Here is a 95940-nt window from a genome sequence, read left to right on the forward strand (position 1 = left end):
CGTTTAGCGCAACCAGAAAAAGTACTCCCCCGTGAACCCCTGACTGCGCATGAGCGGGATACCTTTGCCACGAACTCCCCGATAAACTGCAATTTGTAACAGTCCGTTTTACAGGTTGACACTCTTAGAATATTGTTCTATAATTATACATGTTTAGTGAATAAATATAAGCAGGGTGAGAGATATGGATTTTAATTTTGACTTGGTTGTGCAGTCGTTCCCTTTGCTGTTGTTAGGCGCGGGGATTACCATCAAGATTACGGCATTGTCCGTGGCTGTTGGTATCATCATTGGTCTGTTCATGGGTATTGCCCGGATTGGCCGCATCCGGATTTTCCGCTGGATTGCGGCGGTGTATGTGGACTTCTTCCGCGGGACGCCGCTGCTCATCCAGATCTTCCTCGTCTATTTTGCCCTGCCGCTCATGACCGGTCAGCGCAGCGATCCCTATGTGGCTGCCATCAGCGCCTGCGGCCTGAACTCCGGTGCCTATGTGGCGGAAATCTTCCGCTCGGGCATCCAGTCCATCGACAAGGGGCAGATGGAAGCTGGGCGGTCGCTGGGCATGACCTGGGTGCAGACCATGCGCTATATCGTCGTGCCGCAGGCTTTCAAGCGGGTTATCCCGCAGCTGGGCAATGAGTTCATTGCCCTGCTCAAAGATTCCTCGCTGGTATCGGTTATCGGTTTTGAGGAACTCACCCGCCGTGGTCAGCTGATTATCGCCAAGACCTATGCCTCGGTGGAAATCTGGACCTGCGTGGCCATTATCTATCTCGTCATGACATTGACCATTTCCCGCTTTGTGGCATTCTTGGAGTGGAGGTTTGCAAAAGATGATCGTCATTGAAAATTTACATAAGGCCTTTGGTAAGGTGGAAGTCCTCAAAGGTGTCAATCTCCATATCAAACCGAAAGAAGTCGTGGCGCTTATTGGTCCTTCCGGTTCCGGCAAGAGTACGCTGCTGCGCTGCATGAATTATCTCGAAGAACCCACCGACGGCAAGGTCACGGTGGCTGGCACTCCGCTGGATGGCGAAGCCAATATCAACAAGGTACGCGAAGAAGTGGGCATGGTGTTCCAGCGCTTCAACCTGTTTCCGCATATGACAGCGCTTGAAAACATCATGCTGGCCCCGCTGAAGGTCAAGAAGGTCAGCAAGGAAGAGGCCAGGAAGAAGGCCGAAGAACTTCTGGCACGGGTTGGCCTGGCCGATAAGGCCGGCAACTATCCCAGCCAGCTGTCCGGTGGCCAGCAGCAGCGCGTGGCCATCGCCCGGGCATTGGCCATGGAACCGAAGGTTATGCTTTTTGACGAGCCGACTTCGGCTTTGGACCCGGAAATGGTCGGCGAAGTTCTCGACGTTATGCGCAGCCTCGCAAAAGAGGGGATGACCATGGCCATCGTCACCCATGAGATGGGCTTTGCCCGGGAAGTTGCCGACCGGGTGCTCTTCATTGACGGCGGCGGCATCTTAGAGCAGGGCACGCCCGCAGAACTCTTCGAACATCCGCAGCAGGAAAGAACCAAAAGTTTCCTCTCCAAGGTATTGTAACAGCGAAAAGATTGTGTACATTTGTATACATGTATAAGAAAACATTGACAATTCAATAAGTAACAATTATAATTGTTATTGAGCCGTCGGAAAGTTAGGCGGCAGGTTTTAAGCAACAGGAGGAATCTCAATGGTCGGTAAAGTTAAATGGTTCAGCGCTGAAAAAGGTTATGGCTTCATTGCCCGCGAGGATGGGGACGATGTGTTCGTACATTTTTCCGCAATCAATGACGAAGGCTTCAAGACTCTGAACGAAGGTCAGGAAGTTGAGTTTGAAATCGTGGAAGGTGCCCGTGGTCCGCAGGCTTCCAACGTAGTCAAAACGGCATAATTCATTTTATAACGCCATAATAACCGCTGGAGAAATCCGGCGGTTTTGTTATTTTTAAATAAAAAAGAAGGGTTTTATTCGTTGGCGGCGAATACTAAGAATATAAACCAATATAGTTGCTATTTTTACCACAGCAAAATAAGTCTGTGGCAGCATAAGAAAGGGGATGTGTCATATGGCAACATTCACTGTAAGAGGCAAGAACATCGAGATCACTCCTTCCCTGCGTGAATATGTGGAGAAGCGTGTGGGCAAGGTCACCAAGTATTTTGAAAAGGTTGGTGAGATCACAGTCCTCCTTACCGTGTCCAAGGGACGTCACATCGTAGAGGTTACGGTTCCCGTGCAGAATGGCATTCTGTTGCGCGGTGAAGAAGCCACGATGGATATGTACACGTCGATTGACTTAGTGGTAGAGAAACTGGAACGTCAGATCCATAAACAGAAAACGAAACTGGCCCGCCGTTTCCGTGGTGGCGGCTTCAAGGCAGAAGCGCTGAAGACACCGCCAATGGAAGGTCCGGCCGATGATGATGAATATCAGGTAGTCAAGACCAAGAAATTCGTGGTCAAGCCTATGGATGTACAGGAAGCCATCATGCAGATGAACCTGCTGAACCATAACTTCTTCGTCTTCCGCAACGCAGAGACGGAGGATGTGCAGGTGGTCTACAAACGCACCGATGGCAATTACGGACTGATTGAATCCGGTAACTGAATATAAAAGAAGCCTGTGGCAGATGTGATTTTGCCGCAGGCTTTTTTTATATTCAGGCAGGAATAATATCAGTTGAGCACGAAATGATAGGTAGAAATTTTATCTGCCTCAACAACGTTGTAAAGGAGGGCATCATATGAGAAAACCTGACGGCAGTATAAAAACATTGTTCATTGCCTGTATCATCATCATCACAGGCGTATTGCTCACCATTCAGACCTTCATCAATGTTGCTCAGTTTCAGGACGGCATGGAAAATCAGGTCAAGAACAGCTTAGGACAGCAGGCGACAGCCATCACGAATAAGCTGGACCAGCGTCTGATGCAGGTGGAGCAGAAAACCGCCGGCCTGGAGCTGACGGCCACCCAGCTGAAAGTCTATGATCTGGATATCCTGTACGGTATGGCCAAGGGCTATATCGAATCGGACAATCTGGTAGTGGGCAGCGGTTATTGGTTTGCACCCAATGCCTATCAGGAGGGACAGGCTTATTTTGGTCCTTATCTGATTCGTGACGGCGGCACGGTCAAGCTCACGATGGATTACAGCGATACCAGCAAGGGCTATGATTATCAGAAGGAAAAATATTACACAGAGGCCATGGCTTCGCCGGGCAAGAATATCGTCATCGGCCCCTATCATGAAGAAATTTCCGGACGCAATATGATGACCAGTGCCAGGGCTTTCTCGCAGAATGGGCATATCGATGGCGTCATCACCATCACCATGAATATCGATGAGCTCGAAGATTATGTCAAGAATATCCAGGTGGGAGATACGGGCTATGCGTTCCTCGTCACCCATGATGGTTATTACCTGGCCAGTCGCGATGACAATAAGAACATGAAGGCCAAGATAACGGAAGACAGCAATGCCGAAGTGGCCGCTATTGGGCAGAAGGCCATCAACGCGCAGGAGCTTATCTTCATGGAGACCTCTGCCTTAGGTGAGGACAGCTATATCATGATTGCGCCATTATACATTGACAATCTGAAGATTGTTCTCGTGGCGCCTGTGGCCGATTATGCCGGCCCCATCAATAAGGCCAGATACACCAGCATTGTCATGGCTATTGTCGTTATGTTGGTGCTCTGTGTGGTCCTGATTGGTGTATTCAACCGCCGGGTGGGCAATCCGATCGAACATCTGATGACGGAAGCCGGCAAGATTGCCGATGGCGACCTGCGGGGCCGTTCGAACATTGCGGCTCGTGATGAAATGGGGGCGCTCGGGGATTCGCTTAATAATATGATTGAAAACCTGCGCAAGGTTATTGGGGATGTCAACAGTATGTCGGATCAGGTGGCCGCTGCCAGTGAAGAACTGACCGCCAGCGCCGAACAGTCGGCCCAGGCTGCCCATATGGTAGCCGATAGCGTGGTCAGCATAGCCGAGGGGGCCAGTGAGCAGGCCGTCGAGGCGGGCAATATCCAGGCTACCGCCGAAGATGTTACGCAGCATGCCCAGAATATCGTGAAGGATACCAATACCGTGCTGCAGAATGCCGTGGCGGCCAAGGAAAAAATCAATGGCGGACGCCGCTCCATACAGGAGGCAGTAGCCCAGATGAATAATATCACGGCCAGCACGGACAGCATCCAGGTATCCATTGAGAAATTGAACGACAGCTCCAAGCAGATTTCGGACATTGTCCAGATGATTACGAGCATTGCCGAGCAGACGAACCTGCTGGCATTGAATGCGGCGATTGAAGCTGCCAGAGCTGGTGAGGCTGGCCGTGGGTTTGCGGTAGTGGCCGATGAAGTGCGCAAGCTGGCTGAAAGTTCCAACCAGTCTTCTCAGCAGATTGCTGATCTGGTCAAGGGAAACCTGCAGGATATGAAACTGGCGGTAGAGGCCAGTGCCAGTGGCGCCCAGAGCGTGCAGGCGGGGATTGATACCGTTCAGTCTGCGGATATCGTCTTCCAGGAAATCGTCAACGTCATTGATGACCTGACCAGACAGATCCAGCGGATTGCCAAGGGCATCGATACCATGGCCCAGGAAAATGAACAGATGCTGCAGGCTAGCGTCAATATCGCGAAGACCAGCGGCAAGAATTCGGACGAAGCCCAGTCGGTATCAGCTGCCGGACAGGAGCAGAGTGCTTCCATGCATGAGATTTCTGATGCGGCCAGAAGCCTGGCCCAGCTGGCCAGCGACCTGCAGGCTGAGATGCAGAGATTCAAACTTTAAAAGAAAATAAGGCAATATAAGGAGATGCTGAAAAGATGCGCGCTCAGATGCAGGCTTTTCAGCATCTTTTTCGCTGTTTTCCGTACCCGATGTACCCGCTAGTTTTTAGAAAATTTTTAGTCTTTAAAAGGATTTGCCTCTTTGATGTAGAAGTAAAAATACACGGATATTTATGGATTTAGGGAGATAATTATAAAAGAAGAGAGGATGGTTATTATGGGAATACGGCAAAAGTTCTATGTTTTGGCCGGTATCATCGGTGTACTCATGGCTGTCATCTCCATTATCGGCTTCTATACAGCGGATAAGAATCTGGAATCCGCTGTCGAGCAGGAACTCAAGTCGACGATGGGCGATGCTGCTTCGCAGATGGATGGCTGGCTGCAGGCCAAGGGGAGTTCGGCCCAGTACGCCGCAGATCTGATGACGGAATTCAACGGCGATGAAACCCGCCTCAAGAGCATAGCTTCGCTGGCTATCGGTGCCTCGGACAAGGAGATCTTGGATCTCAATGTGGGCATGGAGGATGGCTATTTTGCCTCCTACCGCACGCAGAACAAGAGCACAGGCACGTTAGATCCCCGTACCCGTCCCTGGTATAATGATGCCAAGAATGCCGGCAAGATGGTCTTCACTGACCCTTATGTGGATAAGAACACGGGCAAGCTCGTGGTATCGGCCGTGGCTCCGTTCAAGAAAGATGGCCAATTCTATGGTTCGATCTGCACGGATATCGATCTGGCCGTAGTGGATGCCCAGGTGGATAAGGTCAAATACCATGGTGAGGCCGGTATGGCCGCCGTAGCAGATAAGACGGGCATGATCTTAGGTGTGGGCACCGATGAAGCCATCGGTTCCAAATTTCAGGACCTGCCGGGCATTGGTAGCCGTTTTGAGGAAATGATGCAAAAGGGTGATGGTGTCTTTGTCTTTGACAGCCCCCGCGATGGCGCGATGATCTGTGGTTACACCAAGGTGCCCAGCACGGGCTGGCTTTTTGCCATGAGCGTGCCTTATGATTATGTGTTTGCCTCTGTCAGCACGCTGAAACTTGTCTATGGTGTTTTGACCGTAGTGGGGCTTATTCTGGTGCTGGCTGTCTGCTTCCAGTTCGCCCGCAGGATCACCAATCCCATCGAGGCATTGGAACGCCATGCTCGGGAGATGGCCAAGGGCAATCTGTCTCAGGATAAGCTGGCGGTTAGCTCCAGTGATGAAATCGGCTCGCTGACGCAGGCCTTCAATACCATGAGCGAGAATTTGAGCGGCCTCATCCGGCAGATGGCCACGACCTCGGAGCAGGTGGCCGCTTCATCGGAAGAGCTTACCGCCAATGCCCAGCAGTCGGCGGATGCTTCCGTGCATGTAGCAGAGACTGTGGGCGATGTGGTGGGGAATGTGGCCCAGCAGCTCAGTGATATCAGCAGTGCCAAGGACAGTGTCGATGGCGTCTACCATGATATTGCGGATATGTCTGCGCAGGCCAAGCATATCACCACGGCTTCCCAGCAGACGGCCGAAGCGGCTAAGAAGGGGGCCGACCTGATGGAAGAAGCCATCAAGAAGATGGGCGCCATCGAGCAGAGTGTGCTCTCGTCCTCGGAAGTCGTCAAGACTCTGGGCGAAAGCTCCCAGCAGATCGGGCAGATTGTCGAGGCCATTTCCTCCATCGCCCAGCAGACGAACCTCCTGTCGCTCAATGCGGCGATTGAAGCCGCCCGTGCCGGTGAGCAGGGGCGTGGCTTTGCCGTCGTCGCCGAGGAAGTACGCAAGCTGGCCGCTGAATCCCAGGAATCGGCTGAACAGATCAAAGAGCGCATTGCCTCCATTCAGAACGAGACCAACCGGGCCGTCGAGTCCATGCAGAGCGGTACGGAAGAAGTTACGCTGGGCACGAGGGCCATCCGGGATGTGGGTGAGCAGTTTGAAGATATCATGAGCAAGGTGGATTCCATCAACAGCCAGATGGAGGCTATCAATACTGCGGTATCTCAGGTATCCATTGGTGCCGAACATATCGTCACGGCTGTCGATGCCATCGACAGCATCAGCAACAAGACTTCGGACAGCATGCAGACGATTTCCTCGGCCACTGAAGAGCAATCGGCTTCCAATGAGGAGATTGCTGCCGCTTCGCAGGCGCTGGCAACGCTGGCCGGCAAGATGCAGGAAGCCGTAGGCAAGTTCCGGGTATAACCGCAGGGGAGCAGGAATAAGGTAGGAAGGAGAAGTTATTATGGGATTCGTGAGGAATTTGAAGGTGGCGCATAAGCTGGCGATTATCGGCGTGCTGGCATTCATTGCTACCGTGATTGTGGGCTGGGTAGGCTACAGTTCCATCAGGGCCGCCCAGGCGGACATGGAAGAGCTATACAATGAAGACACCATGAGTATTTACTACTGTGCCAAGGTACGGTATAACACCCGTTATTCACAGATTCAGGCCAGCCTGCAGCCGTACACCATCCAGCCAGAACGGCGGCAGGACCGGATCAAGAAATTCAATACCGCCATTGATGAAGCAGAAGAATACATGAAGAAGTATGAGGCCTTGCATGCCAATCATCCCAAGCGGGCTGAGATGGCGGCCAAGGTGCGCAAGGACTTTGATGTCTATGTGGTAAATGCCAAGAAATTGTTGGAAATGAGTGCCTATGGCGAAGGTGTGGATGAACGCGCACCGATGAACTATTATCAGGAAAATGTCATGCCGCTGGCCGTGAGCATGTCCTCAGATCTCGAAGCTGTCCAGAGCAGTAATCTGGAAAATGCGCAGCAGGGAATACAAAAAGGCAAAGAGGATATGAACTCTGCGATTTTTCGCATGACCGTGACCTGTGTGGCCATTATCGTCATCCTGACACTGGCGATCTTCTTCGTGACCAAGCAGATTACCGATCCGCTGCAGCTGGTTATCATGGTCTGCGAGAAGCTTTCCCGCGGTGACTTCCGCACGGGCGGCAAGATTGGTACCATCGAGCGCGGCGATGAATTTGGCCGTATGGAAGCGGCAGTGCGTGATATGCGCATTACCGTCAACAACCTCATCAAGAAGGTCATCACCTCCACCGAGCAGCTGGCAGCTTCCTCGCAGGAGCTGACGGCCACGGCCCATCAGTCGGCTCTGGCTTCCGAGCAGGTGGCTCAGCGTGTTACGAGCTCTGCCGGTGCAGTCATTGAGCAGCAGAAGGATGTTGAGGAAGCGATGGACTCCATCGACAATACCATGCACTCCATCGATAATCTCAACCAGACGGCCAGTGAGGTCACGGCCAATGTTACGGAATCCCATAAGCAGGCGCAGGATGGCAGCAGTGCCATCGGTCATGCTGTCGATAAGATTGTCAGCGTCGAAGAAATTGTCAACAGTTCCACGATTACCGTGGATAAGCTCGGTCAGCGTTCCCAGGAAATCGGTCAGATCGTCGAGACAATCTCGGGGATCGCCGAGCAGACCAATCTTTTGGCGCTCAACGCTGCTATCGAAGCAGCCCGTGCCGGTGAGCATGGCCGGGGCTTTGCGGTGGTAGCAGATGAAGTCCGTAAGCTTGCCGAGGAGTCGCAGAATGCCGCCAAACGCATTACCGACCTTATCGGTGCCATCCAGCATGATACCACGGATGCAGTCAATTCCATGCAGAAGGGCAATACCGCTGTCAAGGAAGGCACGGAATCCGTCAGCCAGCTCAAGGCGGCCTTTGATAAGATCCTCGAAGCTTCTGATGCTGTGGCCGATAAGGCTCATGGTATGAGCGGCGACCTCAAGATTGTATCCGACGATACGGAAAATGTCCGTAACCGTTCCAGCAAGATTTCTGAGAACAGCCGCCGGGTGGCAGCCGATATGGAAAGCGTTTCGGCAGCTGCCGAAGAGCAGTCCGCCGCCGCCGAAGAAATCGCTTCGGCCAGTGAAGCGCTGGCGCAGCTCGCACACGGCTTGCAGACGGCTGTGGGTGAATTCAAGGTATGATCACCTCCATGTGACACAATATGAAAGGCGGTGGCCACAATTGCGGCCACCGCTTTTCAGCTGCTTTTCTTCAGATTGTATTGGCTGCTCCCAGCTCGACATGGATAGGAACCGTGGATTGTTTGGCCAGCGGCAGGGTCAGGGCAATGATGATTTCGGTGCCCTGACCGTCTTCGGTGTTGATGCTTAGAGTACCATGGAAGAGGTCTATCAGATGCTTGGTAATGGCCAGACTTTTTTCCGGGCCTTCCAGACGGAAGAGCTGATTCCAATCGCTTTCCTTGAGGATTAGTTCCTTGACTTCAGGGGGCATTATTGCATCAGAATTGCGGATGCGCAGTTCATAATCAGCGTAAAGCTGGAAGTGGTGATGACTAAAAGCCGCTGATTCCTCGTGATAGGCAAAGCCCTTCTGTGCCAGCGTGACGGCGATGCTGCCGCCGACAGGTGTGAACATATAGGCCAGACTGATGAGATTCAGCAGGATGCGCTGCAGGCGGTTCTTATCGCAGTAGACGTAGGGATTTTCAAGCTTTGCGGTATAGACCATGAAATCGATGTTCTTGTCCTGCATCTGTTCCGTGAAGATATCCTTGACCTGTTTGAGGTTGTAGCGGATATCGGTGGGCACCGGATACAGTTTCAAGGTACTGTCCTGAATGCGGTCTACATGTTCCATTTCCCTGACCAGATGGAGGAAATAATGGCTGATGGAATCGGTATGGACAATGCATTCGTAGAGTCCGTTCAGAGCCTCATGGGGACAGCTGGCGGCATTGTTTTTATAGTGTTCGCCGTTTTCCCGCGCCAGATCCACATAACTCATGATGGCGTTCATGGTCAGGCTGATGTCATGGGTCATGTTCGACAGGTAAGCTCCACGAGTGCGGCTGGCCATCTGCTGGGCGATGACCGCCTTGTTCATCGCATGTTCCCGCTTGCGCATGGTGGTGAAGATATCGGCCATGAACAAAAGGATCAATAGCATAAGTATGATCTGGATCATACTGCTTTGCGTGAGCATCTCGCGGACAGGTGCATAGCCGCCCATCTGTGCGAGCGGAATCCTTGTGACCATGACCTGTCGCAGCCAGAGGGCTGTGGAAAAGAAGTTCAGGAACAGGAGCACGGTACACAGGGAGAAGGACCTGCCAAAGCGTCCCTTTTGGTCATGCTTGAAGACATACCAGTAATAGATAAGGCCCAGCACGCTCCAGACGGCCAGCAGCAGGTAAGATTCTGTATCCAGCGTGCTGCCGAGCAGCAGATCTGGGACGATGGGGCAGAAGAAAAAGAACAGGGAGAGCACAAGACCGGTAATCCCCATGAATCTGCCGCCGGTATCCTGCGCAGCCTTTGCTTCCCGGTAGCGGCACAACGAGATATAGGCATAGGCGATGGAGCCGCTGATGGTGATGGCATCCACGAGCCAGACAATGGCCGTGCGGCCGAGAAACGGAATGGGCAAAGAGACCAAAAGGATCAGGAACACGGTCTTGCGGGGCGTGCCATCTTCGGCCTGACTGGCAAAGACAGCAGGCAGCAGCTCATCTTTGGCCATGGCCTGCAGCAGGAAGGAACAGCCCCGGTAGAGGCCGTTTATGCCTGTGAAGATACCCGCCAGCACGGTTGCGGCCAGCAGGGCCATACCGCCCTGGCCCAGCAAGGCATCAACCCCGTGGAAGACGGGCAGGGCATCAAAGCCGTGCAGGTGACTAAGCGAGCTGATATACTCGTGCCAGGTGGCAAATTCAGCGGGACTGCCCATGACCGCAATGGCAATGGGCAGGCTGTAGGCCAGGAAGGTGGCGATGACAGCGCCCACGATGATGGGAAAGATGCGCTGGATGGGAAAGCGGAATTCCTCACCGCCATGGGTGATGGATTCAAAGCCGAAGAACATCCAGGGAGTCACCATCAGCATACTGAAAATCTGCAGAAATGGCGTGCCGCCGATATCCGGGTTGAAGGCCGGATAGAAACTGGCATGGCGGGGACTCATGGCCAGAACGCCACTAAAGAGCAGGAGGATGCCAATGAAAAGCAGTAGGGCCATCAGGGTGTTGACGGGGCGTTTGGCCTTGCCCGCAAAGGCGGAAAAGCAGCCAAAGGCCATCAGCACCAGCCAGGTGGTGATGATTTCGCCCAGGTAAACATCGAAGCCGGCCAGCTGATAATGGAAGCCCCATTGCAGCACGCTACCAAAGTAGAAGCGCACGAGCACCACCACGGCAGTTGCATTGGCCCAGATGATGGACAGGTAGGTGACAATGAGCGCCCAGGCCACGAGAAAGGCGTGGTCATGGCCCATCGCCTCCCGCACATAGGCGAAGAAGCCGCCGTTATCACGGTATTTCTGCGCCAGCTTGCAGAAGTTGGCCCCGATGATCAGCATGGCGGCACTGCCCAGGGCGATGGCGATGATACTGCCCACGGGGCCGGCATGAGATAAAAAGAGGTTGCCCGGCATCATGAAGGCCCCCCAGCCCACGGCACAACCGAAGGACAGACCCCAGACGTTCAGGGGATAGAGTAGCCGCACATTGGTGTTTTCACTATCTTTGCTCGTGTTCATAAGCATCTCTCCTTTATCCTTCTGCCAGCGGTCCTGTGCCTGCCCAGGCAGGTTCCGTGGCTGCAAGTGGCAGAGACAGTGTAACGACGATATCCTTGCCCACACTCTGTCCGGGGGCAGTGGTTACTTTGATGGTGCCGCCCAGCAGGGTGATAAGTCCCTTGGCGATGCAGAGTCCGCCGAGACCTGTGTCTTCGATTTCGAAGGGTTCGGCCAGATGGGCGATGATGTCCGGGGGCATATTGGCCGCCGAATCATTGATATGGATTTCGTAGCTGGCCCCGGGGACAGCCTGTCCCTGATAATTTACGGTGGCCGGGCCGGTCTCGAGCAATGTCACCATGACACCGCCCCCATTGGGGGTGAATTCGCAGGCGTTGCTGACCAGATTGATGAGGGCGCGCTCCAGGCGTTGACCGTCACAGAGCACATCCGGGTGTGGCAGGTCGATGGGGTAGACTTCGAAGAAGATGTTCTTGGCCTGCATCTGCAGGGCAAAGATATCCTTGATATGCTGCAAGGTGTGCCGCCAATCCATACGGGCAAAATCCAAGGGTATTTTGCCCGTATCTATATCGCCCATATTCATATTGCGTTTATCGAGCATGCTGTTGATGAGCTGCATGAGGTACTGGCTGTGGTTATCCAACTGTCCGAGACAGTTGGATAACCGGTCGGGAATGCGGTTAGGGCAGTTATCCACAGGGCAGGCGGAACAGATAGTACAGTTTTCAAGGGAATGATGCACGGAGGTCTGGGCCGCTTCCATGGGAATGCGGATATCATGGGCCAGATTGCGCAAATAGGTGTTCTGGGCATGATTGATTTCATGCTGATGGCGCAGTGAATGGATCATCCTGCGTTCGCGCCGCTTCAGCGTGATGAAGATATTGGTCATGAGCAGCAGGATGATCATGATCATGACCATCTGTACCATATTGTCAGTGGCCAGCACGCTATAATCGGTGGTGGAATCACCGGAAACGGATTCGCGCAGCCGCCGTTCCATGACCTGCTGCAGCCAGAGGCTGGTGGAGAAGAAGTTCAGAAAGAGGATCATGATGCACATGGAAGTGCTGTGGCCGAAGCGGTCATGACTGTCGTATTTGAATACATACCAATAATAGATGAAGCCCAGGATGCTCCAGACGGAGAGCATGAGATAGGATTCCGTTTCCAGAGAGCCGCCTAAGAGCAGTCCCGGCAGCAGTGGACAGAAGAAGAACAGGCAGGAAATAAATACACCGAACAGGCCCAGATACTGGCCACGCTGGCTGCCTTCTCTTTTGGCCAACAGATAGGCACAGTAGGAAGCATAGCCATAAGCGACAGAACCAACTACGGTAATGACATCGCAGAGCCAGACAATGGATACGCGTCCCAGGAAGGGAATCAACAGGGAAATGAGCATCACAAAGATAATGGCATTGCGGGGCGTTTCATCGGCGGCCCGCTTATTGAACCAGGCAGGCAGTATTTCGCATCTGGCCATGAAATGCAGCAGACGCCCGCAGGTGCGGTAAAACCCCATCAGGCTGGTGATGATGGCGCAATCGATGGACAGAAAGAGAAAAATCAGTCCATCTGCCCCGAATACCGCATACACACTATGGAAAACCGGCAGCCCGGCCAGACCTTCGAGATTTGGGCGCTGGGCGATATAGCTTGTCCAGGAGGAAAATTCCGGCGGAATGGACATAATGGCCATGGCAGCCAGCAGAATGTAGATAAGGCCGCCGCTGAGTACGGCCGTTATGATGATGGGAAAGAGTTTTTTGCTGGGAAAATTAAAATCGTCACAGGCATGGGTAACGGCTTCAAAGCCGAAGAACATCCAGGGAGCCAGCATTACCATGCTGAAGACCTGCATGGCGGGATTGGTATAGGTTTGGAAGGCCGGCTTGAATACGCTCGTACCTACCTGACTGAACATGGCTGCGAACAGGATAATGACAGACATGAAAAAGAGGATGGCGCAAAAGGTGTTCAAATAGCGGGCCAGCTTGCCGCTATAGCAGGTGAACAGACCGAAGACGATAATGAACATCCAGACCGCCAGTACCTCACCAAAGTAGATGTCAAAGCCGGCAATGCTGTAGAGATAGCCCCAGGAGAGGATATCCCCGATAAGGAAGCGGAATAGCAGAACATTGGCGGTGGCGTTGGCCCAGAGGATGGAAAGATAGGCAATCAGGAGAATCCAGGCCGCCAGGAAGGCGTGGTCATGGCCGATGATGTTGCGGACATAGGCCACGATGCCGCCGTCGTCATGGTATTTTTCGGCCAGCCGGCAGAAATTGGCGCCGATAACCAGAAGCAGCGCCGTACTGATGCCCATGGCCAGTATGGTCCCCAGCGGCCCTGCCGTGGGGATGAAGAGATTGGCCGGCACCATAAAAGCACCCCAGCCCACAGCACAGCCCAGGGAAAGAGCCCAGACATGGATGGGGGAGAGCAAATGAGACGAATCGCGATTAACCATTTATAACAACGCTCCTTCCAATGATTTGAGCATACAGACAAAAATATATTTTTGCATAATTTCGCTTTTAAAGTCGAAAATTCCTTCCATAAACGAAAAAAAGCCTTCCCCATTGGGGAAGGCTATATTATTATCGTGCAATCTTGCAGATTGCGTCGGGAATGCTAAGCAGAGGCAGCTGCTGTTGTACGGCGCCCATTTCAAAGGCAGCCTTGGGCATGCCGTAGACAGTGGAGCTGGCGGCATCCTGGCCGATGGTGGGGGAGCCGAGCTGGCGCATCTTGAGGAGACCTGCAGCGCCATCCTTGCCAATACCCGTGAGGATGATTCCCATGGCATGATTGCCGGCCACGTCGGCCACGCTGTCAAAGAGTACGTCAACGGACGGACATACACTGTGTACCGGCGGCCCGGGCTTGCATTCGAGCATATAGCGCGTGCCCATGCGGGAGATGGTCATATGCTTGGCACCCGGAGCGATGTAGACGTGATTGGGCAGCACCACATCACCGCTGACGGCTTCCTTGACGGTCAGCCGGCTTTCCGTATTGAGGCGCTCGGAAAACAGCTTGGAGAACATCGGCGGGATATGCTGGACGATGACGATGCCCGGCAGGGGCGGTTCGAGTTTCGTGATTATGGCAGACAGGGCCTCGGTGCCGCCGGTGGAGGCGCCGATGGCAATCAGGTCGATATGGGCCGCGTTGGGAGGTACGTTGATCATGGGCTCGATGGGAGACGGCGCCGGTTTGGGCGGTGGAGGCGGCTGCACCGGCCGGGAGGCGCGCCAGATTTCCCGGGTGACCACGGCCCCGCCGCCGATATCCCCCGGGGGGGTGACGGCGGCCGTACCATTCTTGCTCTGGGAAACCAGCAATGTGCGCATCAGGTTATTCAGGAACGGCTCCATAGGCTGGCCTACGGAGGGTTTTTTCAGATAATGGGCGGCACCGAGGATCTTGGCGGCTTTTTCGCCGCTTTCCAGGATGCCATAAGTGATGATGGGTACCTGAGAATACTTTTTCGCCAGCAGTGGCAGAAACTTCTCCTGATTGACCATCAGGGAGCCCAGGGCAAAGTTCAGGACGATGATATCGGGCTTGAACACAGCCATCTTGTCCAGGGCTTCGGCCGGCTGGCCAGCGTGTTCCACGAGGCTGCCGCTGGGGAGACGCTTCGTAAGCTCTTGCACCAGAGTGTTTTGAAACATTATGGAGTTGTCAATGGCAAACACCCGTAAGTTTCGCATAAGCTCCTCCAGAAAAAGATATAACTACTCTCATCTGTACCTTATTCCACCATTGTATCATAAAATCCTGCTCGCAGGTAGCCGATTTTGCGTATCAATTGACTTATGCAGGCTTCTTTGTTAATATTGATAAGTGAGTTTATAATTAATGTTAGGAGTGATTTTGTTTGCTGGGATTTCTCAAAAGATTCTTAGGCGACAATAACGATAAAGAGATTGCCCGTTATCGCGAGGTTGTCGAAAAAATCAATGCCTTGGAGCCGCAGATGGCAAACCTCACGGACGACAAACTGGTGGGGTATACGGGTAAGTTCAAAGAGCGTCTGGCAAATGGCGAAACCTTGGACGATCTGCTGCCGGAAGCCTTCGCGGTCGTGCGTGAAGCTTCCCGTCGTACCCTGGGGATGCGTCACTTCGATGTGCAGATGATTGGCGGTATGTGCCTGCACGAAGGCCGCATTGCTGAGATGCGTACTGGTGAAGGCAAGACACTCGTGGCTACGTTGCCGGTTTACCTCAATGCCCTGACCGGCAAAGGCGTGCATGTGATTACGGTCAATGACTATCTGGCTCGCCGCGACAGCGAGGAAATGGGGCGTCTGTACCGCTTCTTAGGTCTGACCGTCGGCCTCGTCATCCATGATATGGATTTCCCGGAACGTAAGTATGCCTATAGCTGCGATGTGACTTTCGGTACGAATAACGAATTCGGTTTTGACTATCTGCGCGACAACATGGTCATCTATCCGGATCAGATGGTACAGCGGGAACTGAACTTTGCCATCGTCGATGAGGTGGACTCCATCCTGATTGATGAAGCCCGTACGCCGCTGATCATTTCTGGCCCGGGCGCCAAGTCCACAGATATGTACGCGACGATGGCCCGCGCCGTGGCCACCCTCAAAGAAGGCGTGGACTATACGGTGGATGAGAAGCAGAAGACCGTGGCTCCGGCCGATGAGGTCGTGCCCAAGATTGAAAAGATGCTCGGCATCACCAATCTTTATGCACCGGAAAACATCGAGCTGTCCCATTGTTTTACGGCAGCTCTGCGCGCTAAGGCACTCATGAAGCGCGACCGCGACTATGTCGTGCGCGATGATGAGGTCATCATCGTCGATGAGTTCACGGGCCGCCTGATGGAAGGCCGCCGTTATTCCGATGGCCTGCACCAGGCTATCGAAGCCAAAGAAGGCGTGAAGATCCAGCGCGAATCCCAGACACTGGCGACGATCACCTTCCAGAACTACTTCCGTATGTACAACAAGCTGGCCGGTATGACCGGTACGGCCAAGACCGAGGAAGACGAGTTCCTGAAGATCTACAATCTGCCCGTTATCGTGGTGCCGACCAACAAGCCGGTACAGCGTGTGGACTATCCAGACCTGATTTACAAGAACAAGGCAGCCAAGTACCGCGCCGTAGGCAAGTTCGTCAAGGAACTGCATGAGAAGGGGCAGCCGGTGCTGATTGGTACGACTTCCATCACGCAGTCGGAAGAACTCAGCAATGTGCTCAAGAAGAACGGCATTCCCCATAGCGTGCTCAATGCCAAGTTCCATGAGAAGGAAGCAGAGATCATCGCAGATGCAGGCCAGAAGGGCGCCGTGACCATCGCCACCAATATGGCAGGTCGTGGTACGGATATCAAGCTCGGCGAGGGCGTGCCGGAACTCGGCGGCCTCTACATCGTCGGTACGGAGCGTCATGAATCCCGCCGCATCGATAACCAGCTGCGCGGCCGTTCCGGCCGTCAGGGTGACCCGGGTGCGTCCCGCTTCTTCCTGTCCCTCGAAGATGACCTCTTGCGTCTCTTCGCTTCGGACCGCATTGCGGGCATGATGGACAAGCTGGGTATGGAAGAGGATGAGCCGATTGAACATCGCATCATCACCAACTCCATCGAACATGCCCAGAAGAAGGTTGAAGCCCGTAACTTCGACATCCGCAAGCACGTGCTCGAATACGATGATGTTATGAACCAGCAGCGCGAAGTCATGTACGGTGAGCGCCGTAAAATCCTGCTCGGCGAGAACCTGCGCGAAAACATCATGGGCATGGTGAATCACATCATCAAGGATGAGATGAACCAGTATGCCAATGAACAGCTCTATCCGGAAGAATGGCAGCTCGATGGCCTGATTGAAGATGCCGAGAAGATCTACGCACCGGCAGGCCTGCTGAAGAAGGAAGAGCTCGTGGAGCTCAGCCGCGACGAACTCAAGGAAAAACTCGAAAAGACCGCCGAAGATGGCTATCATCAGCGCGAACTGCTCTTCGGCGAAGAGAACATGCGCGAACTCGAGAAGGTTGTCATGCTGCGCGTCGTAGACAGCAAGTGGATGGAACATCTCGACCATATGGATATGCTGCGTGACGGTATCAATCTGCGCGCCTATGGCCAGCGCAATCCGCTCGTGGAATACAAGATTGAGGCTCTCGATATGTTCGAGGAAATGGAAAGCGCCATCATGGACCAGATTGCCAGCCTCATGTATCATGTGAGCATCGTGACGCCGGAACAGCAGGCCGCTGAGGAGGCCGGTGAGCCGGTAGAAGCCAGCGTGACGCAGAAGCAGAAGATGGAAGAGACAATCAAGCAGCAGCGCTCCCAGCTCTCTGATCATCTGAATACGGCCCAGGCCAGCCATGGCGACGAAGTCAGCACGGCCACGGCCAAGAAGGCTCAGGCGGCAGACAAAGTGGGGCGCAACGATCCCTGCCCCTGCGGCAGCGGCAAGAAATACAAGAACTGCTGCGGACGTAATAAGTAAGAAAGGTGTAAAGAATGCTTGAAGATTTGAAACCCCGCTTAGGCGAACTCAAGGAAAAGCTCGACCATATGGGCGAAGCCTTGGAAATTCCCCGCAAGGAAGAAAAAATCGCCGAGCTGGAATATAAGATGGGCGAGCCCACGTTCTGGGATGATGCGGAAGCTGCCCAGAAACTCAATCAGGAACTGGCGGATCTAAAATCCGGCGTGGATAAGTATAAAGCTCTCGTGGCTAAGCACGAGGATGCCGAAACCCTGCTGGAAATGGGGCTTGAAGAGGACGATCCCAGCATGGAAGATGACGTCAAGGCAGAACTCGACGAAGTGGCTGAAGGCCTTGAAGCCCTGCAGCTCGAAGTCCTGCTCTCCGGTCCCTATGATGCCAACAACGCCATCCTGACGCTGCATGCTGGTGCGGGCGGAACGGAGGCCCAGGACTGGACGCAGATGCTGTTGCGCATGTATGGCCGCTGGGCTGAACGCCATGGCTTCACCGTGGAGACGGCAGATCTGCTGCCCGGTGATGAAGCAGGCGTCAAATCCGCGACGCTGTTCATCAAAGGCCATAATGCCTATGGCTTCCTGAAGTCGGAAAAGGGCGTACACCGCCTCGTGCGCATCTCGCCGTTTGATGCCAATGCCCGCCGTCATACGTCGTTCTCGGCCTGCGATATCATGCCGGAAATCGATGATACGGTGGAAGTGGAAATCAATATGGCCGATGTGCGTGTGGATACCTACCGCGCCTCCGGTGCCGGCGGTCAGCACATCAACAAGACTTCTTCGGCCGTGCGTATGACACATGAGCCGACCGGCATCGTGGTACAGTGCCAGAACGAACGTTCCCAGCTGCAGAATCGCGAACAGTGCATGAAGATGCTGCGCGCCAAGCTCTTTGAGCTGGAAATGGAGAAGAAGGAAGCCGAGCTGGCCAAGCTCGAGGGTGACCAGCAGAATATCGAATGGGGCAGCCAGATCCGCTCCTATGTATTCCAGCCCTATACGATGGTCAAGGACCACCGCACGAGCCAGGAAACCGGCAACGTGCAGGCTGTGATGGATGGCGATATCGATCCTTTCATCCGGGCATTCCTGGCGGCCAAGGCCAATCATGAAATTTAATTAGTTCTTTACGGAGTCAGGATGCAACAAGCTCCTGACTCCTTCTTATGGGGGAGGCACTGATTTTGCGAAAGGGCTTGACTATTGCAGGTGCTTTATTCATAATTATAATCGTGTTCAGCGAGACGGTGCTGCCCTGGCTGGCCCAGGAGACACTGCAGACGCGCATGAGCGAGCGGCTGGCCACCCATGATACCCAGGTGTCCGTAGACAGCCGTCCGGGAATATTGCTGGCCATGGGGGTGGCTCAACATGTTCATGGTGTAGCCCATCAGGCCAAGGTCGGACAGGTATACTTCCGGGAACTCAGCCTGACTGGTGAGAACGTGCGCCTCAATGTCGGCGATCTGCTGACTGCGGGCAAGGTGGCGATGAAATCTGCCGATGAACTTACCCTGACTGGTTCCATCGATGAGGAGAACCTGCGGGAGGTTTTGGCCCGCAAGCTGGACAAGGTGGAAAATGTGCAGGTGACTATCGAGCCTGCGGGCATCATGGTCACGGCGAATGCGAAAATCTTTGGCCGGACCGTGGATATTGACCTGGAAGGCAATGTGGTGGAAGATGCCGGTTCTCTGTATTTTCAGATGACGCATCTGGCCCTGAAGAACAGCCGTTTGGGTACGGCCAAACTGAATGATATGTTTGGCAATATCCAGCTGGCAGCGCCGGGCAGGCTCCCCATGGGAATGCAGTTCCAAAGTGTCCGGCAGACACGGGGAGCCATCGTCATTACGGCTGGCTTAGATAATGTGGAATAAGGTGGAAGAAGGATAATGAAGGATTTTAGCTACAACCGGGGGCTGGTGCTGGTCATCATCGTGGGATTGATAGCAGCGCTGACCATCGGTTTTGCCCGTCATGGGGTGGAACAGAACAACCGTCAGGTGGATATGGCCATCGACTATGAAGGTTTGCTGGAGCTGGCCGAGCGCGAAGGCCTGCCGGCAGATGAGGTGCTCGCCAAGGCTAAGGAGGCCGGCATTACCTCGCTGGCGGTATATGACACGACCTTCAAGAAACTCAATGCCAACGGCAAGGCTACTGCCATTGCCGGCAGTGAAATCCTGGCTAACTATCATAGCGGTTCCCTGGCTGATCCTCTGTGGCGGCAGCTGGTGGCTGAAGGCAAGATCTTAGGCAATGAGGTCTATATCGTCGGCCATGATGCCCGTACCTGGAAAGAGCTCAAGGAGGATGTGCCCCGACGCCTGGGTAAGGACCGGGTGCAGATCCTGCAGGTAGGCGCGGAAGAAGTGATGGCCGTGAAGGCACATTACGAATCCTTCCTCAAGATGAATATCGGCATGCCTACGGATGAGATGGAAGCGGTCAACAAGGCCGGCTTCTATGTGCTGGCACGTCCGAGCAATTATGAAGACTGTCAGAAAGATGATGTGGAGGCCGTATTTGCTCGCCTCCATGACTATAAGATCTCCGAAGTAGTATTTTCGGGCTCACAGAGCTTAGGTGCGAACAAGGCACTGCAGGCTACCATCGACGAGATGAAGAAGCGGGATATGACGCTGGGCCTTATCGAAGGCGTGACGCAGTTGCAGTTCTACAAGCAGGATGGCATGGAAGAGATTGCCAAGGGCATTGGCTATGACAAGATTGCCCGTGTCTATTCCATCCCGAAGGATGAACAGCCCAAGCTGAAGATCGCTACGGCGGTGGAGCGCTGGTCCAATACGGATGAGGAACGCAATATCCGCGTGGACCTGCTGCGTATCTACGATAAACCATCGCCTAATATGAGCCTGATGGAAACCAATATGAAGTATTTCCAGGATACTCATGATATCCTGACAGCGCATGGCTATACCATCGGCCCGGCTGCTACCTTTGCGGATTTCTATCCCAGCAAGGTCCTGCGGGCACTAGTTATGGCTGGTGTGGCGGCCGCAGCTGTGCTCTATCTGAGCCTCGTGATTCCGGCGCTGAATGTTTCTGTGAAGAAACAATGGCTGCTCTTTGCCGTCTTTGCACTGTGTGCGGCGGTACCGGTGCTGCTGGGCAATGGCAGCAAGATCCGTGTGTTGGCAGCACTGGCCAGCGCCAACCTGTTCCCGGCGATTGCTGTGATCTTCCAGCTCGATCGCATCCGTTACCTGCGTGATAAGATGACGCTGGGCTTTGGCAAGATGCTCGTCACGGGCGTATTGGCCCTGTTTGTCACGGGGGCGTTGTCCTATGTGGGTGCAGCTTATCTGTCCGCTTCTTTGGCTGATACGGAATATTTGCTGGAATTCCAGATTTTCCGGGGCATCAAGCTGACCTTCGTACTGCCGCTGATCCTGGTAGGCATTGCCTTCCTGCAGCGTTTCGATGTATTCGATGGCCGCATGGATGATACCGAAGGCGTCATGAACCAGATGAAGAAGATCCTGGATATGCCGGTGAAGATCAAGACGCTCTTCTTGATGTTCCTTGTCCTGATTGCCGGTGTGGTCTTTGTGGCTCGCAGCGGCCATACCTCCGGGATGCCGGTATCGGCAACGGAACTGAAGTTCCGCGCCTTCCTGGAGCAGGCATTCTATGCCCGTCCCCGCACCAAGGAGCTCATGATTGGTCATCCGGCCTTCATGCTGGCAGTCATGGCCTTCTGGCGCAAGTGGCCGACGATGATCTTCTTCGGTCTGGTGCTGATTGCCACCATTGGCCAGGGTTCTATGGTAGAGACTTTCGCCCATATGCGTACGCCGGTCTATATGTCCTTTATGCGGGGCATTGGCGGTATCGTTCTGGGTGCAGGTATTGGTGCCGTGGCCATGATGCTGGTACAGCTGTGGCAGACGGTTATTTCACGAGCAAAGGAGCGTAAGGCAGCGTAATGAGCAGAATCGTCGTATCGGGATACTACGGCTCGAAAAATGCCGGGGATGAGGCCATGCTGGCCGCCATGTTGGAAGTCCTCGGTGATCTCGATCCCAAACTACATATTACGGTGATTTCTGCCGATCCGGAGGATACGCGCAAGCGCCATGGGGTAGATGCCATTTCCTGGCTGGGGTTCCCGGCCATCATCAGGGAACTGCGGCAGGCTGACCTGCTTATCAGCGGCGGTGGCAGCCTCCTGCAGAATGTCACCAGCCGCCGCAGCCTCTATTACTACATGGTCATTATCATGCTGGCGCATCTGCTGGGGACAAGAGTGATGCTCTATGCGCAGGGAATTGGCCCCATCATCGGCCGCCTGGCTCAATATGCTATGCGCTACCTGGGCAATCATGTGGACCTGATTACCGTACGGGATGAAGGTTCATTAAAGGAACTGGCTCGTTTAGGCATCAACAAGACCATCATCGAATGTACGGCCGATCCGGTGTTGGCTATCCATCCCGTGGGGAAGGAAGCTGGCCGGGCAATCTTCAAGGCCTACCATGCGGATGGTGCCAAACCCGTGTTGGGCATCTCGGTACGGGAATGGCAGGGCTGGCGCCACTATAAGGAAGTGCTGGCAGAGGTTTCCGATATGGTGGTGCGGGAGCTGGGGGCCAGAGTGGTATTCATCCCTATGCAGTTCCCCGATGATGTCAAGGCGGCGCAGGCAATCGCGGCGATGACCAAGGAAGAGTGTACGGTCCTCAAAGACGAGTATACGACCAGCGAGTTCCTGTCCCTCGTGGGCAATATGGATCTGGTGTTGGGCATCCGCCTGCATGCACTGATTTTTGCCGGGGTGATGGGAGTACCCATGCTGGGCATCTCCTACGATCCCAAGATCGATCGTTTCCTGGCCTCCATCGGAGAGGAGCCTGTGGGCAACCTTCGGGATGTCACGGCAGAGGAACTGATGAAGGAAATCCGTCGCAAGTGGAACGACAAGCAGACCTTCCGCCAGCGGAATGGTGAATTGCTGACCACCCTGCGGGATATGGCCGCTCATAATGCAGAACTGGCCGTAAATCTGGCACATAAGTAATTTCTTCATCGTGTTATTAAAAGAAAACTACACGTAAGTTTGTGTGGTTCGTTATATTCAGGTTAATAACCGCCTTCCTAAGAAAAGGAAGGCGGTTTTCGTTTATAATGTAAAAAAATACAAAGAAATGCCGTTTTTTAGTGAAAATTTATAGTGCAAAAGTCCTAAGTACATGATATTGTAAGGTAGTGTTTTGGGAGACACGAAAAGATGTAAATGAGAACCGAGCGGCCGTCGGGATACGGCCAACGTAGAAAGGCAAGTGAGGAAATGAGATTGAAGGACATTCGTATTGGAGCTAAGATTTTGGTGCTGGTGATTATCGGTATTATCGGCATGGGGGTACTGAGTTTTTCCGGGTATAGCGCCATGAGCAAGGCCGGGGATGACCTTGACAATATGTACCACCGGAAATTGAAGGCAACGCGTTTGCTGGGAAGTGAAATCAACTACACCCGCAAGGTACAGTTGGGGGTTACGAAACATATCATCGATCCCCAGGATGAGCAGGTTACAGCCTATGTAAAAGAGGCTTTGGACAGCTATGAAAAGACCTGGCCGCAGTATAAGGAACTGGCTGTTCAGGCTGATAATGTTGCCCCTCATATTCCTGAAGTGGAGAAACAGTGGACTGAATTCCGCCAGGGACTTATGGAAGTAAAGCGGCTTACGGACGCAGGCAAGAAGCAGGAAGCATGGGAACTTTACAAGAAGATGGAAGCGGGCATCACCAAGGATTTAGTGGCCAGCCTGCATAAACTGGAGAAACTGGCCAATGACAATGCTGATGCCCTCAATGAGGAAGTATCGGCCAACAATACCCATGAAATGTACATGATGATCGTGACCACGATCCTGTGCTTTGCCGCTCTGTTGGGCGTGGCCTTCTTCATTATCCGTGACATCATGATCACTTTGGACAATATGGTGGCAGAGTGCAATCAGATGAAGGATGGTGACTTCCGTCTCAATGAAAACTATGAACCGCGTGGCGACGAGTTGGGGCAGATGGAAGCTGCCATGCAGGAAATGCGCCGGGAGCTCAACGTGCTGATGCGTACGGTCAGTGAATCTGCAGAGCGGATGGCGGCTTCGTCAGAGGAACTTTCTGCCAGCGCCGGACAGGCAGCGCAGGCCGCAGGTCAGGTGGCCCAGTCGGCGACGGAAGTCGTGGATTCCGTGGAACATCAGCAGCAAGCTGTGATGGAAAGCAACGAGTCGGTGCAGAACGCAGAAGCTTCTGTAGAGGAAATCCGTCAGAAATCCGCCAAGGTGGAGGAAAATTCTGCTGCGGTTGCCCAGCGTGCCGAAGACGGCAATGCGTCCATTGATGCTTCTGTCCGTCAGATCAAGGACGTGGAAGAGACAGTGACCGCTTCTGCGGTGATGGTAGATCGTTTGGGCGAGCGTTCCAAGCAGATTGGAGAAATCGTGGATACCATGACGGGCATTGCTGAGCAGACCAACCTGCTCGCCCTGAATGCGTCCATTGAGGCTGCCCGTGCTGGTGACCATGGCCGCGGCTTCAAGGTCGTGGCTGAAGAAGTGGGTAAGCTGGCGCAGGAATCCAAGGAATCCGCGGAGAAGATTGCCAGTCTGGTCAAGGAAATCCAGGATGATACGGAAAATGCCGTGAATTCCATGCGTTCCGGCAAGACTGCAGTGATCGAGGGTGCACAGAGCGTGGAATCCCTGCGGACTATGTTCGAGGAAATCAATCAGCTGGTAGTGGGGGTATCCGGAGAGATCAGCCATGTTACGGACGCAATCCATTCTGTCGCGGATGCGACCAGCGAGATTGCCGGCGAAATGAATGATATCAACGGTTACAGCGGCAAGGTGGCCAGTGAGATGCAGGCCGTGTCTGCTGCAACCGAGGAGCAGTCTGCATCGGCCGAAGAAATCGCTGCGGCCAGCGAGGCACTGGCAACTCTGGCACAGAGCCAGCAGGAGGCTTTGTCCCACTTCCGTTTTTAAGTGGCAGCAAAAAAGTATACAATAAACATCGACTGCTAATATTAGGACTAAATACCTTGATGAGGTAATATAGGATAGAGATATCCGCGGGAATGACCGTCAATCAAAAAATGATTGGCGGTTTTTCTTTAATTTATACGAAAATAATAATCAATTAGCCGATTGTGAATAAACTTTCCTAGTGCAAAAGTCCTAAATTCATGCTATGTTTAAATTGTATTTTTGATAAAGTACAGAGAAGACGTAAGTGGAATCGAGTGGCCACAGGGAATGGCTGCGCAGAAAGGCAAGTGAGGAAATGAGACTGAAAGACATTCGTATTGGGTACAAAATCCTGGTGCTGGTAGTTATCGGCATCGTTGGTATGGCAATCCTGAGTTTTTCCGGTTATAGTGCTATGAGTCAGGCCGGGGATGACCTGGACAATATGTACAGCCGCAAGTTGAAGGCAACCCGCATGCTGGGAGATGAAATCAATTATATGCGCATGATACAGGTGCGTATTGTCAAGCATATCCTCGATCCGAAGGATGCCAAAATCAATGCCTCGATCGATGAAGCTATGAACAGCTATGAGAAGACCTGGCCGGATTATAAAGCATTGGGGATGCGGGCGGAAAAAGCAGCTGCAGAGATCCCAAACACGGAGAAGAAATGGGCCGAATACAAGAGCGGGATTGAACAGGCCCGGAAATTGGCCGATGCAGGCAAGACGCAGGAAGCCTGGAGCTATTACAAAGGCGTGGAAGCCGGTGTAACCCAGGATCTTCTGCACAGCCTTGTGGCACTGCAGAAGGTAGCGGACGACAATGCCGATGCCCTCAATGAAGAGATTGCACAGCGCAATCAGAGTGAGATGTTCCTGATGATCATCACGACGGTCGTATGCTTCGTGGTGCTGATGGCGATTGCGGGCTTCATCATCCGGGATATCATGACGTCTCTGGACAAGATGGTCGCAGAATGCCGCCGCATGAAAGATGGGGACTTCAGACTTAATAATGACTATGAGCCGCGTGGCGATGAGCTGGGACATATGAGCGAGGCCATGCAGGCGATGCGCAAATCTCTCAACAAGCTCATGCGTCAGGTCAGCGAATCCTCCGAGCAGCTGGCAGCTTCCTCTGAGGAACTCACGGCCAGTGCTGGTCAGGCTGCACAGGCCGCAACTCAGGTGGCCCAGTCCGCTACGGAAGTGGTGGAATCCGTGGAACATCAGCAGCAGGCTGTGATGGGAAGCAATGAGTCGGTTCAGAGTGCTGAAGCCTCGATTGAGGAAATCCGTCAGAAATCTGCCCAGGTAGAGGAGAATTCCTCCATGGTGGCCAAGCGGGCCGATGAGGGCAATATGTCCATCGATGCTTCCGTCCGTCAGATCAAGGATGTGGAAGTGACGGTAACATCTTCGGCGATGATGGTGGATCGTCTGGGTGAGCGCTCCAAACAGATCGGGGAAATCGTGGATGCCATGACGGGAATCGCCGAGCAGACCAACCTGCTGGCGCTGAATGCCTCCATTGAGGCCGCCCGTGCTGGCGAACATGGCCGCGGGTTCAAGGTCGTGGCCGAGGAAGTTGGCAAGCTGGCGCAGGAATCCAAGGAATCCGCTGAAAAGATTGCCGGCCTTGTCAAAGAAATCCAGAACGATACGGAAAATGCCGTGATTGCCATGCGTTCCGGCAAGGCTGCCGTTATCGAAGGTGCCCATAGTGTAGAAGCACTGCGCACCATGTTCGAGGAAATCAACCAGCTGGTGGCGGGCGTATCCGGCGAGATCAGCCATGTGACGGAAGCCATCAATGCTACGGCAGATGCGACCAATGAGATTGCCGCTGAGATGAGCAATATCAACAGCTACAGTGGCAAGGTGGCCAGCGAGATGCAGGCCGTATCCGCTGCGACGGAAGAACAGTCTGCCTCCGCCGAGGAGATCGCTTCGGCCAGTGATGCCCTGGCCACACTGGCTCAGAGTCAGCAGGCGGCCCTGTCCCACTTCAGATTCTAAATGCAGTTAAAAAGCTGTTGCATGAGTGATTTCTCACTCATGCAACAGCTTTTTTTATTGTTTGCTCTCCCATTTACATGTCAGAACGTCCAGGTCGCGCCAAGCTGCACGTTGCCGCCACGCTGTTTTCCGGCCCAGCCCGTCACGCCGAGGTCGAGCTTCAGCGGGCCTTCGCCCGGCTTTACCTGCCACCCCAGTTCGAGGAGTCCGCTGCTGCCTTTGAGGCTCGGACTAGGAACTCCGTTGCCGCTGAAGGTCGCACGGGCATCGCCGTTGAACTCGTACTGATAGGCAAGGCCCCCGTAAAAGCTATTCCGCTCGTTGACCTTGTGGGTGAGCCTTGCTCCGATGCGGATGCGATGGCTGTCCACCGCGTCGAAGTGCCCGCGCTCGTCGGCCATGCCCGCGATGTGGATGGTAGTGTCGTCTCCAGTCTGATGGCTGTAGAAATATTTGAAGTAGCCGTCGAGGGTGTTGCCTTTGCCAAGGTCGAAGGCTTTGCCTACACCGAGATGCGCCGCGAAATAGTTGGACGAACTGTCGTAGTTCACCCTGCCGATACTGTCGAGGTCTCCCTTGTAGTCCGAGGTTACGCGGCCGCCGCGAAGGCTGCCTTCATAATAGAAGCCGTCATGATTGACCTGCCGTGCCATGACGCCGACGCCGAAGTAGTGTGCCTTGCCGTCTCCCCGGGTGCCGTCGTTGAGGTGGCTGTCATAGTTGCCGCCTCCGTATTCAACGACAGGGCCGAAGAGCAGCTTGCCCTGCGAGTTGGGAAGTTCGCGGGCGAAGCCAACATTCAGCCCGAAACCTTTTGTATCGACATAGGAGCCACTTTCTGCCCGCATAGATGACCCGCCAAACGCGGCAAAGGGGGTGAAGCCGCCAGCGTTCTGCGCACCTGGCGCGCCGTTTTTCGCGTTCTCCGCCGCTTTGAGGGCGACGGCGTTCGCCGCTTGCGTGAAGCCCTGCGAAGCGAGCATATCGGCACCCGCGTTCACAAAGGTCGTAGTCGCCGCGCGCGTCTCGACGAGGGACTTTGCGCGATCGCCGTTCTGTTCTTCTTCCTTGTCTGTAATTGTGGCAATGATCGTGTTCGCGTCCTTCTGGGAAACTTCCAGTTTATAGGACTGGTCCGTCGTCAGTGTCTTTGCCGTCGGTTTCGTCTGAATGGTTACCGTCTCGTCCGTGATCTGCTTCAGGGTTGTTGTCCCGTCTGTGGTCAGGCCGCTGGGGTTCGTAATCAGGTTCACGGTGTCGCCTTTGTTGAAATTCGCGCCCGCCTGCACCGCCGCGCCAATGGTTACGCCCGTCAGGTCGGTGGCCACGCCGTTCTCATACTCATCTTTCTCGTTGACCGTCAGCATCGTCTTGCCCGCCGCGCCGTCCGGCAGGAAGAAGTTCATGTTCTGGAACCCCGTAACGCCGCAGTCTCCGACCGTCACGCCTATCGCACTGATGTTCAGCGCATTGCCCGTTCCCGCCGTCGCATTCGAGCCGCCCACGATTTGCTTAACGGTAATGGCTTTCAGGATATTGACTGTATTGTTGTTAGTAGTGCCCGGTGTTTGATAGCCCCAACCACTCGCCGCATAGCCGCCCAAAATGCACGTATCACTGCCAAGCGTCGCGTCCTTTTCGATGGTGACGGTGTTGCCGCTGGCTTCGGTGTCGACAACCGACGTAATTCTGCCGGCGGAGCCGCCGTAGATGCGCTTGACGTTGACAGTGCCGCCGTCGATGGTGACGGTGTTACCGCTGGCTTCGTTGCCGTTAGCCCCCAATATACTGCTAGCGCAGCCGCCGAAGATGACGCTGGCGGTCGACGGCCCGTTGACAGTGCCGCCGTGGATGGTTACAACATTTCCGTTTGCTTTTTTTCCACTGCCTGCCGTAGAGCCGCCACGTATATCGCTAGCATTTATCTCGCCACCACTGATAGTTACGGTATTATTTTCAGCATCTCCGTAAAGGGCACCATTCCCGCCATATATAATACCACCATATCCGCCAGGATTTATCGTTCCGCCGGTGATGTTCACATGATTACCTAAGGCACTGCCTGAGGCACTGTCTAATGTGAGTTTGTCTACCAATCCACCTTCAATACTAGATATTGTGATTGTTCCAGATGCAACATTGACTGTGTTCCCTTCAACATTGCCCGATTCATTCACTCCTCCACAAATGCCATTAACGAAAATAGTTGTCCCATTGATATTGACCGTTTTCCCGCTAACACATGTGCCCGGATTGCGATTGTAGCCACCATAAAAACGTATATTATTTGCACTGATAGCGCCTGTAATATTCAAGACGTCGGCAGTGGGAGCGTAAAACCAATTCGTAGGATTACCAGGAGGTGTTATAGATAATATCTGTTGCATGGCCCCGTCCGGTATGGAAGTGACAGTATACGCCCCCGAAGAACCTCCTACACCCGTAACCGTAACCTCCTCCGCCGACGCTACAGACGGCGGGCTAAACAGTCCTCCTCCCGCGCATATCAGTGCCGTAGTGACGAGCTTTGCCAACTGTTTTTGATGCTTCTTGCCCAACTTTGTCATACTTTCTGCCTCCCTTGGCTCTAGCCGTTTATAGTAGATTTTTGATGATACCTGATACTATGTCACCTTGACCTTGAACCGGAACGATTCCCGATATTCCTTCGGGATCAGCTCCGACAGGATCTTTTCGCAAAGGCCGCAGCGCTCGCACTCCCTGCACTCGCAGGTCAAGAGCTTGTCCGGTACTTTGTTGATGGTTATTTTTCGCAGGATTTCCCCAGGCAGCATGTACGAAGCGAACATTAACGTACCGGAGATCATCAGCTCCGCCAGCGGCAGGCTGTCATCCTCCGCAAGATACGCGTCGATGGTCTTGAACGGGTAATCGCCCGCAGCGTTTCGTCCCGCGATTTTGTAAATGTCCACAACGTCGTCGTAGTGCTTCTGCCAGCGAGGCAAGATCCAATTGGCGCGGAACAGGTCCGCGATGCCGTTTTGACAGCAGCTCAGGAGCACCGGACGCCGCCCCATGGCAATCGACAAATTATGATTGAAGGAATTCGGGCATCCCATCAGGCAAGCCTCGTTTACCAGGCATTTCAGCTTGAAGCCCGCGTCGTGCATCTCTTTCAGCCTCGTCGGCGTGCGCAGGATTTCCCGCGGCGGGTTGAACACAGCGACGCCGCATTTCTTCTGCCAGATTTCCATTTGCCGCAGGTTCCACTGGTAGGCGTTGCACGAGGTGTGTATCTCCGCCTCCGGCAAGAGCGCGTGCAAGAGCGCCGCCACCCGATAGTCGGAAAGGATAAATCCTTCGATCTGAAGCTCGTTTGCCGCCCGCGCCAGTGTGACGACGAAATTCTTAACTTCGTCGTCGGTGGCGAAGGGATAACACATGGCGTTGACGGGACAGATACGGCGCACCTTGCCCTTGGAAAGCCGCAGGAACTCGAAGCAGTTTTTCAGGTAAAGAGCGCGCATCGCGTCCACATTGGCAGGATTTTCTCCCGACGATTTTCTATCATCAAAGGCGAATCTCACGTGAGAGATCATCTCTTTGAACGGCAGCTCGCAATAGACGTGGTCGATGTGTTTTTTGCGTTTCTCCACCTCCTGCAGGAACCATTCGGGATCAACGCCGTTATATGGAACGGAGTAGATTCGACAGTCCGGGTTCATGACAACGTCCCCCTTTTCCATTTTATATACTCCGCTATTCAATGACGACAGGAAAATTTCCTTTTGCCCTTTCGTACAGTTTTGCCGTGTAAGCAGGGGAGAAGGGGAAAATCGACCTGTACCCGCGTACAGTATTGCAATTATATCTGCTGATCATTGCTTTCTTATTGCCGATACAGAATTTTTTGCTTATAATATTTATGTGCGATTGTTATCCTTAACAAGAAATTATTTTCATTTTATTTTTTCATTCGAATTGCCAATTTGTTGATTGATAATTTGAATATAAAAGGATTTGATGAACATGACTCCTACATCTTTATCGCCGATATTGCGTTCCATTATCTTACAAAAAGCTGTCGGCGCAGATAGATGCACCGTTTCCTTGTTCGTGGCCAATGCGTTGTACTTTTTCTGGGCCACCACGGTGTACATGGCACTTCATTTTGCCGGCATCGACTGGCCACAAAATTTTTTCTCGTCCATTATCCCCGGTACGGAAATGTTACCGGATCTTTGCATGATGTTGGCGGTTTTCTCCGGCACCTTGTGCTACGGGCTCAGGCCTCCATACTGGCAGCGGTATCTGCTTCCGGTGTTGGCGACGATCATGCTTTCCGTAATGGCGTTCCCATTCGTGGCAGCTGGCTCTCGCCTGTTGCTGCTTGCCTTCTTTATGGCACTTTCAGGGGGCGTGTTTGCGCTGATTTTCCATCTGATTTCCCTGCACGTGGCGCCGGACGTGACCGGTCGCTTCTTCGGTTTTTCGACCGCCTTTTCTCTGCTGTTGCAGTCTGGTTTCCATGCTGCTTTTGACGCTTCGTTGATCGGCTTTCTGACTGCCTCGGTGTTGTGCATGGGCGGTCTGGCAATGCTATTGCCCCAATGCCTGAAACAACCTGCCTCAAGGGAAACGCCGGCGGCTGAACAACCTGCGGAACAAACGCCTCCCCGTGTCGATATATCCGATTTCCGCTGGTCCGTACCCATGACGCTTTTGATTGTCGTCCTGCTGTCCCTGCTCCATGGCATTGGGGACCTGTATATGGACGCTTATCACAATTTTAATGATTTGTTTGGACTCTCTCGTCTGTCCTATGGCGCAGGTTCCATCGCCGCCGGTTATTTTGCCGACCGCAACCGGCTGTATTTGCCCTTGGCCGCACTGTTTGCCAAAGCACAGGACATTTTGGATATCTGGATCGGACAAGAACAGGTTTTATATTACCCACTCCATTATTTTGGCGATTTCATGAATGGCTTCTTTACCCTGTTCATCATTCTAGCCTTTGTAGACCTTGCCGCCCACAAGCCATCGCTGAAACCCTGGGCCGTAATCGGTCGTTCCACGCAGATGTTTACCGTCAGCGTAGCCACTGTTTTCGGCGCTTTTATACTGGATGCGGACAAACTATTCTTTACTTTGTTGTATATATTAGCCATTGCCGGGTGTCTGGTCATTGTTCTCTACAGCGGTGCCCTGCGTTTTAACCTTGGTTCCGCCGCAGCGGAGGTGACACTCCCGTTACCTGCCCCGGATTACTGCACCCGCTACGGACTGACCCAGCGAGAGACCGAGGTGCTGGATTGCATTCTTTCTGGCCAAAACATTGCCGAAATCAGCGAAGCGCTTTTCATCAGCCAGCGAACGGTCAAGTTTCACATTACCGGCCTGCTGCGCAAAACTGGCACCACTTCGCAAAAGGAATTGCTCCTGCTGCTGTACGAAAAGCAGGGAAAGTAAATTACAAAGGGAATAACAGACTAAAGGGGCTATCGCATGAATGTTTTTGTCTTCATGCGATAGCCCCTTTTGCTTTGCGTAGCAGGATTATGGCTTTGGGAGGCGAAGTAATATAATTTAGAAGAAAAATACAGGGGGCTTTATCATGGGAACGATCATGTTAGTGGGGGCAGGAATCTTTATCGGCTGGCTGCTGTTTCGCCCGCAGGGTAATCCAAAGTATTCGCAGCCGGAGCAGGCAAGAACTGCTAAAGGGCTGACAGCAGATACACAGATGAGGGCGGAAAAGAATCCTGCGCAGGGAATACAAGCGGGAGGCCGTTATCCTTCTGAGCGCCCGCAGGCCAGACCGGAAAGCCATACCCTGCGCAATGTGGCTGGCGGCATGGTGGCCGGGGCAGTGCTCGGTCATCTGCTCACGAATGAGCATCGGGCAGAAGCTCATCAGACCACAAATAACTACAATACCTACAATGATTATTATGACTATGATGAACTGAATCGCGAGGACTATGACGAGGATGAAGACTATGCCCGCGATTATGATTATGACAGTGATGACGATGACAGCGATGATTACGATAGCTATGACAGTTATGATGATGACTGCGACGGCGGCTATGACAGTGATTATGACAGCTCGGACTGGGGTGGAGATTCCTACGACGATGGCGGTGATTGGTAGATATAGGGCGTGGTTTCTAAATAGATCTCGAAGGTCCTGGGCCAGGGGTAACTGAGTTCCATGGTCAGATCATCGACAAAGATGGTGAAAGCCCCCTGTTCTGTATGCAGCTGTACCGGCTTTTTCAAGGACTGGCTCTGCTTATAGGCGGCCAGATGTTTCTGCATGCTGGCTTGCAGCATGGCATTGGCCCAGCGCCAGTTATGCTCGAGGTCCAGGTCTGCGGTATTGCGGTAGCCGGCTTTTTTGAGCGTGTGATTGACCGTATCGATGTCTTCCTTGAGATAGAAGTAATCCTCTAGGATCCGGTTCTGCAAGAAACGGATATTGCTGGCGACGATGCCCAAAGCCTCTTTTTGGCTCGGGGCATTTTTTTGTGCGCTCAGATAGAGACTGGCTGAGGCGGCTGCCGTGCCGATGGCGTTGCTGGCCGTATTCCAGCCGGCATAGGCCGTCAGGGAGTTTATGGGGAAATCGTTTTCGAGCAGCAGCGGCAGGATGGTTTCCTGCGCCGTGAAGTGTTTGGAAAGGTCCACGAGGGCCAGTTTCCTGGACTGGTCGAGATAATCTCGGAGCTCCTGCACGTTCTGGCTGCGAAGGCTTACGGTGTCTTTTTCATAGTCGTTGGTGGAGAGATAGAGGATAAGATCTGCTTCGTCAGCAGAGACTGCTTCCTGACCACCGAGCAGGGCAATCTTCTCGCGAGCCGTAGCGGCCATGTCGATTGCCATATAGGGCATGATGGTTTCGCGTGTCGTTGGATGATTATAGGCGATATAGACCTGCGGCCGATAGCCGGTTCTTTCGTTCTGATAGGCAGCCAGCATGGTCAGGGCAATCTCATCGGCGCCGTGAGTGATGACCGCCTTTTCTTCGGGCAGTCCTTCCTGCTGCATAAAAGCCCAAAGGTGTGATTTTTCGATATTGGGGATGCTGTATTCCTCACCGTCGTCCTGCCCCAAGACCAATCTCGTCAGGACGCCTTCTTTGACTAGCGCGATAAGCTTGCGGTTCAGGGCTTCGTTTTCGGCGAAGTGCTGCAGATATTTCTGCATGTTCTCCGGGCTGATGGCCGCTTCGAGCCGCGCAAGCTCCGTTTCGTCAACCGCAAGGCCGGCGGCCTGCCGCCCCTTGAGACGGGAATAGGCCAGCAGGTCTTTTTTCTCCTGATAGCCGTCGATGGTATCCTGCGGCGTTTGCCGGGGCAGGATGCTGAAGGCCAGCAGCGGCTTATCCGGATTTTGGGCATGGAGCTGCCGCAGGAAGGCGATGAGTTCATCCTGCTGGGCAGGTGTGGCTTCTTTTTCGCGGGCGGCCAGCAGGCCTCCGTAGAGCAGCTGGTCGATGGAGATAATGGCCGCTTCCTGCTCAGGTAAATTTTCCTGCAGCCACTGGCGCATACCGGCGGTATCTCCGGGGGCCGAGTAATAGTCCTGTAGTTCTGATGGCGGTGTATGGATGGCATACCCCGCGATGGTGCCGGCGTCAATCACGAACTGGCGGCAGGGAGGGCGGCCATCCAGCGGCACGAGCAGGAGGTTTTGGGACGGCGCGTTGGGCTGGATATTGATGCCGGCAGGCGCAGCCGGATGCAGAAAGGTATGCCAGCACGCAAAGGCGAGGCAGAGCATGAGTCCCAGCAATATATATATTCGCTTCACGATGCAAACCTCAATGCAGGCAGAAAAACAACAGCGGGAAGATTACCAGCAGGAATGCCGCGGTGGTGATGACGAAGGAGGAAACGCAAAGGTCCACATTGAGCTTGTAGAGCTTGCAGGCCAGCACGGCATTGATGGCCGTGGGGCAGAAGGTCAGGACCATCAGCGTGCCGCGCAGCAGGGAATCGCTGACGAAAAAATAGGTGACGGCATTGAAGATCAGCGGCGTGATGACAAAACGCAGGATGGTCAAGGTCTGGATATTCCCGGCATAGCGGCGCACCTGCCGGAAGTCGATCAGGAAGCCCACGGGCAGCATGGCAATCCAGGCGCCGATATGCACAAGGCTCTGGAAGATCTCGCCGAGTTCAGGCGGGCGCTGGACGCCGCCCGCGTTGAGGATCAGGCCGGCAGCCATGCCCAGCAGGCTCAGCTGGTTGATGGAGAAGAACATTTCCCGGAAATTATGGCCGGGACTGGATTTGCGCAGGGAGGCCGTATGCTTGAGGTAAAAATACTGAGCCATGGGGAAGACCACGATGCAGAGCAGGATGTTCTGTGTCGTGCCAATCAGCTGGGCATAGGCATAGCCCTGCTCATTGTAGAGGATGAAGGCACAGACGCCGCCCAGGGTTCCGAGATTGGCCAGCATGGCGCTCGCGATGAAGGCCCCGCGGTCCAGGAGGTTTTCCATGTGGCTGGCAAAGAACAGCCAGCCGATAGCTCCGGGCAGGAGCACCAGGGCAGCGCCAAATAATGGCACAAGCAGCAAGTTCCAGGATAGGGGAAGCACCCAGAAGCTCAAAAGCGACAGGGTGGTGTAGACGCAGATGACATTGAAGCGGATGACCTTGTTGATGATGTTATCGGACACCCAGTGCCGGTGGTGCATGAAATAGCCCACCACCAAAGGGCAGATCAGGTCAGTCAGCACATAGAGGATACGCAGGGAAGCACCGTCCAAAATTTTCACTCCTTCATGTAAATAGGAAATATTATACTTATCCTAACATTTTTCCCGGATGGTGTAAACAAAACATTGCCTGAGGCTTAGTGGTAGTGTTATAATAGCCCAAGATACGAGAAAGGAGATTGTAATGGAACATTTTTCAACGATTTTTTTGGATTTCATCGCTTCCTGGGGATATGTAGCAGTGGCCATCCTGATGGCAGCGGAGAACGCCTGCATTCCCATTCCCAGTGAGCTGATTCTGGGCTTTGCCGGTTATCTGATCTTCGCCGACCAGATGACGTTCACGGGGGCGCTTATCGCCGGTATGGTGGGCGGCATGGCCGGCTCCATCTTTGCTTATGCGGTAGGCCATTATGGCGGCCGCACCTTCGTGGATAAATATGGGCATTATTTCTTCGTCAAGAAATCCCATGTGGATATCGCCCAGAACTGGTTTGATAAATATGGCCTCAAGGCCGTGTTCTTCAGCCGCATGCTGCCGGTGGTGCGCACCTTTATTTCCCTGCCCGCAGGCTTTGCCCATGTGGATATGAAGAAATTCCTGTCGCTGACCTTCCTGGGTTCGCTGCCTTGGACGGCACTGATCCTCTTTGCCGGCATGGTGCTGGGCAAGAGCTGGGAAGTCATGCTGGCCATCGGTCATCAGGCCAGCCTCATCTTCGTGGCTATCTGTGCCGTGGTGATTGCCGTAATGTACCTGCGCTATCGCAAGCGCAAGCAGCAGAAACAAGTGCTGGAATAAAAAATCGCTGGCTTTTGCAGCCAGCGATTTTTTATTCTTGTTTTATGAGAAAACGCAAAAAAGGAGCCGCGATGCGACTCCTTGAAGTTTCATATGGCAGGGGTAGCTGGACTCGAACCAACGCATGCGGGATTCAGAGACCCGTGCCTTACCAACTTGGCGATACCCCTGTGTGACGTCTGTCAACAGAAATATATTATACGGATGTCTGGCCTGTTTGTCAACACTTTTTTGCAAAAAAATTTACAGCTTTATATTTGAGCCTGTCTGCGGCGCAAAAGCTGGGCCAGCAGGTTCCATTCCCGCTGGTTGAAGGCGGTATGGATGGACAAGGTCAGATGCCCCGCGGTCACGATCTTTACCGGCAGGTTGGTGATCAGGATATCATAATGGCTGCAGGTTCCCTGCGGTGTTACGAATTGCAGATGGAAATCGTCTCCGAAGCGGGAGAGGATTTCCTTTTTTATTTTCTCCTCGTAGATGGGACCGTAGTCGGTGAGCAGGGCCAGCCGGATCAGGGGCTCGCCGGCAGCCAGGTCGAAATACTGGCTGCAGAGCAGGATGTAGTGGGGGAGCAGGTAACGCTCATCGGCAAAACAGCGTCCGCAGGAGTGCGGAGCAAGCGAGGCAAAGAGCTTGTCCATGCGCTGGGCAAAGGCCGGGAAGTTCTGGCGATAGCTCTTGAGGAAGGGATAGCGTTCCAATAGGTCCGAACTGCCGCTGAGCAGGGCCCCGTGAAAATGCAGGCGATGGAGTTTCAGGCGGAAGCTCGGCGAGCCCATGCCCATCCACTGGGGAAAATAACGGGCAAAGACCGCCAGAAAGTGGTCGGTAGCCGTCAGCGGCAGGCAGTCAAAGCCGCGCACGTCGCGGGCGGCGGCAAAGAGTCGCTGCTGCACGTTCATGCCGAAGGGAAAGGCGTGCAGCAGATAAAAGATGAACTGGCATTCAGCAGGACTGGCCGGCAGATGCAGGCGCTGGAAGAAGCGCTGGATGGCAGGCAGGGCCGTATGGTAGGCCTCGTTGTCCAGTCCGAGTTCCGCGGGCAGCGGCGTGGTCAGACAGTGGCGCAGGCTCAGCCGATGGGCGATGACTGCCAGCCAGTAGGAGAAATGCTTGCGGTCGCTGATGGACATGGGGGCATCCAAAGCGCCTGAGATATCATCAATCGCATTCATCACGAGCTGGCGGGAGATGGAAGGAAAGGGCCAGGCATAGCCGCGGTAGATCTGCAGGTAGAAGTTGTTGTAGAAATAGCGGATCTGCATTTCCCCACCGTCAAGGCGCATATCGGCGGCGTCCAGTGTCAGGGAAAAAGCCGCGAGCGTTTCCCGCATGGGCGAAAGCGCCCGGTAAAGGGAGGCGGAACTGATGAAATGGGCCAGGCAGAATGCCGTCGTGGTATCTGTGGTTTCGAGAAACAGGCTATGGAAGAAATCATAGGTCAGGGACTGGCGGGCCAGACTGGTATAGACGCTGTGGATGCTGAGCCAGGGAGCACGCTGCAGGCGGATGCCCAATGCGGTGCTACGCTCGATGGCCAGTTCTTCAGCGGGATAGTGCTTGAGCTGCCCGGTGAGGTTCTGTAGGTATTTGTAGATGGTACGCTCGGATAACCCCAGTTTGTCAGCCAGTTCCTGACAGGAGAAATAGCGCTCGTCAGAATCCAGCAGGCTCAGCAGGGCATATTCTTTTTGGAAGTTCTTGTCCAGGATTGGGAGCATGGGAGTCCTTCTTTCTTATCGGGGAGTGATTTCCATTTGCAATATTTGCCGTATATTGTGGCAAGTATTGATGAAAATATGATGGCTTGCTGTGTTAAGCTTATATGCGTGCAAGCGGGAACAGAAAAAGTTACTCCCTATTGTAATGGAAATATATGAATTTGAAAAGAGAGGTTTTGGAAAATGAAATTTTCTCTGCCCTATGACAAAGGTGTGATGACGGCTGAAGTAGAGGACAAGAATGTCCTGGCTGTGCTGGAATCCAAGGCTGCCAGCTACAAGGCAGACAAGGGACAGCAGGAACTCGTGGAAGCGTCCCTGGACAATCCCATCGGTTCCCCGCACCTTGAGGAACTGGTGAAAGGCAAGAAGAACATCACGATCATCAGTTCAGACCATACGCGGCCGGTGCCGTCCCATATCACGATGCCGATACTGTTGCGCCGCATCCGTTCCGTGGAACCGGATGCCAACATCAGCATCCTGATCGCCACGGGATTCCATCGTCCCTCCACCCATGAGGAACTGGTGAACAAGTACGGTGAGGAAATCGTCAAGAATGAGAACATCGTGATGCATGTATCCACGGATGATTCCTCCATGGTCAAGATTGGTACCCTGCCCAGTGGCGGTGCCTGCATCGTGAACCGCACGGCAGTGGAAGCGGATCTTTTGATTGCCGAAGGCTTTATCGAGTCCCATTTCTTTGCAGGTTTCTCGGGCGGCCGCAAGGCTGTGCTGCCAGGCGTGGCTTCCTATAAGACCATCATGGCCAACCACTGCGGTGAGTTCATCAATGACCACCATGCCCGCACAGGCAACCTGCTGGACAACCCAATCCATCGGGATATGGTCTATGCGGCCCGCACGGCTGGCCTCAAGTTCATCCTCAACGTCGTGCTCAATGAGGACAAGGAAATCATCGGCTCCTTTGCCGGCGAGCTGGAACGCGCGCATGAAAAGGGCTGTGAGTTCGTGGCAGATCTTGCGCATGTGCAGAAGGTGCAGGCCGATATCACGGTTTCCACCAATGGCGGCTATCCCCTCGACCAGAACATCTATCAGGCCGTCAAGGGCATGACGGCTGCGGAAGCAGCCAACAAGGAAGGCGGCACTATCATCATGGTAGCAGGTTGTGCAGACGGTCATGGCGGCGAAGGTTTCTACCATAATCTGGCCGATGCCAAAACGCCGCAGGAATTCTTGGACAAGGCCATCGCTACGCCGAGACTGGAGACCATTCCCGACCAGTGGACTTCTCAGATTCTCGCGCGTATCCTGGCTCATCACCGGGTGATCATGGTGTCAGATCTGGTGCAGCCAAACCTCATCACGGACATGCATATGGAACTGGCCAAGAGCTTTGATGAAGCGCTGGCCAAGGCTTACGCGTATGAAGGCAAAGATGCCAAGGTGGCCGTTATCCCCGACGGTCTGGCCGTAATCGTAGGTTAAGAACAGATATAAGGAAAGATGGGAGTTTAGTATTTCATGGAACATCAAATGTTAGCAGAATTCATGGGCACGGCCCTGATGATTATCTTCGGTATCGGCGTGCACTGTGATGATACGCTGGTCAATACCAAATACAATGGCACGGGCCATATTTTTGCCATCACGACATGGTCTTTCGGTATCACCGTTTCCCTGTATCTCTTCGGTGATGTCTGCATCAACCCTGCTATGGTTGTAGCACAGGCCGTGCTGGGCAATATCCCCTGGAGTATGGTGGTGCCAATCTCCCTCGTGGAACTGGCTGGCGGCTTCTTCGGTGCCGTGATCATGTGGTTCTGTTACGCCGATCACTTCAAGGCTTCTGTGGGCAAGATCGATCCGGTACGTATTCGCAATATCTTCTCCACGACGCCGGGCATCCGCAACCTGCCCCGTAATTTCTTCTGCGAGTTCTTCGCAACTTTCGTGTTCATCGCCGGTATCCTGGGTATCCTGAATGCCTGCAAGGGCCCGGAAGCGGTGCTGGCTCCGATTGCCATCGGCCTGCTGGTCTGGGCTGTCGGCATGGGCATGGGCGGTACGACTGGGTTTGCCATGAACCTGGCCCGCGATATGGGCCCTCGCATTGCTCATGCGGTGCTGCCCATTGAGAACAAGGCCGACAACGACTGGCAGTACGGTATCCTCGTACCGGGCATCGCCCCGTTCGTGGGCGGTGCGGCAGCGGCCATCTTCATGCGGGCGTTCTTCAATATCTGATTTCGCTTGTTTGCCATTTACTTCGCCAAAGGATATTTTCTTCCTTTGGCGAAGTTTGTTATAATGTAAGGAAATGAGAAAATGAGGTGGACGGATGAAACGTGAAGATATAGTCAGCATCCTGCAGGCTTATAAAGCGGGAAGTTTGCCTGAGGGCGAGGCACTGGACAAGCTGGCAGAAATGCCCTTTGAGGAGATGCGCTTTGCTGAGATTGACCACCATCGGGAATTGCGGCAGGGCATGCCCGAAGTCATCTATGCCGCAGGCAAGACGCCGGAACAGGTGCGGGATATATTTGCCTCGCTCTATGCACATAGCGAGGGTAATCTGCTGGCCACCAGAGCCACGCGGGAGCATTATGAAAAGGTGCTCGAAAAGGTGCCGGAGGCACAGTTCGATGAAATGGCGAGAGCCGTTTATCTGGACCGGGACAAGCGTATCATGCGGGATGAAACGCATAATATCCTGATCATGACCGCCGGCACCAGTGATGTGCCTGTGGCCGAGGAGGCAAGGCTTACCGCCTATCTCTTTGGCAACAGCGTACATACCTGCTATGACTGCGGTGTGGCGGGCATCCATCGGCTCTTTGCCCATCTGCCGGAAATCAAGGCGGCCAATGTGATCATCGTGATTGCCGGCATGGAAGGTGCGCTGGCCAGCGTGGTGGGCGGCTTGACCAATAAACCGGTCATTGCCGTGCCGACCAGCGTGGGCTATGGGGCATCCTTTCAGGGCGTGGCGGCACTCTTGTCCATGCTCAACAGCTGCGCCATGGGTGTATCCGTGGTCAATATCGACAATGGCTTTGGTGCAGGTGCGCTGGCCAGCAAGATCAACAAACTGAGGTGACGTATGAAAGCGATATATTTGGATTGTTTTGCCGGCATCAGCGGCAATATGTTTTTGGGCGCGATGCTGCAGGCCGGTGTACCATTGGGGTATCTCGAAAAGGAACTGCAGAAGCTGCCCATGGCGGATGAATTCCGGCTGGAGGTCAGTGAAGCCAATCAGAAGGGCATTCATGCCCTGTACGTGGATGTGAAGCTGACGGCCGCAGAGCATCACGGCCATCATCACCATGTACATCGCACGCTGAAGGATATCCGGGAGCTTTTGGAGCATGCAGCTCTTTCCATGGCGGTGAAGCAGCAGGCTTTGGCCATCTTTATGGAAATTGCCCAAGCGGAAGCCAAGGTCCATGGCAAGCCTGTGGATGAGGTGGCCTTCCATGAGGTCGGTGCTGTGGACTCCATCGTGGATATCGTGGGCGCGGCCATCTGCCTCGACTATCTGGAAATCGAAAAGGTCTTTGTCTCCAAGCTCGTTACGGGCAGCGGCTTTGTGCAGTGTGCGCATGGACTGATGCCGGTACCGGCTCCTGCGGTGGCAGAACTTTTGCTGGGCTGGCAGACGGAGCCGGGCATGGAGAAGAAGGAGCTGGTCACGCCCACAGGTGCCGGGATTGTCAAGGCTTTGGGCACATACAGCGAAGGCCTGCCCAAGGGCTTTACGGCTGCCGGCATCGGCTACGGCGCTGGCAGTCATGAGCTGAGTATGCCCAATGTATTGCGGCTCTATCTGGGTGAGTACAATGGCGTCACGGAAAGCAGGCTGGTCATCCTGGAAGCCAATATCGACGATATGAATCCGCAGATCTATGGCTATCTCTATGAACGGCTCCTGAATGCCGGCGCTTTGGATGTCTGGACTACCCCCATCTTCATGAAGAAGAATCGGCCGGCGCAGATGTTGTCCGTGCTGATGGAGGAAGAGAAAAAGCAGGTTTGTGCCGGCATCATCTTTGCCGAGACCACGAGCATTGGCTTGCGCGTCATGCCGGTGGGGGAACGCTTGGAGGCTGCTCGTCATTTGGCAAAGGTGGAGACGAAATACGGTCTGGTGAATTGCAAGGTCAGTGCTTGGGAAGGCAGCCTTTGCAGCGTGTCGCCGGAATACGAGGATTGCCGTAAGTTGGCAGAGGAACAGCGTATTCCGCTGAAAATCGTCCAGCAGGAGGCAATCCGGGCGTTCAATGACATCATTGGCTGAATTTCGTATTGCAAGTTTATTTTAGCACCTGATTTGACAAATACCTACTAAATGTGCTATAATCACGGATGTTGAAATAAGTTGTCAAGACAATCGCGGCTGGTGCTTGACACCAGATGAGGAAAGTCCGGGCTCCACAGGGCAGTGTGCTGGATAACGTCCAGCGAGGGTGACCTTAGGGATAGTGCCATAGAGATTTAGACCGCCAGTTTCGGCTGGTAAGGGTGGAAAGGTGCGGTAAGAGCGCACCAGCGGTCAGGTGACTGGCCGGCTTGGGTAAACCCCACACGGAGCAAGACCAAATAGGGAAGGGATGATGCGGCCCGCGGAACCTTCCGGGTTGAGTCGCTTGAGCCGGCAGGCAACTGCCGTGCCTAGATAAATGATTGTCGCCGCCACATAAGTGGCCGGAACAAAACTCGGCTTATTGATTGCTTATTCAACTTAATTGAGAATAGGTTGGCTGTCGTAATGACAGCCACTTTTCATGTCAGCATGAATTCTGAAAAGAAACTGAAAATTGTTTAGAGTTATACAGGATTTCGTGTTGTAAAAAAATATTTGCAGGATTACGGCGATTTTTGTCGTATATCTATAAATGGGTGAAAAAAACAACATAAGATCAAGCTGAATCCAGCCCAGGAGCGGGGGAACCAGGTTTTTGGGGCGAACGTCAGATTGTACCGGTTCACGGTACAAGTAATGAAGCGGGTGGTCTTCTCTACCCGAGCCCGGCAGCTAACCTCGTAAGCGAACAGAGAGAGGAGTTGGCTTTTTTGTTTAAAAAAGCAACAAAGCGTGTATTTGCGCTGTCCATGATCCTTATGTCCATGTTTTCCGTGTGTAGTGCGTCTGCATTCCGCGTGGGGGACCAGGGCACAGCTGTAGCCGAGATACAGGGACAATTGGTCCGTCTTGGTTATGACGTATCAGCAGATGGAGACTTCGGTCCGGCAACTGCTGAAGCAGTAAAGGCATTTCAGTCTTCCCATGGGATGGCTGCAGATGGGCAGGTAGGTTCGTCGACTTATACGGCGCTCTTAGGCAAATCCATGCCGGTGGTTTCCCACGGTGGCAATTACATCAACCGTACGATCATTTCCGAATCCATGCAGTATCTTGGTGTACCTTATGTGTTCGGTGGTACCAGTCCCAGCGGTTTTGACTGCTCCGGCTATGTACAGTACGTGTTTGCCCATGCTGGCGTACATCTGCCGCGCACGGCTGATGTGCAGTACGAGGTAGGTTCGCCGGTCGGTGAAATGATGCCAGGGGATTTAGTATTCTTTTCGACGTATTGCCCGGGCGTGTCTCATGTAGGCATTTATCTTGGCGATCGTCAATTCATTCATGCGTCCTCCAGCCGTGGTGTCAGCGTAGCGTCTTTGGACAGCTCTTATTGGAGCAATTGCTATGTTGGTGCCCGCCGGGTGATGTAATGGGCGTTTTAAAGGAGAGGCTGGGCCTCTCCTATTTTTCTATGAGGAGGAAAGGGTATGGGGGATCTTTTTTTAGCCGGGCTGATCTTTCTGACTTGTGCCTATGCCTGCTGGGAAGAAATGTTCAGTGACTGATCGGTAAAATTTATTATAGTGGCAGGAATTTGTCGTGGTTTAGCGAAATACACATGTAGAAAACCCTGTAATCAATCTACAGGCAAAGCTGGATTATATGTGATAGGAGTGACCACAATGGCAAAAGTGAGAATTCTCAACATGATGTTCTATGGTTTCCACGGTGTTTACGAATACGAACGCGAGCAGGGGCAGAAATTCTACATTGATGTGGAAATCGAAACACAGGACGATAAGCTGGTAGAGACGGATGAGCTCAAAGATGGTGTTGATACGGCTGCTGTCTATGACATTGTCCGGGATATCACGGAAAACAAACGCTATACCATGCTGGGCACTTTGTCCGCAGCTATCGGTGATAAGCTGCTGGCGAAATACCCGCATTTCAAGACGGCTATGGCCCGCATCCGCAAACCCTCGGTACCGATTTCCGGTCCGATGGATTACGTTGAGGTAGAAGTGGTTCGCCATCAAAAGTAATTGCATATGGTAACAAGGGGCTGTTGCATATCATTGGGCTGCAACAGTCCTTTTTTATATGTGCTTGTCGAATTACTGCGAATTTAGAGGTTTTTTTCTTTTGGACGCCGAATATCTCTACAGTTAGGATTGTCATAGAGAGGAATGGGGCTTTGATGGATACAATTATGCAAATCAACGGGGTGATAAATCACTTTGTTTGGGGGGCTCCCGGTCTGACCTTGCTCGTGGGGACAGGCGTCTATCTGACACTTTTGCTGGGAATCCCTCAGCTCCGCTATTTTTTCCCAGCAGTGGCTGAAGTCTTCAGCTTCCGGGAAAAAAGCGAAGAGGATAAATCGATTTCATCATTTGCGGCGATGACTACGGCTATGGCCGCTACAGTGGGTACGGGCAACGTGGCAGGGGTAGCCACAGCACTTCATCTGGGGGGGCCGGGAGCATTGGTCTGGATGCTCATTTCGGCCTTCTTTGGCATGAGTACCAAGTTCGCTGAAGTTACGCTGGCCATGCATTTCCGGCAAAGGGATGCCCATGGCGATTGGCGCGGCGGCCCCATGTATATCCTAGAACATGGCTTGGGGCTGTGGGGTGGCGCATGGAAGCATATCGGGAAGCTGCTGGCGGTCTTGTTCGCCCTGTTTGTGTCCGTGGGATCCCTGGGGATTGGGGCGGCTGTGCAGGCGAACTCCGCAGCTGAGGTGCTGTTCATGGGCTGGAATATAGACCCGATAAACAGCGGTGTCATTATGGCGGTGGCGGTAGGGATGGTCATTATCGGCGGCATCGTGAGCCTCTCCCGTGTGACGGTGATTGTTGTTCCCTTCATGATTGTTTTTTATCTGGTGAGCACCAGCATCATTCTGGTGGGGCATGCAGGTCAAATTCCTGCGGTTATTGCCGAAACCTTCCGCATGGCTTTTACCCCGGATACATCGGTTATTGCCGGGGGCGTGGCAGGCTGGGTCGTTATGCAAGCTGTTCAGCGGGGGATCGCTCGCGGCGTATTTTCCAATGAGGCTGGGATGGGGTCTGCCCCTATGGCCTATGCTACGGCGGAAAGCATTCATCCTGTGCAGACGGGATTTTATGGCATTTTTGAAGTGTTCCTGGATACCTTTGTCATCTGCACCGTTACGGGACTGGCCATCCTGGTGACCGGCGCTATGACCTACTACCCGGACCTGACGGGGGGGCAGCTGGCACTTCAGTCATTTGAGATGGCGCTGGGACAGGCTGGCAAGTACATCCTTTCCATTGGGGTGATGCTCTTTGCCGTTACGACGATATTGGGGTGGTATTGGTACGCAGAGACAGCATCGACATATCTGCTGGGGGTGCGATTCAAGCCAGTCATGAAACTGCTGTTTATCGTCATGATTATCCTTGGTGCCTCCGGCGCACAGTTGTTTGATGCTTCCGGCAATGAATACCTGAACAATGTATGGGATATCTCGGATACGCTCAACGGGCTCATGGCCGTTCCCAACCTGATAGGCCTGCTGCTTCTTTCCTTGATGCTCAAGCGGATTGTCAAGGATTATGATGCGTTGAATGAAGGTGTCAGACCAGAGAGAAATCCGCGCTCACAGGAACTGCGGAAGCTGCTACTGGTGTCTGTTTGTGCGGTATTGCTGCCGATAGCCATAATCACCTATGGGGGCGGTTCGCAAAATGTTGTCCATGAAAAAGATGTTTCCCTGCAAAAAGTGTTGGACAGCGGACGGCTTGTTTTCGGTTTTGATGACAATTTTCCACCCATGAGCTATCCCGACGAAAATGGAGAAATGGTCGGATTTGACATCGATTTGGGCCGCGAGATTTGTTCCCGGCTGGGGGTGGAGTACGTAGCACGGCCAATCGCTTGGAAAGACAGGGATGATGAACTGTATGGCAGGAATATAGACTGCGTCTGCGGTATGTCGGTGTTCCACAAGGTAATCCCCGATATGTGCCTGTCGGAAACCTATGTAAAGGATAATTTGGTTTTTGTGGTTCGCGGCGATAGCAGCATTATGTGGATGCGCGATATCAAAGGCAAAGTGATTGGTGTGCAGGAGGGCTCCACAACATTATATGCCCTGAAGGAAGCGGATATCTATAAGGACTCTAAGGTTGTACTTTTGGCTGACAATATGGTGGTTCTCCAGAAGTTGAAGGAGGGAAAACTGGATGCGGGCTTGGTGGATTCGTTGGCCGCATTTTATTTTATCCGTTCCAGCAGTGAGCGGTATTTTATCCTTCAGGAAATCCTGGGCGAAGAGGATTTGGCCTTGGGATTCAGGCGTGATGACAAAGAGCTGCGAGACAGGGTGCAGAACATCATCAGTGAGATGAGAGCTGACGGGACCTTGGGGAAAATCTCCCAAAAGTGGTTTGGCAGTGATATTATGCTCGTTCGGTAATCTCTGTCAGGAGGAATAAAATGGATGCGAAAAAAGAGAAAAAAGCAGATTCTGTCCTGAAGAGAGTGGATATTACCACGATTATCCTGCTGTTTTTTCTGGCGGTAGTCATGAGCTATTACACCATGCTGCAGTCGGAGATGAAGCAGAAAGTCATCTTGAACCAGGAGCTTATCGCCACCAAGTCGGCGAATCAGATTAATGGATATCTTTCCACAGGCATTGACATCATGCGGATGGCGTCCTACACATTGGACGACATGATTCGTGAAGGGCGCTCCCCTGAGGAAATGCATGACTTTCTGGTGAGCCAGTCCGTTGCAGCCGAATATATCTCTGAGGGAAATGCGCCCGCCATATACGCCGTGGTGGATGGTGTTTTGCTTGATGGCGACAACTGGGTTCCCGGTGATGATTTCGTTCCGCAGGAACGCCCCTGGTACATCGATGCAATGGCTAATATCGGGCAGGTCGCTGTCGTAGACCCCTATCTCGATGCGAAAACCCATACCATGATGCTCACGCTGTCCAAGTCGCTCTGTGATGTAAAAAGCGTGGCGGCAATGGATATGTCGCTGGCACATCTGCAGGCCATGACGGAGGATTTGGTGGCCAATGACGATTCGGATATTGAGATTGTCATAGACCGCAAGTATCGGGTCATTGCCCACTCGGATAAGAAAGAAGTGGGGAAAAGCTATATTATGGAGGAAGGAACCTTTGGCCGGGCACTGGTCGATAAGCTGCGTTCCTCCCATGATAAATATTTTTCGTTACGGTATGGCGATGCAGATTACATCGTCTACACAATGCCGGTGGCAAATAGCTGGATATGCCTGTCGGTGTTTGATACAACGGCTACTTTTGCCCAGCTTAGAAGAACATTTCTCCTGACCCTATGCGTGTCATTTGTGGTTGTTTCCATCCTACTGTTCCTCATGGCGCGTTATGAAAAGAAAAACCGCCTGGCGCAGGAGTACAACCGCAAAGCTGAGAATGCGGCTGCAGCAAGCGAAGCGAAGTCTGCATTCCTGTCCAACATGTCCCACGAGATACGTACACCGATCAATGCGGTGCTTGGGATGAACGAGATGATCTTGCGGGAGAGCCGCGAGCCGAACGTCATCGAGTACTCTGAGAACATCCGGACAGCGGGTAATACGCTCTTAGGGATTATCAATGATATCCTTGATTTCTCCAAGATTGAAGCGGGGAAGATGGAAATCATCCCCGTGGACTATGACCTTTCATCGGTGTTCAACGATCTGGTGAATATGATTCACACTCGGGCTGATGCCAAGGGGCTGGATATTCTGCTGGACTTCGACCAGGAGACGCCGAAGCTGCTCTTTGGTGATGAGGTTCGCGTCAAGCAGGTCATAACGAATATCCTGACAAATGCGGTGAAATACACCGAAAAGGGCAGTGTGACGTTTTCCGTAGGTTTTGAGCGTATCCCGGAAGCTCCGGACAGCGTGCTGCTCTGCGTGGCGGTCAGGGATACCGGTATCGGCATCAAACCGGAGGATATGGAAAAACTATTCTCCAAGTTCGAGCGTATCGAGGAAAAGCGTAACCGCAATGTGGAAGGTACCGGGCTCGGTATGGCTATCACGATGAACCTGCTGGACAAGATGGGCTCTTCCTTGCAGGTGGAAAGCACTTACGGCGCTGGCTCTACATTTTCCTTCAAACTGCGGCAGCGCGTGGTCAAGTGGGAGCCGTTAGGTGATTATAAGACTTCCTATCAGGCACTGCTGAAAGGGCACAAGAAATACCGTGAGAAATTCACAGCTCCGGAGGCACTGGTGCTGATGGTGGATGATAATCCGATGAATCTGACGGTGTTCAAGAGCCTCATAAAGAAGACGCAGGTGCAGGTTGATACGGCAAATGATGGTGATGAAGGCCTGTTGCTGGCTCGGGAGAAAAAATACGATATCATTTTCCTCGACCATATGATGCCGCGCAAGGATGGTATTGAGACGCTGCATGAATTGAAGGCACAGGTGGGCGGACCGAATCTTTCGACGCCTGTGATCAGCCTGACCGCCAACGCCATTTCTGGCGCGCGGGAGCAGTACATGGAGGCCGGTTTCAACGACTATCTGACCAAGCCCATTGATGCAGGCAAGTTGGAGGATATGCTGATGACCTATCTGCCGGCGGAAAAGCTGCGGGAGGCAGGAGCAGAAGACGCTGCAGCACAGGAAAATCTGGAAATCCCGGAAAGATTGGCACCGCTCAAAGGTGCAAAATGGCTGAATCTGGAGCTCGGCATCAAAAACAGTGGTTCACTCGAAGCCTATCTGCCCTTGCTCAAGATTTTCTATGAATCCGTGGATGAGATGGCGGCAGCTATCGAAGGCTTTTATGCGGAGCGGGACCTCAAGGACTATACCATCAAGGTCCATGCACTCAAGAGTTCGGCCAGGATTATCGGCGCCAAGGATTTCGGCGAAGAAGCGCAGCTGCTGGAAAATGCCGGCAAGGCGGGGAATATGGATTATATCCGGGCTCATCATGAAGCTTTCCTGGATACCTATCGCAGCTTCCAGATTCAGCTGGCGGAAGTCTTCGCCAAAGGGCAGTCTGTGGCGGAAGATGATAAACCTGAGGCGGATAAGGAGCTGATGGAAAGCGTCTACGAAGAATTGCGGGCAGCGGCGGAAGAAATGGACAGCGACCGGCTGGACGATATTTTCGCTGAGATGGAGGAGTATCGAATCCCGGAGACGGAGGAGAAACTCTATCAGAAACTCAAACAGGCTGCGGATCATTTCGATTACGAAACAATCCTGTCATCACTTGACAAATGAAGGAGTTAAGTGGAGTCGAATGGATATAAAGCGGGAAGAAGAGGCGTGAACTATGGGCTATTGGATTGTTGTTGTGGATGATGAGACCATGACACTGACACAGGTGAAAAGCATTTTGCGGGAACAGGATATGCGAGTCAGCTGCCTGCGTTCCGGGCGGGATCTTTTGAAATTCATGGAAAAGAACACACCGGATCTGATTCTGCTGGATATACAGATGCCGGAGATGGATGGGTTTGAAGCCTATCAGGAATTGCGGCGCTTGGAGGAGGCTGCCGGGCGAGGTCCTACTCCCATCATATTCCTGAGTGGCGTAGAGACCAGTGAGGCGGAGCGGCGCAGTCTTGAGCAGGGGGCGTCCGATTTCATCCGCAAACCTATTCATAAGGAGGTTCTCTGCAAACGTATCTTGAACGCGGTCAAACATACCAAGGATATCGAAATCTTGAAAGAAGAAGCGGCCCTGGACAAGCTGACCGGCTTTTTGAACAAGGCAGCTGGAACCGTCAGACTGACCAAGCTCTGTGCTGAACAGACTGGCATGCTGCTGATTTTAGACCTCGACAATTTCAAGATGGTCAATGATATCTATGGTCATAGTATGGGCGATAAGTTCTTGGTGGCTTTCGCCGATGTCGTCCGGCGCAACATCAGGGGACAGGATGTTATGGCAAGAGTCGGCGGGGACGAATTCATGGGCTTTTTTATCAACATGAGGGATGAAACTGCGTTGCATAGCCTGCATCAGAGGCTGAATGAGCAGCTGCTCAAAGAGGCGGTCAGATTGGCCGGCGACGATTTTGACATTCCGCTGAGTATTTCCATAGGTGCAGCGTTGGTGCCGGAGCACGGACGCGATTATGAATCTCTGTTTCCGTTGGCAGACAGTGCTCTTTACAAGGTAAAACAGAATGGCAAGAACGGCAGCAGGATATATGGGCCGGAGGGAGACGCAGCTGCGGCTGGTGATAATGATATCAAAAAGGAGTTTGATCATATCATGCAGATTGTCGAGGGCTGGCATAGAGGCGGGGGGGCGCCTGCTATGAATCTGGAGCAGTTCTCCCTGCTCTATCGTTTCGTCCAGCAGTTCTATAAGCGATATGGCGGCATGGTCGTCAAACTCATGTTCATCCTATCGGAAGAAGATACTGCCGAGCCACGCCCCTACACCCTGACAGATGCTGCGGAAAAGTTTGGGCTCTGCCTGCAGGATACACTGCGAAAAAGTGATATGATACTGCGGCATAAGCCCAATCAGTTTCTTGTGTTGCTGCAGAATCTTTCGGAGAAGGACTTTCCCATTGTTTTCCGACGGATTATGAACGTTTGGGAGGCAGGGAAAAAACACACTGGCATTCATATCGAATATCTCATGGAGTATGTCATCTATGAGAAAGAAAACTATGATAAGTGAAGAGGCATAAAAAGTGGATGCTGCACGCGTGCAGCATCCACTTTTTGAAGTATATATTCTATTATCCAACAACAGACTGGCCGAAGTAGACGATAAGACCCATGATGATGATAAAGGGCGCATATACCTTGGCAGCAAAGGAAAGCAGTTTGCCATCTGCACCCTGTACCTGAATGGCAGCAACGGCAATGGCGATGCTCTGGATGGAGATCATCTTGCCGGCGCAGGCACCGGTAGCGTTAGCAGCAGCAATCCAGGCCTGGGCAGCCGGCGTAGCACCGATAGCTTGTGCGGCTTCTGTCTGCAGCTTACCGAAGAGCACACAGCTCGAGGTAGCGGAACCCGTGATGAAGGTACCGATGGAGCCGATAAAGGCAGCGATGCAGGGATAGGCCGTGCCCGTTGCGGCAACAGCAGCTTCTGCGATTTCGTGAGTCATGCCGGCATAGCCCATGACTTTTGCCGTAGCGATGACGGAGATGATGGTGACGATGGTGAAGCGCAGGTTGACAATCGTGGTCTTGAGCACGTTCAGCATTTCCCCAAAGCTTGCACCCTGCTTGGAACCGCCGATGAAAGCAGCCAGGAAGATAAGTACGCCCGGTGTAGCAACCCAGGTGAAGGTATAGGGGGCGCCGCCTTCACCGTCATAGATCAGCACGGAAGACTTGATCAGGTTCAGCGGATCATGGATGGCCGGAATCAGCTTGGACGTAGCCAGCAGGAAGACGAAGATCAGGATGAACGGGAGCCATGCCTTGATGGCATCGCCAGCGGTCAGCGGCTCTTCATCTTCATGGGCCGGCATCGCATAAGCCGGATCGTTGACCGGGAACAGCTTGGCGCAGGCCACGATGGCAGCCATGGAACCGATGGAGCCGGCAACAACGGCCAGTTCCGGGCCCATGGAAACTGCAACAGCCAGTTCCGGAATCAGGAAGCCCAGCGCTGCACCCAGGCAGATGATGGTCATGCCCTTCAGCGCCTTGAGGGAGCCACCGGCTACCAGCGTCATGATGAAGGGGCAGAGAATCGTCAGCGGAGCCAGCTGCAGGCAGGTGTAAGTAGCCAGTGTCGTGGCATCCGTGCCCGTGACATTGCCCAGCGTAACCAGAGGAATACCGATGGAACCATAGGCCGTCGGTACAGAGTTGGCAACCAGGCAGACGCTGGCAGCCAGGATAGGATTCACGCCAATACCAACCAGCATGCTGGCGGGGATGGCGATAGCGGTACCGAAGCCAGCCATGCCTTCCATGAAGCCACCGAAGCCCCAGCCGATCAGCAGGATCAGCACACGGCGGTCATTGCTGACGGAGGTCAGCATCTTCTTGATGCCTTCCATGCCCTTAGTGTATTCGGACAGATTGTAGGTGAAGATAGCGGCGATGATTACGAGCAGGATGGGCCAGCAAGCTAAGGCCACACCTTCTAAGAAAGCCTGAAAGGCATGAATGGTCGTCATGTCATAGAGGCCGATGCCCACGACTGCAGAGAGGAGCAGGGCCAGCAGACAGGCTTTATGGGGCTGCATATGCAGGACACATAAAGCTACCGCCAACCAAAGGATTGGGGAAAGCGCAATCAGAAACAAGATATCAAGTCCTTTCCAAATTAAATAGAAATATGAAAAATATATGAATAAGATAATTCATTATATAAGCAGGTACTAAAAGTTGTCAATCTATATAATTGCCTTTTTTCGCCAATGAGGGGATTTTTCCTGCTAAAAATAAAAAATTTGTATGATGAATTTATAGAAAGGTAAAAAGTGTCCCTCAGACAGAGGTAAAGCTGTCTGAGGGCATTTTTCCGTTGTTATCTGTTCAGTGGCTCTGGCGGCGGGCAATGATTTGTCTGGCTACATATACGCCGCTGGCACCAGCCTGGGAGAGGCCGCGAGTTACGCCAGCGCCATCGCCGATGGCAAAGACGTTCTTGAGTTCCGTTTCCAGTTCGTTCGTGAGTTTTACCCGGGAACTGTAGAATTTGACCTCGACACCGTAGAGCAGGGTATCGTCATTGGTCATGCCGGGGGCGATGTTGTCAAGTGCCTGGATCATTTCGATCAGGTTATCGACATGGCGCTTGGGCAGTACCAGGGAAAGATCGCCCGGCGTAGCCTGCAGCGTCGGACGCGTGAAGCTCTTGCTCATGCGGTGGGCATTGGAGCGGCGTCCTTTCATGAGATCGCCGAAGCGCTGTACGATGATGCCGCCGCCCAGCAGGTTGGAGAAGGAGGCAATGCGCTTGCCGTACTGATGCGGGGAGTGGAAGGGTTCCGTGAAGCGGTTGCTCACGAGCAGGGCAAAGTTGGTGTTCTTGCTTTGGAGCTTCGGATCGCTGTAGGAATGACCGTTGACCGTGATGATGCCATCGGTGTTTTCCATGACCACATGGCCGTGCGGGTTCATGCAGAAGGTACGCACCTGATCGCCATAGCGCTTGGTACGGTAGACCAGTTTCGCCTCATAGACCTGGCTCGTGATGGGGTTCCAGATCTCATCGGGAACTTCCACGCGCACACCGACGTCCACGCGGTTGTTCTCCTGCTTGAGGCCCAGCGTGTCGCATTCCGTGGAGAACCATTCCGCACCGGCGCGGCCCGGAGCGACAATCAGAAATTCAGCGGCAATCTTTTCGCCGTTCGTGAGCTCGACTTCGTTCTCGCCCTGTCCGTCGGAATGAATATGAGCCACAGGGCATTCAAAGCGGAATTCAACTTTGTCCTTGAGGTATTCATAGGTAGCCTTGAGCATCTCCAGATTGTTTTCGGTGCCCAGATGGCGTACGCTGGCAGAGAGCAGGTGCAGGTCATGCTGCAGGGCGCGATAGCCGATATCGGAATTTTCCGTGCTGAACACCTGCGCCGGAGCGCCATGCTTCATATTGATCTTATCTACATAATAGATGAGGTCCATGACTTCTTCATCGGAGAGATACTCGTTGAGCCAGCCGCCAAACTGTGTCGTGAAGTTGTATTTGCCATCAGAGAAAGCGCCGGCGCCGCCGAAGCCGCGCATGATGCTGCAGGGTTTGCAGCCAATGCAGCTCTTTACCTTGCCAGCGGAAATGGGGCAGACGCGGGTGTAGATATCCTTGCCGCTTTCCAAAAGCAAAACTTTCAGTTCGGGAGCTTTTTCCGCCAGTTCATAGGCAGCAAACACGCCAGCCGGGCCGCCGCCCACAATCACAACATCATACTTCGTCATAGGTATCCTCCTAAAATTTCACACACGAAAAGAGCGCAGATTATGCCTATAAAAATGTATAGATATATACACTAAGGCTATCTGCGTTTGTCTTGTTTTATAGCTTTTCGAAAAACCTTAGCTATTATACGGGAAGACTTTCGATAATGCAAGTGTTTTTTCCTGCAAAATCGAAAAAAATCGGAAAAAATCCGCGGAAATTGTCCACTATAACTATAATTATATAGCTACTATAAAAATAAAGTTGCCAAAAGGGGGTGAAAACAAGTATAATTTATCCTATCATTGTAAACTTGTAAAACAAGAGGAGGAAAATCTTTGACAGATCAGTTGGCAATAATCAATACGTTTATTCTGTATATCGGCCTGATGATGGCCATTGGCGTGTATTATTACCGCCGTACCCGCAATATGAGCGATTATTTTTTGGGCAACCGTAAGCTCGGGGCCTGGGTGACTTCCATGAGTGCCGAGGCTTCGGATATGAGCGGCTGGATGCTTATGGGCGTGCCGGGCTTTGCCTATCTGGCCGGGCTTAACGCAGGCTGGATTGCCGTGGGCATTGCGTTGGGAACCTGGGCAAACTGGCATTTTGTGGCCGCCCGCCTGCGCAAGTATACGGAACTGGCCAAGAATTCTTTGACCGTGCCGCAGTTCTTGGAGAACCGTTTTGAGGATAACAGTGGACTGCTCAGGACGATTCCTGCGGTGTTCATCCTGATCTTCTTTACGATCTACACGTCTTCCGGGTTCGTGTCCTCGGGGCGTCTGTTTGAGACGGTATTTGGCCTGCCCTATCAGTATGCCATCTTCATCGGTGCCGGTTCCGTCGTGTTCTATACGCTGGTGGGCGGCTTCCTGGCGGTATCCCGTACGGATTTCATCCAGGGCGTCATGATGTTCTTTGCCATTCTCGTGGTGCCTATCACGGCGGCTATGGAAATGGGCGGCTATGCGGCGACGGTCACGGCCATCAGCAATGTGAGCCATTCCATGCTGGAACCCTTTACCAAACCGGACGGTTCCACTTTGGGTACCATTGAGCTGATTTCCCTGCTGGCTTGGGGGATTGGTTACTTTGGCCAGCCGCATATCCTCGTGCGCTTCATGGCGATTTCGAGTTCCAAGGAAATCAAGCAGGCCACGCGCATTGCCATGACCTGGGTGGTGCTCTCGCTGGCAGCCGCAGTGGCTGTAGGCATGGTGGGGCGCGTGTTCCTTTCCCATGAGCTTACGGGCACGGAGTCGGAAACGGTATTCCTCGTGATGACCAATGAACTCTTCCCACCAATCGTGGCAGGCCTGATCCTCTCGGCGGTGCTCGCGGCTATCATGAGTACGGCCTCGGCGCAGCTCTTGGTGGCGGCTTCGGCCTTTGCGCAGGATTTCTACCGCACGCTGATTCGCAAGGAAGCGGAGACAACGGAACTCATCTGGATCAGCCGGGCCTCGGTCCTGATCATCGCCTCGCTGGCCATCTTTATCGGTCTGAATCCGTCGAGCTTCATCCTCGACATGGTAGCCTATGCTTGGGCTGGCTTTGGCGCGGCCTTTGGCCCGGCGCTGCTCTGTGCTCTGTTCTGGCGCCGCACCACCCGCAATGGCGTGCTGGCTGGCATCATCGTGGGTGGCATCACGGTGCTGGTTTGGAAGCAGATTGACTGGCTCGGCCTCTATGAGATCGTACCGGGTTTCCTGCTCTCGCTGCTGGCGGTTTATCTGGTGAGCAAGATGGACAAGGAACCTTCTGCATCAATCGTAGAAACGTTTGATGCAGTCGGCAGGAGTGAAATCTAAAATTATTTTTTTGGCAGGCAGGGATTTTCTCACAGTATAGCGAAAATCTAACTTATGAAAATCGTACAGGTATCACATGATATTATGAGTAGGCAAGTGTAAGGAATGTAGAGAAGCAGGTGAGCATTTGTGGAGAAAGTCAAAGTAATGATCGTCGATGATTCGAAGGTCAGCCGTGCGATGATTGAGGGGAATCTATCCAAGACGAACTTCGAGGTATGTGCACAAGCCAAAAATGCTGCTGAAGCAGTGGAGCTCTATGAACAGTACAAGCCGGCTGTGGTCACCATGGATATGAATCTTCCGGATGCTGATGGTCTTGAATGCACCCGCCGGATTCGTGCCGTGGATCCCGATGCCAAGATTGTCATGATTAGTGCTATGAAGGATGCCAGTCTGGTGGCCAGGGGCCGGGAGGCAGGCATCAGTGCCTTCTTGCAGAAACCCGTCAGCATCAATGAGCTCATTGATACCCTGATGATCCTTTGCCAGAACAAGGTGGGGAAGGTGGCAGTCCTGCGGGAATCCTATGCCAAACCCTTCGTGAAAGCCTTGCAGCAGGGCATTTTCAGCATGACCGGTGTCCATAGCGAAGTGGAGCTGGAGGAAGAGGGACGCAGTTTCCTCGATATCAGCGGTATTGCCGTCATCGTGGGCCTTACAGGCATTCCCAATGGCCGGGCTATCGTCTATATGGACGATAAGACTATGAAGGATTTTGCCACGGTGATGCTGGATGCCGAGGAAGAGGATGAGATTACGGAGGATGAAGCCAGTGAATCGGTGGAAGAGGCCGTGAACATCATCGTGGGACGCGGGGTATCCAATATCAATGATGTATTCAAGGATAAGGAAATGCGCATCACGCCGCCCGGGACCATCGTGGGCAGCAAGATCCGCATTGCCAGTCCCAAGCTTACGACCTTCCGTATAAGCGCCAAGACAAGACTGGGCGATATTAACATGAGTGTGGGATTTGCGGAAGGAGAATGATAAGATGGATGCAAAATTAGTTAATCCGTTCGTCGATGCATTCACGTCCGTAATGCCGCAGATGGGCTTTCCGGAGCCCAAGCGGCTGAAGATGGGAGTAAAGACAAAAAATGCGGTGAGCCTGGGGGTTTCGGTTATCGTGGGCTTCACCAAACAGATTCGTGGCAACGTTGTTTACAACATGTCAGAAGATACCGCTAAATTTATTGCATCGACCATGATGATGGGCATGCCTGTAGCAGAATTTGATGCTATGGCCCAAAGTGCAATCTCGGAAATGAGTAATATGCTTACAGCTAATGCCGCCACCAACCTCACGGGTATGGGGCTGGAGGTGGATATTTCCACACCGTCCCTGTCCATCGGGGAAAATTTCCAGGTGAAGATAAGCGATGAAAATTATCTCACGGTGGAAATGGATTTGGCGGGACATGTCGTAGAATTAGATATTGCAGTCGAACAACAGTAATGTTATACTAAGGAGCTGGAATTAGCATTGTATGCAGATTAGATGTGTACAATGCTTTTTTCAGATGAAGGATTATGGGATTTATTAAAACAAGGAGGAGAAAATGAAATTTAACAGTTTGCGGTTTAAGTTCCTGGCCGGGTTTATTCCCCTGTTCGTGGGGAGCTTTGCGGTGTTTTTCGCCATCAGCTATTATATGTCCAGTTCGGCACTGACCCGCAATACGGATCTGCTGGCCCAGGAAATCGGCAAGAGCACGTCAGAGCAGCTGGAAAAACTCTATCAGCAGCGGGAACTGACAGTGGAGGCTTTGACCACCAACCCTACCATTATGCATGGCACCCGGGAAGAGCGGGTGAAGGTATTGGCCGATACGTTGGCCAAGCGCAAGAACTTTACCATGCTGGCTTATTCAGACCCGGAAGGCCATGCCATCAGCGACAAGAATAAGGATATGGACCGTACTACCCGCGATTATATCAAGCAGGTGCGGGAGACCAAGAAGCCGGTTATGACGGGGCCATCTGTATCGGGCACCAGCGGCAAGCTCATCACCATTCTGGCCTATCCTGTACTGGAAAACGGCCAGGTTACTGGTATTGTTTACGGTACCATTGAACTGGATGACCTGACGGAGCTGGTGGGCCAGATTAAGTACATGGAAAATGGCCGTGTATACCTGGCTGACCAGGACGGTCTTTGCATTGCCTATGCCCAGCTTCCTGAGGAAGTGGGCAAGATGGATTTGACCAAGGAAGTTTCCAGTAAGAAAATCGATATTGCGCTCGTAAACGGATTTACCAGTGCTGTGCAGCAGGATAAGCAGATTTCTACGGAATACACCACCTCCAAGGGAGTAGCTTCCCAGGCTGTGTTCACGCCGGTACATCTGGGCTACCGTACCTGGATTGCTGTATCGGTAGCGCCTATTTCCGAAGTGCGGGCGGATGCCTACTCGTTGATGAAGATTATGGGCGTTGTGGCCCTCATTATGGTGCTGATTATCAGCAGCATCATCTGGTACATGGGGAACAAACTCTGCGCTCCCGTGGAAGCTCTGCGGGAAGAGTGTAATGTCATCAATACCGGTGACCTGCGTGCCCGTCCGCTGGCGGTTGACAGCAACGACGAGCTGGGCGATTTGGCCCGGGGCTTCAAGGAAATGCGCCGTACCATCCGGGAGCTCATCGGTCATATTCAGAAGAATGCAGAACGGGTATCGGCTTCGGCAGAGGAACTGACGGCTGCTTCCCATCAGTCGGCTAACGCCGCCAGCCAGGCCGCCCAGCAGATTTCGGATATTGCGGCAGGCATTACCAGCCAGTCCGATTCGGCTATCAGTGCGGACAGAACCGCGGTGGATATGGCAGCCCGCACCACCAAGGTGGCCGAGCATGCCGATGCCATTGCGGAAGTGACGGAAAGAACCGTGTCCAGTGTCAACACGGGCCGTGATTCCATCCAGAACGTGGTGGAATCCATGAACACCATTAACGACAGTACCACCACCGTTAAGAACTCCATCAAGGAACTGGCCAAGAGCTCCGATGAAATCGGCCGCATTGTAGAGATGATTTCCGGCATTGCAGAACAGACCAATCTGTTGGCCTTGAATGCCGCCATCGAAGCAGCCCGCGCCGGTGAATACGGCCGCGGCTTTGCGGTAGTAGCAGATGAAGTCAGAAAGCTTGCTGAAGAGTCGGCCAGCTCCACCCAGCAGATTGCCAATCTGGTGGCCAAGATTCAGACGGATATGAAGCAGGCGGTAGCCGCCAGCGAAGAAAGCTCCGAAAGTGTTGCCAGCAGTATTGATTCGGTTAAGGAAGCAGATGGGGTATTCAAGTCCATCAAGACGGATATTGATGCTCTGGCTGCAGGGATTATGGAAGTGTCCAAGAGCATCAACTCCGTATCGGAAGGCACGGATTCCATGCAGCAGGCGGTTAAGGATATTGCAGATATCAGCACGGCTAACGCCCAGCGGGCAGAAGCAGTGTCGGCAACTACCGAAGAACAGTCTGCCTCCGCTGAAGAAATTGCAGCTGCCACCAGAGGGCTGGCAGAGCAGGCAGAACAGCTGGCTCATGAAGTGGAGAAGTTCACCATCTGATTTGATTGACATCGTGGCTTGCGAAGTCGGGCTCGTGCAGGCGGGGCAGTGATGCTTTGCCAGTCTGCGCTTAGACCGTAAGCTAAAACCAATTTTGACCTTTTATTTAGCAGGAAAAGCCATAAACTCACTGCGTTCAGACAAATGGCTTTTCCTGCTAATTTTATTGTAGGTCAAAATTGATTTCTTAACGCTTACGGCCAAACGCTCCGCTTTGGCAAAGCATCACTGCCCCGCCGTCCAAGGGACGGTATCGGCCTTGTGGCTCGGATGAACTTGAGGAGATAGTGGCTTTGCTGGTGAAATAGATTGTAACTTGCCGTGGAGGCTGGGGGCTTTTGCCAAGCGGCGCGTGTAAAAGCCCCCAGCCTTCACGGCGCAGCGTACTAACAAAAATAAGCCGATGAAGTGCAAAAAAACTGTTGGCAAGGTAGGGAGTTTGGTTTATAATGGTGTACAGTATGTTTTAAAGAGGTGGCTAAATGGCGGATGCTTTGGTTGCGGTGACGGTAGAAGGCGTGCAGGTTGATACGGCAGGTGAGCGGACCGTGCTGAAATCGGCCGCGCGTGGCAGGTATGCAGCGCGGGCTGGCAAGCATTATGTGCGTTATGAGGATGCCTCGCTTCACGATAAGGAAGCAGTGCCTACGGTGCTCAAGTTCAGCACGGAGGGACTGACGCTGATCCGGCGTGGAGCTGTGGATATGCAGCTGGAATTTCGGCTGGGGGAAAAGACCCGTAGTGTGTATCGAACGCCCTACGGTAATTTTGATTTACTGGTTGATTGCCGGAAGCTGGATATCTACTTCAAGGAGGGGCAGGGCACGGTGCAGGCGGAATACGATATGCACCTGAACGATGTACTGCAAAGCCACAATACCTTGAATGTAGTGATTGAAACCCTGAGTGACAAATAATGTAGGAGGATTTTGGATTGGATATTAAAGATACTTTGACAGAAGCCATTGTTGCGGCTGCGAAAAGTGCTATTGCCGATGGCGTGTTCCCCGAAGGCGAACTTCCCGCGGTCGTGCTCGAAGTACCCCCGCAGAAAGAATTTGGCGACTTCGCCACGAACTTTGCCATGCAGTCGGCCCGGGTGTTCCGCAAGGCTCCCCGCCAGATTGCCGAGGAACTGGTGAAACGCATCGAGGGCGACTGGCTCGACCATGCCCAGATTGCCGGCCCGGGCTTTTTGAACTTTTACCTCAAGGGCAATGTGCTCTATGATTCCTTCCAGAAAATCCTCGAAGCAGGCGAAAGCTATGGCCAGCTGCCTAAGAAAGATGCACCGAAGATCCAGGTGGAATACGTTAGCGCTAACCCCACAGGTTTACTGCATGTCGGTCATGGCCGTGGGGCTGCGGCAGGTTCCGCTTTGGTGAACCTCCTGCGGGCGGCTGGTTACCCCGTGGAAAGCGAATACTACATCAATGACGCCGGCAATCAGATGAATAATCTGGCCCGTTCCGTCAATGCCCGTTACCTTGAACTCTTAGGTCAGGATGTCGAATTCCCCGAGGATGGCTACCATGGTCAGGACATCATCGACACGGCGCAGCGCATCATCGACAAGGAAGGCGACAAGTACCTGTCCATGAGCGATGAAGAACGCATGGATATCTTCAAGGACCTGGCTTATGTAGAAAAGCTGGCTACCCTTAAAGAAGATCTGGAAGCCTTCAACGTAACCTTCGACAAATGGTTCAGCGAGCGCACCCTGCATCCGGAAGCCGTCAAGGCTGCCGTGAAGATCCTGCAGGACAACGGCAATATCTATGAGAAGGACGGCGCTCTCTGGCTCAAGTCTACGGCTTACGGCGATGACAAGGATCGCGTGGTTATCCGCGACAACGGTGTGCCGACCTACCTGGCTGCCGATATCGCTTATCATCATAATAAATATGAGCGCGGTTTTGATCGTCTCATCAATATCTGGGGCGCTGACCACCATGGCTATGTATGCCGCGTAAAAGCCGCTATGGATGCACTCGGCCATGACTCCGAGAAACTGACCGTCCTGCTGCTGCAGATGGTTGCCCTTTACCGTGGCGGCGAGCTCGTGAAGATGAGCAAGCGTACCGGTCAGAGCGTGACGCTCAACGAACTCATGGAAGAAGTTGGCACCGATGCTGCCCGTTATTTCTTCCTGATGCGTTCCCTGGACAGCCAGCTCGACTTTGACCTGGACCTGGCCAAGAAAAAATCCAACGACAACCCGGTGTACTACATCCAGTATGCCCATGCCCGTATTTGCAGCATCTTCCGCCAGTGCAAGGAAACGGGGCTCGCCTTAAGCGACAAGCCGGAACTTTCCCTGCTCACGGATGAGTCGGAAATCGACCTCATCAAGAAGATCGAGGAATATCCGGAAGAAATCGAGCGTGCTGCCCGCGACTATGCACCGCAGCGCATTGCCCGTTACAGCTATGATCTGGCCAGTGCCTTCCATAGCTTCTATAATAAATGCCGCATTGTCGGCGTAGAGCCGAAACTGGCAGAAGCCCGTTTGGCTCTGGTGACGGTTACGGCCCATGTGATCCGTCATTCTTTGGGAATTTTGGGCGTATCCGCACCGGAACAGATGTAAGGTAAATTTTAGGTTTGGAAGGAGACCATTTGATTATGGATTTTATCAATAGCTCGGAAGTAGATATCGCATATCACGTGCTGACGGAAAAAGGTCAGACCATGTACTACAAGGATTTGATCCTTGAGGTAATCGAGAAGAAGCATAAGCCGGTGCAGTCCCTGTCCGCAGCTATCTCGGAAGTATATACGCTCATCAACATGGACAGCCGTTTCCAGCATGAAGGCGACCAGCAGTGGGGCCTCACGGAATGGAACCCGCCTGAAGTGAAGCGTCATTCTGCTCGCGGTACGGCATCCCGTTCCAAGGCCGCTAACAAGGCCATCAACAGCCGTCAGAAGAAACTGGAAAGCATTCAGGAATAATAGGTATAAAAGGAGGCAAATCATGGCAAAGTATATCTTCGTTACCGGTGGTGTGGTTTCGTCCCTGGGCAAGGGCATTACGGCTGCTTCTTTGGGCCGTCTCTTAAAGAGCCGGGGACTCAAGGTCACGATTCAGAAGTTCGATCCGTACATCAATATCGATCCGGGTACGATGAGCCCTTACCAGCATGGTGAAGTGTTCGTAACCGATGATGGTGCGGAAACCGACCTCGACCTGGGCCACTATGAGCGTTTCATCGACATCAATCTGTCCAAGAACAGCAACATCACCACGGGTAAGGTGTACTGGTCTGTGCTCCACAAGGAACGCCGCGGCGAATACCTGGGTTCCACGGTGCAGGTTATCCCGCACATCACGAACGAGATCAAGCAGCGTGTCTACGATGTAGCCAAGGCTGATGGTGCTGATGTGGTCATCACGGAAATCGGCGGTACGGTGGGCGATATCGAAAGCCAGCCGTTCCTCGAAGCCATCCGTCAGGTCAAGAAGGAAGTTGGCCCGAAGGATACGCTCTACATCCATGTAACCCTGCTGCCTTATATCTCCGCAGCCGGCGAGCTCAAGACGAAGCCGACGCAGCACAGCGTAAAAGAACTGCGTGCTATCGGCATCCAGCCGGATATCCTCGTGTGCCGCACGGAAAAGACGATTTCCAAGGACATGAAGGAAAAGATTGCCATGTTCTGCGACGTGCAGCCAGAAGCGGTTATCGAGAACCGCACGGCTTCCACGATTTACGAAGTGCCTTTGATGATGCAGCGTGAAGGCCTCGACAAGATTGCCCTGCAGAAGCTCAATATGGATTACGGTCCGGCTGATATGTCCGATTGGGATAAGATGGTCTACAAGATCAACAACCCGTCCAAGAAGGTTAAGATTGCCGTCGTGGGTAAGTATGTGGAACTGCCGGATGCCTATATCTCCGTGACGGAAGCCCTGCATCATGGCGGTATCGACAATGATGCTTCGGTGAAGATCCAGTGGGTTAATGCGGAAAAGATTGAAGATCCGGATACGGACCTTACGGAAGTGTTCGTGGGCTGCAAGGGTATTCTCGTACCCGGCGGCTTCGGTGATCGCGGCGTGGAAGGCAAGATCAAGGCCATACAGTATGCCCGCGAGAACAAGATCCCGTTCTTGGGCCTGTGCCTGGGCATGCAGTGCGCTGTTATCGAATTTGCCCGCCACGTCTGCGGCATGACGGATGCGCATAGCTCCGAGTTCAATGAGGAAACGAAGCATCCGGTCATCGACCTGATGGAATCCCAGCAGGGCATCGAGGACAAGGGCGGCACGATGCGTCTTGGTTCCTATCCCTGCACCCTGCGTGAAGGCACGCATTCTCTGGCCGCTTATGGCACGGCAAACATTGCTGAACGCCATCGCCATCGTTATGAGTTCAACAACAAGTATCGTCAGGAACTCACCGAGCGTGGCTTAGTCATCGCCGGCACCCTGCCCGATGACAGCCTTGTAGAGATGGTTGAAGTAAAAGACCATCCTTGGTTCGTGGCAACGCAGGCTCACCCCGAGCTCAAGTCCCGCCCGAACAACCCGCATCCGCTGTTCCGCGATTTTGTCAAAGCAGCTTTGCAGGTTAAATAATCTGTTGCTATAGAGTAGCCTGGCCGCTCAGGGAGTTTTTCACGCTTCGCTGAGCTGTCAGGCTAAAACTATTTTTTGCCCTTTAATGAACTGACGCGAAAAGTCTAAACTCGCTGCGCTCAAACAGTAGACTTTTCGCGTTAATGTTATAGTGGGCAAAAAATAGTTTCTTGACGCCTGCCAGCAAACGCGCCGCTTAGAAAAACTCCCTGAGCGGCCAGAAGTCACTTGCCTGCACAATATTGTCACTATCGCTGCAAGAGCCACGAACTAAAAAGTGCCAATAGGCAGGTAGTGAGGCGGGGACGGGGGATTATGCCCACTGTCTCAGCGCAGCGTGCATAATCCCCTGCCCCAGCCGCCTTTTCGGCAAAAAAACTTTCAATCAAGCAGGATAAGCCTTCTCATTCGTAGAAATAATGAACTATAAAAGATGAGAGAGTCAAATGTAAGGAAATTTTGGCTTGGAACTGGGATTCTTATGGGAGAGGAGGATTTTCAATGCTTATCGATACGGCCTGTTCTCTGGCGTTCTACTGCCAACGCTGCGGCCGAATCCAACTGCAGGATGTACCACTCTTTAGCGGGCAGATGCAATTCGTTATGGAGTGCGGGAACTGTGGACATGAGATGGGCAAAATTACCTTGCGGCCGCGCAAAGGACTGGAACTGAACACGGAATGCGGAGTATGCAAAGGCAGAAACCGCCAAACATTCACTTGGCGGCAGCTGCGGAAACTCAGGTTTGCCAGACTTTACTGTCAGCACGATAATTTTGAACTCGGCTACATTGGCCGTTGGCAGGACATTGCCGAATTCCTCGATTTCAACACCGCAGAATACGATGCCCTGCATCCCGCTGATGGCGATGGTTACATCGAACATCAGCAGACGCTTTTGGAAGCACTCAATCGCATTCACGATCTGGCGGCCAGCGGGGAACTCGAATGCAGTTGCGGCTGTGCTGATATCAAAGCTGCCTTGCAGCGGGATTCGGTGCGGCTGGAATGCCGCTATTGCGGCAATTACTGTATATTGCCTGCCAAAACAGCGGCGGATCTGCAGGCGCTGAAGCCCGGACAGGGGAGCAAATTTGTCTGGAAAATGCGCCCGTGGCTTGACGTGAAGGAAAAATAGGATTATCATAAACCATATTGACATACGAGCAAGGGACTATCGGTGCTGGCCGACAGTCCCATTTTCGCGTAATATATAAGCAAGATATTGAGGTGTGAAGATGAATTCTTTATTTGCTGCGCTCAGCAGCAATGCCGGGGTTAAGAAACTGCAGGCCTGTATGCAGGCCAAACCCCAGGAAACATTGGTATATGGCCTATCCAACTCCCAAAAACATGCGATTCTGGCTTCGGCTTATGAACAGGCACCCCAACCATTGGTGATCATCGTCCATAGTATAGAAGCCCTGCAAGATTGGCGGGAGGATTTGTTGTCCCTGCTGCCGGGCACGGAGGTGCTCGAACTGCCGGAGCTCGATATGATGACCGTGCAGGCGCAGGCCCGCAGTATGGAACGCTCCGCCCGCCGCATGGACGTAATGGTACGCCTCATGCGCAAAGATCCCGTCATCGTGCTGGCTAAGGCCACGGCGGCCGTGCAGAAGGGCATCAGCCGGCAGGACTTTGCCCGGCTCAGCGTCAGCATCAGCATGGGCGAGGAAATCGCGCTGGAGAAACTTTTGCAGCGGCTCGTGCAGCTGGGCTATGAACATGCTGATGAGGTCGAGCGCATCGGCCAGTTCAGCGCCCGGGGCGGCATTGTGGACGTTTACCCCATCAATGGTGAAAACCCCGTGCGCATTGAATTCTTTGGCGATGAGATCGACTCCCTGCGGGAATTTGACCTGAATACGAAACGTTCCCTGAAGAATATCAACAGTGTGACCATCATGCCGCTGGCCCAGACGGACAGTGCCGGGCAGGCTGAAGTCTTCCTGTCCTTCCTCGAAGGCAAGGGCGCCGTGCTCTTTGACGAGCCCATGCGCCTGCGGGAACAGATGCGCACGATGGTGCGGGAAAATCCTGATATCAAGAGCAAGGTCTTTTCCTGGGAAAATCTGCTGACCTCGGCTCGGGAAAATCGCGTGCTCTATACCGCCATGCTGCTGCAGCAGGTCCATGGCGCAGACGCTGCGCAGACCATCAGCTTCACGGCGCCTAATGTGGCCAGTTTCCACCGCCAGATGGACTTGTTGATGGACGAAATCAGCCGCTGGTTGGCGCAGAAGCAGCACATCCTGATCCTGTTGTCCGAAAAGAGCAAGGCTGATTCCCTGCGGGAACTTTTGGCACGGCACCGTTATCCCTCGCTGGTTATCGAGGAGGGCGCAGAACTTCGCGATGACTGCGTCAATATCCAGGTTGGCCGCCTGATCAACGGCTTTGAAATGGCTGCGGCCAGTCTCGTCGTGGTGACGGAGAAGGATATCTTTGGTCATGCCAAGCGCCGGGCCATCCGCAAGGACAGCAAGGGCGAGAAGCTCGCGCATTTCCGCGATATCAAGCCCGGGGACTATGTGGTGCATGCCGGGCATGGTATCGGCAAGTATATTGGCGTAGAAACCCTCGAAGTCGGCGGCATCCACAAGGATTACCTGCATATCAAATACGGCGGTGACGATAAGCTCTATGTGCCCACGGAACAGGTCAACCTGCTGCAGAAATACATCGGTGCCGAAGGAGAAGTGCCCCGCCTGCACCGCATGGGCGGCACGGAATGGGTGAAGGCCAAGGCCCGGGCGAAGAAATCCGTTGAGGATATCGCCAAGCAGCTGATCGAGATCTACGCCAAGCGCCGTCAGGCCAAGGGCTTTGCCTTTGCGCCGGATGACAGCAGCCAGCATGATTTTGAAGATGCCTTCCCCTATCAGGAGACGGATGACCAGCTCAAGGCCATTGCCGAAATCAAGGCCGATATGGAAAAGGAAAAGCCCATGGACCGCCTGCTTTGCGGGGATGTGGGCTTTGGCAAGACAGAAGTGGCCATCCGCGCCGCCTATAAGGCCGCCATGGATGGCAAGCAGGTGGCGGTGCTCGTGCCGACCACAGTCCTGGCCCAGCAGCATTTCCAGACCTTCAATGCCCGCTTTATGGAATTTGCACCCAAGGTCGATGTTATCTGCCGTTTCCGCACGTTGAAGGAACAGAAGCAGACCATCGAGAAGGTAAAGATGGGGCAGGTAGATATCCTGATTGGCACCCATGCCATCCTCAATCAGAACAAGGTGCAGTTCAAGAACCTCGGTCTTTTGATCGTGGATGAGGAACAGCGTTTCGGCGTCAAGCAGAAGGACAAGATCCGCAAGCTGTCCGCGGGCATTGATGTGCTGACACTTTCGGCTACGCCGATTCCCCGCACCCTGCATATGTCGCTGGTGGGTGCCCGCGATATGAGCATCATCGAGACGCCGCCGGCGGATCGCTTCCCGGTGCAGACCTATGTGGTGGAGGATAATGATGCGATCATCGCCGGTGCCATCAAGCGTGAGATGAAGCGCGGCGGTCAGGTCTACTTTGTCTACAACCGTGTCGATACCATCGATCGCATGCGCGAGAAGCTTGAAGCACTCGTGCCCGATGCCCGGATTCAGACTGCGCACGGGCAGATGCCGGAGTCTCTGTTGGAGCGGGTGATGATGGATTTCTACGAAGGGGAATACGATATCCTGCTGGCCACCAGCATCGTCGAAAATGGCCTCGATGTGTCCAATGCCAATACCATCATCGTCTACAATGCCGATCATTTTGGCCTGTCTCAGCTCTATCAGATGCGGGGGCGCGTGGGCCGTTCTCATCATATGGCCTTTGCCTACTTCGTCTATCAGGCCGATAAGATCCTGACGGAAACCGCCGAGAAGCGCCTGCAGGCCATGAAGGAGTTTGCCGAACTCGGCGCGGGCTTCAAGATTGCCATGCGGGATCTGGAAATCCGCGGTGCCGGCAATCTCTTAGGCTCCCAGCAGCATGGTCATATCGCCAGCGTCGGTTTTGAGATGTACTGCAAGCTGCTCGAAGAAGCCGTGGACAAATTGCAGCATGGTGAAAAAGAAGTGGCAGAGGTGCAGCCAGATCCTATCATCGACCTGCAGATTGAGGCCTATATCGATGGCGACTATGTCAGTGACGCCATGCATAAGATAGAGATATACCAGCGTATTGCCGCCATCCGCAGCAATGAGGAAATCGGCGCCCTGTGCGATGAACTCATCGACCGCTTTGGTGAACCGAGCCAGGCCGTCATGAACCTTTTGGAAGTGGCCCGCATCAAGAACTATGCGCGTGAACTCAAGATCCGCACCATTGCGGAACTGCCCAAGGCCTTGGACCTATATATCCTGCCTGGCCATCGCCTGCCAGCAAAAGGCCTGATTGCCGTGGACAAGGTGCTGGGGCGCAGCATGCGTTCCCTGCCCGGGAAGAACGGCTACCGCTTTGCCCTGCAGGACAGTCAGAGAAAGAACATCGCTGATTTTGTGCTGCGGCTGCTGATGCTGGCCAAGGGCGAGGAAGAAGCCGCTCTGCAGAAGGGCGAAAAAACGAAGAACGCAACGAAAGTGAAAGTGAAGAAATAATATGGCAAAGATTACTGTTGTTGGCTTAGGCCCCGGCCATGCCGGCCTGATTACCCGGGAAAGCTGGGCGTTGATGGAGCAGGCCAAGCATTTGATCCTGCGCACGAAAATCCATCCTACCGTAGCGGCTTTGGATGAAGCCGGGATAACGTACACGACGTATGATGGCTTCTATGAGGAAGCGGCAGATTTTGAAACGCTCTATCGCAGCATTGCGGCGGACCTGCTGAAAAAGGCCGAGGCTTTGGGCGAATTGGTCTATGTGGTGCCGGGAAGCCCATTGGTGGCGGAGCGCACTGTGGTACTGCTGCGGGAGATGGCAAAAGATACGCATGTGGAGGTCAGGATCCTGCCGGGCATGAGCTTTGTCGAGGTCATGTATACGCGCCTTGGCATCGATCCGGTGGAGGGATTGACCATCTTGGACGCCTTGGATATTGAAACCTTGAAGGAAACGCCGGCCCAGTCCCTGATCATCACGCAGGTCTACAGCCAGCCTATCGCTTCGGATGCCAAGCTGATGCTGATGGATCTATACCCGGATGAATATGAGATTACCTATATCCACAATCTGGCCATGGAAGATGAGTCCATTCGGCAGATTCCGCTCTATGAACTCGATCGCCAGCCGGACCTTGACCATTTGACCAGCCTTTATATCCGGCCTATACCGCGCAATAAAGCGGAATAAATTTTTTTGTAAGCAGGTATTTCGACATTTTTGTTGAATTTATATCATATGTGATTTGCAAAGGAGGTGTAAATGATGGCAGATTGTATTTTTTGCAAGATAGCAAATAAGGAAATCCCTTCCACGGTGGTTTACGAAGATGAGCAGGTTTTGGCCTTTAAGGACCTGGAACCGCAGGCTCCGGTGCATGTGCTGGTGATTCCCAAAAAGCATGTGGCAAGCGTAGCAGAGCTTAAGCTTGAGGATAAAGAATTGGCCGCCCATATTCTGGTGGATGTGATTCCGCAGCTGGCGCGCGAGCTTGGCATAGCTGAAAAGGGCTTCCGTGTTGTCGCCAATACCGGCGATGAAGGCGGTCAGACGGTCAAACATCTGCATTTCCATCTCTTAGGCGGTCGCTCCATGCAATGGCCCCCGGGTTGATGATTTAATGCGAAGTTTGTGTTGACATAGGCGTGATTATTATTGTATAATAGCGTGGTGTAGTTTTGAAAAACACAAACTCCCAAGTTAAGTGGAGGGGGGGAAAAATAGATGGCAAACGAAATCAAAGTTGGTAAAAATGAATCAATCGATAGTGCTCTCCGCCGCTTCAAGCGCATGTCCCAGAAAGCTGGCACGCTGGCTGAAGTGAGAAAACGTGAACATTACGAGAAACCGAGCGTTCGCCGCAAGAAGAAATCTGAGGCCGCTCGTAAACGCAAGTTCAGATAATTTGCGCGAGACATCTGCAAGTCGCAAGATTTTCAGATGTCTCTTTTGCTATGTACAATTAGTATGAGAGGATGATTAGAATGTCGTTGAAAGAACAGCTTACGGCTGATATGAAAGACGCCATGAAAAACAAAGAAAAGGATCGCCTGGCTGTAATCCGCATGGTACGCGGTGCCATTCGCCAGCAGGAAATTGACGGTCAGAAGGAACTCGGCGAAGACGATGTGATTGCCGTCATCAGCAAGGAAGTCAAGATGCGCCGCGATTCCATCGAGGAGTTCAAGAAGGGCGGCCGCGAAGACCTCGTGGAAAAGACGCAGGCTGAAATCGACGTGCTCATGCCGTATCTGCCGGCTCAGCTCTCCGAAGACGAAGTGCGCGAGCTGGTCAAGGCAGCCGTTGAGCAGACCGGTGCTGCTACGCCCAAGGATATGGGCAAGGTCATGGGCGTGCTGATGCCCAAGGTCAAAGGGCGTGCCGATGGCAAGATGGTCAATACGATCGTAAAGAGCTTCCTGCAGAACTGATAAGACGCCCGTGGGGGCTGGTAATATTTTTCCTTCGCTTAGGCAAGCTTGCCAAACGCTACGGAAAAACACCACCAGCCCCCACGGGCTTAATGCGTTGTAATCGCTAATATAGGGCAGGATTTTTATGGTTGATTGTGGAAATAAATAGCCAAGGGGGTGAGTTTATGGATGCGGTGATTGATATGCCGGTGCTGCAGATGCTGTTGCTGGTCATCATGTTTCTGGCCATTATGGTGGAGATTAAGACCGGCGGCATGGGGGCTGGCATTTTATTAGGGCTGGTGGCTGCCGGTGTGTTCTGGGGCAGTCAGTATGTGAAGGGGCTGGTGTCGCTTTATCAGATTGCCATTTTTATGGGCGGTATTATCTGTATTATCGTGGAAATGCTCTTGCCGACGGTAGGCCTTTTGGCAGGGCTCGGCGTGGCGGCCATGCTCTACAGCGTGGTGCTCGCGCTGGGCGGCGATATCCATGCGCTCTATGCCATGCTGATTTCCTTTGTGGCGGCAATCGTGATCTTTGCGCTGATCGTGAAGCGGCTGCCGTCGAGCAGGCTTTGGAATAAGGTTGTGCTGAAGGATGAAAGCCGCAGTGAGCGCGGCTTTGTGAGTGCGGAGCCGCGACAGGAGCTTCTTGGAACTGTGGGGGAAGTGCTTACGGAACTGCGGCCTTCGGGGAGTGTACGGCTTAATGGGAAACCGGTTGATGTGGTTTCTGAGGGGGCATTCGTGCCCAAAGGCTCGCAAGTTCAGGTCGTTGATGTACAAGGTAATAGAGTTGTGGTTCGGCAAGTTTGAGCGCTGGGCAACGATATACCTTTATGGATTCGATGCGGGACGAAAAGCCTTCCCCTTGAGGGGAAGGTGGGCGCGAAGCGCTCGGATGAGGTGTTTAAGGAGGTTTTGCATTTATGAGTGGTTTGATTGGAACAGGTTTTTTGTTAGTCCTTATCATTGCTTTTATCATGGTATTCCTGCATTTCGTGCCGATTGGTTTGTGGATTTCGGCGTTGGCGGCCAATGTCCGAGTCGGCATCATGACTTTGGTTGGTATGCGGATGCGGCGGGTGCCGCCAAATAAGATTATCCTGCCTCTTATCAAGGCCAATAAGGCTGGTCTTGATGTGGCGGTCAATCAGCTTGAGGCGCATTATCTGGCGGGCGGCAATGTGGATAAGGTCGTGGATGCCCTTATCGCGGCGCACCGGGCGCAGATCCCTCTGCCCTTTGAGCGTTCGGCGGCCATTGACCTGGCCGGGCGTGATGTGCTCGAAGCCGTGCAGATGAGTGTCAATCCGAAGGTCATCGAGACGCCGGTGGTTTCGGCCGTGGCCAAGAATGGCATCGAGCTCAAGATCAAGGCGCGCGTTACGGTGCGGGCTAATATCGACCGACTGGTCGGTGGTGCGGGCGAGCCGACGATCATTGCCCGTGTGGGCGAAGGTATCGTCACGACGGTCGGTTCTTCCGAAAGTCATAATGATGTGTTGGCCAACCCCGATGATATTTCCAAGACGGTGCTGGGCAAAGGCCTGGATGCCGGTACGGCCTTTGAGATTCTCTCGATTGATATCGCGGATGTGGATGTCGGACGCAATATCGGTGCGGAACTGCAGACCGATCAGGCGGAAGCCGATAAGCGTATTGCGCAGGCCAAGGCCGAGGAGCGCCGCGCCATGGCTGTGGCCAAGGAGCAGGAAATGAAGGCCTATACGCAGGAAATGGAAGCCAAGGTTGTCGAAGCCCAGGCCGAAGTGCCCCATGCGATGGCGCAGGCTCTGCGCGAAGGCAAGCTCGGCGTTATGGATTATTACAATCTCAACAATGTGCAGGCGGATACGGATATGCGCAATGCCATCAGCACAGGCAGTGGTGCCGGGAAACTGCAGGCGCCGCAGGCATCTGTAAAATAAGGGGGGGATTCCCATGGATTCCTTTTGGGTGATCGTCCTCTTTATCCTCTTTGCCATCTTTTCCGATAAGAAGGGTGGGAAAAAGCCTGTACCCAAGCGGCGCACGCCGGATTTGCCGCGCCGCCCGCTGCCGGATATCATGCAGCCGCGCCGGGAGCGAATCGAGATTCCGGAACTGCGCGGTGCGCCGCCGCAGCCTCAAGTGGTGACCATGCCGCAGGTGCAGGAACGCGATGAGATACTTGCAGAGCAGCAGCGCTATCAGGAGATGCTGCGCCGCAAGAAACGGCAGCAGCGGCAGGAGCAGGCTGCAAGCCAGTCGGAAAAAGCAGCTGCCGCGCTCCAGAACAGACCGTCTGCCATAGGACTGAATACCCTGCAGCAGGCCGTTATCTGGTCGGAAATCCTGAGCAAACCCCGTGCTTATCGAAAATAATAGGGGGCAATCGGGGTTAAAGCCTTGTTTTTTCCCGAAAACCCTTGATTTTTCGCGGGTTTTCTGTTAAATTCTCTTATAGCGGGGTGCAAGCCCCAAGGCCCGCGGCGTGCCGCGGGATCGCAATAATCTTCTTTAAGGAGGCTACGCTCATGAATAAAACTGAATTGGTAGCTAATATCGCCGAAAAATCCGGTCTGACGAAAAAAGATGCTGAAAAGGCTCTGGGTGCTTTCTTTGAAAGCGTGCAGCAGGCTCTGATCGAAGGCGATCGCGTACAGCTGATCGGCTTTGGTACGTTTGAAGTGAAAGAACGCGCCGCTCGCAAAGGCCGCAACCCGCAGACGGGCAAGGAAATCGAGATTCCGGCAGCAAAGAATCCGGTGTTCAAGGCTGGCAAGGCTCTGAAGGACGCTGTGAACTGATTAGAAGAATATGTGGACCGTGCTCCTAGTGAGCACGGTTTTTGTGTTTAAGCCTTCCCCTTGAGGGGGCGGCGAAGCCGCGGGAGTCCGGTGGACTCCCCGGGCAAGGGACCGTAAAACGGTGGATGAGGTGTTTTAATGAATAAACGAATCCTGATTTCCGGCGGCACGTCCGGAATTGGCCTGGCGGCAGCACGGTTATTCCTGGACGCAGGTGCCAGGGTGGCACTGATGGGGCGGGATATCAATCGCGGCAAGCAGGCGCTCAAAGAGCTGGAAGCTGGTGAGCAGGTCATATTCGTGCAGGGAGATGTAAGCAGCTTGCAGGATTGTCAGCAGGCTATTGAGCAGGTGACATCTGCATGGGGCGGCCTCGATGTGCTGGTCAATTCGGCCGGCATCTATGTGGAAGGCGCCATTGAGGATATGACGGAAGTGCAGATTGCGCAAGTGCTGGATATCAATGTCAAGGGAACCTATTATCTGACGCAGGCGGCTGTGCTCTATCTCAAGGAATCACGGGGCAATATCGTCAACGTGGCATCCGATGCGGGGGTGCATGGTAACTACTATTGCAGTCTCTATTGTGCCAGCAAGGGCGCCGTTGTGATGTTTACCCGGGCTTTGGCGTTGGAGCTGGCTGGTTTCGGCGTGCGCGTCAATGCCATTGCGCCGGGCGATATCATGACACCGCTGACTGAAAAGCAGCTGCAGGCGGCGTCTGACCGGGAAAACGCCTTGCGGGAGATGGCCTCAGTCTATCCTTTAGGACGTATCGGCACGCCGCAGGAAGCGGCAGCGGCCATCAAATTTTTGGCATCTTCAGAAGCTGGTTTTATCACAGGTACGATTTTAAATGTTGATGGTGGTTTGACGGCTTAAATTGTGTTACAATGAGCAGGTGTGAATTTCGTAAGTGCAGGAGGTGTGGCTGATGACCGGGAAAAAAATCATGATATTGACGGCATCCATCGGCTCGGGACATATCAAGGCGGCAGAGGCGGTAGCCGAGGAGCTGCAGCACCAGCAGCCGGCAGCACAGATTGTCACCGTGGATTTTATGGCTCGTTCCACATCGTTCTGGCATTGGCTTACGAAGAAGCTCTACTTGGAGATGCTGAACTTCGTGCCCAATCTCTATGACGTGTTCTATAAGCTTTCGAGTTCGGAGATGGGGGCCAGCTGCGGCAAGAATATGTTTGCTTATTTCATGCTGCCAGTATTCTGCCGCCTGTATAAAGAACACCGGCCGAATTATGTCATCTGCACCCATCCGTTCCCGGCGGAGACGGTTTCGCTCTGGAAGGAGCGGGAACACAGCGATCTGCCACTGTCGGTGGTGATGACGGATTATTCGCTGCATCAGATGTGGCTTTGCCGTGGTGTCGATCATTATTTTATGGCTACTGAGGCCATGGAACAGGGCATGCTGCAGCAAGGCTTTGCGTCGGAAACATTGCATGCCACAGGTATTCCAATCAGCCGGGGGCTGCAGGATTTGCCGGTGCAGGCAGAATTGCGGCGGCAGCTGGACATTGCCCCGGAGCGCAAGGTCATCATGCTGATGGGCGGCGGTTTGGGCTTGGGCGGCATCGAAAAAAATCTGCAGGAGCTGGAAAAACTGGTCCAGCCGCTGACGCTGCTGGTAATTGCCGGCCGCAATGAGCAGCTTCTGCAGCGGGTACAGGATTTTGCCGCAGGTTCCCGTCATGATATGCGCATCTGGGGTTATACGGACGAAGCGCGGAAACTGATGGGGGCGGCGGACCTGTTGATCACCAAGCCGGGGGCGCTGACCATCAGTGAGGCCTTTGCCCTGGGCACGCCAATGCTCTTGCATGATCCCATTCCGGGGCCGGAAACGGAAAATGCCGTCTATGCCACGAGGCATGGGGCTGCCATTTGGCTGCATCCGGGGGAAAGGCTTTCCCCCGCCGTAGAGGAGATCTTTGCTGGCGAAACGTTATCCAGGATGCGGGAGCGGGCCTTGGCCTGTGCCAAACCGTTGGCCAGCCAGAAAATCGTGAAAATAATTTTGCAGTCGGCAGGTTTTTGACAAGTAAATAGGGAATATTATAGTTGCGGGTTTCACAAGGGTTGGCAATTTGTGGAAGAGATTGGTGATAACATGGCTGTATTTCAATTGCAGAAGGATGGCTCCAATAATTTCATATGTCCAAAATGCGGCCGGTCCTTGCATTTCGAGGATGGTAAGGCCGTGCAGATTGTCGGCGGACGGGCGGATATGTCATCGATCCTGCCCAAATATGAATGCCATCACTGCGGCATATACTTTCAGGAACTGTTGGGGTCGGGGTTCTATGACGAGCATGACCTGCCCAAGGGCAGCGGACCGCAGAACAAGGCGAACTGGATTCCCACCGGGGATCTGAAGCCTGTGGAACTGAAACGGGATGCAAACAACAAGTGCAAATGCCCCCGCTGCGGGGATATGATGGATTATGTGGAAGGACAGGCCGTGCGTTTGGTCAATGGCCGTCCGGATATGGAGAATGTGAAGGACCATTTCCATTGCAGCAATTGTGATTCCTATTTTCGCCGGATTGCCACCACAAATTATTTCCAATGGTCGGAAAAGTAGATTAGTCTTGCCATGGGAAACATTTGCGGTTATTATAGAGTAGATTGAGTTTTAGCTTTGGCGAGGAGGGAGAAGGATGAAAGCAAGACGGGAAAGACGGGGAATCAATTGGTTTGCCTTGATCATGCTGGCAATCATTGTTTATTTTTCCTCCATCCTCATCTCTCAGCAGGTCTATTTGAGCCAGGCAGCCGATGATTATGCGGCGGCCAAGGCCAGGCTGGAAGCTGCGCAGAAGGAAAATGCGGCTCTCAAAGAGGAGACGAAGCAGCTCAATGAACTCGGGTATATCGAGAAGATTGCCCGGGAAGAACTGGGGATGACCAGAGCGGGGGAACTGCCCTACAGCACCGGTCATAAATAAGCTTGTATATCTTGACACCCGCAAGTTGTCAAGGGTATAATATTTTTTGTATTTTTAAATACTCTAAGGAGGAAGAATTAATTTGTCCATTGAAGTTGGCAGCGTGCTGGATGGTGTCGTATCGGGCATCACGAATTTTGGAGCATTCATTGAATTGCCAGAGGGGAAAACGGGACTTGTACATATTTCGGAAGTAGCAGATGAATATGTAAAGGATGTCCATGATTTTCTGGCAGAAAAAGACAAGGTTAAAGTAAAGGTAGTAGCCATTGATGAAAAAGGCAAGATTGGCCTCTCCATCAAGCAGCTGCAGGAGAAAAAGGCCGAGGCTCCCGCTGAAGCCCCAGCTCGCGAGCGTTCTTCCTTCCGTGCCCCCAGAGGCAACTTTGGCGGTCGTGACTTTAGAAAACCGAATCGTTACAGTGCTACTTCGGCTTCCTTTGAGGATAAGCTTTCCAAGTTCCTCAAAGACAGCGATGAGCGCCTGACGGACTTGCGCCGCAAGACTGATTCCAAGCGTGGCGGGCGTGGCTCCCGTCGTGACTGAGCATAAAATGGAAGCACTCTGCAAAGGGTGCTTTTGTTCGTTACTGCCTAAAAGAGCAAAGATTCTCACAGCGTGTTCCGGCGGTGCTGACTCGATGGCCCTGCTGCATATGCTTTGGCAGCTGGCGCCCCGTAATGAGTGGCAGATTGCCGCAGCTCACTATGAGCATGGCATTCGGGGGGAGGACTCTTTGGCCGATGCCCGCTTTGTGGAAGGATTTTGCCGTGAGCGGCATATTCCCTGCTTTGTAGAGCATGGCAACGCCCCGCAGGCCGCGGCAGACAGCTCGCACAGCCTGGAACAGGCGGCCCGCAATCTGCGCTATGAATTCCTGGAACGGGTGCGGCAGACTCAGGGCTATGACTGTATTGCCACGGCCCATCATGCCGATGACCAGGCGGAAACGGTGCTGATGCGCATCTTGCGGGGGACAGGCGTGAAGGGCTTGGGGGCCATGCGTCCCCAAAGCGGGGCGGAAGGCCGTATCGTGCGGCCGCTGCTGGGCTTTACGAAGGCAGAGCTTTTAGCTTACTGCCGGCAGGAGCAGATTCCCTACCGGGAAGATGCTACCAACTTTGAAGCCGACTGTACCCGCAACCGTCTGCGGCTGGAGCTTTTGCCCCAGCTGCAGCGGGAATACAATCCCGAAATCAGCCGGGCACTCTGCCAGCTGGCCGATGTGGCTGCGGAGGAAAATGACTTCCTGCAGCGGGAGATTGACCGCTATGGCATGGACGAAGCCTATATGCGGCAGGGGGATTGGGCGCTGGTTCAGCGCAAGACGGCCGGCCTGCATCCTGCCTTGCAGCGGGGGCTTATCCGTAAGCTTTGGGAGCGGACTACGGGCAGTGCCCTTGACCTCAGTTACCAACAGACGGAACTTTTGCGCCAACTGCTTTTGACGGGTGAAACCAGCAGTCAGCAGGAACTGTCCCATCACTATATTGCGCGCGTGGCTTATGGCTATCTGACTATTGACCGGTCAGGGCCTGATGGTCAGGCCGATCCATCAAAGATCGATTGGCCTGAAGCAGAGGTCGTGATTCCCGGTGCAACCTGCTGGGGGGGCTTCCGGCTGGCTGCCCAGTGGCAGGACGCGGTGAAGGCTGAGACAATGCCGGATGAGCTTTACCTGCTGCCTGAGAATTTTCCCGGAAAATTGGTCCTGCGCACCCGCCGGCCGGGGGATTTCATGGTCCTACCAGGCGGGCGCAAGAAGCTGAAGAAACTGATGATAGACGATAAGATCCCGCAGGCAGAACGGGATACGCTGCTACTGCTGGCTGCTGGCAGCGAGATAATCTGGATGATTGGCCGCCGGCGCAGTGCAAGATGCTTGCAGGGCGCTGCGGATTATCATAAAATTTTGTATCTCAGGATAGAGAAGAGAGGAAATTAATCATGTTACACGAAGATATCGAGAAAGTTGTTTTTTCGGAGGAACAGATTCAGAAGCGTATTGCCGAAATGGCTAAACAGATCACGGAAGACTATAAGGATGCCAAGGAAGAGATCTACTGCGTAGGTATCCTGAAGGGCGCCGTGATGTTCTACACGGATCTGGTACGCCGTCTGGAACTGCCGGTGCGCTTTGACTTCATGATCGCGTCCAGCTATGGCAATGGCACGTCCACGACGGGCTCTGTCAAGATTCTCAAGGATTTGGACTACGATATTGAAGGAAAACACCTGATCGTTATCGAAGATATAATAGACTCCGGTACGACGATGAACTACCTGTCCAAGTACTTCAAGGAACGCAAGCCGAAATCTGTGAAGCTCTGCTCCTTGCTTTCCAAGCCGTCCCGCCGTATGGTGGAAGTACCCATTGACTACTGCGGTTTTGAAGTGCCGGATGAATTCCTCGTGGGCTATGGCCTTGACTATGCGGAAGTATACCGTAATCTGCCGTACATCGGCGTGTTGAAGCCTGAGATTTACGCCTAATATATAGCAAAAATCCTGAGGGGCTGCGGCTTCTCGGAAGGAGGGCAATGGATTGAATAAGTTTCTACGCAACGTAGGGTTCTATTTGTTGATTATTCTGGTAGCCATTTCCATTATTGACTACTTTTCGACAAGGAACACAACCAAACAGGAAATGGGTTATACGCAGTTCCTGCAGCAAGTGGATGAAGGCAAAGTAGCAAAGGTTGTCCTCATTCAAAACACTATTCGCGGTACCTTAAGTGATGGCACGGAGTTTACCACCATCACGCCGGACAATCCCAACCGGGATCCGAAGCTCTTTGACAAACTCTCCGCCAAGGGCGTGGAGATCAATGCGGAAAATCCGCCTGAACCACCCTGGTGGTCCACCATGTTCTCGTCCCTGCTGCCAATCCTGCTCCTCGTCGGGGTATGGTTCTTCATCATGCAGCAGACGCAGGGCGGCGGCGGCCGGGTGATGTCCTTTGGCAAGAGCCGTGCCCGCATGAGCGGTTCGGATAAGATCAAGGTCAACTTCAAGGATGTGGCTGGTGCTGATGAAGCCAAGCAGGAACTCGAAGAAGTCGTCGAATTCCTCAAGCATCCGAAGAAGTACAATGACCTCGGTGCCCGCATTCCGAAGGGCGTGCTGCTCTTTGGCCCTCCGGGTACTGGTAAGACTCTCTTGGCCCGCGCCGTAGCCGGTGAAGCCGGTGTGCCCTTCTTCTCCATTTCCGGTTCGGATTTCGTGGAGATGTTCGTGGGTGTCGGTGCTTCGCGAGTCCGTGACCTCTTCGATCAGGCCAAGAAGAATGCGCCCTGCATCGTCTTCATCGATGAGATCGATGCCGTGGGCCGTCAGCGTGGTGCTGGCGTCGGCGGCGGTCATGATGAACGCGAACAGACCTTGAACCAGTTGCTGGTCGAGATGGATGGTTTTGCGGCTAACGAAGGCATCATTATCATCGCAGCGACCAACCGCCCGGATATCCTTGATCCAGCCCTGCTGCGTCCCGGCCGTTTTGACCGTCAGATTGTGGTGGACAAACCGGATGTGCGCGGCCGTTTAGCCATCCTCAAGGTGCATACCTCCGGCAAGCCCGTGGATGAAGGGGCAGATCTTGACATCCTGGCCCGCCGCACGCCGGGCTTCACAGGTGCTGACCTCAGCAACCTCGTCAACGAAGCAGCACTTTTGGCTGCCCGTCGTGACAAGAAAAAGATTTACATGCAGGAGCTTGAAGAGGCCATTGAACGTGTCATGGCTGGTCCTGAGCGCAAGTCCCATATCATGAACGATGAGGAAAAGCGCCTGACGGCTTATCACGAAGGCGGTCATACCCTCGTGGGCATGATGCTCAAGCACGCAGATCCCGTGCACAAGGTTACGATCATTCCGCGTGGTCGTGCCGGTGGTTACACGCTGATGCTGCCGAAGGAAGACCGCAACTATGCTACCAAGTCTGAACTCCTCGACAAGCTCAAGGTCGCCATGGGCGGCCGCGTGGCGGAAGAAATCGTGCTGCAGGAAATCAGCACGGGCGCTTCCCAGGATATCCAGCAGGCTACCCGCATGGTGCGCGGCATGGTCATGCAGTACGGCATGAGCGATGTCTTAGGCCCGGTGGCTTATGGCGAAAGCCAGAATCATCAGGTGTTCTTAGGCCGCGATTTCCATCAGGAACGCAACTACTCCGAAGAAGTGGCCAGTGAAATCGATAAGGAAGTCCGTAAGTATTTGGAAGAAGCCTATGAGGCCTGCCGCCAGATCATCACGGAACACCGCGACAAGCTGGAACTCATTGCTCAGGCGCTGATGGAACGCGAAACCCTTACGGCCAAGCAGCTTGAAGAACTGCTGGAAAAAGGTTTCATCACCGAGGATGAGCCGAAGCAGGAACCGCCCAAGGACAACAATGACGGTCCTAAGGATGGCGATCCGGCACAGATTCCGCCGACGACCTTGGTACAGCAGATACACAATGAAGCCATGGGCATTGAGACGTCCAAGGAAGCCGTGCCTGCTGAAGGCGTAACGGAAAACTCCCGGGAACCGAAATTCAATGTGACCCATTACGATAAGTAAATGACAGGAAACCTTCTCCTTAGGAGAAGGTTTCTTTTTTTGTAAACTTTACAGAATGAAAAAGATGATGTCCATCATAACGGTACTTAAATATTATTCATGCTGATTGTCACGTAAAATAAAATAATATATAATTATGGTGTCATAAATATTTTACAGTGAGCAGGAGGTATTATTATGTTACTCGCTGGTGGATTGATTGTTATCCTGACTTTTGCGCTGATTATCAAGAAGATCGAAGCGCGCCTGGTACTCTTTTTGGCCGGTGTCATCATGTGCCTGATTGGCGGCTTGCCTGAGGATATCATGAAAGCCTTTATGAAGGCCATGACCAATAATTCCTTGGTGCCGACAATCTGTACGGTGATGGGTTTTTCCTATGTCATGAAACTCACCGAATGTGACCAGCATCTGGTGCAGTCCATTTCCGGTGTCCTCAAAAAAGGTCGTACGGTCTTGGTGCCGCTGTCCTTTTTCCTGACCTGGTGGATCAGTCTGGCCATTCCTTCGGCAGCTGGCTGCTCGGCGGCCGTGGGCAGTATCCTGATTCCGACACTGATTGCCGCCGGTGTCCATCCGGCTATGGCAGCTGCTACAGTACTGGCTGGTACCTGGGGCAGTGCCATCAGCCCGGGCAACGCCCATAATCCCTTTGTGGCTGACCTGGCTGGTACGGATATGATGACGGTCATCATCAATGAAACGCCGGCTTCCGTGATTGCTTCCTTTGCCTGCATTGCCGTGATGACGGTCTATGCCGTGGTCATGAAGGAAGGGGCGACAGATGAACGCCGGGAAGCCTATCTGGCTACACTGGAAGAAGAACAGCATCATGACCTGCATGATTTCAAGGTAAATCCCCTGCGGGCCATCGTGCCGCTGGTACCGCTGGTGCTCTTGATTCTCGGTTCCAAGCAGGTGGGTATCATGCCGGAGATGAGCGTAGCCCTGTCCATGATCATCGGTGTGGTCTTAGGTTTGCTCGCAACCTGGTCCAATGCGCAGGAAGTCTGCAAGAACTTCTTTGACGGTATGGGCAGTGCCTATGCCAATGTCATCGGCCTGATTGTCTGCGCCAGCGTCTTCACTACTGGTATGGCGGCTGTGGGCCTGACTGGGGCGCTGACGGATGTCATGAAGGGATCTCAGTCTGCCGCTGCTGCCGCTGGTACCTTCGGCCCCTTCCTGATTGCCGTGATTTCTGGTTCCGGTGATGCAGCTGCCTTTGCTTTTAATGGTGCGGTAACGCCCTTTGCCGAACAGTTTGGCATGAGCATCATGGATTTGGGTTCGCTGGCGCAGATTGCCGGTGCCATGGGCCGTTCTATGTCCCCGGTGGCCGGTGCAGCCATCATCTGTGCAGGCCTGGCCAAGGTCAACCCCATGGAAGTATCCAAGCGCAATGCTCTGCCCTGTCTGGCGGCTGCTTTGGTACTGATGCTGTTCCTGTAATTTTTTGAACGAAATGGAAGAAGGTATATTCATGATCAATGAACAGCGTGTATTGGATGAATTCCTGGAGCTGGTGCAGATCCGCTGCTCCACCCATGATGAAAGGGAGGTCGCAGACCTCCTGACCAAGAGGCTGACCGAATTAGGCGGTACGGTCAAGGAAGACAATGCCGGGGTGAAGATTGGCGGCAATACGGGCAATCTCGTGGCGGATTTTCCGGGGACCATCGAGGCGCCTGTGGTGATGCTGACTGCCCATATGGACTGCGTGGAGCCCTGCGGCGGCGTCAAGCCGGTGGTAGAGGACGGCATTATCCGTTCCGATGGCACGACCATCTTAGGCGGCGATGATAAGGCCGGAGTTGTGGCCATCTTGGAAACCTTGCGCCAGCTCAAGGAAAAGGACATTCCCCATGGCCCGCTGCAGATCGTGTTCACGGTAGCTGAAGAAAATGGTGTCCATGGCTCCCAGAACCTCGATACGAGCCTTTTGCATGCAGATTTCGGCTTTACGCTGGACACGCATAATCATCCCGGCAATATGACCTTTATGGCACCGGGCAAGAACCAGATCAAGATTCATATCGAGGGTAAGGCAAGCCATGCGGGGGTAAGTCCCGAGGCGGGCATCAATGCCATCTGTGCGGCAGGCCTGCTTATCGCGGATGCTCCACAGGGCCGCATTGATGAGGAAACCACCTGCAACCTCGGCAAGATCGTCGGCGGCTCTGCGACCAATGTGGTAGCGGAAACCTGTGATGTGTTCTATGAAAGCCGCAGCCGTGATAAGGCAAAGCTCGATAAGATTACAAAAGAAATCTGTGACCATTTCGTCAATGGGGCAGCGAAAACCAATTGCCGGATTACGGCAGAGGTCAGCCCGGACTATGGCCCATATCTGCTGGAAAAGGATTCGCTGGCCATTCAGACGGCCATCAAGGCTGCCGAAAAGCTCGGCCTGCCTGTGAATCTCGAAGAATCCGGCGGCGGCTCCGATGCCAACCATTTCAACACCTATGGCGTGCCCACCGTGGTGCTTTCCGTGGGTATGGAAAATGCCCATACCAAGGATGAGTATATTGAGGTAAAAGATTTGTACGATGCCGCCCGCTGGGCTTTGGAAATCGTCAGGACCGCAGCGGAAAAGTAAATAGAGTGGATTAGGTAGTGCGCTGGCAGGTCTCATTGACAGGTCAGCGCACCTTTTATAAAATAGGCTTATACGAAATGAAAAGGGGGATGCAAGCATGAAATTCTGTATCTTTGGTGCCGGCGGCACAGGTGGTGTTTTGGCTGCTTATTTGGCTATGGCAGGGCATGATGTGACATTGATTGCCCGCGGTGCGCATCTGGCGGCAATACAGGAGCAGGGGCTGACACTGCATACCAATCACCGGGGGACGGAGGTTATCCGAAACCTGAAGACCTGCACGGCAGCTGCGTATGAGGATGTACCAGATGTCTTGTTCGTGTGCGTGAAGTATTATGATCTGGAAGATGCCATCGCTTTTGCCCGGGAGAAGATGGGCAAAGACACATTGGTTATCCCGGTGCTCAATGTTTTTGGCACGGGCGGCGTCATGCAGGAACGGCTGCCGGAGCTTACCTGCCTCGATGGCTGTATCTATGTGATGGGGCAGATTGAAGCACCCGGTGTGATCTATCAGTCGGATAAGATGCTGCGCGTGATCTATGGCTATCGTCCGGGGCAGCAGCAGGATCTGCTGGAAACGGCGCAGGAATTGGAAGGTATTTTGCAGGCGGCGGAAATCCGCGGCCATTTCAGTGCGAACATCGTCCGGGATGCGCTGCAGAAATTTGCCTATGTATCGCCGGCTGGTGCTGCCGGGGCATATTTCAATGCCACGAGCGAGAAGCTGCAACAGGAAGGTCCGGAGCGGGAACTGTTTGCGGGGCTTATCCGGGAGGTAGTGGCTCTGGGCAGGGCTATGGGCATTGAATTCGAGAAGGATCTGGTGGAAACAGGACTTCAGATCATGGATGTGCTCAAGCCGGGCTCAACTACTTCCATGCAGCGGGATATCCTGCGGGGCGGAAAATCGGAATTTGCCGGCCTCGTGACGCGTGTGGTGGAACTGGGAGAAAAATATCAGGTGCCCGTTCCATTATATCGGAAAGTAAATGAATGGGGAAAGGAACATTTGCAGTTACATGGATAGTCTGACCTGGGGAATCTTTGATATCATGGGCACTATCGCCTTTGCGGTGTCAGGGGCGATGGTGGCCATCAACCGCCGCATGGATATCTTCGGCATCATCGTGTTGGCGGCTCTTACCGCTGTGGGGGGCGGCATGGTCCGGGACGTGCTGGCGGGAATCACGCCGCCGATGGCCTTGCGCAATGTGACGGATTTCATGCTTTCGATCATCATTGCTCTGATCGTGTCCCTGGCCTATAGCTTTTGGCCTTTTGCCTCGCCCAACAAATACATCATGCTTTTGCTCTATAATATGTTTGACACTGTGGGGCTGGCCTCGTTCACCATCACGGGGATGCTGACCGGCCTTTCGCGGGAGACCGGCAATCCCTATGTACTGCCGGTACTGCTGGGCGTGATCACGGCGGTCGGAGGCGGTATCCTGCGGGATCTGATGGCGCATCGCATGCCGGCTGTGCTTTACAAGGATATCTATGCTACGGCATCACTGTTCGGCGCAATCATATCCTGCTCCCTGCAGACTTATGTGGATGTGGTCGCTATGGCCTGGATCTGCTTTGTCTTGGTGATTACCCTGCGCTTTAGTGCCCTGTTCTTCGGCTGGCATCTGTTCCATCCGCGGGCGAATTGGCGCAAGCGCAAATAGGGATATACAATAGGAAAGAAAAAATATTTTTTATGGCGGCCTATCTATTGACAGAACTATAAATAGGTGCTAAACTTAAAAACTACAGGAAATTGAATAGGGATTAGTGTGCGCAAGCGGAAAGGAACTGGAAGCAAGGTGTAAAATTTTGGTTAGACCTTGTTTTTTTTCTTGTTCATCCATTCCGTCTTTTTAGGCGTGCGCTATTGCCCTTCATTTCAGGAAATAATATTCTAGTAAAATCAGGCTAAGGGGTGAAGGATTTGTTATTTAATCCTGTGCCGGTAGGCAAAAGAACCAGGTATAGCTATGCTAAAATCAAGGAAGTCATGGAGATGCCGCATCTGCTGGATATCCAGCGGAACAGCTACCAGTGGTTCCTTGATGAAGGTTTGCAGGACATCTTTAATGACATTTCGCCGATTCAGGACTTCTCGGGTAATCTCGTGCTGTCCTTTGAGAGCTTCTCGCTGGGCGAGCCGAAGTATGAGCTCGACGAGTGCAAAGAGCGTGACGTCACGCTGGCTGCTCCAATCCGCGTAAATGTCCGTCTTATCAACCGTGAGACAGGCGAAATTAAAGAGCAGGAAGTGTTCATGGGCGATTTCCCGCTTATGACGGATACCGGTACGTTTATCATCAACGGTGCAGAGCGTGTTATCGTCAGCCAGTTGGTTCGTTCTCCAGGTGCATATTATGGAGAAGAAATCGATCCGACTGGTAAGCATCTTTATAATGCAACGGTCATTCCGAACCGTGGTGCATGGATCGAACTCGAAACGGATACCAATGACGTGGTTTCCGTCCGCATCGACCGTACCCGTAAGATGCCGGTGACGTACTTCATTCGCGCCCTTGGTTTTGCTACTGATGAAGAGATCATCGACCTCTTTGGCGAAGATCCCCGCATCATGAACACGCTGGAACGCGATGGCGAGGACGTGAAGTCTCAGGGCAAGGCTGTCATCGAGATTTACCGCCGTCTGCGTCCGGGTGAACCCGCCAACGAAGACAATGCCCAGCAGCTGCTGGATTCCCTGTTCTTCGATCCGAAGCGCTATGACCTGGCTACGGTTGGCCGCTACAAGCTCACTAAGAAGCTGGGCTGGAAGCGCCGCATCCTGGGCAAGGTCCTGGCTGAACCGATCGTGGATATGGAAACCGGCGAAATCGTCATTCCGGCCAATGAAGTGGTTACGGAAGACATGCTGGATGCAGTTGACGTGGAACGTGAACGCCAGCTCTTTGGCGAAGGCAATATCGTACAGCTGTACCTCCTGAAGAAGGATGGCAGCCGCATGAAACTCCTGTGCTCGCCGACGCTCGATATCCATGACCGCACGATCACGAAGAATGATATCATCGCTTCCATCAACTATCTGCTGAACCTCATGGATGGTGTGGGCAGCACGGATGATATCGACCATCTGGGCAACCGCCGCGTACGTGCGGTAGGCGAACTGCTGCAGAATCAGTTCCGCATCGGTCTGTCCCGTATGGAACGTGTGGTACGTGAGCGCATGACCATCCAGGACGTGGATGTCATCACGCCGCAGGCACTCATCAACATCCGTCCGGTTGTGGCAGCCATCAAGGAATTCTTCGGTTCCTCCCAGCTGTCCCAGTTCATGGACCAGCACAACCCGCTGTCCGAACTTACGCATAAGCGCCGTCTGTCGGCCCTGGGCCCGGGCGGTCTGTCTCGTGAGCGCGCAGGCTTCGAAGTCCGCGACGTACATAACTCCCATTACGGTCGTATGTGCCCGGTAGAGTCTCCTGAAGGCCCGAACATCGGTCTGATCGGTTCGCTGGCAACCTATGCCCGCGTGAATCAGTTCGGCTTCATGGAAACGCCGTACCGCCGTGTGGACAAGGAAACCCAGCGCGTAACGGACGAAGTGCGTTACCTCACCGCTGATGAAGAGGATGAGCTTGTAATCGCACAGGCCAACGAACCGCTGGACGAAAACGAATGGTTCGTGAATCCCCGTGTAACGGCTCGTTACAACGAGGAAACTGGTCTGCATGCCCGTGAAACCGTTGACTACATGGACGTGAGCCCGCGTCAGGTGTTCTCCATCGCCACGGCGATGATCCCATTCCTCGAAAATGACGATGCGAACCGTGCTCTGATGGGTGCGAACATGCAGCGTCAGGCTGTACCTCTGCTCCGTACGCAGGCACCGCTCGTTGGTACCGGTATGGAATACAAGGCAGCCTGCGACTCCGGCGTCATGATCCTGGCCAAACGTGCCGGTGTGGTTGAGAATGTAACGGCTGATTACATCGATGTCCGCACGAAGAATGGCGAGCTTGACCATTATAAATTACAGAAATTCATCCGTTCTAACCAGGGAACCTGCATCAACCAGATTCCTATCGTCTACAAGGGCGATGAAGTGGTGGAAAAACAGCCCATCGCTGACGGCCCGGCTACGGACCACGGCGAACTGGCACTGGGTTACAACATCGTTGTTGCCTACATGCCTTGGGAAGGTTACAACTACGAGGACGCCGTACTGCTGTCTGAAAACCTCGTAAAGCGTGACCTCTACACGTCCATCCATATCGAAGAATACGAATGCGATGCACGTGATACGAAACTCGGCCCTGAGGAAATCACCCGTGATATCCCCAATGTTGCCGAAGAAGCACTCAAAGACCTCGATGATGAAGGTATCATCCGCATTGGTGCTGACGTACGTCCTGGCGATATCCTCGTTGGTAAGGTAACGCCGAAGGGCGAGACGGAACTGACCGCTGAAGAACGCCTGCTGCGCGCCATCTTCGGTGAGAAGGCCCGCGAAGTCCGTGATACTTCCCTGCGTGTGCCGCATGGTGAACAGGGCAAGATTGTGGATGTCAAGATCTTCTGCCGCGACAACAACGACGAACTGCCGCCTGGCGTAAATCGCCTCGTGCGCGTCTACATCGCTCAGAAGCGTAAGATCAGCGTCGGCGATAAGATGGCAGGTCGTCATGGTAACAAGGGTGTCGTTTCCCGCATCATGCGTCAGGAAGATATGCCGTTCCTGCCCGATGGTACGCCGGTTGATATCGTGCTGAACCCGTTGGGCGTGCCGTCCCGAATGAACATCGGTCAGATTCTCGAAGCGCATCTGGGTATGGCCGTCAAGGTACTGGGCCAGCAGATCAAGGATGGCGATCCCACCGTGGAAGCCCGTCTGCGTGAAGCAGGTTATGACTTTGACAAGAATGGCATGCCAATTCCGGATGTGGCTGGTCTGCACATTGCAACGCCAGTCTTCGACGGTGCGAGCGACGAAGCTGTATTCGGTACCATCCGCGCTGCCGGTCTGGCTGACGATGCCAAGACGGTGCTCTACGATGGTCGTACCGGTGAACCGTTCGAAAACCGCGTAACCGTTGGCTGCACGTACTTCCTCAAACTGCATCATCTGGTTGCCGATAAGATTCATGCCCGTTCTACCGGCCCGTACTCCCTCGTTACGCAGCAGCCGCTGGGTGGTAAAGCTCAGTTCGGTGGTCAGCGTTTCGGTGAAATGGAAGTTTGGGCGCTGGAAGCATACGGCGCTGCTTATACCCTGCAGGAAATCCTGACGGTCAAGTCCGATGACGTGGTCGGCCGTGTCAAAGCGTACGAAGCCATCGTCAAGGGTGAGAACATCCCCGAACCGGGCGTACCGGAGTCCTTCAAGGTACTCATTAAGGAACTGCAGTCCATTGGTCTGGATATCAAGGTCCTCAACGAAGATGCCAAGGAAATCTCCTTGCAGGATGAGGATGATGAAGATATCAACGAGACGGCCAAGAAACTTGACTTTGATGTGGCGGGCGTAGATCCCAGCCAGGAAGGTGCAGCTGCACCTAAGCAAGAGGACTCCTATGATGAAGGGGCACCCTCTGATGATGAGAAGCCGGACGACATCATTGCCGATATCGGCAGCCTTGGTTCCATTGTAGAACCGGGCGCAGAAGATACGGATAATGGTGAGGAATAAGAAGGGAGTGTCATCTCTTTGCTGGATGTAAATAATTTTGATTCGATGCGCATCGGTCTGGCCTCTCCGGACAAAATCCGCGAGTGGTCCTACGGTGAGGTCAAGAAGCCGGAGACCATCAACTATCGTACGCTCAAACCTGAGCGCGATGGTCTGTTCTGCGAGCGTATCTTTGGCCCAACCCGCGACTGGGAATGCCATTGCGGTAAGTACAAGCGTATCCGCTATAAGGGCATTGTCTGCGACCGCTGCGGCGTTGAAGTAACGCGCGCGAAAGTCCGTCGCGAGCGCATGGGACATATCGAACTGGCTGCGCCGGTTTCACATATTTGGTATTTCAAGGGCATTCCGAGCCGCATGGGCCTGATCCTCGACATCAGCCCGCGCGCGCTGGAAAAGGTTCTGTACTTCGCGTACTACATCGTGCTGGATTCCGGGGAAAACACGGACCTCACGAAGAAGAGCCTGCTCTCCGAAAAGGAATACCACGATGCTTTGGAAAAATATGGCAACACCTTCCGTGTTGGCATGGGTGCCGAAGCCATCAAAGAACTCCTTGACGAGCTTGATCTGGAACGCATGAGCGAAGTTCTGCGCAAGGAAGTCCGCACGGCTTCCGGCCAGAAGAAGATTCGTGCTATCCGCCGTCTGGAAGTTGTGGAAGCATTCCGCAAATCCGGCAACAAGCCGTCCTGGATGATCATGGATGTCGTTCCGGTCATTCCGCCGGAACTGCGCCCGATGGTACAGCTCGATGGCGGCCGTTTCGCAACGTCCGACCTCAACGACCTGTATCGCCGTGTGATCAACCGTAACAACCGCCTGAAGAGACTCTTAGATCTCGGTGCGCCGGACATCATCGTGCGCAACGAGAAGCGCATGTTGCAGGAAGCTGTCGATGCCCTGATCGATAACGGCCGCCGCGGCCGTCCGGTTACGGGCCCGGGCAATCGCCCGCTCAAATCCCTTTCCGATATGCTGAAAGGTAAGCAGGGCCGTTTCCGTCAGAACCTGCTCGGTAAGCGCGTTGACTACTCCGGTCGTTCCGTTATCGTTGTCGGCCCGGAACTGAAACTGCATCAGTGCGGTCTGCCGAAGGAAATGGCGCTGGAGCTCTTCAAGCCCTTCGTTATGAAGAAGCTGGTTGCTTCCGGTTCTGCGCATAACATCAAATCCGCCAAACGCATGGTGGAACGTGCTAAACCTGAGGTTTGGGACGTTCTCGAAGGCGTTATCAAAGAGCATCCGGTTCTCCTGAACCGTGCCCCGACGCTGCATCGTCTGGGTATCCAGGCATTCGAGCCGGTACTCACCGAAGGCCGTGCCCTGAAGCTGCATCCGCTGGCTTGTACGGCATACAACGCTGACTTCGACGGTGACCAGATGGCTATCCATCTGCCGCTGTCCTCCGAAGCACAGACGGAGGCCCGCATCCTGATGCTGGCTGCCAACCACATCCTGGCACCGAAAGATGGTAAGCCTATCATCGTTCCGTCGCAGGATATGGTTCTGGGTTCCTACTACCTGACGAATATCCGTCCGGGTGCCAAGGGCGAAGGAAAAGTCCTCACGGGTATTGCCGAAGCACTGCTGGCTTACCAGCAGCATGACCTCGACCTGCAGGCTGCTATCCAGTGCCGCATCGAAGGTTATGGCCTCGTCAAGACCTCCCTGGGCCGCATGATCTTCAACGAGATCCTGCCGCAGGAAATCCGTTACTACTACAAAGATAAAGAGTCCGACCAGTGGTGCCTGGGCGTGCTCATGAATAAGAAAGAGCTGGGTAAGCTGGTTGCCAAGTGCTACAACGCCTTTGGTGCCACGGAAACGGCTCATGTCATCGATGATGTCAAGAACCTCGGTTATCACTACGCCTGCGTAGCCGGTATGACCGTTGCTATCTCTGACGTTATCGTGCCGCCGAAGAAGAAGACCATCATCAACGATACGCAGCAGATCGTCAACAAGGTTGAGCGTCGTTATGACCGCGGTCTGATTACCGAGGAAGAACGTTACCACAAGGTTGTTGACCTCTGGTCCAAGGCCACCGATGACGTGGCTGACGCCATGATGGACAACATGGACGCCTTCAACCCCATCTTCATGATGGCTGACTCCGGTGCCCGCGGTAACAAACAGCAGATGCGTCAGCTGGCCGGTATGCGCGGTCTCATGGCTGATCCGTCCGGTAAGATCATCGACCTGCCGATCACGGCCAACTTCCGTGAAGGTCTGTCCGTATCCGATTACTTCATTTCTTCCCATGGTGCCCGTAAAGGTCTGGCCGATACGGCACTGCGTACGGCTGACTCCGGTTACCTCACGCGTCGTCTGGTTGACGTGGCACAGGATGTCATCGTCCGTGAAGAAGACTGCGATATTTCCACGCTGAATCTGGTACAGGCTCGTGCAAGACTGGCCGAGTCCACCTTCGACGCACTGGAAATCCTCAACGACAGCCTGATGGGCCGTCTGCTGGGTGCTGATGTATTCGATCCGGCTACGAAGGAAGTCCTCTTTGTCCGGGATACCATCCTCGACGAAGAGAAGCTGGCCATCATTGGCGAGAAGGAAATCCGCGAGATCATGGTTCGTGGTTCCTCGCTGGCTTCCGAGGCTGCTATCAGCAACGCTATGATTACCGAAGCCATCACGCTGGGTGAGCCGGACGAGGCTGCCCGCGCCAAGGCCAAGGATTCCATGGTACATGAGATGAGCGGCAAGGAAGTTACCCGTGATGTGGTAGATTCTGCAAACCGCGTGATTGTCGAAGCTGGTACGAAGCTTACGGCGGAACTCATCGATACGATCCTGGCTTCCGACGCCAAGGAAATCCGCGTGCGCAACAACAACGTTCGTGGTATTGAAGTCGAAGCCATCAAGGAGGGCGATGGTATCATCGAATCCCTGGCTGAGCGTATCGTGGGCCGTGTGCTGGCTGAAAACATCGACGATCCGGCTACGGGTGAGCGCATTGCTTCCATCAACGACAATGTGGATGAAGAGCTCGCTAAGCGCATCGAAAAGGTACGTGACCACGTATCCATCCGCAGCGTGCTGACCTGTAAGTCCCAGTTCGGCGTCTGCATCAAGTGCTATGGTCGTGACCTGGCTAATCAGGCAGAGGTTGAAATCGGTGAAGCAGTTGGTATCATCGCGGCTCAGTCCATCGGTGAACCGGGTACACAGCTCACCATGCGTACATTCCACTCCGGCGGCGTTGCCGGTGACGATATCACCCAGGGTCTTCCGCGTGTCGAAGAATTGTTCGAAGCACGCAAGCCGAAGCATCATGCCATCATCGCTGAGATCGAAGGCCGTGCTGAAGTCGAAGACTCCGGTAAGGGTATGCGCAAGGTTACGATTGTTCCGGACGAAGGCGAAGCCCGTGAATATGCAATCCCGTATGGTGCTCGTATGGCAGCCAAGCAGGGGATGCATCTGAAACCGGGTGATAAGCTCACTGAAGGTTCCATCAACCCGCACGATATCCTGCGTGTCTGCGGCCTGCAGGCAACCCAGCGTTACCTGGTATACGAAGTACAGAAAGTGTATAAGTCCCAGGGCGTTGAGATCAACGATAAGCATATCGAAGTCATGGTTCGTCAGATGCTCCACAAGGTCAAGATCGAAGAATCCGGCAGCACGGACTTCCTGCCTGGTGAGTACATTGACATCAACCAGTTCGAGACGGCCAATACTAAGGCTATTGAGGAAAACGGCGAGCCCGCTGTGGCAAAACCGATCCTGCTCGGTATTACCAAGGCTTCTCTGGCTACCGATTCCTTCATGTCGGCTGCTTCCTTCCAGGAAACCACCCGTGTACTCACGGATGCCGCCATCAAGGGCAAGGTTGATCCGCTTATCGGCCTCAAGGAAAACGTTATTATCGGTAAGCTGATTCCGGCTGGTACGGGTATGAGCCGTTACCGCAACCTCAAGATTGTGGATAACGATCCGAAACCGGTAGAAGAAGTTGCTGAAGAAAACGCCGAAACCGATACGGTAGAAGCATAATTCTATAAAGCATAGATAAAAGGAGGGAACGATCCAACAGGATAGTTCCCTCCTTTTTTATAATATATTTTAGGAGGCTTTATTATGTCTGAAGCATGTAATCACGATTGTAGTTCCTGCGGTACTACCTGTGGCGAGGACACCCGCCCAAAAGACCTGCATGAAGCACCGCATGAACTCAGCGATATCCGCCATGTCATCGCCGTGGTCAGCGGCAAGGGCGGCGTGGGTAAGTCGCTGGTGACCGGTTTGTTGTCCGTCGCCATGTCCCGCAAGGGCAAGCATGTTGGTATCATGGATGCCGACATTACCGGTCCGTCCATTCCCAAGATGTTTGGCATCAGCGGTGAAGTCCGTGGCAGTGAGAAAGGTGCATATCCTGTAACATCTGCCGGCGGCATTGACATTGTCAGCATGAACCTGCTGCTGGATAATGCGACCGATCCCGTTGTCTGGCGCGGCCCGATTATCAGCGGCGTGGTCAAGCAGTTCTGGCATGATTTCATCTGGGAAGATTTGGATTACATGTTCGTGGATATGCCTCCCGGAACCGGCGATGTGCCGCTGACGGTCATGCAGTCCATCAAGCTTGACGGCATCATCATCGTCACGAGTCCACAGGAACTCGTGTCCATGATCGTGGAAAAGGCCGTGAAGATGGCGGAAGCTATGAATGTGCCAATCCTGGGGCTCGTGGAAAACATGAGTTACTTTGAGTGCCCGGATTGTGGCAAGCGTCACGAGATCTACGGCCCGAGCCATATCGAAGAGATTGCCCAAGAGTACAACCTCGATGTACTCGGACGCATTCCCATCCAGCCTCAGTTGGCCGCAGAATGCGATGCAGGCCAGATTGAGACTACCGATGCGGATTATCTCGACAAGGCCGCTGTGAAGCTGCTGGCCTTGGATGAAGCCTGATGCCTGCCCCTTGAGGGGAAGGTGGCAGCCGTAAGGCTGACGGATGAGGTGGATTCCTTTGTAAAAAAGATATATTAAGACGCCGTTGGAGCTGGTAATATTTTTTCTCCGCCATAGACAGGCTTGTCTTTTACGAAGGTTTTACACAACTAAATACCCCAAAGCCCTGGGGCGTTGCCACAAAAGGCTCTGCGAGATTTTTTGCAGAGCCTTTTGCTGTGTCTAATGCTATTTGTAGTGCCAATGTAGAGCCACGAATATAAGACGTTATGGAATTTTATGGGATTTTACGGGTTGACTGGAGAGCAGATCATTGACCCCGCCTTCCAGCCAGTTGCTGACCTTTGTTTTGGCCACCAAATCCATGTGGGTGTAAATGTCCGTGGTAATCTTGATGCTGGAATGGCCAAGCTGGCTTTGAATATCCTTGAGGTCAAAGATATTGGCGCTTTTCATGCGGCTGGCCATATCATGGCGCAGCATATGGAAGGTGGTAGCAATGCCCAGCCGGTGCCGCGTGTAGCGGTAATACCGGCTGAAGCTGGCAGGGCTTATAGGCTGACCATTAAGCCGTGTAAAGACAAAGCCCGTATCCTGCCAGTCCGGCGTTTTGAGCCGTTGCTCCAGCTGCACCTTGCGGTAGCGGGCGATTTCGGCGCAAAAGTCAGCGGGCAGGGACAGACAGCGGTCACCCTGCTGGGTTTTGGTACTGCCCAGTTTCAAGGGGTACTTGCCCGTTGCCGGGTCCTTTTTTTCGGCCTGATAAAGGGCGTGCTGGATATGCACCATGCCGCCGGTGATTTTGCCCTGCTCGTCCCCGCTGGAAGGAAAAATCCTCCCACCGCAGTGCCAGAAGCTCGCTCATGCGGGTGCCGGTGACGAACTCCGTGAGGATAATCCACCGCCAACAGTAGTAGACCTGACTTTGGTAGTCCACTAAAGTCTGCCATTCCTGGGCGCTGGGCTTGCAGAATCGGCGTTTGGGCGGCTTTTTGGGCAGTTCCAAGTCCGCCGCCGGAGAATGGTTCAAAAGCCTGCACTGGATGGCCCGTTTCATAGCGGACTTTAACAGGGGCCGCGCCATATGTGCGGTGCGGTATTATCCGGAGATTGCCGACGATGACCTGCTTTCCATCGGAAAGAAGCTCTCTAACCTGCAATCTTTCCCTGTGGACGGTATCGGCCGGGTAGATTCCTGCCTGCTGGCGCAGGAAGGCTAAGGAGGGGTGAAAAATGAAGGCGACACTGGTCATGAATTTCAGAATGAGCAACGGGAAGAACACCACGGTTTCCATCACCAGCCCCAAGGACGAGCTGACGAAGGCCGAGGTAGCCGCAGCAGCTGCCGAAATGGTGGAAAAAGATGCCCTGATTGTGAACGAAAACCATCTGGAGGCGCTGGATAAGGCATTTATCCGCACCGTAGAGGAAACGCTTTTGCAGTAAGGCATAAGCGGCGGGAATAAAAAAAGCCCTGGCAGCGTGCTGATATGCTCCCTATTAGGTAGACAGAAGAAATAATAAAACTGTCTGCTTGATAGGGAGCATTTTATGTACAAGAAGAGATTATCACCCGAAGAGAAAATCCACTTCATTGAAAAGTATAAACGTGGAGAGGGCAGTTATGCCTCCATAGCCGCGGATGCAGGCGTTGACAGCAGATCCTTCAGGCAATGGGTTCGTAACTATGATGCTTG

At 53.4% G+C, this 95940-nt stretch carries 74 protein-coding genes, 1 tRNA gene, 1 other RNA gene and 1 riboswitch; of the genes, 64 read left to right on the top strand and 12 right to left on the bottom strand.

Features of this window, described 5'->3' with window-relative positions:
* Nucleotides 1–184 precede the first annotated feature (184 nt).
* The 7 genes from BLQ59_RS05005 (at nucleotide 185) to BLQ59_RS05035 (ending at nucleotide 8772) form a co-directional block, all read left to right on the top strand.
* Entirely contained in the window at nucleotides 185–850 is a 666-nt protein-coding gene (locus BLQ59_RS05005; RefSeq protein WP_074571824.1) for an amino acid ABC transporter permease, read from the top strand.
* Nucleotides 837–1556: an amino acid ABC transporter ATP-binding protein gene (locus BLQ59_RS05010; protein ID WP_014425365.1), complete on the top strand. Its 720-nt coding sequence runs from the start codon at nucleotides 837–839 to the stop codon at nucleotides 1554–1556. Before BLQ59_RS05005 ends, BLQ59_RS05010 begins: the two co-directional genes overlap by 14 nt.
* A 130-nt stretch (nucleotides 1557–1686) precedes the next feature.
* Nucleotides 1687–1887 (top strand): cold shock domain-containing protein, encoded by a 201-nt coding sequence (locus BLQ59_RS05015; RefSeq protein ID WP_014425364.1) that lies wholly within the window; start codon nucleotides 1687–1689, stop codon nucleotides 1885–1887.
* 175 nt (nucleotides 1888–2062) lie between these two features.
* Nucleotides 2063–2605, top strand: a complete 543-nt coding sequence (hpf, locus tag BLQ59_RS05020) for a ribosome hibernation-promoting factor, HPF/YfiA family (protein WP_074571825.1) — start codon at nucleotides 2063–2065, stop codon at nucleotides 2603–2605.
* A 136-nt stretch (nucleotides 2606–2741) separates the two neighbouring features.
* Nucleotides 2742–4802: a methyl-accepting chemotaxis protein gene (locus tag BLQ59_RS05025; RefSeq protein ID WP_074571826.1), complete on the top strand. Its 2061-nt coding sequence runs from the start codon at nucleotides 2742–2744 to the stop codon at nucleotides 4800–4802.
* 216 nt (nucleotides 4803–5018) lie between these two features.
* Entirely contained in the window at nucleotides 5019–6998 is a 1980-nt protein-coding gene (locus tag BLQ59_RS05030; RefSeq protein WP_074571827.1) for a methyl-accepting chemotaxis protein, read from the top strand.
* A gap of 40 nt (nucleotides 6999–7038) precedes the next feature.
* On the top strand, nucleotides 7039–8772 hold the full coding sequence (locus BLQ59_RS05035; RefSeq protein WP_074571828.1) for a methyl-accepting chemotaxis protein: 1734 nt from the start codon (nucleotides 7039–7041) through the stop codon (nucleotides 8770–8772).
* Nucleotides 8773–8842: 70 nt separating this feature from the next.
* Here BLQ59_RS05035 and BLQ59_RS05040 read toward each other — a convergent pair whose 3' ends face one another.
* From BLQ59_RS05040 to BLQ59_RS05050, 3 genes are all read right to left on the bottom strand, one after another.
* A complete protein-coding gene (locus BLQ59_RS05040) occupies nucleotides 8843–11347 on the bottom strand; it encodes an amino acid permease (protein WP_074571829.1) in 2505 nt (834 codons plus the stop codon).
* Between the two features lie 13 nt (nucleotides 11348–11360).
* Nucleotides 11361–13829, bottom strand: a complete 2469-nt coding sequence (locus BLQ59_RS05045; protein ID WP_074571830.1) for an amino acid permease — start codon at nucleotides 13827–13829, stop codon at nucleotides 11361–11363.
* A gap of 130 nt (nucleotides 13830–13959) precedes the next feature.
* Complete coding sequence (locus BLQ59_RS05050; RefSeq protein WP_074571831.1) at nucleotides 13960–15078, bottom strand: chemotaxis protein CheB; 1119 nt, start codon at nucleotides 15076–15078, stop codon at nucleotides 13960–13962.
* A gap of 167 nt (nucleotides 15079–15245) precedes the next feature.
* On the opposite strand from BLQ59_RS05050, the gene secA reads away from it, so the two are divergent.
* The 7 genes from secA to BLQ59_RS05085 all read left to right on the top strand — a co-directional run bounded on the left by secA (nucleotide 15246) and on the right by BLQ59_RS05085 (nucleotide 26880).
* Nucleotides 15246–17852 carry a preprotein translocase subunit SecA gene (gene secA / locus BLQ59_RS05055; protein WP_074571832.1) on the top strand — a complete coding sequence of 869 codons (2607 nt, stop codon included), beginning with the start codon at nucleotides 15246–15248 and terminating at the stop codon, nucleotides 17850–17852.
* Nucleotides 17853–17866: 14 nt separating this feature from the next.
* Entirely contained in the window at nucleotides 17867–18973 is a 1107-nt protein-coding gene (gene prfB / locus BLQ59_RS05060; protein WP_074571833.1) for a peptide chain release factor 2, read from the top strand.
* 65 nt (nucleotides 18974–19038) lie between these two features.
* Complete coding sequence (locus BLQ59_RS05065; RefSeq protein ID WP_176756734.1) at nucleotides 19039–19734, top strand: LmeA family phospholipid-binding protein; 696 nt, start codon at nucleotides 19039–19041, stop codon at nucleotides 19732–19734.
* 15 nt (nucleotides 19735–19749) lie between these two features.
* Complete coding sequence (locus BLQ59_RS05070; RefSeq protein WP_074571835.1) at nucleotides 19750–21807, top strand: DUF5693 family protein; 2058 nt, start codon at nucleotides 19750–19752, stop codon at nucleotides 21805–21807.
* Complete coding sequence (gene csaB, locus BLQ59_RS05075) at nucleotides 21807–22898, top strand: polysaccharide pyruvyl transferase CsaB (protein ID WP_074571836.1); 1092 nt, start codon at nucleotides 21807–21809, stop codon at nucleotides 22896–22898. The genes BLQ59_RS05070 and csaB overlap by 1 nt, the downstream gene beginning before the upstream one ends.
* A 270-nt stretch (nucleotides 22899–23168) precedes the next feature.
* Nucleotides 23169–24875: a methyl-accepting chemotaxis protein gene (locus BLQ59_RS05080; RefSeq protein ID WP_074571837.1), complete on the top strand. Its 1707-nt coding sequence runs from the start codon at nucleotides 23169–23171 to the stop codon at nucleotides 24873–24875.
* Between the two features lie 298 nt (nucleotides 24876–25173).
* The gene (locus tag BLQ59_RS05085; RefSeq protein ID WP_074571838.1) at nucleotides 25174–26880 is read left to right on the top strand and encodes a methyl-accepting chemotaxis protein; all 1707 of its coding nucleotides are present in this window, start codon (nucleotides 25174–25176) and stop codon (nucleotides 26878–26880) included.
* 80 nt (nucleotides 26881–26960) lie between these two features.
* Here the strand turns inward: BLQ59_RS05085 and BLQ59_RS05090 are convergent, their stop codons facing one another.
* On the bottom strand, nucleotides 26961–29447 hold the full coding sequence (locus tag BLQ59_RS05090) for an autotransporter outer membrane beta-barrel domain-containing protein (RefSeq protein ID WP_143005290.1): 2487 nt from the start codon (nucleotides 29445–29447) through the stop codon (nucleotides 26961–26963).
* Between the two features lie 57 nt (nucleotides 29448–29504).
* Nucleotides 29505–30587, bottom strand: a complete 1083-nt coding sequence (locus BLQ59_RS05095; protein ID WP_081342465.1) for a U32 family peptidase — start codon at nucleotides 30585–30587, stop codon at nucleotides 29505–29507.
* A 277-nt stretch (nucleotides 30588–30864) separates the two neighbouring features.
* On the opposite strand from BLQ59_RS05095, the gene BLQ59_RS05105 reads away from it, so the two are divergent.
* Together BLQ59_RS05105 and BLQ59_RS05110 are read left to right on the top strand one after the other, a co-directional pair.
* A complete protein-coding gene (locus BLQ59_RS05105; protein ID WP_081342466.1) occupies nucleotides 30865–32310 on the top strand; it encodes a helix-turn-helix transcriptional regulator in 1446 nt (481 codons plus the stop codon).
* A 145-nt stretch (nucleotides 32311–32455) separates the two neighbouring features.
* A complete protein-coding gene (locus BLQ59_RS05110; protein WP_074571843.1) occupies nucleotides 32456–32995 on the top strand; it encodes a hypothetical protein in 540 nt (179 codons plus the stop codon).
* Here the strand turns inward: BLQ59_RS05110 and BLQ59_RS05115 are convergent.
* Complete coding sequence (locus BLQ59_RS05115) at nucleotides 32971–34656, bottom strand: DUF4127 family protein (protein ID WP_081342467.1); 1686 nt, start codon at nucleotides 34654–34656, stop codon at nucleotides 32971–32973. The genes BLQ59_RS05110 and BLQ59_RS05115 overlap by 25 nt on opposite strands.
* Before the next feature lie 10 nt (nucleotides 34657–34666).
* Complete coding sequence (locus BLQ59_RS05120; RefSeq protein ID WP_074571845.1) at nucleotides 34667–35620, bottom strand: AEC family transporter; 954 nt, start codon at nucleotides 35618–35620, stop codon at nucleotides 34667–34669.
* Nucleotides 35621–35753: 133 nt separating this feature from the next.
* On the opposite strand from BLQ59_RS05120, the gene BLQ59_RS05125 reads away from it, so the two are divergent.
* A complete protein-coding gene (locus BLQ59_RS05125) occupies nucleotides 35754–36371 on the top strand; it encodes a DedA family protein (RefSeq protein ID WP_074571846.1) in 618 nt (205 codons plus the stop codon).
* Nucleotides 36372–36465: 94 nt separating this feature from the next.
* Here BLQ59_RS05125 and BLQ59_RS05130 read toward each other — a convergent pair.
* Nucleotides 36466–36541, bottom strand: a tRNA-Gln gene (locus BLQ59_RS05130).
* 81 nt (nucleotides 36542–36622) lie between these two features.
* Nucleotides 36623–38095 carry an AcpB/EbpR/MafR family transcriptional regulator gene (locus BLQ59_RS05135; RefSeq protein ID WP_074571847.1) on the bottom strand — a complete coding sequence of 491 codons (1473 nt, stop codon included), beginning with the start codon at nucleotides 38093–38095 and terminating at the stop codon, nucleotides 36623–36625.
* A 183-nt stretch (nucleotides 38096–38278) separates the two neighbouring features.
* Between BLQ59_RS05135 and larA the strand changes: the two genes are divergently transcribed.
* The 10 genes from larA (at nucleotide 38279) to BLQ59_RS05185 (ending at nucleotide 51057) form a co-directional block, all read left to right on the top strand.
* The gene (larA, locus tag BLQ59_RS05140) at nucleotides 38279–39550 is read left to right on the top strand and encodes a nickel-dependent lactate racemase (RefSeq protein WP_074571848.1); all 1272 of its coding nucleotides are present in this window, start codon (nucleotides 38279–38281) and stop codon (nucleotides 39548–39550) included.
* Nucleotides 39551–39586: 36 nt separating this feature from the next.
* Nucleotides 39587–40309 (top strand): D/L-lactic acid transporter LarD, encoded by a 723-nt coding sequence (gene larD / locus BLQ59_RS05145; RefSeq protein WP_074571849.1) that lies wholly within the window; start codon nucleotides 39587–39589, stop codon nucleotides 40307–40309.
* Between the two features lie 94 nt (nucleotides 40310–40403).
* Complete coding sequence (larB, locus tag BLQ59_RS05150; protein WP_074571850.1) at nucleotides 40404–41162, top strand: nickel pincer cofactor biosynthesis protein LarB; 759 nt, start codon at nucleotides 40404–40406, stop codon at nucleotides 41160–41162.
* 3 nt (nucleotides 41163–41165) lie between these two features.
* On the top strand, nucleotides 41166–42362 hold the full coding sequence (gene larC, locus BLQ59_RS05155) for a nickel pincer cofactor biosynthesis protein LarC (protein ID WP_074571851.1): 1197 nt from the start codon (nucleotides 41166–41168) through the stop codon (nucleotides 42360–42362).
* A 77-nt stretch (nucleotides 42363–42439) separates the two neighbouring features.
* An RNA gene (gene rnpB / locus BLQ59_RS05160) (RNase P RNA component class A) lies at nucleotides 42440–42804 on the top strand.
* 173 nt (nucleotides 42805–42977) lie between these two features.
* A riboswitch (cyclic di-AMP (ydaO/yuaA leader) is annotated at nucleotides 42978–43131 on the top strand.
* A gap of 46 nt (nucleotides 43132–43177) precedes the next feature.
* The gene (locus tag BLQ59_RS05165; protein WP_143005294.1) at nucleotides 43178–43801 is read left to right on the top strand and encodes a C40 family peptidase; all 624 of its coding nucleotides are present in this window, start codon (nucleotides 43178–43180) and stop codon (nucleotides 43799–43801) included.
* Nucleotides 43802–44053: 252 nt separating this feature from the next.
* A complete protein-coding gene (gene folB, locus BLQ59_RS05170; RefSeq protein WP_074571853.1) occupies nucleotides 44054–44416 on the top strand; it encodes a dihydroneopterin aldolase in 363 nt (120 codons plus the stop codon).
* Between the two features lie 155 nt (nucleotides 44417–44571).
* Nucleotides 44572–46821 (top strand): amino acid carrier protein, encoded by a 2250-nt coding sequence (locus BLQ59_RS15960; RefSeq protein ID WP_256324610.1) that lies wholly within the window; start codon nucleotides 44572–44574, stop codon nucleotides 46819–46821.
* Between the two features lie 20 nt (nucleotides 46822–46841).
* Nucleotides 46842–49640, top strand: a complete 2799-nt coding sequence (locus BLQ59_RS05180; protein ID WP_074571855.1) for a hybrid sensor histidine kinase/response regulator — start codon at nucleotides 46842–46844, stop codon at nucleotides 49638–49640.
* Nucleotides 49641–49692: 52 nt separating this feature from the next.
* The gene (locus tag BLQ59_RS05185) at nucleotides 49693–51057 is read left to right on the top strand and encodes a GGDEF domain-containing response regulator (protein ID WP_074571856.1); all 1365 of its coding nucleotides are present in this window, start codon (nucleotides 49693–49695) and stop codon (nucleotides 51055–51057) included.
* 61 nt (nucleotides 51058–51118) lie between these two features.
* Here the strand turns inward: BLQ59_RS05185 and BLQ59_RS05190 are convergent, their stop codons facing one another.
* On the bottom strand, nucleotides 51119–52651 hold the full coding sequence (locus BLQ59_RS05190) for an L-lactate permease (protein WP_176756736.1): 1533 nt from the start codon (nucleotides 52649–52651) through the stop codon (nucleotides 51119–51121).
* 232 nt (nucleotides 52652–52883) lie between these two features.
* Nucleotides 52884–54269 carry an NAD(P)/FAD-dependent oxidoreductase gene (locus BLQ59_RS05195; protein WP_074571858.1) on the bottom strand — a complete coding sequence of 462 codons (1386 nt, stop codon included), beginning with the start codon at nucleotides 54267–54269 and terminating at the stop codon, nucleotides 52884–52886.
* A 318-nt stretch (nucleotides 54270–54587) separates the two neighbouring features.
* Here BLQ59_RS05195 and putP point away from each other — a divergent pair, with 318 nt between their 5' ends.
* The 33 genes from putP (at nucleotide 54588) to BLQ59_RS05360 (ending at nucleotide 94243) form a co-directional block, all read left to right on the top strand.
* On the top strand, nucleotides 54588–56066 hold the full coding sequence (gene putP / locus BLQ59_RS05200; protein WP_074571859.1) for a sodium/proline symporter PutP: 1479 nt from the start codon (nucleotides 54588–54590) through the stop codon (nucleotides 56064–56066).
* 129 nt (nucleotides 56067–56195) lie between these two features.
* Nucleotides 56196–57059 (top strand): response regulator, encoded by an 864-nt coding sequence (locus tag BLQ59_RS05205; RefSeq protein WP_074571860.1) that lies wholly within the window; start codon nucleotides 56196–56198, stop codon nucleotides 57057–57059.
* Between the two features lie 4 nt (nucleotides 57060–57063).
* Nucleotides 57064–57528 (top strand): chemotaxis protein CheX, encoded by a 465-nt coding sequence (locus BLQ59_RS05210; RefSeq protein ID WP_074571861.1) that lies wholly within the window; start codon nucleotides 57064–57066, stop codon nucleotides 57526–57528.
* Between the two features lie 103 nt (nucleotides 57529–57631).
* Nucleotides 57632–59638 carry a methyl-accepting chemotaxis protein gene (locus BLQ59_RS05215; RefSeq protein ID WP_074571862.1) on the top strand — a complete coding sequence of 669 codons (2007 nt, stop codon included), beginning with the start codon at nucleotides 57632–57634 and terminating at the stop codon, nucleotides 59636–59638.
* A gap of 482 nt (nucleotides 59639–60120) precedes the next feature.
* Nucleotides 60121–60555, top strand: a complete 435-nt coding sequence (locus BLQ59_RS05220; RefSeq protein WP_014425330.1) for a YwiB family protein — start codon at nucleotides 60121–60123, stop codon at nucleotides 60553–60555.
* A 17-nt stretch (nucleotides 60556–60572) separates the two neighbouring features.
* On the top strand, nucleotides 60573–62228 hold the full coding sequence (gene argS / locus BLQ59_RS05225; RefSeq protein WP_074571863.1) for an arginine--tRNA ligase: 1656 nt from the start codon (nucleotides 60573–60575) through the stop codon (nucleotides 62226–62228).
* 35 nt (nucleotides 62229–62263) lie between these two features.
* Nucleotides 62264–62593 carry a DNA-directed RNA polymerase subunit delta gene (gene rpoE, locus BLQ59_RS05230; RefSeq protein WP_014425328.1) on the top strand — a complete coding sequence of 110 codons (330 nt, stop codon included), beginning with the start codon at nucleotides 62264–62266 and terminating at the stop codon, nucleotides 62591–62593.
* A 22-nt stretch (nucleotides 62594–62615) separates the two neighbouring features.
* On the top strand, nucleotides 62616–64220 hold the full coding sequence (locus tag BLQ59_RS05235) for a CTP synthase (protein ID WP_074571864.1): 1605 nt from the start codon (nucleotides 62616–62618) through the stop codon (nucleotides 64218–64220).
* 501 nt (nucleotides 64221–64721) lie between these two features.
* The gene (locus BLQ59_RS05240; protein WP_074571865.1) at nucleotides 64722–65357 is read left to right on the top strand and encodes a hypothetical protein; all 636 of its coding nucleotides are present in this window, start codon (nucleotides 64722–64724) and stop codon (nucleotides 65355–65357) included.
* A 100-nt stretch (nucleotides 65358–65457) separates the two neighbouring features.
* Nucleotides 65458–68808, top strand: a complete 3351-nt coding sequence (mfd, locus tag BLQ59_RS05245) for a transcription-repair coupling factor (protein ID WP_074571866.1) — start codon at nucleotides 65458–65460, stop codon at nucleotides 68806–68808.
* Between the two features lies 1 nt (nucleotide 68809).
* Nucleotides 68810–69499, top strand: coding sequence for an SAM-dependent methyltransferase (locus BLQ59_RS05250; RefSeq protein WP_074571867.1), 690 nt, complete (start codon nucleotides 68810–68812; stop codon nucleotides 69497–69499).
* Between the two features lie 75 nt (nucleotides 69500–69574).
* Nucleotides 69575–69922: a histidine triad nucleotide-binding protein gene (locus tag BLQ59_RS05255; protein WP_074571868.1), complete on the top strand. Its 348-nt coding sequence runs from the start codon at nucleotides 69575–69577 to the stop codon at nucleotides 69920–69922.
* A 111-nt stretch (nucleotides 69923–70033) separates the two neighbouring features.
* Nucleotides 70034–70213 (top strand): 30S ribosomal protein S21, encoded by a 180-nt coding sequence (gene rpsU, locus BLQ59_RS05260; RefSeq protein ID WP_014425320.1) that lies wholly within the window; start codon nucleotides 70034–70036, stop codon nucleotides 70211–70213.
* 80 nt (nucleotides 70214–70293) lie between these two features.
* Complete coding sequence (locus BLQ59_RS05265) at nucleotides 70294–70740, top strand: GatB/YqeY domain-containing protein (protein ID WP_074571869.1); 447 nt, start codon at nucleotides 70294–70296, stop codon at nucleotides 70738–70740.
* 167 nt (nucleotides 70741–70907) lie between these two features.
* A complete protein-coding gene (locus tag BLQ59_RS05270; protein ID WP_074571870.1) occupies nucleotides 70908–71540 on the top strand; it encodes an NfeD family protein in 633 nt (210 codons plus the stop codon).
* Nucleotides 71541–71653: 113 nt separating this feature from the next.
* Entirely contained in the window at nucleotides 71654–72655 is a 1002-nt protein-coding gene (gene floA, locus BLQ59_RS05275) for a flotillin-like protein FloA (protein ID WP_074571871.1), read from the top strand.
* 13 nt (nucleotides 72656–72668) lie between these two features.
* The gene (locus tag BLQ59_RS05280; RefSeq protein ID WP_074571872.1) at nucleotides 72669–73091 is read left to right on the top strand and encodes a hypothetical protein; all 423 of its coding nucleotides are present in this window, start codon (nucleotides 72669–72671) and stop codon (nucleotides 73089–73091) included.
* Between the two features lie 152 nt (nucleotides 73092–73243).
* Nucleotides 73244–73516, top strand: coding sequence for an HU family DNA-binding protein (locus BLQ59_RS05285; RefSeq protein ID WP_014425315.1), 273 nt, complete (start codon nucleotides 73244–73246; stop codon nucleotides 73514–73516).
* 138 nt (nucleotides 73517–73654) lie between these two features.
* Nucleotides 73655–74398, top strand: a complete 744-nt coding sequence (locus tag BLQ59_RS05290; RefSeq protein ID WP_074571873.1) for an SDR family NAD(P)-dependent oxidoreductase — start codon at nucleotides 73655–73657, stop codon at nucleotides 74396–74398.
* 52 nt (nucleotides 74399–74450) lie between these two features.
* Entirely contained in the window at nucleotides 74451–75572 is a 1122-nt protein-coding gene (locus BLQ59_RS05295; protein WP_074571874.1) for an MGDG synthase family glycosyltransferase, read from the top strand.
* Nucleotides 75573–75644: 72 nt separating this feature from the next.
* Nucleotides 75645–76118, top strand: a complete 474-nt coding sequence (locus tag BLQ59_RS05300) for a hypothetical protein (RefSeq protein WP_074571875.1) — start codon at nucleotides 75645–75647, stop codon at nucleotides 76116–76118.
* Nucleotides 76119–76194: 76 nt separating this feature from the next.
* Entirely contained in the window at nucleotides 76195–76482 is a 288-nt protein-coding gene (locus BLQ59_RS05305; RefSeq protein WP_074571876.1) for an FtsB family cell division protein, read from the top strand.
* Nucleotides 76483–76564: 82 nt separating this feature from the next.
* On the top strand, nucleotides 76565–77029 hold the full coding sequence (locus BLQ59_RS05310) for a S1 domain-containing RNA-binding protein (protein WP_014425310.1): 465 nt from the start codon (nucleotides 76565–76567) through the stop codon (nucleotides 77027–77029).
* Nucleotides 77022–78428: a tRNA lysidine(34) synthetase TilS gene (gene tilS / locus BLQ59_RS05315; RefSeq protein ID WP_143005291.1), complete on the top strand. Its 1407-nt coding sequence runs from the start codon at nucleotides 77022–77024 to the stop codon at nucleotides 78426–78428. The genes BLQ59_RS05310 and tilS overlap by 8 nt, the downstream gene beginning before the upstream one ends.
* A gap of 2 nt (nucleotides 78429–78430) precedes the next feature.
* Nucleotides 78431–78976, top strand: coding sequence for a hypoxanthine phosphoribosyltransferase (gene hpt, locus BLQ59_RS05320; protein ID WP_074571878.1), 546 nt, complete (start codon nucleotides 78431–78433; stop codon nucleotides 78974–78976).
* A 52-nt stretch (nucleotides 78977–79028) separates the two neighbouring features.
* The gene (ftsH, locus tag BLQ59_RS05325; protein ID WP_074571879.1) at nucleotides 79029–81044 is read left to right on the top strand and encodes an ATP-dependent zinc metalloprotease FtsH; all 2016 of its coding nucleotides are present in this window, start codon (nucleotides 79029–79031) and stop codon (nucleotides 81042–81044) included.
* 177 nt (nucleotides 81045–81221) lie between these two features.
* Nucleotides 81222–82496, top strand: a complete 1275-nt coding sequence (gene dcuC, locus BLQ59_RS05330) for a C4-dicarboxylate transporter DcuC (protein ID WP_074571880.1) — start codon at nucleotides 81222–81224, stop codon at nucleotides 82494–82496.
* Nucleotides 82497–82527: 31 nt separating this feature from the next.
* Nucleotides 82528–83646: a M20/M25/M40 family metallo-hydrolase gene (locus BLQ59_RS05335; RefSeq protein WP_074571881.1), complete on the top strand. Its 1119-nt coding sequence runs from the start codon at nucleotides 82528–82530 to the stop codon at nucleotides 83644–83646.
* Nucleotides 83647–83743: 97 nt separating this feature from the next.
* A complete protein-coding gene (locus BLQ59_RS05340) occupies nucleotides 83744–84676 on the top strand; it encodes a ketopantoate reductase family protein (protein ID WP_074571882.1) in 933 nt (310 codons plus the stop codon).
* Nucleotides 84669–85322: a trimeric intracellular cation channel family protein gene (locus BLQ59_RS05345; protein ID WP_074571883.1), complete on the top strand. Its 654-nt coding sequence runs from the start codon at nucleotides 84669–84671 to the stop codon at nucleotides 85320–85322. The genes BLQ59_RS05340 and BLQ59_RS05345 overlap by 8 nt, the downstream gene beginning before the upstream one ends.
* A 263-nt stretch (nucleotides 85323–85585) precedes the next feature.
* A complete protein-coding gene (rpoB, locus tag BLQ59_RS05350; RefSeq protein ID WP_074571889.1) occupies nucleotides 85586–89305 on the top strand; it encodes a DNA-directed RNA polymerase subunit beta in 3720 nt (1239 codons plus the stop codon).
* An 18-nt stretch (nucleotides 89306–89323) separates the two neighbouring features.
* Nucleotides 89324–93322, top strand: a complete 3999-nt coding sequence (gene rpoC, locus BLQ59_RS05355; RefSeq protein WP_074571884.1) for a DNA-directed RNA polymerase subunit beta' — start codon at nucleotides 89324–89326, stop codon at nucleotides 93320–93322.
* An 84-nt stretch (nucleotides 93323–93406) separates the two neighbouring features.
* Nucleotides 93407–94243, top strand: coding sequence for an Mrp/NBP35 family ATP-binding protein (locus BLQ59_RS05360; protein ID WP_074571885.1), 837 nt, complete (start codon nucleotides 93407–93409; stop codon nucleotides 94241–94243).
* A gap of 267 nt (nucleotides 94244–94510) precedes the next feature.
* Here the strand turns inward: BLQ59_RS05360 and BLQ59_RS05365 are convergent, their stop codons facing one another.
* Complete coding sequence (locus tag BLQ59_RS05365; protein ID WP_074571886.1) at nucleotides 94511–95032, bottom strand: site-specific integrase; 522 nt, start codon at nucleotides 95030–95032, stop codon at nucleotides 94511–94513.
* Between BLQ59_RS05365 and BLQ59_RS16170 the strand changes: the two genes are divergently transcribed.
* The 4 genes from BLQ59_RS16170 to BLQ59_RS05380 form a co-directional block, all read left to right on the top strand.
* Nucleotides 95031–95183 (top strand): hypothetical protein, encoded by a 153-nt coding sequence (locus BLQ59_RS16170; protein WP_218122870.1) that lies wholly within the window; start codon nucleotides 95031–95033, stop codon nucleotides 95181–95183. The two genes, BLQ59_RS05365 and BLQ59_RS16170, sit on opposite strands and share 2 nt — an antisense overlap.
* Before the next feature lie 25 nt (nucleotides 95184–95208).
* Nucleotides 95209–95463, top strand: coding sequence for a DUF1659 domain-containing protein (locus BLQ59_RS05370; RefSeq protein ID WP_143005292.1), 255 nt, complete (start codon nucleotides 95209–95211; stop codon nucleotides 95461–95463).
* Nucleotides 95464–95476: 13 nt separating this feature from the next.
* The gene (locus BLQ59_RS05375) at nucleotides 95477–95689 is read left to right on the top strand and encodes a DUF2922 family protein (protein ID WP_074571888.1); all 213 of its coding nucleotides are present in this window, start codon (nucleotides 95477–95479) and stop codon (nucleotides 95687–95689) included.
* 105 nt (nucleotides 95690–95794) lie between these two features.
* On the top strand, nucleotides 95795–95940 hold a 146-nt coding region (locus BLQ59_RS05380), incomplete at its 3' end, for a transposase (RefSeq protein ID WP_143005293.1).

The sequence above is a fragment of the Pseudoselenomonas ruminantium genome (genome assembly GCF_900104055.1).
Taxonomy (GTDB): Bacteria; Bacillota; Negativicutes; order Selenomonadales; family Selenomonadaceae; genus Selenomonas_A; species Selenomonas_A ruminantium_C.

Coding starts and splice junctions, on each gene's coding strand:
- BLQ59_RS05110 (WP_074571843.1), top strand. CDS start 32,456: ATGGGAACGATCATGTTAGTGGGGGCAGGAATCTTTATCGGCTGGCTG.
- BLQ59_RS05010 (WP_014425365.1), top strand. CDS start 837: ATGATCGTCATTGAAAATTTACATAAGGCCTTTGGTAAGGTGGAAGTC.
- BLQ59_RS05270 (WP_074571870.1), top strand. CDS start 70,908: ATGGATGCGGTGATTGATATGCCGGTGCTGCAGATGCTGTTGCTGGTC.
- BLQ59_RS05290 (WP_074571873.1), top strand. CDS start 73,655: ATGAATAAACGAATCCTGATTTCCGGCGGCACGTCCGGAATTGGCCTG.
- BLQ59_RS05085 (WP_074571838.1), top strand. CDS start 25,174: ATGAGACTGAAAGACATTCGTATTGGGTACAAAATCCTGGTGCTGGTA.
- BLQ59_RS05365 (WP_074571886.1), bottom strand. CDS start 95,032: ATGGTGCATATCCAGCACGCCCTTTATCAGGCCGAAAAAAAGGACCCG.
- BLQ59_RS05255 (WP_074571868.1), top strand. CDS start 69,575: ATGGCAGATTGTATTTTTTGCAAGATAGCAAATAAGGAAATCCCTTCC.
- larB (WP_074571850.1), top strand. CDS start 40,404: ATGAAACGTGAAGATATAGTCAGCATCCTGCAGGCTTATAAAGCGGGA.
- BLQ59_RS05030 (WP_074571827.1), top strand. CDS start 5,019: ATGGGAATACGGCAAAAGTTCTATGTTTTGGCCGGTATCATCGGTGTA.
- BLQ59_RS05095 (WP_081342465.1), bottom strand. CDS start 30,587: ATGGAAAAGGGGGACGTTGTCATGAACCCGGACTGTCGAATCTACTCC.
- BLQ59_RS05210 (WP_074571861.1), top strand. CDS start 57,064: ATGGATGCAAAATTAGTTAATCCGTTCGTCGATGCATTCACGTCCGTA.
- folB (WP_074571853.1), top strand. CDS start 44,054: ATGGCAAAAGTGAGAATTCTCAACATGATGTTCTATGGTTTCCACGGT.
- BLQ59_RS05050 (WP_074571831.1), bottom strand. CDS start 15,078: ATGCGAAACTTACGGGTGTTTGCCATTGACAACTCCATAATGTTTCAA.
- BLQ59_RS05125 (WP_074571846.1), top strand. CDS start 35,754: ATGGAACATTTTTCAACGATTTTTTTGGATTTCATCGCTTCCTGGGGA.
- BLQ59_RS05070 (WP_074571835.1), top strand. CDS start 19,750: ATGAAGGATTTTAGCTACAACCGGGGGCTGGTGCTGGTCATCATCGTG.
- BLQ59_RS05300 (WP_074571875.1), top strand. CDS start 75,645: ATGGCTGTATTTCAATTGCAGAAGGATGGCTCCAATAATTTCATATGT.
- BLQ59_RS05035 (WP_074571828.1), top strand. CDS start 7,039: ATGGGATTCGTGAGGAATTTGAAGGTGGCGCATAAGCTGGCGATTATC.
- BLQ59_RS05240 (WP_074571865.1), top strand. CDS start 64,722: ATGCTTATCGATACGGCCTGTTCTCTGGCGTTCTACTGCCAACGCTGC.
- larD (WP_074571849.1), top strand. CDS start 39,587: ATGGAACATCAAATGTTAGCAGAATTCATGGGCACGGCCCTGATGATT.
- mfd (WP_074571866.1), top strand. CDS start 65,458: ATGAATTCTTTATTTGCTGCGCTCAGCAGCAATGCCGGGGTTAAGAAA.
- floA (WP_074571871.1), top strand. CDS start 71,654: ATGAGTGGTTTGATTGGAACAGGTTTTTTGTTAGTCCTTATCATTGCT.
- BLQ59_RS05135 (WP_074571847.1), bottom strand. CDS start 38,095: ATGCTCCCAATCCTGGACAAGAACTTCCAAAAAGAATATGCCCTGCTG.
- BLQ59_RS05215 (WP_074571862.1), top strand. CDS start 57,632: ATGAAATTTAACAGTTTGCGGTTTAAGTTCCTGGCCGGGTTTATTCCC.
- BLQ59_RS05345 (WP_074571883.1), top strand. CDS start 84,669: ATGGATAGTCTGACCTGGGGAATCTTTGATATCATGGGCACTATCGCC.
- BLQ59_RS05005 (WP_074571824.1), top strand. CDS start 185: ATGGATTTTAATTTTGACTTGGTTGTGCAGTCGTTCCCTTTGCTGTTG.
- hpf (WP_074571825.1), top strand. CDS start 2,063: ATGGCAACATTCACTGTAAGAGGCAAGAACATCGAGATCACTCCTTCC.
- BLQ59_RS05180 (WP_074571855.1), top strand. CDS start 46,842: ATGGATGCGAAAAAAGAGAAAAAAGCAGATTCTGTCCTGAAGAGAGTG.
- BLQ59_RS05195 (WP_074571858.1), bottom strand. CDS start 54,269: ATGACGAAGTATGATGTTGTGATTGTGGGCGGCGGCCCGGCTGGCGTG.
- hpt (WP_074571878.1), top strand. CDS start 78,431: ATGTTACACGAAGATATCGAGAAAGTTGTTTTTTCGGAGGAACAGATT.
- BLQ59_RS05285 (WP_014425315.1), top strand. CDS start 73,244: ATGAATAAAACTGAATTGGTAGCTAATATCGCCGAAAAATCCGGTCTG.
- BLQ59_RS05250 (WP_074571867.1), top strand. CDS start 68,810: ATGGCAAAGATTACTGTTGTTGGCTTAGGCCCCGGCCATGCCGGCCTG.
- BLQ59_RS05295 (WP_074571874.1), top strand. CDS start 74,451: ATGACCGGGAAAAAAATCATGATATTGACGGCATCCATCGGCTCGGGA.
- BLQ59_RS05340 (WP_074571882.1), top strand. CDS start 83,744: ATGAAATTCTGTATCTTTGGTGCCGGCGGCACAGGTGGTGTTTTGGCT.
- BLQ59_RS05375 (WP_074571888.1), top strand. CDS start 95,477: ATGAAGGCGACACTGGTCATGAATTTCAGAATGAGCAACGGGAAGAAC.
- BLQ59_RS05335 (WP_074571881.1), top strand. CDS start 82,528: ATGATCAATGAACAGCGTGTATTGGATGAATTCCTGGAGCTGGTGCAG.
- BLQ59_RS05220 (WP_014425330.1), top strand. CDS start 60,121: ATGGCGGATGCTTTGGTTGCGGTGACGGTAGAAGGCGTGCAGGTTGAT.
- rpoE (WP_014425328.1), top strand. CDS start 62,264: ATGGATTTTATCAATAGCTCGGAAGTAGATATCGCATATCACGTGCTG.
- BLQ59_RS05235 (WP_074571864.1), top strand. CDS start 62,616: ATGGCAAAGTATATCTTCGTTACCGGTGGTGTGGTTTCGTCCCTGGGC.
- BLQ59_RS05090 (WP_143005290.1), bottom strand. CDS start 29,447: ATGACAAAGTTGGGCAAGAAGCATCAAAAACAGTTGGCAAAGCTCGTC.
- BLQ59_RS15960 (WP_256324610.1), top strand. CDS start 44,572: ATGGATACAATTATGCAAATCAACGGGGTGATAAATCACTTTGTTTGG.
- BLQ59_RS05080 (WP_074571837.1), top strand. CDS start 23,169: ATGAGATTGAAGGACATTCGTATTGGAGCTAAGATTTTGGTGCTGGTG.
- prfB (WP_074571833.1), top strand. CDS start 17,867: ATGCTTGAAGATTTGAAACCCCGCTTAGGCGAACTCAAGGAAAAGCTC.
- BLQ59_RS05360 (WP_074571885.1), top strand. CDS start 93,407: ATGTCTGAAGCATGTAATCACGATTGTAGTTCCTGCGGTACTACCTGT.
- rpsU (WP_014425320.1), top strand. CDS start 70,034: ATGGCAAACGAAATCAAAGTTGGTAAAAATGAATCAATCGATAGTGCT.
- BLQ59_RS05165 (WP_143005294.1), top strand. CDS start 43,178: ATGATCCTTATGTCCATGTTTTCCGTGTGTAGTGCGTCTGCATTCCGC.
- BLQ59_RS05185 (WP_074571856.1), top strand. CDS start 49,693: ATGGGCTATTGGATTGTTGTTGTGGATGATGAGACCATGACACTGACA.
- BLQ59_RS05025 (WP_074571826.1), top strand. CDS start 2,742: ATGAGAAAACCTGACGGCAGTATAAAAACATTGTTCATTGCCTGTATC.
- BLQ59_RS05305 (WP_074571876.1), top strand. CDS start 76,195: ATGAAAGCAAGACGGGAAAGACGGGGAATCAATTGGTTTGCCTTGATC.
- csaB (WP_074571836.1), top strand. CDS start 21,807: ATGAGCAGAATCGTCGTATCGGGATACTACGGCTCGAAAAATGCCGGG.
- BLQ59_RS05265 (WP_074571869.1), top strand. CDS start 70,294: ATGTCGTTGAAAGAACAGCTTACGGCTGATATGAAAGACGCCATGAAA.
- BLQ59_RS05015 (WP_014425364.1), top strand. CDS start 1,687: ATGGTCGGTAAAGTTAAATGGTTCAGCGCTGAAAAAGGTTATGGCTTC.
- BLQ59_RS16170 (WP_218122870.1), top strand. CDS start 95,031: ATGCCGCCGGTGATTTTGCCCTGCTCGTCCCCGCTGGAAGGAAAAATC.
- larC (WP_074571851.1), top strand. CDS start 41,166: ATGAAAGCGATATATTTGGATTGTTTTGCCGGCATCAGCGGCAATATG.
- dcuC (WP_074571880.1), top strand. CDS start 81,222: ATGTTACTCGCTGGTGGATTGATTGTTATCCTGACTTTTGCGCTGATT.
- larA (WP_074571848.1), top strand. CDS start 38,279: ATGAAATTTTCTCTGCCCTATGACAAAGGTGTGATGACGGCTGAAGTA.
- BLQ59_RS05040 (WP_074571829.1), bottom strand. CDS start 11,347: ATGAACACGAGCAAAGATAGTGAAAACACCAATGTGCGGCTACTCTAT.
- BLQ59_RS05045 (WP_074571830.1), bottom strand. CDS start 13,829: ATGGTTAATCGCGATTCGTCTCATTTGCTCTCCCCCATCCATGTCTGG.
- BLQ59_RS05105 (WP_081342466.1), top strand. CDS start 30,865: ATGAACATGACTCCTACATCTTTATCGCCGATATTGCGTTCCATTATC.
- BLQ59_RS05280 (WP_074571872.1), top strand. CDS start 72,669: ATGGATTCCTTTTGGGTGATCGTCCTCTTTATCCTCTTTGCCATCTTT.